The sequence below is a fragment of the Streptomyces sp. RLA012 genome, from assembly GCF_056270325.1.
The window spans coordinates 573,187-687,944 of the sequence record NZ_JBWDPA010000002.1 but is presented as its reverse complement, the minus strand read 5'-3'; the positions used below and the strand labels follow the sequence as shown (position 1 = coordinate 687,944).

General features: G+C 69.8%; 102 protein-coding genes and 6 pseudogenes (1 of these 108 running past the window's edge). 65 read left to right on the top strand and 43 right to left on the bottom strand.

All coding sequences use genetic code 11. The features are described from left to right. The first annotated feature begins 471 nt into the window (after positions 1-471). Positions 472-843, top strand: a complete 372-nt coding sequence (locus RV986_RS03430; protein WP_475915954.1) for a hypothetical protein — start codon at positions 472-474, stop codon at positions 841-843. Positions 844-1,118: 275 nt separating this feature from the next. Here RV986_RS03430 and RV986_RS03425 read toward each other — a convergent pair whose 3' ends face one another. Beyond that, positions 1,119-1,430 (bottom strand): hypothetical protein, encoded by a 312-nt coding sequence (locus RV986_RS03425; RefSeq protein WP_475915953.1) that lies wholly within the window; start codon positions 1,428-1,430, stop codon positions 1,119-1,121. Between the two features lie 26 nt (positions 1,431-1,456). Here RV986_RS03425 and RV986_RS03420 point away from each other — a divergent pair, with 26 nt between their 5' ends. The 5 genes from RV986_RS03420 (at position 1,457) to RV986_RS03400 (ending at position 5,089) form a co-directional block, all read left to right on the top strand. Further along, entirely contained in the window at positions 1,457-1,855 is a 399-nt protein-coding gene (locus RV986_RS03420; RefSeq protein ID WP_475915952.1) for a YybH family protein, read from the top strand. Between the two features lie 24 nt (positions 1,856-1,879). Continuing rightward, complete coding sequence (locus tag RV986_RS03415) at positions 1,880-2,278, top strand: nuclear transport factor 2 family protein (RefSeq protein WP_475915951.1); 399 nt, start codon at positions 1,880-1,882, stop codon at positions 2,276-2,278. 549 nt (positions 2,279-2,827) lie between these two features. After that, positions 2,828-3,022: a ferredoxin gene (locus RV986_RS03410; protein WP_475915950.1), complete on the top strand. Its 195-nt coding sequence runs from the start codon at positions 2,828-2,830 to the stop codon at positions 3,020-3,022. Positions 3,023-3,243: 221 nt separating this feature from the next. After that, positions 3,244-3,525, top strand: coding sequence for a hypothetical protein (locus tag RV986_RS03405; protein ID WP_475915949.1), 282 nt, complete (start codon positions 3,244-3,246; stop codon positions 3,523-3,525). Positions 3,526-3,847: 322 nt separating this feature from the next. Next, the gene (locus RV986_RS03400) at positions 3,848-5,089 is read left to right on the top strand and encodes a cytochrome P450 (protein ID WP_475915948.1); all 1,242 of its coding nucleotides are present in this window, start codon (positions 3,848-3,850) and stop codon (positions 5,087-5,089) included. Here the strand turns inward: RV986_RS03400 and RV986_RS03395 are convergent. The 3 genes from RV986_RS03395 to RV986_RS03385 form a co-directional block, all read right to left on the bottom strand. Next, the gene (locus RV986_RS03395; protein ID WP_475915947.1) at positions 5,065-5,343 is read right to left on the bottom strand and encodes an SDR family NAD(P)-dependent oxidoreductase; all 279 of its coding nucleotides are present in this window, start codon (positions 5,341-5,343) and stop codon (positions 5,065-5,067) included. The two genes, RV986_RS03400 and RV986_RS03395, sit on opposite strands and share 25 nt — an antisense overlap. A 972-nt stretch (positions 5,344-6,315) precedes the next feature. Next, the gene (locus RV986_RS03390; protein ID WP_475915946.1) at positions 6,316-7,215 is read right to left on the bottom strand and encodes a LysR family transcriptional regulator; all 900 of its coding nucleotides are present in this window, start codon (positions 7,213-7,215) and stop codon (positions 6,316-6,318) included. Positions 7,216-7,376: 161 nt separating this feature from the next. Beyond that, positions 7,377-8,126, bottom strand: a complete 750-nt coding sequence (locus tag RV986_RS03385; RefSeq protein WP_475915945.1) for an SDR family NAD(P)-dependent oxidoreductase — start codon at positions 8,124-8,126, stop codon at positions 7,377-7,379. Between the two features lie 751 nt (positions 8,127-8,877). Here RV986_RS03385 and RV986_RS03380 point away from each other — a divergent pair. Together RV986_RS03380 and RV986_RS03375 are read left to right on the top strand one after the other, a co-directional pair. After that, positions 8,878-9,885: an alpha/beta fold hydrolase gene (locus tag RV986_RS03380; protein WP_475915944.1), complete on the top strand. Its 1,008-nt coding sequence runs from the start codon at positions 8,878-8,880 to the stop codon at positions 9,883-9,885. 316 nt (positions 9,886-10,201) lie between these two features. After that, positions 10,202-10,840, top strand: a complete 639-nt coding sequence (locus RV986_RS03375; RefSeq protein WP_475915943.1) for a hypothetical protein — start codon at positions 10,202-10,204, stop codon at positions 10,838-10,840. Positions 10,841-10,897: 57 nt separating this feature from the next. Here RV986_RS03375 and RV986_RS03370 read toward each other — a convergent pair whose 3' ends face one another. Then, a complete protein-coding gene (locus RV986_RS03370; protein ID WP_475915942.1) occupies positions 10,898-13,006 on the bottom strand; it encodes an alpha-galactosidase in 2,109 nt (702 codons plus the stop codon). A gap of 183 nt (positions 13,007-13,189) precedes the next feature. Between RV986_RS03370 and RV986_RS03365 the strand changes: the two genes are divergently transcribed. The 8 genes from RV986_RS03365 to RV986_RS03330 all read left to right on the top strand — a co-directional run bounded on the left by RV986_RS03365 (position 13,190) and on the right by RV986_RS03330 (position 24,527). Then, a complete protein-coding gene (locus RV986_RS03365; RefSeq protein WP_475915941.1) occupies positions 13,190-14,368 on the top strand; it encodes an ROK family protein in 1,179 nt (392 codons plus the stop codon). Between the two features lie 218 nt (positions 14,369-14,586). Beyond that, a complete protein-coding gene (locus RV986_RS03360) occupies positions 14,587-15,900 on the top strand; it encodes an ABC transporter substrate-binding protein (protein WP_475915940.1) in 1,314 nt (437 codons plus the stop codon). Between the two features lie 26 nt (positions 15,901-15,926). Then, entirely contained in the window at positions 15,927-16,874 is a 948-nt protein-coding gene (locus tag RV986_RS03355) for a carbohydrate ABC transporter permease (protein ID WP_475915939.1), read from the top strand. An 8-nt stretch (positions 16,875-16,882) separates the two neighbouring features. Continuing rightward, positions 16,883-17,788, top strand: coding sequence for a carbohydrate ABC transporter permease (locus RV986_RS03350; protein WP_475924169.1), 906 nt, complete (start codon positions 16,883-16,885; stop codon positions 17,786-17,788). Between the two features lie 39 nt (positions 17,789-17,827). Continuing rightward, on the top strand, positions 17,828-19,648 hold the full coding sequence (locus RV986_RS03345) for an alpha-galactosidase D (RefSeq protein WP_475915938.1): 1,821 nt from the start codon (positions 17,828-17,830) through the stop codon (positions 19,646-19,648). A 117-nt stretch (positions 19,649-19,765) separates the two neighbouring features. Beyond that, complete coding sequence (locus RV986_RS03340) at positions 19,766-22,183, top strand: glycosyl hydrolase family 95 catalytic domain-containing protein (RefSeq protein WP_475915937.1); 2,418 nt, start codon at positions 19,766-19,768, stop codon at positions 22,181-22,183. Beyond that, positions 22,180-23,445, top strand: a complete 1,266-nt coding sequence (locus RV986_RS03335) for an SGNH/GDSL hydrolase family protein (RefSeq protein ID WP_475915936.1) — start codon at positions 22,180-22,182, stop codon at positions 23,443-23,445. The genes RV986_RS03340 and RV986_RS03335 overlap by 4 nt, the downstream gene beginning before the upstream one ends. A 206-nt stretch (positions 23,446-23,651) precedes the next feature. Further along, positions 23,652-24,527 (top strand): universal stress protein, encoded by an 876-nt coding sequence (locus tag RV986_RS03330; RefSeq protein WP_475915935.1) that lies wholly within the window; start codon positions 23,652-23,654, stop codon positions 24,525-24,527. Positions 24,528-24,653: 126 nt separating this feature from the next. Here the strand turns inward: RV986_RS03330 and RV986_RS03325 are convergent, their stop codons facing one another. After that, positions 24,654-25,007, bottom strand: a complete 354-nt coding sequence (locus RV986_RS03325; protein ID WP_475915934.1) for a hypothetical protein — start codon at positions 25,005-25,007, stop codon at positions 24,654-24,656. A gap of 107 nt (positions 25,008-25,114) precedes the next feature. On the opposite strand from RV986_RS03325, the gene RV986_RS03320 reads away from it, so the two are divergent. Further along, on the top strand, positions 25,115-25,783 hold the full coding sequence (locus RV986_RS03320) for an NUDIX domain-containing protein (RefSeq protein WP_475915933.1): 669 nt from the start codon (positions 25,115-25,117) through the stop codon (positions 25,781-25,783). A gap of 68 nt (positions 25,784-25,851) precedes the next feature. Beyond that, positions 25,852-26,838, top strand: a complete 987-nt coding sequence (locus RV986_RS03315) for an aldo/keto reductase (protein ID WP_475915932.1) — start codon at positions 25,852-25,854, stop codon at positions 26,836-26,838. Between the two features lie 108 nt (positions 26,839-26,946). Here the strand turns inward: RV986_RS03315 and RV986_RS03310 are convergent, their stop codons facing one another. Next, positions 26,947-29,496 (bottom strand): SpoIIE family protein phosphatase, encoded by a 2,550-nt coding sequence (locus RV986_RS03310; RefSeq protein ID WP_475915931.1) that lies wholly within the window; start codon positions 29,494-29,496, stop codon positions 26,947-26,949. Positions 29,497-29,739: 243 nt separating this feature from the next. Continuing rightward, positions 29,740-30,525, bottom strand: a pseudogene (locus tag RV986_RS03305) (ArgP/LysG family DNA-binding transcriptional regulator); the annotation flags it as partial. Between RV986_RS03305 and RV986_RS03300 the strand changes: the two are divergent. Then, positions 30,522-30,620: pseudogene (locus RV986_RS03300) on the top strand (amino acid transporter); the annotation flags it as partial. The pseudogenes RV986_RS03305 and RV986_RS03300 sit on opposite strands and share 4 nt — an antisense overlap. Before the next feature lie 215 nt (positions 30,621-30,835). Further along, the gene (locus RV986_RS03295; RefSeq protein WP_475915930.1) at positions 30,836-32,236 is read left to right on the top strand and encodes an MFS transporter; all 1,401 of its coding nucleotides are present in this window, start codon (positions 30,836-30,838) and stop codon (positions 32,234-32,236) included. A gap of 15 nt (positions 32,237-32,251) precedes the next feature. On the opposite strand, the gene RV986_RS03290 is transcribed toward RV986_RS03295, so the two are convergent. Further along, complete coding sequence (locus RV986_RS03290) at positions 32,252-33,145, bottom strand: Gfo/Idh/MocA family protein (protein WP_475924168.1); 894 nt, start codon at positions 33,143-33,145, stop codon at positions 32,252-32,254. 408 nt (positions 33,146-33,553) lie between these two features. On the opposite strand from RV986_RS03290, the gene RV986_RS03285 reads away from it, so the two are divergent. The 4 genes and pseudogenes from RV986_RS03285 to RV986_RS03270 all read left to right on the top strand — a co-directional run bounded on the left by RV986_RS03285 (position 33,554) and on the right by RV986_RS03270 (position 37,021). Then, entirely contained in the window at positions 33,554-34,009 is a 456-nt protein-coding gene (locus RV986_RS03285) for a MarR family winged helix-turn-helix transcriptional regulator (RefSeq protein ID WP_475915929.1), read from the top strand. After that, positions 34,006-34,899 carry an ATP-binding cassette domain-containing protein gene (locus RV986_RS03280; protein WP_475915928.1) on the top strand — a complete coding sequence of 298 codons (894 nt, stop codon included), beginning with the start codon at positions 34,006-34,008 and terminating at the stop codon, positions 34,897-34,899. Before RV986_RS03285 ends, RV986_RS03280 begins: the two co-directional genes overlap by 4 nt. Beyond that, a pseudogene (locus RV986_RS03275) lies at positions 34,859-35,509 on the top strand (ABC transporter permease); the annotation flags it as partial. The gene RV986_RS03280 and the pseudogene RV986_RS03275, both read left to right, overlap by 41 nt. A gap of 12 nt (positions 35,510-35,521) precedes the next feature. Further along, positions 35,522-37,021 carry a recombinase family protein gene (locus tag RV986_RS03270; RefSeq protein WP_475915927.1) on the top strand — a complete coding sequence of 500 codons (1,500 nt, stop codon included), beginning with the start codon at positions 35,522-35,524 and terminating at the stop codon, positions 37,019-37,021. Positions 37,022-37,224: 203 nt separating this feature from the next. On the opposite strand, the gene RV986_RS03265 is transcribed toward RV986_RS03270, so the two are convergent. The 4 genes from RV986_RS03265 to RV986_RS03250 form a co-directional block, all read right to left on the bottom strand. Then, positions 37,225-38,742: a replication initiator gene (locus tag RV986_RS03265; protein ID WP_475915926.1), complete on the bottom strand. Its 1,518-nt coding sequence runs from the start codon at positions 38,740-38,742 to the stop codon at positions 37,225-37,227. Positions 38,743-38,893: 151 nt separating this feature from the next. Next, positions 38,894-39,091, bottom strand: coding sequence for a hypothetical protein (locus tag RV986_RS03260; protein ID WP_355618564.1), 198 nt, complete (start codon positions 39,089-39,091; stop codon positions 38,894-38,896). Then, the gene (locus tag RV986_RS03255; RefSeq protein WP_475915925.1) at positions 39,088-40,389 is read right to left on the bottom strand and encodes an FtsK/SpoIIIE domain-containing protein; all 1,302 of its coding nucleotides are present in this window, start codon (positions 40,387-40,389) and stop codon (positions 39,088-39,090) included. Before RV986_RS03255 ends, RV986_RS03260 begins: the two co-directional genes overlap by 4 nt. Next, the gene (locus RV986_RS03250; protein WP_475915924.1) at positions 40,389-40,736 is read right to left on the bottom strand and encodes an SCO3933 family regulatory protein; all 348 of its coding nucleotides are present in this window, start codon (positions 40,734-40,736) and stop codon (positions 40,389-40,391) included. Before RV986_RS03250 ends, RV986_RS03255 begins: the two co-directional genes overlap by 1 nt. Positions 40,737-40,899: 163 nt before the next feature. Between RV986_RS03250 and RV986_RS03245 the strand changes: the two genes are divergently transcribed. Both RV986_RS03245 and RV986_RS03240 read left to right on the top strand, forming a co-directional pair. Continuing rightward, the gene (locus RV986_RS03245; RefSeq protein ID WP_475915923.1) at positions 40,900-41,676 is read left to right on the top strand and encodes a GntR family transcriptional regulator; all 777 of its coding nucleotides are present in this window, start codon (positions 40,900-40,902) and stop codon (positions 41,674-41,676) included. Positions 41,677-41,709: 33 nt separating this feature from the next. Continuing rightward, positions 41,710-41,928 carry a hypothetical protein gene (locus RV986_RS03240; protein ID WP_475915922.1) on the top strand — a complete coding sequence of 73 codons (219 nt, stop codon included), beginning with the start codon at positions 41,710-41,712 and terminating at the stop codon, positions 41,926-41,928. 404 nt (positions 41,929-42,332) lie between these two features. Here the strand turns inward: RV986_RS03240 and RV986_RS03235 are convergent, their stop codons facing one another. Continuing rightward, positions 42,333-42,632, bottom strand: a complete 300-nt coding sequence (locus RV986_RS03235) for a hypothetical protein (RefSeq protein WP_475915921.1) — start codon at positions 42,630-42,632, stop codon at positions 42,333-42,335. Between the two features lie 326 nt (positions 42,633-42,958). After that, on the bottom strand, positions 42,959-43,498 hold the full coding sequence (locus RV986_RS03230) for an ATP-binding protein (RefSeq protein WP_475915920.1): 540 nt from the start codon (positions 43,496-43,498) through the stop codon (positions 42,959-42,961). 207 nt (positions 43,499-43,705) lie between these two features. On the opposite strand from RV986_RS03230, the gene RV986_RS03225 reads away from it, so the two are divergent. Beyond that, the gene (locus tag RV986_RS03225) at positions 43,706-45,076 is read left to right on the top strand and encodes a sporulation protein (protein ID WP_475915919.1); all 1,371 of its coding nucleotides are present in this window, start codon (positions 43,706-43,708) and stop codon (positions 45,074-45,076) included. A gap of 12 nt (positions 45,077-45,088) precedes the next feature. On the opposite strand, the gene RV986_RS03220 is transcribed toward RV986_RS03225, so the two are convergent. Beyond that, positions 45,089-46,009, bottom strand: coding sequence for a phosphotransferase enzyme family protein (locus tag RV986_RS03220; RefSeq protein ID WP_475915918.1), 921 nt, complete (start codon positions 46,007-46,009; stop codon positions 45,089-45,091). A gap of 216 nt (positions 46,010-46,225) precedes the next feature. Here RV986_RS03220 and RV986_RS03215 point away from each other — a divergent pair. Together RV986_RS03215 and RV986_RS03210 are read left to right on the top strand one after the other, a co-directional pair. Next, positions 46,226-46,471 (top strand): annotated as a pseudogene (locus tag RV986_RS03215) (ABC transporter permease); the annotation flags it as partial. A gap of 187 nt (positions 46,472-46,658) precedes the next feature. Beyond that, entirely contained in the window at positions 46,659-48,083 is a 1,425-nt protein-coding gene (locus tag RV986_RS03210; RefSeq protein ID WP_475915917.1) for a M1 family metallopeptidase, read from the top strand. A 229-nt stretch (positions 48,084-48,312) separates the two neighbouring features. Here the strand turns inward: RV986_RS03210 and glgB are convergent, their stop codons facing one another. The 5 genes from glgB to RV986_RS03185 form a co-directional block, all read right to left on the bottom strand. Beyond that, complete coding sequence (glgB, locus tag RV986_RS03205) at positions 48,313-50,469, bottom strand: 1,4-alpha-glucan branching enzyme (RefSeq protein ID WP_475915916.1); 2,157 nt, start codon at positions 50,467-50,469, stop codon at positions 48,313-48,315. A gap of 97 nt (positions 50,470-50,566) precedes the next feature. Continuing rightward, the gene (locus tag RV986_RS03200) at positions 50,567-52,036 is read right to left on the bottom strand and encodes a maltokinase N-terminal cap-like domain-containing protein (RefSeq protein WP_475915915.1); all 1,470 of its coding nucleotides are present in this window, start codon (positions 52,034-52,036) and stop codon (positions 50,567-50,569) included. 70 nt (positions 52,037-52,106) lie between these two features. Next, on the bottom strand, positions 52,107-53,828 hold the full coding sequence (gene treS / locus RV986_RS03195; RefSeq protein ID WP_475915914.1) for a maltose alpha-D-glucosyltransferase: 1,722 nt from the start codon (positions 53,826-53,828) through the stop codon (positions 52,107-52,109). Further along, on the bottom strand, positions 53,825-56,038 hold the full coding sequence (locus RV986_RS03190) for an alpha-1,4-glucan--maltose-1-phosphate maltosyltransferase (RefSeq protein ID WP_475915913.1): 2,214 nt from the start codon (positions 56,036-56,038) through the stop codon (positions 53,825-53,827). Before RV986_RS03190 ends, treS begins: the two co-directional genes overlap by 4 nt. 217 nt (positions 56,039-56,255) lie before the next feature. Beyond that, the gene (locus RV986_RS03185) at positions 56,256-56,516 is read right to left on the bottom strand and encodes a DUF5133 domain-containing protein (RefSeq protein WP_475924167.1); all 261 of its coding nucleotides are present in this window, start codon (positions 56,514-56,516) and stop codon (positions 56,256-56,258) included. Positions 56,517-56,851: 335 nt separating this feature from the next. On the opposite strand from RV986_RS03185, the gene RV986_RS03180 reads away from it, so the two are divergent. The 3 genes from RV986_RS03180 (at position 56,852) to RV986_RS03170 (ending at position 61,038) form a co-directional block, all read left to right on the top strand. Further along, positions 56,852-57,367, top strand: a complete 516-nt coding sequence (locus RV986_RS03180; protein WP_475915912.1) for a pep a2 — start codon at positions 56,852-56,854, stop codon at positions 57,365-57,367. 4 nt (positions 57,368-57,371) lie between these two features. Further along, positions 57,372-59,510 carry a glycogen debranching protein GlgX gene (glgX, locus tag RV986_RS03175; protein ID WP_475915911.1) on the top strand — a complete coding sequence of 713 codons (2,139 nt, stop codon included), beginning with the start codon at positions 57,372-57,374 and terminating at the stop codon, positions 59,508-59,510. A gap of 130 nt (positions 59,511-59,640) precedes the next feature. Then, the gene (locus RV986_RS03170; RefSeq protein ID WP_475915910.1) at positions 59,641-61,038 is read left to right on the top strand and encodes an FAD-binding oxidoreductase; all 1,398 of its coding nucleotides are present in this window, start codon (positions 59,641-59,643) and stop codon (positions 61,036-61,038) included. Here RV986_RS03170 and RV986_RS03165 read toward each other — a convergent pair whose 3' ends face one another. From RV986_RS03165 to RV986_RS03150, 4 genes are all read right to left on the bottom strand, one after another. Further along, complete coding sequence (locus tag RV986_RS03165) at positions 61,039-61,848, bottom strand: SAM-dependent methyltransferase (protein ID WP_475915909.1); 810 nt, start codon at positions 61,846-61,848, stop codon at positions 61,039-61,041. Between the two features lie 31 nt (positions 61,849-61,879). Further along, positions 61,880-62,380, bottom strand: a complete 501-nt coding sequence (locus RV986_RS03160; protein ID WP_475915908.1) for a hypothetical protein — start codon at positions 62,378-62,380, stop codon at positions 61,880-61,882. Positions 62,381-62,632: 252 nt separating this feature from the next. Next, entirely contained in the window at positions 62,633-62,878 is a 246-nt protein-coding gene (locus tag RV986_RS03155; RefSeq protein WP_475915907.1) for a DUF397 domain-containing protein, read from the bottom strand. A 3-nt stretch (positions 62,879-62,881) separates the two neighbouring features. Then, positions 62,882-63,703, bottom strand: a complete 822-nt coding sequence (locus RV986_RS03150; RefSeq protein ID WP_475924166.1) for a helix-turn-helix domain-containing protein — start codon at positions 63,701-63,703, stop codon at positions 62,882-62,884. Between the two features lie 294 nt (positions 63,704-63,997). Between RV986_RS03150 and RV986_RS03145 the strand changes: the two genes are divergently transcribed. Further along, entirely contained in the window at positions 63,998-65,407 is a 1,410-nt protein-coding gene (locus RV986_RS03145; RefSeq protein ID WP_475915906.1) for a hypothetical protein, read from the top strand. Between the two features lie 1,117 nt (positions 65,408-66,524). Here the strand turns inward: RV986_RS03145 and RV986_RS03140 are convergent. Further along, positions 66,525-67,346 carry an SDR family NAD(P)-dependent oxidoreductase gene (locus RV986_RS03140; protein WP_475915905.1) on the bottom strand — a complete coding sequence of 274 codons (822 nt, stop codon included), beginning with the start codon at positions 67,344-67,346 and terminating at the stop codon, positions 66,525-66,527. A gap of 154 nt (positions 67,347-67,500) precedes the next feature. Here RV986_RS03140 and RV986_RS03135 point away from each other — a divergent pair, with 154 nt between their 5' ends. The 3 genes from RV986_RS03135 (at position 67,501) to RV986_RS03125 (ending at position 69,492) form a co-directional block, all read left to right on the top strand. Further along, the gene (locus RV986_RS03135) at positions 67,501-68,034 is read left to right on the top strand and encodes an ATP-binding protein (RefSeq protein ID WP_475915904.1); all 534 of its coding nucleotides are present in this window, start codon (positions 67,501-67,503) and stop codon (positions 68,032-68,034) included. Beyond that, positions 68,031-68,792 carry a DUF6624 domain-containing protein gene (locus tag RV986_RS03130; protein ID WP_475915903.1) on the top strand — a complete coding sequence of 254 codons (762 nt, stop codon included), beginning with the start codon at positions 68,031-68,033 and terminating at the stop codon, positions 68,790-68,792. The genes RV986_RS03135 and RV986_RS03130 overlap by 4 nt, the downstream gene beginning before the upstream one ends. 181 nt (positions 68,793-68,973) lie before the next feature. Further along, entirely contained in the window at positions 68,974-69,492 is a 519-nt protein-coding gene (locus tag RV986_RS03125; RefSeq protein WP_475915902.1) for a hypothetical protein, read from the top strand. Between the two features lie 19 nt (positions 69,493-69,511). Here the strand turns inward: RV986_RS03125 and RV986_RS03120 are convergent, their stop codons facing one another. From RV986_RS03120 to RV986_RS03105, 4 genes are all read right to left on the bottom strand, one after another. Beyond that, a complete protein-coding gene (locus RV986_RS03120; RefSeq protein ID WP_475915901.1) occupies positions 69,512-70,726 on the bottom strand; it encodes an MFS transporter in 1,215 nt (404 codons plus the stop codon). 315 nt (positions 70,727-71,041) lie between these two features. Then, entirely contained in the window at positions 71,042-71,911 is an 870-nt protein-coding gene (locus RV986_RS03115) for a LysR family transcriptional regulator (protein ID WP_475915900.1), read from the bottom strand. A gap of 108 nt (positions 71,912-72,019) precedes the next feature. Then, the gene (locus RV986_RS03110) at positions 72,020-72,700 is read right to left on the bottom strand and encodes a response regulator transcription factor (protein ID WP_475915899.1); all 681 of its coding nucleotides are present in this window, start codon (positions 72,698-72,700) and stop codon (positions 72,020-72,022) included. Then, positions 72,697-73,905 carry a sensor histidine kinase gene (locus RV986_RS03105; protein ID WP_475915898.1) on the bottom strand — a complete coding sequence of 403 codons (1,209 nt, stop codon included), beginning with the start codon at positions 73,903-73,905 and terminating at the stop codon, positions 72,697-72,699. The genes RV986_RS03110 and RV986_RS03105 overlap by 4 nt, the downstream gene beginning before the upstream one ends. A gap of 331 nt (positions 73,906-74,236) precedes the next feature. Between RV986_RS03105 and RV986_RS03100 the strand changes: the two are divergent. Next, positions 74,237-74,488, top strand: a pseudogene (locus RV986_RS03100) (SDR family NAD(P)-dependent oxidoreductase); the annotation flags it as partial. Here the strand turns inward: RV986_RS03100 and RV986_RS03095 are convergent. Further along, the gene (locus tag RV986_RS03095; protein WP_475915897.1) at positions 74,478-74,726 is read right to left on the bottom strand and encodes an SDR family NAD(P)-dependent oxidoreductase; all 249 of its coding nucleotides are present in this window, start codon (positions 74,724-74,726) and stop codon (positions 74,478-74,480) included. The pseudogene RV986_RS03100 and the gene RV986_RS03095 overlap by 11 nt on opposite strands. A gap of 202 nt (positions 74,727-74,928) precedes the next feature. Here RV986_RS03095 and RV986_RS03090 point away from each other — a divergent pair, with 202 nt between their 5' ends. The 5 genes from RV986_RS03090 (at position 74,929) to RV986_RS03070 (ending at position 79,430) form a co-directional block, all read left to right on the top strand. Next, positions 74,929-75,444, top strand: coding sequence for a MarR family winged helix-turn-helix transcriptional regulator (locus RV986_RS03090; RefSeq protein ID WP_475915896.1), 516 nt, complete (start codon positions 74,929-74,931; stop codon positions 75,442-75,444). Positions 75,445-75,736: 292 nt separating this feature from the next. Then, the gene (locus RV986_RS03085) at positions 75,737-76,438 is read left to right on the top strand and encodes a response regulator transcription factor (protein ID WP_475915895.1); all 702 of its coding nucleotides are present in this window, start codon (positions 75,737-75,739) and stop codon (positions 76,436-76,438) included. Positions 76,439-76,742: 304 nt separating this feature from the next. Next, complete coding sequence (locus RV986_RS03080; protein WP_475915894.1) at positions 76,743-77,987, top strand: cytochrome P450; 1,245 nt, start codon at positions 76,743-76,745, stop codon at positions 77,985-77,987. 58 nt (positions 77,988-78,045) lie between these two features. Continuing rightward, positions 78,046-78,243, top strand: a complete 198-nt coding sequence (locus RV986_RS03075) for a ferredoxin (protein WP_475915893.1) — start codon at positions 78,046-78,048, stop codon at positions 78,241-78,243. Then, positions 78,240-79,430, top strand: a complete 1,191-nt coding sequence (locus RV986_RS03070) for an NAD(P)/FAD-dependent oxidoreductase (protein ID WP_475915892.1) — start codon at positions 78,240-78,242, stop codon at positions 79,428-79,430. The genes RV986_RS03075 and RV986_RS03070 overlap by 4 nt, the downstream gene beginning before the upstream one ends. Positions 79,431-79,654: 224 nt before the next feature. On the opposite strand, the pseudogene RV986_RS03065 reads toward RV986_RS03070, so the two are convergent. From RV986_RS03065 to RV986_RS03055, 3 genes and pseudogenes are all read right to left on the bottom strand, one after another. Continuing rightward, positions 79,655-79,777 (bottom strand): annotated as a pseudogene (locus RV986_RS03065) (LLM class F420-dependent oxidoreductase); the annotation flags it as partial. Between the two features lie 337 nt (positions 79,778-80,114). Then, positions 80,115-81,194, bottom strand: a complete 1,080-nt coding sequence (locus RV986_RS03060; protein WP_475915891.1) for an NAD(P)H-dependent amine dehydrogenase family protein — start codon at positions 81,192-81,194, stop codon at positions 80,115-80,117. 72 nt (positions 81,195-81,266) lie between these two features. After that, a complete protein-coding gene (locus RV986_RS03055) occupies positions 81,267-81,947 on the bottom strand; it encodes a TetR/AcrR family transcriptional regulator (protein WP_475915890.1) in 681 nt (226 codons plus the stop codon). Between the two features lie 112 nt (positions 81,948-82,059). Here RV986_RS03055 and RV986_RS03050 point away from each other — a divergent pair, with 112 nt between their 5' ends. From RV986_RS03050 to RV986_RS03020, 7 genes are read left to right on the top strand one after another with little or no spacing between them, the layout of a single operon-like run. Next, on the top strand, positions 82,060-83,379 hold the full coding sequence (locus RV986_RS03050; RefSeq protein WP_475915889.1) for an AMP-binding protein: 1,320 nt from the start codon (positions 82,060-82,062) through the stop codon (positions 83,377-83,379). 1 nt (position 83,380) lies between these two features. Next, positions 83,381-84,658, top strand: coding sequence for an acyl-CoA dehydrogenase family protein (locus RV986_RS03045; RefSeq protein ID WP_475915888.1), 1,278 nt, complete (start codon positions 83,381-83,383; stop codon positions 84,656-84,658). Further along, positions 84,655-85,671, top strand: coding sequence for a phosphotransferase family protein (locus RV986_RS03040; RefSeq protein WP_475915887.1), 1,017 nt, complete (start codon positions 84,655-84,657; stop codon positions 85,669-85,671). The genes RV986_RS03045 and RV986_RS03040 overlap by 4 nt, the downstream gene beginning before the upstream one ends. Then, the gene (locus RV986_RS03035; protein ID WP_475915886.1) at positions 85,668-86,609 is read left to right on the top strand and encodes an NADPH:quinone oxidoreductase family protein; all 942 of its coding nucleotides are present in this window, start codon (positions 85,668-85,670) and stop codon (positions 86,607-86,609) included. The genes RV986_RS03040 and RV986_RS03035 overlap by 4 nt, the downstream gene beginning before the upstream one ends. After that, positions 86,599-87,522 carry an acyl-CoA dehydrogenase family protein gene (locus tag RV986_RS03030; protein ID WP_475915885.1) on the top strand — a complete coding sequence of 308 codons (924 nt, stop codon included), beginning with the start codon at positions 86,599-86,601 and terminating at the stop codon, positions 87,520-87,522. Before RV986_RS03035 ends, RV986_RS03030 begins: the two co-directional genes overlap by 11 nt. Beyond that, the gene (locus RV986_RS03025; RefSeq protein ID WP_475915884.1) at positions 87,519-88,667 is read left to right on the top strand and encodes an acyl-CoA dehydrogenase family protein; all 1,149 of its coding nucleotides are present in this window, start codon (positions 87,519-87,521) and stop codon (positions 88,665-88,667) included. Before RV986_RS03030 ends, RV986_RS03025 begins: the two co-directional genes overlap by 4 nt. Before the next feature lie 15 nt (positions 88,668-88,682). Further along, positions 88,683-89,474: an enoyl-CoA hydratase gene (locus RV986_RS03020; RefSeq protein WP_475915883.1), complete on the top strand. Its 792-nt coding sequence runs from the start codon at positions 88,683-88,685 to the stop codon at positions 89,472-89,474. 61 nt (positions 89,475-89,535) lie between these two features. Here the strand turns inward: RV986_RS03020 and RV986_RS03015 are convergent, their stop codons facing one another. From RV986_RS03015 to RV986_RS02990, 6 genes are read right to left on the bottom strand one after another with little or no spacing between them, the layout of a single operon-like run. Further along, positions 89,536-90,759, bottom strand: a complete 1,224-nt coding sequence (locus RV986_RS03015) for a metal-dependent hydrolase family protein (RefSeq protein ID WP_475915882.1) — start codon at positions 90,757-90,759, stop codon at positions 89,536-89,538. Positions 90,760-90,761: 2 nt separating this feature from the next. Continuing rightward, on the bottom strand, positions 90,762-91,082 hold the full coding sequence (locus tag RV986_RS03010) for a hypothetical protein (RefSeq protein WP_475915881.1): 321 nt from the start codon (positions 91,080-91,082) through the stop codon (positions 90,762-90,764). After that, positions 91,069-92,331, bottom strand: a complete 1,263-nt coding sequence (locus tag RV986_RS03005; protein WP_475915880.1) for an aromatic ring-hydroxylating oxygenase subunit alpha — start codon at positions 92,329-92,331, stop codon at positions 91,069-91,071. The genes RV986_RS03010 and RV986_RS03005 overlap by 14 nt, the downstream gene beginning before the upstream one ends. Before the next feature lie 34 nt (positions 92,332-92,365). After that, positions 92,366-92,896, bottom strand: coding sequence for a carboxymuconolactone decarboxylase family protein (locus tag RV986_RS03000; protein ID WP_475915879.1), 531 nt, complete (start codon positions 92,894-92,896; stop codon positions 92,366-92,368). Next, on the bottom strand, positions 92,893-93,597 hold the full coding sequence (locus tag RV986_RS02995) for an SDR family NAD(P)-dependent oxidoreductase (RefSeq protein WP_475915878.1): 705 nt from the start codon (positions 93,595-93,597) through the stop codon (positions 92,893-92,895). The genes RV986_RS03000 and RV986_RS02995 overlap by 4 nt, the downstream gene beginning before the upstream one ends. Then, positions 93,594-94,400, bottom strand: coding sequence for a TauD/TfdA dioxygenase family protein (locus RV986_RS02990; RefSeq protein WP_475915877.1), 807 nt, complete (start codon positions 94,398-94,400; stop codon positions 93,594-93,596). The genes RV986_RS02995 and RV986_RS02990 overlap by 4 nt, the downstream gene beginning before the upstream one ends. Before the next feature lie 236 nt (positions 94,401-94,636). Between RV986_RS02990 and RV986_RS02985 the strand changes: the two genes are divergently transcribed. The 11 genes from RV986_RS02985 (at position 94,637) to RV986_RS02935 (ending at position 106,123) form a co-directional block, all read left to right on the top strand. Then, positions 94,637-95,371 (top strand): SDR family oxidoreductase, encoded by a 735-nt coding sequence (locus RV986_RS02985; RefSeq protein WP_475915876.1) that lies wholly within the window; start codon positions 94,637-94,639, stop codon positions 95,369-95,371. After that, positions 95,368-96,804, top strand: a complete 1,437-nt coding sequence (locus RV986_RS02980; RefSeq protein ID WP_475915875.1) for an aldehyde dehydrogenase family protein — start codon at positions 95,368-95,370, stop codon at positions 96,802-96,804. Before RV986_RS02985 ends, RV986_RS02980 begins: the two co-directional genes overlap by 4 nt. After that, positions 96,804-98,006, top strand: coding sequence for a CaiB/BaiF CoA transferase family protein (locus tag RV986_RS02975; RefSeq protein ID WP_475915874.1), 1,203 nt, complete (start codon positions 96,804-96,806; stop codon positions 98,004-98,006). The genes RV986_RS02980 and RV986_RS02975 overlap by 1 nt, the downstream gene beginning before the upstream one ends. Before the next feature lie 36 nt (positions 98,007-98,042). Next, positions 98,043-99,401: an ABC transporter substrate-binding protein gene (locus RV986_RS02970; RefSeq protein WP_475915873.1), complete on the top strand. Its 1,359-nt coding sequence runs from the start codon at positions 98,043-98,045 to the stop codon at positions 99,399-99,401. Positions 99,402-99,747: 346 nt separating this feature from the next. Next, positions 99,748-99,939: a ferredoxin gene (locus tag RV986_RS02965; RefSeq protein ID WP_475915872.1), complete on the top strand. Its 192-nt coding sequence runs from the start codon at positions 99,748-99,750 to the stop codon at positions 99,937-99,939. 15 nt (positions 99,940-99,954) lie between these two features. After that, on the top strand, positions 99,955-101,322 hold the full coding sequence (locus tag RV986_RS02960) for a cytochrome P450 (protein ID WP_475915871.1): 1,368 nt from the start codon (positions 99,955-99,957) through the stop codon (positions 101,320-101,322). Positions 101,323-101,383: 61 nt separating this feature from the next. Continuing rightward, positions 101,384-103,045, top strand: coding sequence for a thiolase C-terminal domain-containing protein (locus RV986_RS02955; RefSeq protein ID WP_475915870.1), 1,662 nt, complete (start codon positions 101,384-101,386; stop codon positions 103,043-103,045). 5 nt (positions 103,046-103,050) lie between these two features. Beyond that, positions 103,051-103,938 (top strand): alpha/beta fold hydrolase, encoded by an 888-nt coding sequence (locus tag RV986_RS02950; protein ID WP_475915869.1) that lies wholly within the window; start codon positions 103,051-103,053, stop codon positions 103,936-103,938. Next, positions 103,935-104,582: a DoxX family protein gene (locus tag RV986_RS02945; protein WP_475915868.1), complete on the top strand. Its 648-nt coding sequence runs from the start codon at positions 103,935-103,937 to the stop codon at positions 104,580-104,582. Before RV986_RS02950 ends, RV986_RS02945 begins: the two co-directional genes overlap by 4 nt. Beyond that, complete coding sequence (locus tag RV986_RS02940) at positions 104,582-105,400, top strand: NAD(P)-dependent oxidoreductase (protein ID WP_475915867.1); 819 nt, start codon at positions 104,582-104,584, stop codon at positions 105,398-105,400. The genes RV986_RS02945 and RV986_RS02940 overlap by 1 nt, the downstream gene beginning before the upstream one ends. 153 nt (positions 105,401-105,553) lie before the next feature. Beyond that, positions 105,554-106,123: a TetR/AcrR family transcriptional regulator gene (locus tag RV986_RS02935; protein WP_475915866.1), complete on the top strand. Its 570-nt coding sequence runs from the start codon at positions 105,554-105,556 to the stop codon at positions 106,121-106,123. On the opposite strand, the gene RV986_RS02930 is transcribed toward RV986_RS02935, so the two are convergent. The 3 genes from RV986_RS02930 to RV986_RS02920 all read right to left on the bottom strand — a co-directional run bounded on the left by RV986_RS02930 (position 106,077) and on the right by RV986_RS02920 (position 108,673). Next, complete coding sequence (locus RV986_RS02930) at positions 106,077-106,805, bottom strand: alpha/beta hydrolase fold domain-containing protein (RefSeq protein WP_475915865.1); 729 nt, start codon at positions 106,803-106,805, stop codon at positions 106,077-106,079. The genes RV986_RS02935 and RV986_RS02930 overlap by 47 nt on opposite strands. Continuing rightward, complete coding sequence (locus RV986_RS02925; RefSeq protein WP_475915864.1) at positions 106,795-107,514, bottom strand: enoyl-CoA hydratase/isomerase family protein; 720 nt, start codon at positions 107,512-107,514, stop codon at positions 106,795-106,797. The genes RV986_RS02930 and RV986_RS02925 overlap by 11 nt, the downstream gene beginning before the upstream one ends. A 109-nt stretch (positions 107,515-107,623) precedes the next feature. Beyond that, positions 107,624-108,673, bottom strand: coding sequence for a 2Fe-2S iron-sulfur cluster-binding protein (locus tag RV986_RS02920; protein ID WP_475915863.1), 1,050 nt, complete (start codon positions 108,671-108,673; stop codon positions 107,624-107,626). A gap of 64 nt (positions 108,674-108,737) precedes the next feature. Between RV986_RS02920 and RV986_RS02915 the strand changes: the two genes are divergently transcribed. The 5 genes in view from RV986_RS02915 to RV986_RS02895 are tightly spaced (at most 35 nt apart) and all read left to right on the top strand, a layout consistent with a single transcriptional unit that may run on beyond the window. Next, complete coding sequence (locus RV986_RS02915; protein WP_475915862.1) at positions 108,738-110,288, top strand: AMP-binding protein; 1,551 nt, start codon at positions 108,738-108,740, stop codon at positions 110,286-110,288. Positions 110,289-110,323: 35 nt separating this feature from the next. Then, on the top strand, positions 110,324-111,502 hold the full coding sequence (locus RV986_RS02910; RefSeq protein WP_475915861.1) for an amidohydrolase family protein: 1,179 nt from the start codon (positions 110,324-110,326) through the stop codon (positions 111,500-111,502). Further along, complete coding sequence (locus RV986_RS02905; RefSeq protein ID WP_475915860.1) at positions 111,499-112,926, top strand: FadD3 family acyl-CoA ligase; 1,428 nt, start codon at positions 111,499-111,501, stop codon at positions 112,924-112,926. The genes RV986_RS02910 and RV986_RS02905 overlap by 4 nt, the downstream gene beginning before the upstream one ends. Next, positions 112,923-114,527: a methylmalonyl-CoA mutase family protein gene (locus RV986_RS02900; protein WP_475915859.1), complete on the top strand. Its 1,605-nt coding sequence runs from the start codon at positions 112,923-112,925 to the stop codon at positions 114,525-114,527. The genes RV986_RS02905 and RV986_RS02900 overlap by 4 nt, the downstream gene beginning before the upstream one ends. Next, positions 114,527-114,758 carry the 5' portion of a cobalamin B12-binding domain-containing protein gene (locus RV986_RS02895; protein ID WP_475915858.1) on the top strand. Its footprint extends 182 nt past the window's final position, so 232 of the gene's 414 nt are visible here — the first part of the coding sequence; the start codon lies at positions 114,527-114,529; the stop codon falls past the right edge of the window. The genes RV986_RS02900 and RV986_RS02895 overlap by 1 nt, the downstream gene beginning before the upstream one ends.

Here is a 114,758-nt window from a genome sequence, read left to right as displayed (position 1 = left end):
GCCCATGACCAGCTGAACCGCACGCCTGTCTCCCTTCGGCATGCACCTGCCTGCCGTGCCGCCCAGGCCGGGGACGGTCGAATCCCCGGGCGGGTTCGGCGTCGAACTTCATCTCGTACGACCCTCACGCCGGCACGCTGAAGCGGCTTGGAGTGCGGGGCCGGGACGGTCTCCAGCCGACCGGATACTGGGCGGACGCCCCGCGCTCCTGCCTCGGTGTCATGACCGTGGGCCTTCCGAACTTCTTCTTCCCGGGTGGGCCGCACGGTGGCCTCGACAATCCGCACCGGTCGCAGCGGCCGTGGACGACGAGTACGCCGAACTGATCTTCTCCGAGCGGGACGTGCCGCTTGAACCGAGACCCGCGTGTGCCTTCGGGCGCCATGGGCTGTGCTGTGGGAGGCGGACGGGGCTGCCTTGGGGCCCGGGGAGGCTGAGCGGGGGAGCGGTGAGCCGGGAGCGGGTGCGGTTGTGCTCGCGCAGCCAGGCGGTCAGGTCGTTGCGGTAGCACAGCTCGCCGAGCGGGACGCCGAGCTTGAACAGGCACGGATGGTGGATGGGCACGGATGGTGGATGGGCAGCAGGGTGCGGGGGCCCTGTGCCTTCGTGAGGCCCACGCCTTCCACCGGCGTTGTCCGCGGCCATGATGTCCTGGAGCTGCTTGAAGTCGACCGGCTGGTAGCCGGTGCCGAGGTGGCGGGCGATGTCGATAAGGACACCGCGTCCCTGGACGCCGTGCTCCGCCACGTGCTCCAGGCCGAGGTGGCGGGCACAGCTGAGGCTGCCGCTGCCATCCCCTTTGGCGTTCTCCCGCGGTCCGACGAGGTCGGTGTCCGGCGGTAGCCGTTGGAGTGGACGGGTTCGGCGACACTGTCCGCGTCCGCGTCGAATTCGGCGCCCCGGTGGGCGAGGGAATCCCACTCGGTCGAGTACCGCAGCCACAGAGTGACCACGTCGTCCGACCACACGTCGGTCAGAGATGGGTCGATCCGCTTGCTTGCTTGCGACGACGTTGTGGAAGACGTCCTGGTTGTGGTCGAGATCCTCAGTCGGTCGCAGAATCGGCGGTTACCACCGCTGGTTCATGGCCGAACCGCCCGGATGGTCGAGCGGACGGCTCAGGCTGAAGCTGATGCCGTGCTCGACCTCGCGTACCCCTGCGGTGCCTTCGGGGGCGTCAACAGGTTGATGCGGCCCAACTCGTCGTGATCGCCCCAGTCCCCCATGTCGATCCCGGCGGCCTCGGCTTCCGACGCTTCGTCATGATAAACGCCTCCTCTGTCGACGTCCCTGCCGAATGTCGCCGCCATGATATTGGCTTTGTACCGTTCGGTCAATGAAATGCCTCGTTGCTTTGCAGTGACCACTGGGGCGTTCTCGGTTTGAGTAATGGACTGGATGGTCGAAATACGATAGACCGTGAGGTACAAGTAACCGTCAGTACCTGGAGGAACGAATGAGTGAAACCTCGTACGCCGAGGTTGTCGCGGGGGTCCGCGCCACCATCGGCGCACACACCCAGGCGCAGGACGCCGGCCTGACCGATGAGATCGTCGCGCTGTACATGCCCGACGCCGTCCTGGAGGTGCCGGGGATCGAGGCCATCGAGGGGCGCGAGGCGATCCATCAGGCCTTCAAGGGGTGGGAGCCCACGAAACCCCAGCTCCACCTGGTCAGCAACACGGTGGTCACTTCGTCCGGTGAGGGCGACGCGACGGCGCTGAGCGACGTCGTCTTCCTGCAGCGGGGCGAGTCCGCCTGGGGAGTGCAGATCACCGGCCGCTACGTCGACACCCTGCGATGGCACGACGGGAAGTGGCTCTTCCAGCGCAGGAACACCACCTACCAGGTATGACCGACCAACTCTCCGGGAGCCGTTGTGACCACATCTGCTGAGGCCTCGCTCGCTGTCTCCGTACAGGCTGCCGTCGCAGCCTACGCACAGGCGCTGGACGCCGACCGTGTCGATGACATCGTCGAGTTGTTCTGGCCCGACGGCGTCGCAGAGATCACCGGTGTCGGCACGTTCGAGGGGCACGACGCGATACGGGCCGGGTATGCCAACTTCTCGCCGACGCAACCGCAGTTGCACTTCGTGGGGAACACCGTTGTCACGTCGTCGACCGACGACGAGGCGACGGCGGTCAGCAATCTGGCCTTCTTCCAGCGTGACGAGTCTGGCTGGGCGGTGCGGCTGGTCGGCCGTTACGACGACGTATTCCGGTGGCGCGGCGGTGAGTGGCGATTCCAGCGAAGGGTCACCACCTTCTTGCCGTGACGTCCTCCGGGCCCGTCGGTGAACCAGAACGACGCTCGGCCGGCCCCGGGGCCGGCCGAGCGTCACCGGACCTCCTGGATCGGTTCCTGGAGTTTCCGTCCGTCTTCCCCGACGGAGCCATCGATCTGCGGGACCGGTGCCTCGGGGAGGAGCTTGTCGAGATCGGTCTGACCAGTGTGTGGGGCGCCCTGTGGGTCCGTGACTGGCCTCACCACGGACGAGATCGCCGAAGTCATCCACCAGGCGGCCGGATATGTAGGCTTCCCGGCTGCGACAGCCGCGCGGAATGCCGGTCAAGAGGCCCTCCCCGTCGGACGGCGGCGACGCCCATCCGGGTGTCGGGTGGAACGCGCGGGCAGGTATCGCCGGCCGCGTCGGCATGGCCGGTTTGGGGACCGTCGCGTGGCATCACGCGAGACGAGGAGTTCGCATGTCGTGGGAGAGCAAGGTCGCCGTCGTCGGCGGCGCTCGCGGTATCGGCCAGGGCGGTCGCGACAGTGCTCGCTCCCCAGGGGGCTTCGCTCGCGGTGCGGGACCGGAGAGGTCTTTGTGAAGGTTGTCATCGACGAGGAGAAATGCGTCGCTGCCGGGCAGTGCGTGGCCGCCTCCGCGGACGTGTTCGACCAGCGCGAAGAAGACGGCATCGTCATCCTGCTGGACGAGAATCCGCCGACGGAGCTGGCCGACGACGTGCACACCGCCGTGGCCGTGTGCCCCGCACTCGCCACCCGCATCGAGGAGTGACGGCGCGGTCGCAGAGGGGCAGGGCGGCCGTGGCATCGCGACCTGGCTGTCCCACCGTTCCGGCACCGCGTATCGGGCCGGCCCGCAGTGCGAAGGTGTCGGGCGAACCGCACGGGATCAAGGTGAACGTGATAGCCCCGGCCGCGGTGACGCGGATGGGGGGTGCGGATGGGGGGTATCGAGGACGAGGCCGCCGCGGTGGCTGCCGTGCAGGAGGCGGGATGCCCTCCGAGGCGGTGTCGCTGATCGTGGCCTACGTCGTGCACGAGGACTGCCCGGTCGACGGGGAGATCTACGCGGCGGGCGCCGGCGCTTTCGCGCGCTTCTTCGGCGGCTCAACTCCGGGCCATGTGCACCAGGGCGGTTGCCGTACCCTCCGCGCAGTTGGAGGCCTGACGGCGACGACCCGGGCTTGCAGTTCGGTGGCCCACCCCTTCGCCTTGGCTTCGGTGACGGCGTTGAGGGTCCCTTCCTTGAGGTCACCTCTACAACGCTCCAAATGACTGCGTGTCGCTATGACGTGACTGCGTGTCACCTCGACCTCGGTGGTCTCGCCGACGACGACCACGGCGGTTCCCTAGCACCCGTGCCGCTCGGACGTGCCCCTGCGAATCCATTGATTGTACCGATCGGTCGACGTAAGATTCCTGGCGTGCGCATCGCGATGTCGCCAGCCAGGCGCCGCGAATGACATGTGAGGGCTGTGTCGCGGCGGCTGCCGACGACCGGGGCCGGGCGAGGGAGTCGGGGAATCCCTCCGATGTCATGACGAGCGCGCGGCTCGTAGCCGTCTGACGAAGAAGTCCAGGAAGAGGAGTGCGGACCATGGCCGAGAAGGTGACCGGTGCCGGTGTGACCGAGGAGATTCCGAAGTACCCGTCGCCCCGTGCGGCGGAGTGCCCGTTCGCACCGCCGCCGGGTCTGCTCGCGCTGCACGACGCGGGCCCGTCGGTGCGCAGGGTCGAGACGTGGGACGGCAGCACTCCATGGGTCGCCACGACCCATGCGGCTCAGCGTCAGCTCCTGGCCGACCCGCGACTGAGTGCCAACATCGGGGCGCCCGGGTACCCGCACACCACCGCGTCGATGAAGGCGCACGCGGCGGAGATGCAGCCGTCGATCAACAACACGGACGGTCCCGAGCACCAGCGCTGGCGCCGGATGCTGACGAGTTCGTTCACCCGCCACCGGATGGAGAAGCTGCGCCCGGAGATCCAGCAGATCACCGACGACCTCATCGACAAGATGCTGGCGGGCCCGAATCCGACCGAGCTGAACGAGGCGCTCTCGCTTCCGCTGCCGTCGCTGATGATCTGCGCGCTGCTCGGAGTGCCGTACGAGGACCACGAGTTCTTCCAGAAGCACGCCGGGGTCACCAATGCCCGCTATATGACTCCCGAGGCCGCGGCCGAGACCACAAGGGTGCTGCGCGAGTACATCGGCGGGCTCATCGAGGCCAAGATGGACAACCCGGCTGAGGACGTCCTCTCCGACCTGGCCGAACGCGTCAAGGAGGGTGACCTGACGATGGCGGAGGCCGTCCCGCTCGGTCACATCCTGCTCGTCGCCGGTCACGACACCAGTGCCAACATGATCACCCTGGGGACCGCCCTGCTGCTGGAGAATCCGGACCAGGTCGCCGCCCTGCGCGAGAACAGCGGTGACCCGAAGTTCGTGGCCAACGCCGTCGAGGAGCTACTGCGCTACCTGACCATCCCGCACCTGCTCGCCAGGCGGGCGGTCGTCGAGGACATCGAGATCGACGGCGAGGTGATCCGCGCGGGGGAGGGTGTCATCGCGGCCCTGCCGGCGGCCAACTGGGACCCGGAGGCGTTCCCGGAGCCCGAGAGGCTCGATCTCGCGCGCAAGGCAGCGCACCACATGGCGTTCAGCTGGGGCCCGCACCAGTGCATCGGCCAACAGTTGGCCCGTATCGAACTCCACGTCGTCTTCAGCACGTTGTTCCGCCGGATCCCGAGTCTGCGGCTGGCGGCCGACGTCTCCGAGCTGAAGTTCAAGGAGGACTCGCAGGCCTACGGCATCTACGAGCTGCCCGTCGCCTGGTGACCCGGCGCGCGCCACGAGGGCGGGCGTGAGGCGCGCTGACGTCCTTTCCGCGCGCCACCGAAGTCCGTGGCGTCGGACTTGATGAACAGCGCCTCGCCGCCATCCCGCGTGATCCCCTCGACCACTTCCCGGCCCGCATCCTCCCGGCGCCCGGTGAACGCCACCTTCGCGCCCTCCTGCGCGAACGGAAGCGCGCTGACCCGGCCGATTCCGGACGTTCCCCCGGTGATCAGAGCAACCTTGCCGTCCAACATTCCCATCGTTCTCGTCCACTCCCTATTGGAATTTGTCATATGGCCGATAGGGGCCCGGCGTTCGAAACCGGTGCCTACTTTTCCGACCGGGTGTCATGCCACGCCACCCGGTCGGATGTGCGAGAGATATAGCGTCCGCTCCTTCCGCCGGATTCCGCGACCGCTATACGCCATCGCAATGACCGGTATAACCCCCGCCGCCTGATGACTGGGCAATCTGCCAATCGGCACAAGCCGGATGCGGCAACCGGGATTGACCGCGGCCGAGCATTCAGAAAAGCGCCCTGCTGCTCCGTTCGGCCGACCGCACGGAGTTGCCCGGCCGAATAGCCAGGAGTGCGCTGATAAAGAGCACTGCGCAGCTTGGTGAATCCCTGGAGCCGCTCCTGCGGACGCTTCGTGCCCGGCCCAGGCACCGGCCCAGGCACCGGCCCAGGTACCGGCACCGGCGGAACCCGGAGGAGTTCGGGGACCGAGCCGGTCACCTGCACGGGGCGGTTCGTACGGCTACGTGGAGGCTGTCATGGGCGTGCGGCCCCGTACCCTGGCGGGCCTCAGATGTGGATCGGCGGTCTCAGCGACGCCGCCCTGCACCGGGCGCCGCGGTTCGGCGACGATGCCGTGTACGCGCTCGACGTCAACGCCCCGTTCTGCCTGGTGGCCGAGCTCGCCTCGGGTATGGCCGACCGCGGCGGCGGAGCGATCGTCAACGTGAGCACCATCGCGGCCGCGCTCGGGTTCCCGGGCAGACCACCGCTCAGGCCGGGGAGGACCTGCAGAACCTGGCCGCCCAGGCGTCTGCCGGACGGTCGGCATCCGCTGCCAGATCGCGGCGGCGGTCGCGTATCCGGCCGACGACGAGGCGAGCTTCGCGCAGGGCGCGGGCGGTCCTGCCCGTCGACGGTGGTCGCCCCGCCGTCCGACCGCCCGCTCCGCCCGGACGCGCCGTCGTCCTCCTCGCCGCCGTGGGGATCAGCCGGTGGAGGGCTGCTCGAACGCGGCGATCAGGCGTCCCAGATCCTGCCGCCGTGAATGCGCCGGCCACACCGCCCATGTCCGGCGCACGAGAGGGTGGCCGAGCAGCGGCGACCACGCCACACCCTCGGGAATGGGCTGCGACCAGTCAGGCGGAGCAAATGCGAAGGCCCGCCCGGCACTGACGGCCGCCAGCTTCACCTCCGCGATCAGCCGCTGCCCCTGCGGCGCCTGTGCTCCCAGGTCAAGACCGTGGCTGCGCAGGATCGCCGTCAGCTCGTCGTACCAGGCAGGGCTGTCCGAACGAGGGAAAGCCACCCACTCCAGCCCGGCCAGCGCGTCCAGTGCGATCCCGTCCGGCCCGGCCGGCTCGGCGGTCTGCTCCGCGGCCAGCAGCACGCCGAGCCGTTCCCTGTTGACCAGCATCGCGTCGAACTCCTGCCCGGCCGGACGTTCTCGCAGTAGCCCCACATCGAGCTCGCCGATGTGCAGCGCGGCCAGCTGCTCGGACGTGGACAAGTGCCGGGCCCGTACCCGGGTGTCGGAACAGGCCTCGGCCAGCTCGGTGAGCGCGGGATTCAGCAGGCGCGACGGGAACTCCAGCGGGACGCCGATCCGCACTACCCCTCCGCCCCCGTCGGCGTACCGCGCCATCGTCCGCACCGCCTGATCCCGCCGGGAGAGCAGCGCACGGGCCTCCCCGAGCAGGGCGGCGCCGGCGTCCGTGGGCCGCACACCGGTACTGCTGCGCACCAGCAGCCTGACCCTGAGCTCCCGCTCCAGACCGCTGACCGTCTGGGACAGCGCCGGCTGGCTGACGTGCAGCCGCCGGGCCGCGGCCGAGAAGCCGCGCTCCTCGACCACTGCCACGAAGGAATGCAACTCCCGCAGGTCCATGAACCCATCGCACCACGACGAGAGCGCCACATCCACAAGCGTCCACAGGCTCCGCTTATGGCCCCCATGATCTGAGGCGCGGACTGCTGGACAGGCGGGTGAACGAGGCCAGGCGGGCCGCCGGTCGCGGCGCCCCGCCATGGCCTCGCGACCTTGGTCGCCTAATGGTCGGCGAGGCCCAGGGCCATGAAGCCGCCGTCCACCGGGAGGGTGACGCCGGTGATGTAGGCGCCACGGGGCGAGGCAAGGAAGACGATGGCTTCGGCGATCTCACGTGCCGAGCCCAGGCGCCCCAGCGGCACCCTCGCCCCCAGCGCCTCGAAGTCCTCCTGGCCGACCATGTCCGCCACGTTGTCGGTGTTCGTGTGGCCGGGGGCGACCGCGTTGAAGCGCACTCCACGGCTGCCGAACTCGACGGCCCAGGCGCGTGTGAACGAGTCCACGGCCGCCTTCGACGCGCCGTAGACGGACGTGCCGGCCATCCCGGCCAGACCGGCGATCGTGGTGACACTCACGACACTGCCGGACCCCTTGGCCGCCATCTTCGCCACCAGCGCCTGGGTGAGGAAGTACGTGCCGCGCACGTTGGTCCGAAGCATGGTCTCGAACGTGTCCAGGCCCTGCTCCAGCGTGGGCGCGAACGGGTAGGCGCCGGCGTTGTTGACCAGGACGTCCACCTCACCGGCCTCGTCAGCGAGGCGCCGGACCGAATCCAGATCGCTGAGGTCTGCCGCGATGAACCTGGCCTTGCCACCGGCCGCCTCGATGGCCGCGACGGTCTCCGCGCCCTTGGCGGCGTTACGGCCGGAGACAATGACGAACGCGCCGCCCTGAGCCAGCAACAGAGCCGTCTCACGGCCGATGCCGGACGTGCTGCCGGTGACGAGAGCGGTCTGATTCTCGAACTGCACAAGAGGCACCTTTCCACGGGGGGCCGAGGCGACCCCGCACCCACCAGGTTCGAAGCTTTGGTACCTACTCTCAGACGCTTTCCGCATTCGGGCAACCCGAGCCCCCGCGCCGCCCAATCGCCTCAATTACTGACCTGATCAGGGAATTTCCAGCCTCGATCGCGAATACTTTTGGCAGCCATAAGCCGAACCGTGTCGTGGCAGCTTCTCGGGCTGACACCAGGCCCGCCTGGTAGGGGGGGAGAGATGTACGTCCATCAGACCGCAGAGGCGCCTATTTCGACGACGAGGAATCGCGGAATCGAAGGAGAGGAGTCATGCCGGACTCCGAAGGGCACACCGACGTGGAGGAAATGGATCTCAGCGCAGTTTTCCGCGCCGGTAGACTTTCACCGACGTTGGGTGATCAAGGGGTTTTCACCGCCTGCGGGTCCACTTCGGCTGCGGGCGGGAAACGGTGCATCGGCGCACCTTCGAAGAGGCGTGGAGCGTGTGTCACAGCGGTCTGCCGAGGCTTCCCCCCCCGTAAGGGGTCACCCATTTCGTGCAGGCTCCTGTCTCCATGCCTCGCTGCGTCCGTCACTGCGAGCGGGCGCTTCCCGCGGATGACGACCGCCTCGACCAGCGCAATATGCCCGCTGTCACTCCGATGCCGCACCGGTTTCACCCGATTGCACCAGATCGGCGGGCTCGACGGCACGTACGCGTGAACGCTGATGAGCCGAAGGCCTCAAGAGGAAGCGAGAACGACATGACGGCATCTTCGGTGCATGGCATACGACGCCACACACGGCGTCTCCACATCGCGGCGGTGGGGTGCGCCGTTGCCGCCTTGGGCATGGTCACGACGGCCCCGGCAGTCGCGAACGGTGGCACAGGCGGTGCGAAGCCCACCATCGTGCTGGTGCACGGCGCCTTCGCCGATGGCTCCAGCTGGAACGGGGTGATCGAACGGCTCGAACGCAGCGGCTACACGGTCATGGCCCCGGCCAATCCGCTGCGCGGGCTGTACAGCGACTCTGCCTACATCGCCTCCGTGCTCAAGAGCGTCAAGGGCCCCGTCGTACTGGCCGGCCACTCCTACGGCGGAGCCGTGATCAGTACGGCCGCAGCCGGCAATCCCCAGGTCAAGTCCCTGGTCTACGTCTCGGCGCTGATGCCGGACGTGGGTGAGAGCGGCATGTCGTTGGCCACCCGGTTCCCCAGCGCCCTCGGCACCGCCACCACGTCCGTTCCGTACCAGGCGGGCGGCGTCAGCGGAACCGACCTGTACCTCAAGCGCGACAAGGTGCACCCGGTCTTCGCCGCCTGTCTGCCGGGCAGCGAGGCGAACCTGCTGGCGGCCACCCAGCGGCCCGCGGCCGCCACCGCGTTCTCGGAGAAGGCCAAGGTCGCGGCCTGGAAAGACATCCCGTCCTGGGCCCTCGTCGGCCGGCAGGACATGACCATCAACCCGGAGCAGGAGCGCTTCGAGGCCAAGCGCGCCCACTCCCACACCGTGGAGATCGACACCTGCCACGTGTCCCTCATCGCCCGCCCCGACGCCGTCGCCGACCTGATCGTCCAGGCCGCCACCGCCACCGCCACCGCGACGAACAACGCCGCCGCCACCGATCCTGCCAGCCCGACGCTCGCGAACACCGGCACCGCGGGGCGCGGCACAGAGGCGATCACCCTCGGCGGCATCGCGGCCGCATCCCTGGCCGCCGGCTCTGCGGTCGTTCTCCTCGGCCGCCGACTGCGCCGCCGCACGCACTGACGGGAACGGGGCTGCGGTGGCCGGCCCACCTGGGGTCAACCAATCTACCGACGCTGTTCCGCGACGCGCGCCCATCCTTTCCGTGACGTGCGCCCATCCTTTCCGCGACGCGCGCCCATTCCTGCAGCGCCGCGCACGCCGCCTCCGTGGTTTCGCCAGGTCAGGGCACCCCAACGGGTCACTACCGATCGCGGCGGCGTAGCCGGGCGCGGAGCATGAGGGAGGCCCGTGGACGGGGTTCCGGACCAGCAGGAACAGGAACAGGATCAGGAACAGGATCAGGATCACGAACAGGACGAGGAAGAGGACGAGCTCCATGAGCAGACGCACCCAGGGGGGCCCGCCGCGGGCCGCCCGCAGCCGCGCGAGCGCGGTCCTCCTGGCCGCCCTGACCTGCGGCGCGGTGCTGGTGTCATGCAGCACGAACAGCGGCGACAACGGCGGCGGTACCTCCGTCACCCCGCGCGCCACTCCGCCGGACACGTCCTCGTTCAGCGGAACACCGCCGTCCGCCCTGGCGTCGGCCGCCTCCTCGATCATCGGTTCCGCCCGGGCCTCGGCCTCGGCGGCGGCCTCCTCGATGTCCGCCGCCGCATCGGAGTTCGAGGCGTCCGTCTCGGCCGACACCGCCCGCGCGAGCGCCGCGGCGCAGGCGGAGCTCAAGAAGGTGCAGGGCTCCGGCAACGCGATGTCCGAGGTCGCCATGACCGGCATGCCCAGGTCGCGGACGGGCGGTCTGCTCGCGGTCCTCGTCACCATCACCAACAGGACCGACCACAAGGCCTCGTACGCCGTGCAGATCGACTTCAAGAACGCCGACGGCAAGGTCGTGGAGACCCGGTACGTGGGGGCGCAGGACCTTGAGCCGGGCAAGCGCGCCCAGCCCATCGCCATCAGCAGACAGGCCGCCGACCCCCCGCTGATCCCCCGCCTGACCAAGGCCCAGCGGTACTGACGGGACGCCCGACGGAGAAGAGCAACAGCGGGCGCCCACCCATACGTTGACGGAGCGTCAGTCCTCCCGGACGAGGTGCACCGCCGTGCTGGACCAGTCGCCCGGCGGCAGGTCGAACGTGAGCCCGTACTCGCTCAGCGCGGTCGAGTGGTGCACGACGCCGGTCCGGGTGTCGCGGTAGCCGCTCCCCGGGGTCAGGCCGCGCAGCCGGACCGGCAGTCGCGGGGCGCCGTGGCGGGACACGCGCCGCGCGGCGAGCAGCAGGGTTTCCGAGGCGTCCGCGGCGGTGTACTGCACCACGCAGACGGAGTCCTCGGCGGGCGGCGACAGCCGGTCCAGCCTGCCGTGCTGCACCAGATGGCGCACCTTCTTGTACTCGGCGACCAGGGCGGCCCCCTCCTGCAGTTCCTCCTCGGACCAGTGGGTGAGATCGCCCCCGATGCCCAGCGCTCCGGCCATCGCGACATGGAAGCGGAACCGCAGCGGGACCGTGCGGCCGGTGAGCTGGTTGGGTACGTCCGTCACCCACGCGCCCATCGTGCGTGCCGGGTAGACCTGGCCGTAGCCCTGCTGGATCCCCATGCGGTCGGCGGCGTCGGTGTTGTCGGACGCCCACGCCTGGTCCGTACGGGCCAGAATGCCCAGGTCGACCCGGCCACCGCCACCGCTGCAGGACTCGATCCGCAGCCCCGGATGGTCCGCGCGGAGACGGTCGACGACGTCGTAGAGGTTGCGCACGTACTCGGGGCCCAGACGGTCGGCGCCGTCCTGCCGCTCGGGCCAGCCCGCCTCGCTGAACGCGCGGTTCATGTCCCATTTGAGGAAGTCGATACCGTGGTCGCCGACCAGCCGGGTCAGCCAGCCGTGGGCCCAGTCGGCCACATCGCGGCGGGCGAAGTTGAGGACCAGCTGATTGCGCAGCTCGGAGCGGGGGCGGCCGGGGAAGTGCAGCACCCAGTCGGGGTGCTCGCGGTAGAGGTCGCTGTCGGGGTTCACCATCTCGGGCTCCACCCAGAGACCGAAGCGCATCCCGAGCCCGTGCACCGTGCGGACCAGCGGTGCGAGCCCGTCCGGGAAACGGTCGGGCGCCGGTGTCCAGTCGCCGAGCCCCGCGCGGTCGCTGCGGCGCGCTCCGAACCAGCCGTCGTCGACGACGTAAAGCTCCACGCCGAGCGCCGCGGCCCGTTCGGCAAGCGCCTTCTGCCCCACTTCCTCGACGTCGAACCCGGTCGCCTCCCAGGAGTTGTAGAGCACCGGCGCGACCTCGTCCGGGTGCGGCAGCACGTGCGCGCGGACGTACGCGTGCCAGGCGCGGCTGGCCGCGCCGAAACCGCCGTCGGTGCACAGGCCGACGAACGGGGGAGTGGTGAACTCCTCGCCCGGCGCGAGCGGCACGGCCGTACCGTCCTGGCCGAGGCCGCCGGTGAATCCAGCCCGCCCGTCGGGGGTGCGCTGTACGGTGACGCGCCAGCTCCCGCTCCAGGCGAGGGCGGCGCTCCACACCCGGCCGTGCTCCTCCGTCGCCTCACCGGCGTCGAGCATCACCCATGGGTTCGCGTGGTGGCTGGTGATTCCACGGCGGCTGGTCAACACCGTCTCGCCGTACGGCAGTCGGTCGCGGCGCAGCTGACTCTCGGCGGACCACTGTCCGGTGACATGGCTGAGCCGGTAGTCCCGCAGCGGAGGCAGGGTCCAGGCGGCGGAGTCGGCGCGCAGCAGGGTGACCGGCTCGTCGCCGTCGTTGCGGACGACGGTCCAGCGCTCGATGACGTCCGTGTCCTCGTGCACGCGGTAGTGGAGTGCCACCCGCAGGGGGTGGCGGCGGTCGCGGAACGACAGCGTCAGCTCGCCCGCGTCGATGTGATGGCCGTCCGGCTGCCATTCGAAGGCGCGGGACCCGTCCGCGAAGCGGATCTGCAGGGACGGCGGTCCGTAGCGCGTGCCGCCGTCGACCGGCAGCTCCTCCCCGACCGGCGGCCTGCCCTCGAAACTGCTGGCGTCGGGCGCGGACGGGACGGCGAGGCTCTCGGCCTCCGGCAGGGTCAGTCGTGGGCCCCACGCGACATGGCAGGGCGCTCCGGTCTCGTCGATCCGCAGCGCGTACGAGGTGCGCGGTGTGGACAGCAGCCAAACCCCGGTGTCCGGGGCGAAGGAGATCGGCGACATGGATCCTCGCGTTCAGGTGGTGCTCACGTACGAGACAAGAGAAAGCCAACCTCGACCTTGGAACACGTGTCAATGCCTGATCGCATACTGGGATTCGTAGGTCACAGGTACCTCGTAGACCATCCTCAAGAGAATCCTGCTTCTTTCATTGACAGCAGAAAATAAGACCCTTAGGTTCCGGCCATGCGCTCGACCTCTCCCACCGAGGCGTTCCCGGCCCATACGCCGGCCGCTTCCCAGATCTTCACCACCGTGCTGTCCCACGGCCCGCTCACCCGGTCGGAGATAGCGGGGCGGACGCAGCTGTCGGCGGCGGCGGTCACCAAGGCGGTCCGGCCGCTGATCGAGGCCGGCTACCTCGTGGAGGACCTCGCCGAGGACGCGCGGCAGCCCGTCCTCGGGCGGCCCGCCAACCCGGTGCGGGTCGACGGCGGGAGAGCGCTGTTCCTGGGGATCAAGGTGACGGCCGACGAACTCATCGCCGTGCTCACCGATTTGTGCTGTCGCATCAGGGTCGCCCGGCGCGTTCCGCTGACCTCCCGCGCGCCCGGGGCGGTGCTGGCCGCCACCGCGGGGCTCGTCCAGGAACTGCTGACGGAGGCCGACGGTTTCGGGGTGCAGATCCGGGGGCTCGGCATCGCCGTCTCCGGTGATGTGGACCGGGCGGCCGGGGTGGTGCGCTACTCGCCCTTCCTGGAGTGGCGTGACGTTCCCCTGGCCGAGCTGGCCGCGACTACCACTGGGCTGCCGGTCACCCTCGACAACGACGTACGGGCGCTGACCGTGGCCGAGCAGTGGTTCGGGGCCGGGGTGGGGCTGTCCGACTTCGCGGTGGTGACCGTCGGCGCTGGCATCGGCTGCGGTCTGGTGGTGCACGGGCAGGTGGTGGCGGGGGCGCACGGTGTGGCCGGTGAGATCGGGCATGTGGCGATCGATCCGTCCGGTCCCCTCTGCCACTGCGGCAACCGCGGCTGTGTCGAGGCGATCGCCTCGGACTCCGCGATCGCCGGCCAGGTCCGGGAGGTCACCGGGGTGCCCGTCGCCGACGCCGTCGAGGCCCTGGACCTCGCGCACCGGGGCGACCCCGGAGCGCGGGAGGTGTACGCCCGGGCGGGAGCGGCGATCGGCCGGGGGATCGCGACCGTGGCCAACCTCTTCGGCCCCGAGCGCGTGATCATCTCCGGCGAGGGCCTGGCCGCCTACGACCTGTTCGCCGAGCAGATCCGTGACACGTTCGCCGAGGCCGCCTTCGGCTCGGCCGCGCGCTGCGACGTGCAGACCCGCCCGCTGCCCTTCGAGGAGTGGGCGCGCGGGGCGGCGGCCACCGCGATCCAGTCCTTCATCACACCGGACACGCGCTGAGAACACCCACTGAAGCCCCGGACGTCCGCCGAATCCCGGGACACCCGCCGAAGTTCCTGACACCCACTGAAGCCCCGGACGTCCGCCGAATCCCGGGACACCCGCCGAAGTTCCCGACATTCACTGAAGTACCCGACATCCACCGAATTCCCAGACACGCATTGAAGCGCATGCACGCACGGAAGATCAGACCTGTACTGACAGCGTGAGGAGCAACGATGACGCAGCAGAGCCGCAACCCCCTGGCTGCGCGAGACCCGGGCCGCCGCAGAGTCGTCGGCGGACTGTTCGGACTCGGCGCCGCCGCACTGGCCGCGCCGGTACTGACCGCCTGCGGCGGGGGAGCGGGGACCGATCCCAAGACGGTCACCTTCGGTTCGAACGGAGCCGACGCCACCCCCAAGTCCGCCTACGCGGCCCTGACCAAGGGCTTCGGTCAGGACAGCGGTCTGACGGTGAAGACGAACACCGTCGACCACGACACCTTCCAGAAGAGCATCTCCACCTATCTGCAGGGCACCCCGGACGACGTCTTCACCTGGTTCGCCGGCTATCGCATGCAGTACTTCGCCAAGAAGAAGCTGTGCAGCCCGCTCGACGACGTCTGGGACAAGATCGGCGCCGGCTTCAGCGAGGCCACCAAGCAACTCTCTCGCGCGGAGGACGGCACGTACTACTTCGTGCCGCTCTACAACTACCCGTGGGCCGTCTTCTACCGGAAGAGTCTCTTCGCGGAACGCGGCTACCAAGTCCCGCAGAAGTGGGGCGAGTTCGTCGCGCTGGCCAAGCAGATGAAGAAGGACGGCCTCGCCCCGATCGCGTCCGGATACGGCGGCGGTGACACCTGGAGCATCCTCGGCGCCTTCGACTACCTCAACCTGCGGACCAACGGCTACGACTTCCACATGGAGTTGATGCGCGGCAAGGTCTCCTGGACCGACAAGCGCACCGTCGCGACCCTCGACCGGTGGCGTGAACTGAGCCCCTACTACCAGCAGGGCGGCGGCGGCCGCTCCTGGCAGGACGCCGCGCAGTCCCTGCTCGACAAGAAGTCCGGCATGGCCGTCATCGGACTCTTCCTCGGCCAGCAGATCAGCGACGAGAAGATACGCGCCGACATCGACTTCTTCCCCTTCCCCGAGATCGACGCCGCCCACGGCCAGGACGCCGTGGAGGCCCCCACCGACGGCTTCATGCTCAGCCGGCGGCCCAAGAACGAGACCGGCGCCAAGAAGTTCCTGGAGTTCCTCGGCGGCGCCCACGCCGAAGAGCTGTACATGGGCGTCGACCCGAGCAACCTCGCCGTCAATCAGCAGGTGAAGACCGACTCGTACAACGCGCTGCAGAAGAAGTCCGCCGCGCTCATCGGCTCCGCCAAGCACATCAGCCAGTTCGCGGACCGTGACAGCGACCCCGGCTTCATCTCCACCGTCGTACTTCCGGGCCTGACCGAGTGGCTCGGCCACCCCGACGACGGCTCGGGTGCGCTGAAGAAGATCGAATCCCAGCGCTCGCGTTTCTTCACGGCCTGACCGGGCCCGGAAAGGTCTCCCCCACCGTGTCCTCCGCGCCCGTCACCCCTCCCGTACGGCGAAACACCCGTCGCCCCCGCGCCCGCCGACTCGGCCCCGGCGACCGGCTCTTCCTGACGGTCGTCATCGGCATCCCGCTCGCCGCCCTGCTCTTCTTCGTCTGGCTGCCCGCACTGGCCTCCCTGGGACTGTCGTTCACCACCTGGGACGGCATCGACCTGTCCGACATCCACTGGATCGGTCTGGACAACTACAAGGAGATCTTCACCAACTACCCGCCGTTCTGGCCCGCGGTGCGGCACAACGTGATCTGGCTGCTGTTCACGGCGCTGCTGCCCACCCCGTTCGGCATCTTCCTGGCCTACCAGCTCGACCGGAAGATTCGTTTCACCAGGATCTACCAGACCGCGATCTTCCTGCCGATGGTGCTCTCCCTGGCCGTCGTCGGCTTCATCTGGGAGATCATCTACAACCCCGACACCGGACTCCTCAACGGCATCCTGAACGCGGCAGGTTCGGGCCACCACGTCGACTGGCTCGGCAACCCCGACCTCAACCTGTGGGCCGTCCTCGTCGCCTCCGGCTGGCGGCACACCGGCTACATCATGATCCTCTACCTGGCCGGCCTGAAGGGCTTCGACCCGGCACTCAAGGAGGCCGCCGCCCTGGACGGGGCGAACGGCCGCCAGACCTTCCTGCGGGTGGTCTTCCCCGCGCTGAAACCGGTCAACATCATCATCCTGGTCGTCACCGTCATGGAGTCCCTGCGGGCCTTCGACATCGTGTACGTCCTCGGCGGCGGCGTCGGCAGCAAACCCGGCATGGAACTGCTGTCCCTCCTCATCACCGACAACATCATCGGCGAGTCCAGCCACATCGGTTACGGCTCCGCCCTCGCGGTCGTCCTGCTCCTGGTCTCCCTGGCCGCCATCGGGATCTTCCTCGTCCAGACCTTCCGCAAGGAGGAGCAGTGACCACGACCATGACGCGGCCGCCCTCCCGACTGCGCGAGCCCCGGACCCGCAAGACCCCCACCGGGCCCCGCCGCCAGACCGGCCGCCATCTGATGCTCGGCGGCATCGCCCTGCTCTGGCTCGTCCCGTTCCTCTGGGCCGTGTACACCTCGCTGCGCCCCTACTCGGACACCGCGAAGCACGGCTATCTCTCCTGGCCGCACAGCCTGAGCCTGGGCAACTTCGCCGACGCCTGGCAGCAGTCCGGGATGCCGCACTTCTTCTGGAACTCCGTCCTCATCACCGTCCCGTCGGTCCTCGGCACCCTGCTGTTCTCGGCGGCCGTCGCCTTCTTCGTCTCCCGCTTCGACTTCCGCTGGAACATCGTCCTGCTGATGCTCTTCACCGCGGGCAACCTGCTCCCCGCGCAAGTGCTGATCACTCCCCTGTACCGCCTCTACCTCCTGATCCCGCTCCCGCAGTGGATGAGCGACTCGCTCCTGCTCTACAACTCGGCCTGGGGCATCATCGCCATCCACATCGCCTACCAGTCCGGGTTCTGCACCTTCGTCCTCAGCAACTACATGAGGACGATCCCCAAGGAGATCTCCGAGGCGGCCCTCGTGGACGGCGCCCCCGTCTGGCGGCAGTTCTTCCAGATCATCCTGCCGCTGTGCCGCCCCGCGTTCGCGGCCCTCGCGACCCTCGAATCGATCTGGATCTACAACGACTTCTTCTGGCCGCTGGCACTGATCGAGACCGGCGACAAGCGCCCCATCACCTCCGCCCTGGCCAACCTCCAGGGCCAGTACTTCACCAACCCGAACCTCATCGCGGCCGGTGCCCTGATGACGGCGATCCCCACCCTGCTGGTCTACTTCGCGCTCCAGCGCCAGTTCATCAGCGGACTCACCATCGGGTCGGGCAAGGGCTGAGCCGCCCCTCCCACCCTGAACCCACAGGAGGCACGACCCATGCGGTCACCCTCGTACTCCGTCATGCCCGAAGCCGCCCCGCGCTCCGGCCGTCGTTCCATGAGAGCCGTCCTCGTCCTTGCCCTCACCGCGGCCATGGCCACGGCCGTCCCCGCAGCTGAGGCGGACACTCCCACTGCTGAGACCGTCGCCGCCAAGCCGTACATGGGCTGGTCGAGCTGGAGCATGCAGTCGTCCAAGTACCCGGGCCTCAACCCGGACGGCGACTACAGCTACCTCACCGAGGCGAACGTCCTGAAGCAGACGGACGCCCTCGCCGCCAAGCTGAAGAAGTACGGCTACGACCATGTCAACATCGACGCCGGGTGGTGGATGGACAAGGCCTGGAAGTCCGGCTTCGACCAGTACGGCCGGCAGACGCCCGACCCGGTCCGTTTCCCCCACGGCATGAAGTCGGTCGCCGACCACATCCACTCCAAGGGCCTCAAGGCCGGCATCTACCTGCCCGTCGGCCTGGAGAAGGGGGCGTACGGCGACGGCAAGACGCCGATCTGGAACGCCTCCGGCTGCACCACCGCCGACATCGTCTACTCGGACCTGCGCACCACCAACGGCTGGGACAGCGCCTACAAGCTGAACTTCGACAACCCCTGCGCGCAGAAGTACATCGACTCGCAGGCGCAGCAGTTCGCCGACTGGGGCTACGACTTCCTCAAGCTGGACGGCGTGGGCCCGGGCTCGTTCAAGTCCGGTGACAACTACAACAACGTCGCCGACGTCGCCGCCTGGCAGAAGGCCATCACCGCCGCGGGGCGCCCGATCCATCTGGAGCTCTCCTGGTCGCTCGACATCGGCCACGCCGCCGACTGGAAGCAGTACTCCAACGGCTGGCGCATCGACACCGACGTCGAGTGCTACTGCAACACCCTGGTCACCTGGGACAACTCGGTCAACGACCGGTGGGACGACGCCCCGGCGTGGAGCAGGAAGGCAGGCCCGGGCGGCTGGAACGACCTCGACGCCATCGACGTCGGCAACGGCGAGATGGACGGCCTCACCAAGGCCGAACGGCAGAGCTACATGACCCTGTGGGCCATCAACAAGTCGCCCCTGTTCACCGGTGACGACATCACCAAGCTGGACAGCTACGGCGTTTCCCTGCTCACCAACAAGGAAGTCATCGCCGTCGACCAGAGCGACTCGCCCGTCGCGCGTCCGCTCACCCCGGTGGGCGACCAGCAGGTCTGGGGCACCAAGAACGCCGACGGCAGCTACACCGTCGCCCTGTTCAACCTCGGTGACTCCCCGGCTTCCGTCACCGCCCAGTGGGCCTCCCTCGGATTCACCGGCAACGCCTCCGTGCGCGACCTGTGGAACAAGGCGAACCTCGGGACCTACAAGAACAAGATCACTGAGGCGCTGCCCGCGCACGGCTCGCGGTTGTTCACCGTCAAGCCCGGCGGCGGCACGCTGACGACCACGAGCTACGAGGCCGAGGCCGCGGCCAACACCCTGTCGGGCAACGCTTCCGTCGCCGGATGCGACGCCTGCTCCGGCGGCAAGAAGGTCGGCAACCTCTACACGGGCGGCAAGGTGACGATCAACGACATCACGGTGAAGAAGGACGGGATCTACACCGTCAAGGTCGCCTACGTCAGCGGCGACCCCCGCTCCGTGACCGTCCTCTCCAACAGCGGTAGCGGCACCAGCCTGAAGTTCCCCTCCACGGGCGACTGGGGCACGGCCGAGACGGTCAGCGTCCAGCTGGCCCTGAAGGCGGGCTCCAACACCATCACCTTCGACAGTGGCAGCGGATACGCACCCGACATCGACAGGGTTGTCGTTCCGCAGTCCGTCTGACCTGCTTCCCGCGGGGCCCGGTGACACGACCCGGGCCCCGCGGGAACCGGCCCCACGCCGACGGTCCGCAGCCGTCGTTCCCGCACGAGCCGCTCCCCGGATTTGGAGTGCACAACCGTGGACATTCAGCACATCGAACCGCGCGACGACAAGCCCAACCGCAGAGGCTTCCTCGCTCTCGCCGCCGCTGCCGGCGTGGCCACCGCACTCGGTGGTCTGCCTGCCTTCACCGCCTCGGCGGCTCCCCTCCGTCCCACCGGGTCGCCCATGCTGTCCGCGGCCGACGCCGCGAAGAACCAGCTGTGGTGGCAGGCTCCGGGCTCCTCCAACTCGATGATCGAGCAGGGGCTGCCGGTCGGGAACGGACGCCTCGGGGCGCTCGTGAGCAACGACCCGTCCAGCGAACTTCTGATGATCACCGACGCCACGCTGTGGACCGGCGATCGCAACGACACGCTGCAGAGCGACGGCCAGTTCCCCTACGGCCGCGACGACTTCGGCTCCTTGACCCTGCTGGCCGAGCTCACCGTCGCCATCCCCGACCACGACCTGGGCGACGTCAACAACTACCGTCGCTCCCTCGACCTGGCCCAGGGCCTGGTCAGCACCTCGTACGACATCTCCGGCGTCACCTACCGGCGGCAGATCTTCGCCAGCCGCCCCGACGACGCCATCGTCCTGTACTTCTCCCAGCAGGGTGGCGGCTCCTACACCGGCACCGTCTCCCTCGCCGGCACCCACGGCGAGTCCACCACCGCCAACAGCGCGGGACGGTACGCCTCGTTCGGCGCCTCCTTCGCCAACGGCCTCAAGTACGGCGCCGCCGTCACCGCCCACAGCAGCACCGGCAAGGTCCGCGTCGACGGTACGTCGATCTCCTTCAGCGGCTGCAAGGACCTTACTGTCGTGGTCAGCGGCGGCACCAACTACGCGCCCGACGCGGCCGCGAAGTTCCGCGACCCGTCCGTGGACCCGCAGCGCCTCGCCAGAACCAAGGTCCTCAACGCGGCCGGCCACTCGGTGAGCACCCTGCTGCACACACATGTCGCCGACTTCCGCGCCGTGTTCGGACAGCTGGACATCAACCTCGGCACCTCGTCCGCGGCACAGCGCGAACTGGACACCTGGGAGCGGGTGCAGGCGCGCCACCGGGACGACGTTCCCGACCCGGAACTTGAGGCCGCCTACCTGCAGTTCGGCCGCTATCTGATGATCTCCGGATCGCGGGGCAGCCTGCCGATGGGCCTCCAGGGCCCGTGGCTGGACGGCAACGACCCGGACTGGATGGGTGACTACCACACCGACATCAACGTCCAGATGAACTACTGGATGGCCGACCGGGCGGGCCTGTCCGACTGCTTCGACGCCTTCGCGGACTACTGCCTCGCGCAGCTGCCCTCCTGGACGGAGGTCACCGAGCGACTGTTCAACACTCCCACCAACAGGTATCGCAACTCCAGCGGGAAGGTCGCCGGCTGGGCCGTGGCCTTCTCCACCAACCCCTACGGCGGCAGCGGTTGGTGGTGGCACCCGGCGGGCAACGCCTGGCTCTGCCAGAGCCTGTTCGAGCACTACGAGTACACTCAGGACCGCGCCTATCTCAAGAAGATCTATCCCCTTCTCAAGGGCGCCGTGGAGTTCTGGGAGGCCCGCCTGATCACCACGACCGTCACCGATGCCTCCGGAGCCTCCCGCGAGGTCCTCGTCGACGACAGCGACTGGTCCCCCGAGCATGGTCCGCAGGACGCCAAGGGCATCACCTACGCCCAGGAACTGGCGTGGAACCTCTTCGGCAACTACCGCACCGCAACCCGGGTACTCGGCAAGGACACCTCCTACAGCGCGACCATCGACGGCCTGCGTGAGCGCCTGTACCTGCCCGTGGTCAGCCCCAAGACCGGCTGGCTGGAGGAGTGGATGTCGCCCGACAACCTCGGCGAGACCACGCACCGCCATCTCTCCCCGCTCTTCGGCCTCTTCCCCGGCGACCGGATCCGCCCGGACGACTCCACGCCGAAGGACATCCTCGCCGGCGCGACGGCCCTCCTCACCGCCCGTGGCATGGACAGCTACGGCTGGTCCAACGCCTGGCGCAGCCTGTGCTGGGCCCGGCTGAAGAACGCGGAGAAGGCCTACCAGCTCGTCGTCAACAACTTGAAGCCGTCGGTGAGCGGTAGCAACGGCACGGCGGCGAACCTCTTCGACATCATGGACATGGGGGGAGGCCGCGGTATCTTCCAGATCGAGGCGAACTTCGGCACCCCCTCCGCGATCATCGAGATGCTGGTCTACTCGCGGCCCGGACACGTCGAGCTGCTGCCCGCGTTGCCCGCCGCCTGGGCGGCCTCCGGCTCGGTGTCCGGCGTCGGCATCCGTGGCGGTTTTGTCGCCGATCTCAGCTGGAAGAACGGCAAGGTCACCCGGGCGACGCTGAAGAGCGTCGGCGGCAGCAGCACGACCGTCGTCGCGGGCGGCGCCTCGCGGAAGATCAGTCTCAAGCCCGGTGAGTCCGTCACGCTGCGGAACCTCGGATGAGCGCGGCTACGTACCGGCGTCGCGCGATGGGCGTCGTCTCCGCGCTGATCCTCGCGGTCTGCGGACCCTTGACCGCCTCGACAGCCGCGCAGTCGGAACCGCAGTCGCAACCGCAGGACCCGACGGGCACGGTGGCGACCCCGCCCGCCGCGAAGGGCAAGCATTCCATCGTCACCTGGGGTGCCAGCGCCGACCGGCAGGGCTCCGGCCCCGCCGACCGCAGCTACCGGTTGATCGTGCGCACCAGCGTCGGCGGCACGAACATGCGTATCCGGCTGTCCAACGCCTTCGGCGACCACCCGGTGACCTTCACGAGCGCGTACGCGGGGCTGCAGAAACAGGGTGCCGAGCTGGTCCGTGGCTCCAACAGGCAACTGTCCTTCGGCGGGGCCGCGTCCATCACCGTCCCGGCCGGGGAGATCGTGGTCAGCGATCCGCTGCCCGGGAAGCTGGCAGCCCAGAGCAATCTGGTCGTCAGCCTGTACGTGACGGGTGCCCAGGGACCGACGACCGGTCACGGCATGGCCATGCAGACCAACTACGCGACCGCGGGCGACCACGCGGCCGAGGAGGGCGCGGCCAACTGGACCGATCCGATGGGCTCCTGGTACTGGCTGGACGCCGTCGACGTGGAGACCTCCACGGCGGTCGGCTCGGTGGTGATCCTCGGTGACTCCATCACCGACGGATGGGCCTCGACCACCGACCAGAACCGCCGCTGGCCCGACTACCTGTCCCGGCGGCTCCAGACCGCGTCCGGCATCGCCGTGAAGGGAGTGGCGAACGAGGGGATCTCGGGCAACAAGGTTCTCGCGGACGGGGCCGGGCAGGCCGCGCTGAACAGACTCCAGCGTGACGTCCTCTCCCAGCCCGGGGTCCGTACGGTCTTCCTCTTCGAAGGCATCAACGACATCAAGGCCCACAGTGGCGTCACGGTGGACGACATGATCGCCGGCTATCAGCAGATCATCGACCGGGCGCACGCGGCGGGCAAGTGTGTCGTCGGCGCGACCGTGATGCCGTTCAAGGGCTGGAGCGAGTACGACGCCGCCTCCGAGGCTGTGCGCCAGGGCGTCAACGACTGGATCAGGAACAGCGGCGCGCTCGACGCCGTGACAGATTTCGACAAGATCACGCGCAATCCGTACGACCAGCAGCTGATACTGCCGTTCTTCGACGGCGGCGACCACCTGCACCCCAACGACAAGGGAATGCAGGCGATGGCCGACGCCGTCGACCTCGGGAGCCTGACGTCCTGCTGACGTGGGATCCGCCTGTCCCGGGCCGCCGAGCGGGACGACGGCCCGGCTCCTCGACGAGCACATCCGCGGTGCGCGAGCCGCACGAGCGCCGGTGATTTTCGAGCCGGCGCTCGTGGTGAGAGAGTCGGCCCAGGACACGTGGAGTCGTATCCGGCGCGGCGGCCTCCTCCGGAGGCCGCCGGAGCCGACGAGGGAGAGGCAGGCGGATGACCCACCCGATCACTGTGGGCGTGGACGGATCACCCGAGAGCGGGGCCGCGGCGGCCTGGGCGGGTCGCGAGGCCGTACGCCGTGGGCTGCCCCTCCGGGTGGTGTACGCCTGGCACTGGCAGCCGCACCACGGCTGGGGCGAGGCCGGGGAGCGGGAGGACCAGGCGCGCTGGGCCCAGGACATGGTGAGCGAGACCGCACGGACCCTTGCCGAGCGGCACGCGGATCTACGGGTGGCGGCCGAGGTCCTGGACGGCCGCGCCGTCGCCTCACTGGTCGCCGCGGCGGCGGACGCCGGGACACTGGTGCTCGGTTCGCGCGGACACGGAGCGGTCGTCGGTTTCCTGCTCGGTTCCGTGGGACAGCAGGTGATCGCCGAGTCCGCCTGCCCCGTCGTGCTGGTACGCGCCGACGACCACGTCGCGTCCGAGGCGGCCGGCCACGAGATCGTCGTGGGACAACAGGGCGGGCCCGAGGACAGCGCGGCCGCACTTCGGTTCGCGTTCGAGACGGCGGCGGCACGCGGCGCGGCGGTGCGCGCCGTACGTGCCTGGAGCCTGCCGCCGGTGTTCGCCTACAGCCCGGGCTCGTTGAAACTGCTCGACGAGTCCGGAGGCTTGGAGCCGTACGAGAAGAAGGCGCTCGCGGAAGCGCTGCGGCCCTGGCAGGAGCGGTTTCCCGGGGTGCCCGTCACCCGGCACGTCGAGATGGGCAGTGCGGGAGAGGTACTGCTGTCGGCGGCCGCGCGGGCCCAGCTGATGGTGGTCGGGCGGCGCGCCCACCGCTCGGCGGTGGGGTCACTGATCGGTTCGGTGGCCCACGCGGTGATCCATCACGCGCCCTGCCCCGTGGCGGTGGTTCCGCACTCCTGAACACGGACCCGGCGGCGGAGGCACTCCTCGGTCGTGCGGCGCTGCCCCGGGAGGGGGGACGTACCGCCCGGTGGTGGCGGCACGTTTCCCCACCTGGGGCAGCGCCGGACGTGACGGCGTCCTCGGCTATGTGTTGTCCGCCCTGGACATCCGCAGGGCGAGATCCTGGAGGAGATCGGCCGTCTTGACGTCGGTGCGCCCGGAGTCGTGGAGATCGGCGAGTTCGGAGAACAGGAACGCGAAGGCGCCCACGAGGGAGATGGTGGCCGGCAGATAGGCGTCCGCGACGGCCTGCCCGGCCTCCGCGGGACCGGCGTCGCCCGGTACCTCGACTCTGGGGAACACCTCCGTCACCAGCGCGCCCAGATGGGTCTCGGTCGACTCGACCTCGGCGTCCTCGTCCTGGGCGATCCTGCGCACCATGGCGTTGGTCTCGGTGAGCACGCCGATGGCGCGCAGGATGATCTCCGTCTGTTCCATGCCGTGAGCCTAAACGGGCGAAGCCTCGCTGTGGTCTCGATGCTCGGGCCGGGATGGTAGACAGTGGCCATGAACGACTTCTCCTCCTCCCGCCCGGCCGGCGCGCGATGACCGCAGGCATCGACACCCCGGACCGCCGGGGCCGTACCGGGCTCGACCGCGTCGGCCGCGATCTGACCGGCAACCCCCGGGTCAAGGTCCGCGAAGTGACACTCCTGTCCAGCCACTGGTACGTGGAGCGCACCACCACCTTCGACTTCCAGCACGCCGACGGCACCTGGAGCACCCAGGAACGCGAGACGCACGACCGCGGCAACGGAGCCACCCTCCTGCTGTTCGACGCCGAGCGTGAAACCGTGCTGCTGACCAGACAGTTCCGCTACCCCGTGTACACCAACGGCCATCCGGACGGCATGCTGGTCGAGACGCCGGGCGGGCTGCTCGACGAGGCGGACGAACATCCCGAGGTCGCCGTGCGGCGCGAGGTCATCGAGGAGACCGGGCACACCGTCGGTGAGGTCCAGCACGTCTTCGACGTGTATATGAGCCCGGGCTCGGTCACCGAGCGGGTGAGCTTCTACGCCGCCTCCTACGGCCCCTCCACCCGCACCCACGAGGGCGGCGGGCTCGACGAGGAGGGCGAGGACATCGAGATCGTCGAACTCCCCTTCCGCCGGGCCCTGGCCATGATCCGCTCCGGGGAGATCGCCGACGCCAAAACAATCATGCTGTTGCAGTGGGCGGCTCTGGAAGGACCGTTCAAGGCCTTGCGTTGAAGTGCCCTCCAAGTCCCACACTCCTGTTCAGGCCTCCCGACGGGCGGGCCTGAACAGGAGGGACCACCATGAAGTACCGCACCATCGGCACCGATCCGAAGACCCGCCGCGAGGTGAGCGTGCTCGCACTCGGCGCGATGCTGTTCGGCTCGGTGACCGACGAGAAGACCTCCTTCGCCGTACTGGACCGCTATGTCGAGGCAGGCGGGAACTTCGTCGACACGTCCGACAACTACGCCTTCTGGACCGACGGCAGCCAGGGCGGACAGAGCGAGCAACTGCTCGGACGGTGGCGGCGCAGCCGCGGAATCGGCGACGAGATCGTCTTCGCGACCAAGCTCGGCGCGCGACCGCTGGCACCCGGCACCGGCTACACCGACAACCCGGAAGGCCTCTCCGCGAAGGTGATACGCGAGGCCGCCGAGCGCAGCAGGGAACGGCTCGGCCTGGACCGGATCGACCTGCTGTACGCGCACATCGAGGACCGCACCGTCGATCTGCGGGAAACCGTCGAGGGGTTCGGCGAACTCGTGGCGGAGGGGAGCGTCGCACTGCTCGGGGCGAGCAACCACGCCATCTGGCGGGTCGAGCGGGCCCGCGCCCTCGCCGCGGCGGCGGGACTGCCCGGCTACGAGGTCCTCCAGTACCAGCACAGCCTGCTGCGCCCCCGCACCGACCTACCCGACGCGCTCTTCCAGGACGGCAGCCTCGGCGGCACCACCGCGGAACTCCTCGGCTATCTGCGCGCCGAGCCCGCCCTGACCCTGGTCGCCTACTCACCCCTGCTGCGCGGCGCCTACGTACGCGAGGACAAGCCGCTGCCCGCGGACTACGACCACCCCGGCACACCACCCCGGCTCGCCGCGCTGCGGGCGGTGGCGCGGGAGACGGGCGCGAGCCCGAACCAGGTCGTGCTCGCCTGGCAACTGGGCGGCGACCTGCCGGTGATCCCGCTGGTGGGGATGTCGTCCGTGGCGCAGTTGGAGGAGAACCTGGCCGCCGTGGACCTGGAGCTGACGCCGGAGCAGCGGGAACGTCTGGACGCGGCCCACTGACATCAGATGCCGCCCGCTGACATCCGGTGCAGCCCACTGACGTCCGGCGCGGCCCGCTCACGTCCGGGTGCGGACCGCTGAAGAGGTGCGCCGACGACCGCCGTCGCGTCAGCGCCGGTCGCCGTGAGTGGACCGGCGGGTGGTGAGCAGGAGCGCGATGTCGTCGGGGCGTTCGGTGGCCTGCCGGGCCTCCTCCGTCAGCAGGTCGGCCGCTCGGGAGAGGGAGGAGGCGCCCGGCCGGGCATGCGGGGTGCCAGCGCGGGACAGGGCCGCGCGGACCCTCTCGATCCCGTCGTCGATGTCGACACCGGGACGCTCGACCAGGCCGTCCGTGTAGAGCGCCAGGACGGCGTCGGGTTCCAGGAGCAGGTCCGTCACCGGGTAGCGGGCCCGCGGGGCCACGCCGAGCACGACCCCGCCGGGCAGGTTCAGAACCTCGGTGCGGCCGTCGGGGTGGCGCAGCAGGGGCTGGGGATGGCCGGCGCGGGCGGCCCGGGCGATGCCGGTCTCCGGGTCCAGCCGGATGTAGCAGCAACTGGCGAACTGGCCCGGATCAAGGTCGATGAGCAGCCGGTTGGTGTGGCTCATCACCTCGTCCGGAGTGTGGTCGCTGAGTGCGAACGCCCGTACCGCGCTGCGTAGTTGCCCCATGGTGGCGGCCGCCTGGACGCCGTGGCCCTGGACGTCGCCGATGACCAGGGCCAGTCCGTCGCCGGCCTCCACGACGTCGTACCAGTCACCGCCGACATCCATCCCCTTGGTGCCGGACAGATAGCGCCCGGCCGTCTCCACCCGGGGGTGCGCCGACAGCCGGTGCGGCAGCAGCGCCTCCTGCAGACCGCGGGCGAGGGCGGCCTCGGAGTCGTAGCGCCGCGCCCGCTCCAGGGCCTGCGCGACGAGTCCGGCGAGCGCGGTCAGCACGGAACGCTCCTCCGTGCTGAAGCCACGGGGACGGTCGAAGCCGAGGATGCAGGAACCGACCGGCCGCCCCGAGGCGATCAGCGGCAGGAAGGCCCGGGCCCCCTCCTTGGCGTCCAGCGGAATGCCGGGATAGGCGGCGGCCAGCTGGGGCATCGACTCGAAGAACAGCGGGCGGCCGGTGGTGAGCGTCTCGACCCCGGGCAGCTTGGCGTCCAGTCCCACTCCGTCGAAGGGGGCGAGGAACCCCTGCGGGAAGCCGGTCTCCCACGCCAGGTACAGGCGCCGGTCCTGCAGCAGATAGATGGCCAGGCGTCGTCCGCCGAACGCGGGCAGCAGTTCCCGCATCACGGTCTCGGACACCTGGCGGGCCGTCACGGCCTCGGTCAGCGCCATGGCGAGGACGATGGGCCGGTACAGCCCCGTCGTGGTGATGCCCGTCGCGGGCTCGGCGATGTCGGTCGGCCGGCTCCCCGACGGCCGCCCGTGGAGCGGTGGCGCGGCCTCGGGGGCCTCCGTGGTGTCGGCGACCCGCCCCATCGGGATCAGCTTGCACGTCAGACTGCTGGGGCCGGGATACACGGACACCGTCAGCCAGGAGTCGCCGTGGCCCGCCGCCGGGGTCCGGCGGCCCCCGCTCGGGCGGGCGGCCTGGAAGTGCACCGGCTCCGGCGACAGCAGCGCGCCGCGCAGATGGTCCTCGTAGGACGGCTGGTCCAGCCAGGGCACCGCCTGCCACAACGGTCGCCCCAAGAGCTCCGCCCGCGGTCGGCCGAGCAGTTCGGCGGCGCGCGGATTGACGTAGGTGATCAGCCCGAGCCGGTCCAGCGCGAACACGCCCTCCGGGAGCAGGTCCGCCGCCCCGTCCGCCGCCGGTCCCGGGCCCGGATCGACGACCGCGCCGCTGACGGCGTACGGCGGGACGAGCGCGTTGCCCGAGGTCCACAGCTCCAGCAGGCGCAGTCCGCCGTTCGCCGTGTGCACCGGCAGCGGATGGGCCGGCGGGTGCCCCGCCGCCGTCTCCTGCAGGGCGGCCAGCAGCACATGCGGATCGTCGAGGGCCAGCGCGTGGGTGAGGGCCTGCGGCGTTCCGGGGAAGATCCTGGCGTTGGTGCCGAGCAGGGCCCACAGCGCGTCGTCCCCAGTGATCCCGCCCTCGGCCGGATCCCAGGTGAACCGCCCGACATAACGGGGCGGCGGCTTCTCGGGCGGCGGCCGCACACACAACGGCTCCCCGTCCCAGACGACCTCGGCACCGTCCTTCTCCAGCATCGACAGAGCCGTGCCCAGGTTCTCCGCCACCGCCGTCATCCGGTCCCGGTCCGGCAGTACCTCGGTGGCGTCCGAAGCCGCGGGACGCAGTACCGTCAGGACCCCGAAGGACGTCGAGGCGCCCACGACGGGGACGTACAGGGAACCGAACTGAAACGGCAGACCGGCCGCGAGCTGTGGATAGCGGCGCATGGTCTCCGTGCCGTCGGCGAGCACCACCTCCACGCCCGACCGGTGGCAGTCGGCGGCGGGGAAGGGCCTGGCCAGGGGCATCCGCCACCAGGAACGGAACAGCTGGCACGGCAGTCCCGCCAGGACGGACAGCCGCAGCATGTCCGGCGTGCTCGAACGCAGGTACACGCCCCCCGCGAAGCCACGGGCCGCGCGGATCGCGTCCGCCACCGCCCCGCTGAGCAAGGCGGCCAGGCCATCCAGCGCCTGGTCCTCACGCTCGGCGCTCCCAGTCATCGGTCTGCCCTCGTCCGCCCGCCGTCAGGGGGATTCCACAGCAAGAATGCGCCTCACCGGCCCCCGCCCGCACCTCGACGCCCAGCCGCGTCGGTCGCTTTCAGTTGTACTCGGCCTGATCCAGCCGCCATCGTCCGTACGCGGCTCCACTCAGCGCGAAACATACCGCGCCCGTCCTCCGTACAGCAGCCCCGGGCGGATGTTTCCGGGTCGCCGGGGTGCCCGGTCGTCCGTGACGGCGGGTCACCGCCGCGTGGGGACGGGGGGTCCGGTCGCCAGTGTTCGTGCGGCGACGGCCGCCACGGCCTCGGCCACCGCCGCGAGCGCGGGGAAGTCGAGTTTCCACTGCTGCCAGAACAGCGGCACCTCGACGGTCCGGTCCGGTGCCAGGTCGACCAGCCGCCCGGCGCGCAGCAGCGGTACGGCCTGCGGCTCGGGCACCGGGCCCCAGCCCAGTCCGGCCACGACGGTGTCGGTGAACCCCTCCGACGTGGGCACGAAGTGCCGCAGCGCGCTCGCCCCGGGGCCGCCCCGCAGGGCGCTGACGAAGTCGTCCTGGAAGTCGTCGTTCCGGTCGAAGGCCACCACCGGAGCCTCGGCGATCAGATCGCGCAGCGACGCCTCCGTCCCGGCACCGAGCCACCGCTCGGCGAAGGCAGGGCTCGCCGCGGGCAGGTACCGCATCCGGCCGAGGGCCCGTACGCAGCCCGCCACCGGCTCCGGCGACGACGTCACCGCCGCCATCACCACACCCTCGCGCAGCAGGGCGGCCGAGTGGTCCTCGTCCTCGCGGCGCAGTTCGAAACAGAGCCCCAGCTCAGGCGGCACGCGGCTGAGTGCGGGCAGGAACCGGGTCGCCGGCGAGTCGGCGTTCACCGCGATCGACAGCCGTGTCGGCTCCCCGGAGTCGGTCATGCCGAGCTCGGTGCGGGCGTCGCGCTCCAGCCGGGCCAGCCGGCGCGCGAACCGCACGACGACCTCGCCGGACTCGGTCGGACGTACCGGTTTCGTCCGCACCAGCAGTCGCCTTCGTGCTGCGCCAGGGCATCCGCCGCGAGGCGGTCCTGGCGGTGGTGGCCATCTGCGCGGTGTCCGACGCGCTGCTCATCGCGCTCGGCCTCGGCGCCCGCCCGCTTGGCCGCCTGCCGGCCCGGCCCTCGTCGTGGCGGGTGCTGGACGGTCTGGTCGCCACCACGATGATCACCATGGGCACGCTGCTGATCACGGGCGCCTGAGCGGGCGTACGCCGGGGTGTCCGGAGGGACTGAAGGGAACCAGGGGGATCACAGGGCTCTCCGCGCGCCCCCCGGTCCGCGATAGTGAACCCTGACACCGAAAGATGTATCGAGCAGCCAGGACGGTCGTGGACACCAGCAAGAGCAGTACGGACGGGACGGACAGCGGTCCGGCGGATCACGACGGGACGGAAGGCGGCTTGGCGGATCACGACGGGGCGGCGAGGCCGACGGACCACGAGGGGGCGGCCGGAGCCGCGCGGGCGGACCGGCGCGGCTGGCGCCGCTGGGCGATGGACACCCGCCCGCTGCGCCGCCCCGCCTACCGCAGACTCTGGTCCTCGACCATCGTCACGGCGGTGGGCAGCCAGCTCACCGCCGTCGCCGTGCCCAAGCAGATCTACGACATCACCGGCTCCTCGGCCTGGGTCGGCTACGCGAGCCTCGCCGGTCTGCTGCCGCTCGTCGTCTTCGCGCTGTGGGGCGGCGCCGTCGCCGACAGCATGGACCGGCGCAAGCTGCTCCTCATCACCAACATCGGCATAGCCGTCACCTCACTGCTCTTCTGGATACAGGCCGTCACCGGACTCGACTCCGTACTCGTCCTGATGACCCTGCTCGCCCTCCAGCAGGCCTTCTTCGGCCTGAACGCCCCGGCCCGCAACGCCTCCATCGCCCGTCTCGTGCCCGAGCACGAACTGCCCGCGGCGAACGCGCTGGGCTCGACCGTCATGCAGACCGGCCTGGTGGCCGGACCGCTGCTCGCCGGTGCCCTGATCCCGGTCATCGGCCTGAGCGAGCTCTATCTGATCGACGCCCTGGCGCTGTGCGTCACCGTGTGGGCGGTGGTGCGGCTGCCCCCGCTGCCGCCCATGACGGGAGCGGCGGCGGGGCGCGCGGGGTGGCGCGAGGTCGTCGCCGGTTTCCGCTACATCGCGCTGCACAAGGTGCTGCTGCTGTCCTTCCTCGCCGACATCATCGCCATGGTGTTCGGCATGCCCCGGGCGCTGTTCCCACAGCTCGCCGCCCAGACGTACGCGCCCTACGGGGAAGGCCTCGCGCTCGGTCTGCTGTTCGCGGCGATCCCGATCGGCGCGGTGGTCGGCGGACTGATGTCGGGCACCTTCTCCCGTGCGCGCCGGCACGGGCTGATGGTGATCGTCGCGGTGCTGGCCTGGGGAGCGGCCATCACCGGCTTCGGCCTGAGCGACAGCCTCTGGGTGGCCGTGGCGTTCCTCGCCGTCGCCGGGGTCGCCGACATGGTCTCCATGGTCTTCCGCGGCGCGATCCTGCTGTCGGCCGCCACGGACGAGATGCGCGGCCGGATGCAGGGCGTGTTCACCGTGGTGGTCGCGGGCGGCCCACGGCTCGCCGACGTCCTGCACGGAACGGCCGGGTCGCTGCTGGGCGCCCGCACGGCCGTCGTGGGCGGCGGTCTGCTGGTGATCGTCGCCACGCTGGGGCTGGCCGCCGCGACGCCCGCCCTGCGGCGGTACACGGCCTGAGGGCGCCGGACCGCGTCAGTCCTCCATGGCCTGCGCCATCAGCGTCTGCAGATGCAGTCCTCGGTGGACGTCGAGCTCGCCGGACACTCCCGTACGTACGGCCGTGGCGAAGTCGCGGCGCAGCACCGGCCAGGTTTCCTCGTGGTCGAGTTCGGAGGCGTCGTACACCAGCGGGGCCTGCGGGCCGAAGAGTTCGATCCGTGTGTTGCCGCGTTCGACGTGGACGGATCCGGACAGCGAGGCCTGGCTGACGGTCCCGTCGGCGTGCTCGCAGGTCAGCTCGATCCAGCGGCGCGGGTCACCGGTGCCGCGGACCCGGACGATCGGCCCGACGGCGGCGTCCAGGAGATCCAGCAGATGAGGACCGAGATCCAGCAGGGCGCCGTGTTCGAGTCGCCAGGTGGTGGCGAACTCGCCGCCCAGGAAGGCGCCGTGCAGGAGACACGAGCGCGCCCCGGTGATCTCCAGCTCCCGCGCCGTGCTCAGGAACTCCCGGGTGGCGGGGTGGTAGCGGTTGGTCAGGACGAGCTGGGAGACGACTCCCGCCTCCTCGACGGCGTCGGCGAGCCGTCGCGCCGACGCCAGGTCTACGCCGAGCGGTTTCTCCAGGAGCAGCGCCTTGCCCGCCTTCGCGGCGAGGGGCGCGAGCTCCGCCTGCACCGCGGGCGGAACGGCGAACGCGACCGCCTCGCACCGGTCGAGCAGTTCCTCGAAGCGGGTGACCGTGGCGGCCCCGTAGGGCGCGGCCGTCTCGCGGGCCGCTTCGGCGCGGCGCGCCCACACCGCGGTCAGTCGCGTCTCGGGCCCGGCGGCGAGCACGCGCGCGTGCACGGCCTGTGCCCAGGGGCCGGCGCCGACCAGTCCGACCTCGACCGGTGAATGAGGCCACGGAAGCGAGGTACCGGTCACGGTCACGGGGATCTCCTTCTGCTGGTGCCCGGGGGCAGGTGGAGAAACTCCATCACGAGGGCTGCGGTCTCGACCAGGGGGGGTGGGCTTCGCCCGGGTGCGGGGCGGCCGGACCGGCCGGTGGAGAGCCGCCGCGGGGGTGGGCCGAAGAGCCGTGCGCCGGCCGTCCGGCGCGGGCATCGGTGGACCCCGGCTTCGGTCCGCTCCGGAGGCAGGTGGGCCGGAGACGCGGGTACGCCGGATCGACTGCCCTGGTCGTCGGCGCCTCACCGTCGTTCCCGGGCCCGGGGTCGACGGCCTTGCGGCCTCCGGGCCTTGCGGCGCCCGGGCCCCCGCTCACTCACTCTTGCACTCACTCTTGACCCTTCCTTTCCCTGATTAGCTCTGACACAGAGCTAATCTCGGACCGTGGAGTCGGAGAGTTTTCCCGAGGCGCTGGCCGACACCTTGGCCGGAGTGCAGCGACTGATCAGGCGGCGGCTGCGGAGCGGCATGACCGCCCCGCGGCTGCCCGGCGCCGAGGTCGAGCTGCTGCGGCTGGTCGTGGCACGCCCGGGCATCGGTGTGTCGGAGGCCGCCAAGGAGCTCTACCTGGCGGGCAATTCCGTCTCGACGCTGGTCAACCAACTGGCGCGGGACGGCTACCTGGTCCGCGAGACGGACCCGGCCGACCGGCGGGCCGCACGCCTGCTGCCCACACCGGCGGCGGACGCCCGGCTGCGCGACTGGCGGCAGCGGCGCGCGGCCCTCGTACGCGGCCAGGTCGCCCGTCTCGACGAGGCCGACCGCGCGGCCCTGGAGGCGGCCCTTCCAGCCCTCCGCAAGCTGGCGGTGAACCTGCATGAGGAGGCCGAGGAGACATGACGCGGAACACGACCGGCGGGGGAGACCCCGCCGAGGGGGAGGCGGCCGCGGCGGCGGATGCCGGGACGGACGCGGTCGACTGCGCCGGGCTCGTCTACGCCTTCGGCGAGACCACCGCGGTCGACGGGCTCGAACTCTCCGTCCGCGACGGCGAGGTGTTCGGACTGCTCGGACCCAACGGGGCGGGGAAGACCACGGCGATCCGCTGCATCACCACACTTCTGCCGGTCCCCGCCGGAATGGTCCGGGTCTTCGGGCACGACACCACCCGCGAACGCATGGCGGTGCGCCGCCTGCTGGGCTACGTACCGCAACAGCTGTCCGCCGACTCCGGGCTCACGGGCCGGGAGAACGTGGCCCTGTTCGCCCGGGTCTTCGACGTCCCCCGCCGGGAACGCGCGGCCCGCGTCGGCCAGGCACTCGCCGCGGTCGACCTGACCGACGCCGCCGACCGGCTGGCCAAGACGTACTCCGGCGGCATGGTCCGCCGCCTCGAACTCGCCCAGGCACTGGTGAGCGCGCCCAGGCTGCTGATCCTCGACGAGCCGACCATCGGCCTCGACCCGATCGCCCGGACGAGCGTGTGGGAGCACATCAACGCCGTACGCGCCGCCACCGGCATGACCGTCCTCGTGACCACCCACTACATGGACGAGGCCGACCAGTACTGCGACCGCGTCGCGCTGATGCACCGCGGCCGTATCCGTGCCCTCGGCACCCCCGACGAACTGCGGACGGGCCTCGGCGAGCGGCGCGGCGCCGGGAAGAACCGTGAACTGCCCACGCTGGAGGACGTCTTCCGCGACATCGCCGGCAGCGGCCTCGACGAGCAGTCAGGAGACTTCAGCGATGTCCGAAGCACCCGTCGCACCGCGTCCCGTGTCGGCTGAACCGGCCGAGCGCGTCCACCTGGGCGACCTGGACCTGCTCGTGGTCCCGCCGCGGGCCCGAACCGGCTGGCGGGTGCTGCCCGCCCGGGTCGGCGCGATGTGCGCGGTCGAGCTGCAGAAGCTCCGCCACGACCGCACCGAGCTGTACACCAGGGCGGTCCAGCCGGCGCTCTGGCTGCTGATCTTCGGCGAGACCTTCACCCGGATCAAGGCGATACCCACCGGCGGCATCCCCTATCTCGACTACCTCGCGCCCGGCATCATCGCCCAGTCCGCGATGTTCATCGCCATCTTCTACGGCATCATGATCATCTGGGAGCGGGACGCCGGGATCCTCACCAAGCTCCTCGTCACACCGACCCCACGTTCGGCGCTCATCACCGGCAAGGCCTTCGCCGCCGGGGTGAAGGCGCTGATCCAGGCGGTGGTGGTCGTCGTCATCGCGGCGCTGCTCGGGGTGGCGATGACCTGGAACCCGCTCCGCCTGCTGGGCGTCGCGGTGGCCGTCGTTCTCGGTTCGGCCTTCTTCTCCTGCCTCTCGATGACCATCGCGGGCATCGTGCTCACCCGGGACCGGCTGATGGGCATCGGCCAGGCGATTGCCTGCCCATAAGCTTTTTCCATGGACGCAGACGAGCAGCAGACAGACCGTCAGGCACTGGCGGACCGTCGCATCTCCCGGTTATCCCTCCCCCGACAGGCCCGCCGCAGCGCTGCTGACTGGAGCGGAGAGAAGGCCGCGATCTACTGCCGCATCTCGCATGCGGATGACGACGACCAAACGGGTGTTGACCGTCAGGAACGGATCTGCCGAGACACCGCCGAGCGCCTGAACCTTACGGTGCCGAACCCTCTGGTGTTCGTGGACAACAACCGGTCCGCGTGGAAGCGCAACCGCAAGCGCCCGGGGTGGGACGCACTGCTCGAAGCCGTCAGCGACGGCCAGGTTCGGCACATCCTCACCTACCACCCGGACCGGCTCATGCGGCAGCCTCACGACCTCGAACAGCTCTTGCACATTGCCGACCAGCACGACATCACGTTGCACGGCCAGGCCAACCGGCGTGATCTTGCCGACCCTGACGACCGGTTCTTTCTCCGCATCGAGGTAGCGCACGCTTGCCGCTCCAGTGACGACACATCACGGCGGTTGCGTGACGCCACGGTTGACCGAGCCCGAGATGGCCAGCCGCACGGAGGTAAGCGTCGCTACGGCTACGACAAATCGGGAACGTTGATCATCGCGGCGGAGGCGGCCATCGTCCGAGAAGTCTTCACTCGCTACCTTGAGGGCGAGACCCCGACCGCTCTGGCCCGCGACCTCAACGAACGCAACGAGCGGACGGCCCTCGGACGCGAGTGGAACGCCGATAGCGTCCGAGCGCTTCTCGACAGTCACCATGTCGCAGGCATCCGTGTCTTCCGAGGCGAAGAAGTCGGCCGGGGCCAGTGGCCCGCGATCATCAACGAAGGTCTCTGGCAGGAGGTACGCGACCGGCGCACGTACCGGGCCCCGGCCGTCCCGAGCAGTCAGAAGGGGGACAACCGTTTCTACCTGCTGCGCGGCATCGTGATGTGCAAGCGGTGCGGCGTGCGCATGGCTGGGTCCCTGGGCAAGTACCTGTGCGGACGCAGCCAGCGGACGGACAGCAAGTTCTGTGGGCGCAGCGTGTCCGCGCCGACGTTGGAAGCGTTCGTGACAGACGCGGCCATCAACCTGTTGGAGCGGATCGACGTGACCGGCAGCACCGAGCCGCCGAGTTTGACGGCAGTCGATCAGGCAGCCATCGAGGCTGACCAAGAGGAGCTTGCCGAGCTGAAAGACATGTGGGATGCCGGGGAACTGAAGACGCGCGAGTATCGCGCCATGCGCAAGACAGTTGAGGACCGGATCACTCAGATCCGCCGCAAACTGGTGGTCCGACCGGCGGTTGAGGTGCTTGAGGGTTTGGTGGGCCCCAACGCGCGAAGCAGTTGGGAGCAGCTGGAGGAGAGGAAGCAGTACGAGCGCATGAACGCCGTTCTCCGCTTCCTGTTCGGCGCAGTAATCATCGATGCCTCGTCGACACGGGGCCGCAGCTTCGACTTTGGCCGCGTGGACATCGAGTCGAACGAACTGTAGCGAGTGAAACGGAGGGGCCCGCGAGGGCTCCCTCCGCAATTCGGCTGGTCACTGACTCTAGGTCCCGCTCCCCGGAACTTCGGACGTGGGCTGCAGAAGCCGGGCGAGACGCCGCGCCCCCTCAGGGCTGATCTTGGTTGGGAACTTGGCGCACACTCGCTCCAGATGCCGAGCACGATCCGCCTCACGATCACGCCGCACCGTCAGGTGATCACCTTTGCCGGGCCGGAGGAGATCTCTTGTCGGGCGATCTCGCGGTTCGCGGCGATGTCATCGGCAACGCCAGCGGCCAGGAGCGCGGCGCCGGGGGTGTGGCCGGAGCCCATGTAACGCCAGTGCCTATCTGTCACCGCGTCGGGAATGTCGACGTGACCGGCGTGGTGGGCGCGTTCGGCGCGCAGGGCCGCGTATGTCGTCGAGTAGGCACGGGATTTGGTGAGGATGTGGCCGCGGTATCCGAGCGTGTGAGTCCAGTCCCGGAGGCGTAGGGGTGCGTATTCGGCAAGGTCGCCGAGGTGCCAGCAGGTACGCATGAGGGTGCGGACGTGTGCGCTCACAGGGGCCGTGTCGATGTCGTCCCAGGTGGTGACCCTGTGGTCGATGCCGGCGCCTGTCTCGCTGGCTCCCTTTGTGACGTACTTCGCGACGTACGCGGCGACGGCGTCATCATCCGGTCCGTCGCCGTCGGCGCGCAGAGGGCGAGCGTCGATTTGGGCGCCCCAGCGAAGGGCGAGTTCGCCGACGGCCGGGGTGTATGGGGTGCGGACCAGGACGCGCCGGGCGGAGGAGTGGACGGCGTCGGTGAGCAGTTCCGCGGTGCCCCAGGCCGGGGGTTCGTCGTCGGGTCCGTTCGGGCCGTCGAGGCGGACGACGGCGTGCACGTGGACGGCCGCCCGCTTCTGGTACTCGGCGACGCGGGCGAAGGACAGCCGGGCGTGCTGGGCGAATCGGGACTGTACGAGGCCGACCGAGGAGGCCAGGCGCCGCCGGACGTCGATGACGAACCGGTCCCAGAGCTTGGACGCGTGTACGTGCCACAGCACGTGGCCCGTGTAGTCGTAGCAGTCGGCGCACAGCGGTTGGCCGACCAGGGGATCAGTCACGCCGTGGACGGCCCCGCAGCCAAGAGAGCGCCCGTGATCGCACTCGGCCCGGTCGCGACGGGGGCGGCAGCGCTCCCCGGCACGGTGCACGGCCCCGAACGACGGAGCAGTCAGGGTAACGAAGAGCCGGGGCCGATGGCGGACGTGGGCGGGGATGTTCTTGCTGCCGAGGAGTCCTGCGCGGACGAGGTGGTAGGTGTCGCCCGCGTGGAGTCGGGAGCAGGGGGCGCAGACGGTTGCGCGTCTGTTGCGGCAGCGGACGAGGAGCCGTTCGCCGGGTTCGGTGCGGGTGTCGTAGTGCTGGATGATCTCGCCGGTTGTGCCGTCCAGAGTGGTGGTCGAGCCGGAGAGGTGGACGGGGTGGGAGCAGCCGCCGATTGCGGTGATCTGCTCCAGCCAGCGGGTGAACTGGGGATCTTGGGCGATGCGGATGGCGTCGCGGTCGATTTCGGAGAGCTGACGCAGGCGCGCCGCGCGGTCGAGGGCGGCGCGCCTGTCAGCCGGGGTGAACTCGGGTGTGATGGTGGTGACCTTCCGGGGTGGGCCGCCGCAGCGGCACGGGTGAGGGTGGGTGGCGCGCAGTCGTCCATGGGGATCACTCCTTGGGTGGTCGGGCATGGGGTTGGCGGTGGGTCAGCGGATGGTTCCAGTGCCGCGGCAGACGCGGCAGCGGCGAAGCCGTCCGGTCCAGGTCCTGCGGGCTCCGTCGCCCTTGCAGTGGGGGCACCTCACGCGAGGCATGGGCATGGCGTTGGTCCTTCCTGCCGGTCTAGAAGTGGGAGAAGCCGCTCAGGACCCAGGTCAGGAAGCCGTTGATGGTGAGGCTGACGGGGGTCTGGCCGAGGTACATGCCGAAGAGGGCGATGCAGACCGCTTCCCAGGCGCGGACGTCGCGGGAGCGCACCAGGAGGAAGGTGATGATCCCGAAGACCACCACGAGGGACACGGCGGTACCTGTGCTGATCACTTGTCGTCTCCTTCGAGCGCCGCGAGGGCACGGTCTATGGCGGGCAGTTCAGGGGTCATAGCGGTGTGCTTCCGGGCCGTGGCCATGGCCTCTTCAGTGGTTGTCAGGTGGGAGCGGGCTCGGCTCCAGCCACCGTCAGGCCCGGTGCAGACGGCGACGCCCTGCTCGTCCGGGGTGATCGACTGAGCGACGATCACGGCGTCCTTGTTGAGGTCGCCGAGGGTCATCTCTGCCGTGCCGGGGTCGTTGACCCGGTGGCAGATACGGCCGCCGAGCTGGGCCCGCAGCGCGGTGACACCGGGTCCGAGGTCGGAGCCGACGCGCTGTCCGGCAACGACCAGATGCATGCCGAGTGCGGCACCGAGCTGGGCCAGCCGGAGCAGGAGGGTGGAGCACTGTTCGGCTTCCGCCTTGCTCTCCCGCCTGCCGTCGGAGAGGTACAGCTCCGCGATCTCGTCGACGATCACGACGACCGGCACCGGCCGCAGCTTCTCCGGCAGTTCCCAGATGGAGCGGACTCCGGCCGTGCGGCAGACGCGCATGCGGTCCTGCATGTCGTCGACCAGCGCGGCCAGCACGACGACGGCCTCACGCCGACAGGTGGTCAGTGTGCTCAGCCGGTCGGCGAAGAGGCCGAGTTCCATTCCGCCCTTGCAGTCGATGCCGACCAGGGCGACGGGCTGCGGGGCGAGTTGAGTGATCAGCCGGGCCAGCAGGGTGGACTTGCCGGAGCGGGTGGCGCCCGCGATGAGCCAGTGCGGCACGAGCAGCAGGTCCATGACCCACGCGCCGCCGCTCTCCAGTACGCCGATGAGTGCGGACAGCAGCGCGGCAGGCGCGGAGGCTAAGCCGGGCCGGGCCAGCGGGTCACTCGCGGTTGCCGTCAGGAGCACGAGGCCGCGCTCCGGCGAGGTGACCCGTACCGCGTGCACCTTCCACGCGTGCACGAGCGCATCCGCCGCCTTCATGTAGGTGGCCGGGGTCTGGCCCGCGTGCAGACGCACGGTCGACGTCAGCCCGACGCGGGTAGGTCGCGGGAACGAGAGCCGGGGTGTGACCGGCCGCAGCGGATCGCCCTTGACGACCAGGTCCCCGAGGAGCCCGCGGGGCGGACGGCTGGATACGGCAAGGTCGTTGAGCATCGCGACCTTGCGCCAGGTGAACACCACCCGCAAGGCGGTGACCGGGTATCCGGCGAGGTACCAGTGCCACGCCGGACGGCGCTGCCGGAGCAGGTCACCGAGGACGAGCACCCACGCCAGCGCGGCCAGTCCGAAGGCGAGCGCAATCGGACCCATCACGCACCCCCTGCCTTGTTCGGTGCGGGAGTGCTGGGCACGGGGGTGATCGCGTCGGCGCGGAAGCTGATTCCGTGCCGGTCGCCCATGGCCCAGGCGAACGCGGTCAGTCCGGTGATCTTGAGGATCTGTCCTTCCTCGATGCCCTTCGGCTCACCGGTCACGGCGATCTCGATGACGGAGATACGGCGCCGGTCCTGCCGCACGGTGACGGCCACGGTGTAGACGGTGTTGCCGTCGCGGTCCTTCTTGACCTCCTGTGTCTCGGAGTTGCTGATCTTTGCTTCGGGCGCGATGGCGCACCGCAGTACGCCCAGTCGTGCCGTGTCCACGGGAATGGACTGCATTGCTTGGCCTCCCTGGCCAGTCGGGACGCCTAACACATTCAGACGTCACTTGTCCTTACGAGTTACGACTATGCGGCTCTGTACGGCGAGGGGTCAACTACTTATGCTGACGAGTGATGTCGCGCGTGCGACGTACCTACGACTTCGACCCGAAGGTGCCGAGATGACGGAGATCCAACGCCCCGGAGCCCTCTACCAGCAGGTCGCCGCCGCGATCCGGGAAGCCATCCTGAAGGGCGAGTTCGCGCCCGGCGCCCCGCTCCCCTCGGAGGCCCAGCTCATCGAGCGCTACAAGGTGTCCCGCCCCACCGTCCGCAACGCTGTTGCCGCCCTGCGAGCGGAAGGCCTGATCGAGGTGCGGCACGGCAAGGGCAGCTTCGTACGCTCCGACGGCCAGCCCACCGTCACCCTCGAACGCCGGATCAGCCGCACCGCGGACGGGCGTTTCGTGATGCCCAACGGCGCCGTCTGGGACGAGGCTGAAGAGCCCACCCCGTACCGCACCCACACCACCACGGCCACCGGCCAGTTGCTCGAACTCGGCGAGGAGGAAGCCCTCCTCGGCTGCGACCGGCTGCTCACCGACCCCGCCAGCGGGACGCGGGCGATGCACCGCACGTTGATCCCGTTCGAGGTGGCCGAGGGGACCCCGCTGGCCGAGGCCCCGGACACCCGCCCGGCGGCGGCATACGAGTTCCTGACGCAGGCCGGACACAAGCTGTGGTGGTCGGAGACGGTCCGCGCCCACATGCCACTCCCGGACGAGCGGACCGCCCTCCAGCTCCCGGACGCGACCCCGATCCTGCACCTGTCCCGCGTCACCCACGGCACCGACGACCGCCCCCTGATCCTCGAAGAACTCCGCGTCGGGGCGGACCGTGCCCAACTCGCCTACCGGATCACCGCCGACAAGGAGCCCGCGCGGCGCACCCGCGCATGAAAGCCGACGCGCCCAGTGCGGCATGCTCAGGACATGAGCGCATTCAGCAGTGATCTGGAACTGGATGTCTACGACGCGACAGGCAACGGGGTGCAAGTCGACGTGGCAACCAACACCCTGACCGGCACAGTCCGGCTGTCGGTGCTCTGGACCCAGGAAATTTTCCTCTCGGCTGATGACGCCGAGCGGGTCGCCCAGTCCCTTCTGAACGCCGCAGAACACGTCCGCCGCTTCGGACCACAGACGGACTGAGGATCGTAGATCGGTCGAAACAGCCTTCACTTTCTCAAGGGCGCGCCTGCGGCGCGCCGGGCAGCCCGGCCGCCCCGGCCGGGCATGCGGCGTGGCCGCCGGTCCCGTCCGGGCGCCCGCCTGCCCACACCGCACCACGCCGGAGGACGGAAGGCGTCGACCCGGCGACGTGGGCCGGGGCACAGGTGGCTGGGGGTCGCCGGCCGCCGAGACTTTAGACAGCTCCCATGGGGCGAGCCTCGAAGAACAGGGGGCCGATCGGGCTATTGCGGGCAGCTCCAAGGACTGCCCGATCCGCTGGCGAGCGTAAGGCCCCCTGTTCACTCGCCCCATGGCAGCTACTGCCCAAAGTCTCTGCGGCCGGCGACGTGCCCACGCGCGCCACTCACCAGTGGAAAGACTCCTCACGCCGCACCGCCGTCGCGACCCGCCGCAAGCACCTCCAGGAGCACGGCGAGCCGCTCCACCGCATCCGGCCAGCCCGCCACCCGCACAACCCCGAGGCCACGCTCATTCGTCGACGCAACGGCCCGCACCTCCGACAGTTCAAATCCCGCACCGAGCAGCGCCCGGTTGAGCCGGTCGGCAGCCTCCCGCGCCCCGCGCCAGCCCGCCATGTAGTCGATACCGGGCACCCACAGACCGCAGTCCGTGCCCGCGACGTCGAGACCATCGCCCAGCCAGTCGTCACCTGTGCCAGCCACCTTGCCCACCTCTGCCCTGATCTAGGTAACGGATCGTCAATTCTCTTTGGCTCAGGGCGGATGCGCAGCGCAGCGGCCCCGGTACCATCAGGCACCGGGGACCGCTGCGTCCCCTCCCGGACCACCCCAGTTGCTGCCAGGCGCGGGGGTGGTCCGGTCTCGGTATGAGGTTGTGAAGCGCGGCCCCTCGCTCGGGAGGGGAGCCCCCGGGATGGTCCGAGGAGCCGCGCCCCTTGTGGCCGGAGTGGTCAGACTCCGGCCAGTGCCCGGGCCGCCTTCCACTCCCGATCGCGTGGGAGCAGACAGGGGAGACAGCCCGGAGGTCTCTACGTCGTGCCGTCGAGGTCGAAGCGGCACCACACGGTCTTGCCGCCCGGTCCCTTCGGCGACCACCACACCGCGTCAGCCAGCCGCTGAACGATCAGCAGCCCGCGCCCACGGTCCGGCAACAGCGCCTCTCCGAAGTCGCCAGCCAGCTCCGGCGAAACGAACTCACCCACCGGTAGATCAGGCGGAGTCGAGTCCTCATCAGCGACACCGATGAACAGCCATCCAGGCCAGGCCCTCACCAGCACGTCGATCCGCCGTGCGGCACCGGGCCGCGTCAGGCAGTCGTCCGGCACCGCGTGGTGCACGACGTTGCCGACCAGCTCCGACACGACGAGCCGGGCATCATCGACCATGTGGCCAAGCCCCCAGTCCTGGAGGCAGCCCCCGACCATGGTGCGCGCGGCGCACACGGTGCTGGTGGACTCGTCGAAGAGCGTCATCGCTCGGAAGTGACCCGACGAGGGATCTTGCGCCGCTTCACGCGGCGAGACCGCCCGAGGGGTGTTCGCTTTGTGTGTGCTCTGCCGAGCATCCATTGCGTCCCCTGCCGACATTCGGCGGGCTCTGTTGCCCGTCGCTCCGTGCCGAACAGTGAACGGCGCGAGCCGCGCCACCGGGAGCGTTCACTAGGGGGTTCACATGAACACCGGCAAAGGCAAAGGGGGTTCGTAAGTGAACCCCCCTGGGTTCACGAGCTGTGACACGATGGACGCTCGTCGCCATTCTCGGGTTGGCAGGGGAGCATGGACCGAGAACCGAACGCGCAGTTGATCTCCCTCATGGCCGAGGCGGCAGTCTCGAACAAGGGGCTCGCCAAGCGGATGCGGGATCTCGCGCAACAACGCGGCATTGACCTGGGTACCACGCACGTCGCCGTCCAGCGTTGGCGGGACGGGGCAGGCATCCGGTCGCAGGCTGCCGGGGTTATGGCCGATGTCTTCAGTGCGAAGCTCGGCAGGCGGATCGCGCCCGGTGATCTCGGGTTGTTCGGCCAGGCCGAAGCGGGCTCACCGCAGCTTGTCGCTTACCCCGCCGCCTTATCCGAGGCTCTGTCCGTGCTGGACGGTCTCACTGAAGTGCAGCCCCAGAGTGCATTGAGTAGCGAACTGGTGATCCCAGACACAGATCTCAGCGCCGCTGTCCTGTCATGGATGATCGCCCGCCCCGATGGCGTACAGGCCGACAGACCCACCCCACACCGTGCCAGCATGCGCGACGTACACGCGATCCGCACCGCCACCGAAATGTTCATGCGCCTGGATTTCCAGTACGGCGGCGGCCACGGCCACAAAGCCTTACGACACTACTTCCGCGACGATGTGCTACCTCTACTCAATGCCAGCTACACGGAACGAGTAGGTAATGGCCTCTTCACTGTCGCTGCGGAGACTGCCGAGGTCATCGGGTGGATGGCCTACGACATCGGAAATCACGCGTTGGCAAGCCGCTACCTACTTTCCGCGCTACGGCTCACACAGGTCACCGGCGATCGAATGTTCGGGGCATCCATTCTCGCCAACCTAAGCCACCAGGCGAACTATCTTGGGCACACCTCCCGCGCCGTACAACTGGCCCGGTCCGCCGTCGAGGGAGCCAAGGGCAGCAGTGCTACGCCACGCGCCAAAGCCATGTACGCCGCTCACGAAGCCCGTGCACTGTCCAGCGCCCAAGACCTCACGGGCGCATCTCGCGCCATGAACGAGGCAGAACGCCACTTTGAAAAGGCCGATGTAGACGAAGACCCCGAATGGCTCGCCTACTTCAACGAAGCTGAACTGATCGGGGAGTTCTCTCACTGTTTCCGTGACCTCAAACGCCCTACCGAGTCTCTTCGGTTCGCCAAACAAGCCGTGGCCAAGACCGACCCGCAGTACGCGCGAACACTGGGTCTCTGCCGCATTGTGCTCGCACAGAGTCACCTGTTGAACGGCGATCTGGAGAACGCCATCGGGACAGCCAGTCAGGCAGTTGAGGAAGGTGAATCACTACAGTCGGCCCGCTTCCTACGGTACGTGACCGATTTCCAGGGAGAGATCAGCACCCACGCAGGAACGCCGGTCGTGGCCCGTTTCAATGAGCAGGTCGCCGAGGCAGTGGCCAGCTTGGATGAGTGAGCAACCCGTCTCTCAATATGGGAGCCAGTGGCGCGGAACATCATCATCACGTAGCGACGCAATCCGTCGGCCAACCTCCTGCGCCACGTCTTCCCCCTCGGACACGTTCTGCATGAGCCACGTGGTCATCTTGAATTCCTGGATCGCGCACAGCGTCACGAAGCCTGGCCATTCCCTCAGGTCACGTCCGTAGGCGCCCACGAAGTCGGCGTACTGCTCCTCCGTCACCCACCCGAGACGGTGGTATTCGTGCGCGGCCACCTCAAGGTCCCACTCGGGATGATCAACGCAGAAGTTCTCCAAGTCGATCAGGTGCACAATCCCGCTCCTGTCGACTATGAGGTTGTCGGTGTGCGCGTCGCCGTGCACGGGCCCCAGCGGCGAACCAAACCGCAGCTCCGCCAGACGCCCCTTCAGTTCCTGCCCCCGCTTGCGAAGAAACTCAAGGTCGTCCTCCGATATCCCCGCGGCCCGCTCAAGCCGCAAGTCCGAGAGCCCGAAGGCGCTGTACCGAGGCAGCTCCAGGCCGTCAGGCAACGTCAACGTGTGCAGATCACGCAAGACCGCACCCAACTCCCCATACGTGGCCGCCCTGCCCTCTTCGACGATCAGATGCCAGAAGGTCACCGGATGCCCGTCGACCATCAAGGGCTGTTCGAGATCCTCAACGACACGAGCCGCCGGAAACCTCTCGTCCGCCAGCCAACGCGACACGGCTACTTCTTTGCGAGCCGCTGGCAGGTACTCAACCGACCGCGCGATACGCACGATCACCGGCACTGATGAGAGCCGAAACAGAGCGTTCTCCCCGAGCCGGATCAACTTCGCGCCTCTGTCATCGAGCCCCGCCGCCCGGCACGCGGCAGCCATCACCCGCGTAGCCACCGCCGACGTGAACCCCTGTTCCGAACCCCGAGCAGCGTCAACCGCCATGCCCGTACCAGCTCCCCTAGTAGCGCGCGATCAACCGGCACGCGCCTACGGGTGACCAACCCGACGCACACCGGACACGACCCGACCGTACCGAGGATTCGCTGCGCGGGTCGAGGCCAGGGCGCACGGGAATGGCCTCATGCAGCCCTCTGACCAGCGCTTCAGTGGCCGAGCGCCCGCTCGGACGTCATACAGCCAGAAATAGCTTGCAGACCGGGATTGACCCAGGCCATCACGATGCCGCTGTTCTTCGGCTCCAACGCCCTCTATCCGGTCGCCGTCATGCCCGGCTGGCTCCAGGCCATCAGCAAGGTCAACCCGCTGAGCTACCAGGTGGACGCGCTGCGCGGCCTGCTCCTCGGTACGCACGCCCACTTGGCCCTCGACTACGGAGTCCTCGTCCTGGCCGCGACCCTCGGCATCCTGTCCGCCTCCTCGCTGCTGGGCCGCCTGGCCCGCTGAACTCGGCCGGGCCCGCCCGGCGTTCGCCGCCGAGTCACGGCTCCGGCGAGGGCTGCGGCCCGAGGTCAACGCGACATAACTTGACCGGATGGAGAGGGATTCGGGCCTGGGAGCCTCATAGGCTGTGTGCGCTTGATCACCTGAACCACTTGATCATCCGAGTCACCGTCGCACCGGAGGAGTCAACGTGACGCCACGCCCGCAGCAGGCCCTTGGACGCACCACCGTCCGTCGTCGAGAGACCGTCGCCGCCGTGGTGCCCGTCGCCGTCGCGGCGCTGCTCGTCGCGGCGGGGCCGGCGTCGGCCGGAACGGTGGGCGGGGCCGGCGCGGGGGACCCGTACTTTCCCCTCTCGGGCAACGGCGGCTACGACGTCCAGCACTACAACCTGACCCTCGGCTACGACCCCCGGACCCGCCACCTCGACGGCAAGGCCGTCATCACCGCCCGGGCCACCGAGCGGCTGACCCGCTTCGACCTCGACCTCAAGGGACTGAAGGTCACCGGCGTCACCGTCGACCACGCCAAGGCGTCCTACCGCCGTGACGGACAGGAACTGGTGATCACCCCCCGTCACTCGCTGCGCAGGAACCAGGAATTCGGGGTCACCGTCACCTACTCGGGCAAGCCCGCTCCGGTCACCGACCCCGACGGCTCCCCGGACGGGTGGATCCCCACCGACGACGGCGCGTTCGTGGCCGGCGAACCGCAGGGCGCCATGACGTGGTTCCCCGCGAACAGCCACCCTGAGGACAAGGCCTCGTACGACTTCACGATCACCGTCCCGAAGGGCCACACCGCCGTCGCCAACGGAGTCCTGCGGGGACAGACGACCGCCCACGGCCGTACGACCTTCCGATGGCGGCAGTCCGAGCCGATGGCGGCCTACCTCGCCACGGCGACGGTCGGAAAGTTCGAGGTCGAGCAGTACACGACAGCCGACGGCCTCAAGGTCTACAACGCCGTCGACCCGCGTGAGGCGACCGCCGCGGCGCCCGTACTGAAGAAACTGCCGTCCGTTCTGGCGTGGGAGAGCGGTGTCTTCGGCCCCTATCCCTTCCGCGCCGCCGGGTCCATCGTGGACCGGGCTCCGCAGGTCGGGTACGCGCTGGAGACCCAGACCCGTCCCGTGTACGACTCGGCGCCGGATCTGAGCACCCTCGTGCACGAAAGCGCCCACCAGTGGTTCGGGGACTCCGTCACCCTCACCGCCTGGAAGGACATCTGGCTCAACGAGGGTTTCGCGACGTACGCGGAGTGGCTGTACGCCGAGCAGCACGGGGGGAGGACCGCGCAGCGGACCTTCGACGCGCTGTACGCCCGTCCGGCCGGTGACAACCTGTGGGCGTTCCCGCCCGCCGATCCGGGGAGTGGGGCGCACATCTTCGACACTCCTGTGTACTCGCGCGGGGCGATGGCTCTGCAGAAGCTGCGTACGGCTGTCGGTGACAAGACGTTCTTCCGCATCCTGCGTGCGTGGGCCACCGATCAGCGGGGTGGTCATGGCACGACCGCCCAGTTCGTCTGCCTCTCCGAGCGGCTGTCCGGCAAGGATCTCGACGCGTTGTTCCACACGTGGATCGGCACCGCGGGCAAACCCACCTCCCCCTGACGCCTTTCCTCGCCCCCGCCGCCCCTACCCTCCCCCAAGCTCTCGGCTTCGCTCGAGCAGGGGGGACCCCCATCATCCTCAACCTGGGGGCTCCGCCCCCAGACCCCCGTTCGGCCTGAACGGCCTCGTCCTCAAACGCCGGACGGGCTGAGTGGTGCGGGCCGACCCGAGGCTTTTAGGGGCGCGGGGAGCCGTGCGAGCGGCCTCGTCGTCCGTCTGTGGTGGTGGTTCAGGCGGGGCGGAGCCAGAGGGTGGTGAGTGGGGGGAGGGTGAGGCGGAGGCTGGTGGGGCGGCCGTGGGCGGGGTGGGGTTCGGGTTTGAGGGGGTGGGGGTTGTGGATGTTGCTGCCGCCGTAGCGGGTGTGGTCGGTGTTGAGGGTTTCGTGCCAGGCGGGGATGTCTTCGGGGATGCCGAGGCGGTAGTCGTGGCGGACGGCGGGGGAGAAGTGGCAGACGGCGAGCAGTGGTGTGCCGTCGGCGTCGTGGCGGAGGAAGGCGAGGACGTTGTCGTCGGCGGCGTCGGAGGCGATCCAGGTGAAGCCGGTGGGGTCGGTGTCGCGTTGCCAGAGGGCGGGTTCGTGGCGGTAGGCGGTGTTGAGGTCGCGGACGAGGTCGCGTATGCCGCGGTGGTCGGGTTCGGCGGGGTAGGCGGGGTCGAGGAGCCACCAGTCGGGGCCGTGGGTTTCGGACCATTCGGCGCCCTGGGCGAATTCCTGGCCCATGAAGAGGAGTTGTTTGCCGGGGTGGGCCCACATGAAGCCGAGGTAGGCGCGCAGGGTGGCGCGTTGCTGCCACCAGTCGCCGGGCATTTTGGAGACGAGTGAGCGTTTGCCGTGGACGACTTCGTCGTGGGAGATGGGCAGGACGTAGTTCTCGCTGTAGGCGTACACCATGGAGAACGTCATCTCGTGGTGGTGGTACTTGCGGTGCACCGGATCATGGGCGATGTACTCCAGCGAGTCGTGCATCCAGCCCATGTTCCACTTCAGCCCGAACCCCAGCCCGCCGTCCGAGGTCGACCGTGTGACGCCGTCCCAGGCGGTGGATTCCTCGGCGATGGTGAGGACGCCGGGGATGCGGCGGTAGACGGTGGCGTTCATTTCCTGGAGGAAGGCGACGGCGTCGAGGTTTTCCCGGCCGCCGTGTTCGTTGGGGGTCCACTGTCCGGGTTCTCGTGAGTAGTCGAGGTAGAGCATGGAGGCGACGGCGTCGACGCGGAGTCCGTCGATGTGGAATTCCTCGCACCAGTAGACGGCGTTGGCGACGAGGAAGTTGCGTACTTCGCGTCGGCCGAAGTCGAATTCGAGGGTGCCCCAGTCGGGGTGGGCGGCGCGTTGGGGGTCGGCGTGTTCGTAGAGGGGGCGTCCGTCGAATTCGGCCAGGGCCCAGTCGTCGCGGGGGAAGTGGGCGGGGACCCAGTCCATGAGGACGCCGATTTTGGCTTGGTGGAGGGCGTCGACGAGGTGTTTGAAGTCGTCGGGGGTGCCGAGTCGTGCGGTGGGGGCGTAGAAGCCGGTGACCTGGTATCCCCAGGAGCCGCCGAAGGGGTGTTCGGCGACCGGCATCAGTTCGACGTGGGTGAAGCCGAGGTCCGAGACGTAGGCGGGGAGCTGCTCGGCCAGTTGGCGGTAGGTGAGGCCGGGCCGCCAGGACGCCAGGTGGACCTCGTACACGGACATGGGTGCCTCGTGCGCCGGACGGACCCCCCTGCCCGCCATCCACTCCCCGTCCGCCCACACATGGGACGACTCCGTCACGATCGAAGCGGTCGCCGGAGGCACCTCGGTGCGCCGGGCCATCGGGTCGGCGCGCATCGTGTGCGTACCGTCGGGCCGGGTGATGTCGAACTTGTAGGGCGTTCCGGCGCCGACACCGGGCAGGAACAGTTCCCAGACCCCGGTCGAACCGAGTGAGCGCATGGGGTACGCGGTGCCGTCCCAGTGGCAGAAGCCCCCGCAGACCCTGACCCCCTGGGCGTTCGGCGCCCAGACCGTGAAGCGGGTGCCGGCCACGCCCTGGTGGGTCATGGGGTGCGCCCCCAGGGCCCGCCACAGCTCCTCGTGGCGGCCCTCGCCGATCAGATGCAGGTCGAGTTCGCCGAGCGCGGGCAGGAAACGGTACGGGTCCTGCACCTCGCGCTCGTCGCCCGCGTACGTCACCGACAGTACGTACTCGGGGATGGTGTCGCGCGGCAGGACGCCCGAGAAGAGGCCGTCGCCGACCGACCGCAGCTCCGTGCGCAGGCCGTCCACCACGACCGCGACGGCCTGGGCGAACGGACGCAGCACCCAAAAGACGATGCCGCCCGGCACCGGGTGCGCGCCGAGCAGCGCGTGCGGATCGTGGTGGGCGCCCGCCAGCAGGCGCGCTCGGTCGGTCGCGTCCATCGAAGCTGCCGGCCTCGCGCCAACGGCGGTGGTGGGAACGGCCACGGCTTCAGCCTCCTCAAGGGGAAGGGGTGGGGCGTATCAAGGGCTGAGAGTCTCAAAAGCGATCGATACGGTTATCGACACGGTTGTCGGTGGGGTGATCGGTACGGTGTTCGGCGCGCTGCCTGACGCGGTGCTCGGTGCGGCGTTCCGCGAGGCCCTCGGCGAGGCGCCCGACCGCCGCCATCGGAACCGGCAGCCAGTCGGGCCGGTGTCTCGCCTCGTACAGCACCTCGTACACGGCCCTGTCCGTCTCGTACGCGCGCAGCAGCTCGGGTTCCGCGCGCGGGTCCCACGCCGCCGCGGTGGCGTAGCCCACGCAGTAGGCCTCCCGGCAGGCCTCTGCCCACTCCGGGCGCCAGGGGTGACGGGACCGCGCGGCGTAGTCGAAGGAGCGCAGCATGCCCGCGACATCGCGTACGGGGGACTGGAGGCGTCGGCGCTCGGCGAGCGGACGGGCGGGCTCGCCCTCGAAGTCGATGACGGACCACTGCCGCCCGGCCCGCAGCACCTGCCCCAGATGGAGGTCGCCGTGGATCCGCTGCGCCGGACGGGTCGCCGCGTCGAGCGCGGCGAGCGCGTCGAAGGCCGACCGCAGTCCGGTTGCGTACGGCCGGAGTTCGGGCACCGAGCGGGCGGTGGCGTCGAGACGCTCGTGCATCGCGGCCGCAAGTCGCCCGTGCTGCAGCGGACTTGGCGCTCGCACGGGAAACGCCGCCGCGAGCGCGAGATGTATCTCGGCGGTGGCCCGGCCCAGTTCGTACGCCTCGTCGGTGAACTCCCCTTCCGAGGTGAGGGATTGGAGTGCCAGGGTCCAGCCGTCGGTGGCGTCGCGCAGGTACGGCTGGAGCACTCCGAGCGTCGCCTCCCGCGGCTGTGAGGTGCCGAACCACGCCGCGGGGGCCGGTACGCGGGTGCAGCCCTGCCGGGCCAGCGCCCAGGGCACCTCCAAGTCCGGGTTGATGCCCGCCTGGATACGCCGGAAGACCTTCAGGATGAAGGAATCCCCGTACACGAGTGAGGAGTTCGACTGCTCGGTGTCCAGGAGCCGGGGGGTGAGGCCGCCGGGGACCGTCACCCGTGCGTCCCGCTCGAAGAGCAAGGGCCCCGCCGTTCCGGGAGTACGCAGCCGCTCCAGGAGGAGTCCTGTGGCCTTCGGGTCGTGCAGCGCGTCGTACACGTTCAGGTCGGCCAGGGGGCCCGCGCTCACCCGGCCGATGAAGGCGGGGGCGAGACGGGGCGGCAGGATCTCCCGAGCGCCGAGCAGGAGTTGGTAGCAGTCGTCCGGCGGGGTATTGCCGGGGCCGCCGCGGGGCGGGCGGCGGAGGTGTTCGGTGCGTATCAGGAGATGCAGGCAGCCCGGGTACAACTCGGTCGACGACACCACGCTCAGACCGGTGACGGGCCGCCCCTTGCCCGCGAACCAGCGTTGCCGCGGCAGCCACTCCCGCAGCAGTTCCGCGAGCGAGGTGAGCAGCGCGGCGGGGGCGTGGCTGCCCGGACGGTGCGACGCGGTCTTCGGCATGGCGACACGTCCTTTCGAGGGGCAAGCGTTCTTCGGCTCGCCAGGCGAGCGGGCTTCGGCGGGTGCGGGATCAAGATCGTCTTGCGGTGCCGGGGGCGAGCGCGCGGCGGAGCCGGAACCAGTAGAAGCCGTGGCCCGCGAGGGTGAGCAGGTAGGGCAGTTCGCCGATGGCGGGGAAGCGTACTCCGCCGATCAGTTCGACCGGGTGGCGGCCGTTGAAGGCCCGCAGGTCCAGTTCGGTGGGCTGGGCGAAGCGCGAGAAGTTGTGCACGCAGAGCACGAGATCATCCTTGTACTCGCGCAGGAAGGCGATGACGGCCGGGTTGGAGGACTGCAGTTCGGTGTAGGAGCCGAGGCCGAAGGCCTTGTTCTGTTTGCGGATCTCGATCATGCGGCGGGTCCAGTGGAGCAGGGACGAGGGCGAGGACATGGAGGCCTCGACGTTCGTGACCTGGTAGCCGTAGACGGGGTCCATGATCGTGGGCAGGAACAGGCGGCCGGGGTCGGAGGAGGAGAAGCCGGCGTTGCGGTCGGGTGTCCATTGCATCGGGGTGCGGACCGCGTCCCGGTCGCCGAGCCAGATGTTGTCGCCCATGCCGATCTCGTCGCCGTAGTAGAGGATCGGCGATCCGGGCAGCGACAGGAGCAGGGCGGTGAAGAGTTCGATCTGGTTGCGGTCGTTGTCGAGGAGCGGGGCCAGCCGCCTCCTGATCCCGATGTTGGCGCGCATGCGGGGGTCTTTGGCGTACTCCGCGTACATGTAGTCGCGTTCGTCGTCGGTGACCATTTCGAGGGTGAGCTCGTCGTGGTTGCGCAGGAAGATGCCCCATTGGCAGCCGGAGGGGATCGCGGGGGTCTTGGAGAGGATTTCCGAGACGGGGTAGCGGGATTCGCGTCGTACGGCCATGAAGATGCGGGGCATGACGGGGAAGTGGAAGGCCATGTGGCACTCGTCGCCGCCGGAGGGGAAGTCGCCGAAGTAGTCGACGACGTCCTCGGGCCACTGGTTCGCCTCCGCCAGCAGCACCGTGTCCGGGTAGTGCGTGTCGATCTCCTTGCGCACCCGCTTCAGGAACTCATGGGTGGCGGGGAGGTTCTCGCAGTCGGTTCCTTCGACCTGGTAGAGATAGGGCACCGCGTCGAGACGGAAGCCGTCGATTCCGAGGTCGAGCCAGAAGCGGAGGGCCGCGAGAATCTCCTCCTGCACGGCCGGGTTCTCGTAGTTGAGGTCCGGCTGGTGGGAGAAGAAGCGGTGCCAGAAGTACTGTTTGCGGACCGGGTCGAAGGTCCAGTTGGAGGCCTCGGTGTCGACGAAGATGATCCGGGCGTCCTCGTACTGTTTGTCGTCGTCGGCCCAGACGTAGTAGTCGCCGTAGGGTCCGTCGGGATTCGACCGGGATTCCTGGAACCACGGGTGCTGGTCGCTGGTGTGGTTCATGACGAAGTCGATGATGACGCGCATGCCGCGCTGGTGGGCGGCGTCGACGAATTCGACGAAGTCGGCGAGGTCACCGAATTCGGGCAGGACGGCGGTGTAGTCGGAGACGTCGTAGCCGCCGTCCCGCAGGGGGGATTTGAAGAACGGCGGCAGCCACAGGCAGTCGATGCCCAGCCATTGCAGGTAGTCGAGTTTCGCGGTGAGGCCCTTGAGGTCGCCGATGCCGTCGCCGTTGCTGTCCTGGAAGGAGCGGACCAGGACTTCGTAGAAGACGGCGCGTTTGAACCAGTCGGGGTCGCGGTCCCTGGCCGGGGTGTCCTCGAAAGTGTCCGGGACGGGCTCGTTGACGATCATGTGGTGGGTGACCCTCCGATCTGCGGTGCGGGGGCGACGGCGAGCACATGTGCACCGCCCGGCCCCAGTCGCACGAAGCTGGCCTTGCCCCAGTTGTAGGTCTCGCCGGTGAGCTCGTCGCGTACCGGCACGGACTCGTGCCAGTCCAGGCCGAGTTGCGGCATGTCCAACGAGACCGTCGCCTCCTGGGTGTGGTGCGGGTCGAGGTTCGCCACCACCACGACCGTGTCCTCGCCCGAACGCTTGCTGTACGCGATCAGGGCATCGTTGTCGGTCCGGTGGAAGCGGAGGTTGCGCAGCCCGTGCAGGGCCTTGTGGCTCCGTCTGATCCGGTTCAGTTCCGTGATCAGCGGAGCGATCGTCCTGCCCTCCCGTGCCGCGGACTCCCAGTCACGCGGACGCAGTTGGTACTTCTCGGAGTTCAGGTACTCCTCGCTGTCCGGTCCGGCCGGAGTGTTCTCGCACAACTCGTAGCCGGCGTAGATCCCCCAGGCGGGCGAGAGGGTGGCGGCAAGGACGGCCCGCACTTCGAAGGCGGGCCGGCCGCCCCGCTGGAGGTGGCCCGGCAGGATGTCCGGCGTGTTCACGAAGAGGTTGGGCCGCATGAAAGGAGCTGTTTCACCTGACAGTTCGGTGAGGTAGTCGGTCAGCTCCTCCTTGGTGTTGCGCCAGGTGAAGTGCGTGTACGACTGCTGGAAGCCGACCGCGCCGAGCGTACGCATGATCGCGGGCCGGGTGAACGCCTCGGCCAGGAAGATGACGTCCGGATCGGTGCGGTTGATGTCCGCGATCACCTGCTCCCAGAAGACCACCGGCTTGGTGTGCGGGTTGTCGACCCGGAAGATCCGTACGCCGTGGCTCATCCAGTACCGCAGCACCCGCAGCGTCTCCTGGACCAGTCCCGGCATGTCCTGGTCGAAGGCGATCGGGTAGATGTCCTGGTACTTCTTCGGCGGGTTCTCCGCGTACGCGATCGTCCCGTCCGTCCGGTGGTGGAACCACTCCGGATGCTTCTCCACCCACGGATGGTCCGGCGAGCACTGGAGCGCGAAGTCGAGGGCGACTTCGAGGCGCAGGTCCGCTGCCCGGCGTATGAACGCGTCGAAGTCGTCGATCGTGCCGAGGTCCGGGTGGATCGCGTCGTGCCCGCCCGCCGGGGAACCGATCGCCCACGGCACGCCGACGTCGTACGGGCCCGCCGACAGACTGTTGTCGGGGCCCTTGCGGTAGGTGGTCCCGATGGGGTGGATCGGCGGCAGATAGACCACGTCGAAGCCCATGTCCGCGATGGCGGGCAGACGTTCGGCGGCGCTGCGGAACGTGCCGTGCACCGGCGGATCGAGCTGCCCGCTCTCCGAGCGCGGGAAGAACTCGTACCAGGAGCCGTACAGCGCCCGCTCGCGCTCCACGAGCAGGGGCAACGGCAGCGAGCGGGAGACCCGTTCGCGCAGCGGGTGGTCCGCGAGAACGGCGGTCACCTCCGGAGTCAGGGCGGCCGCGAGACGGTCGGCCGACGGCCGGGAGTCGTCGCGCAGGGTGTTCGCCACGGCCTCCACCACCGCTCGGCCGGCCGGGTCCGGTATTCCGGCCGCGGCACGCTCGTGCAGTGCGGCGCCCTCTTCCAGGACCAGTCCGGTGTCGATCCCGGCCGGGACCTTGATCCCGGCGGCGTGGCGCCAGGCGGTCAGCGGGTCGCTCCAGGCCTCCACCAGGTACGTCCAGTGCCCCATGGCTTCCGGCGTGACCTCGGCGCCCCAGCGGTCGGTGCCGGGGGCGAGTTCACGCATCGGGGTCCACGGGCCGGGGCGGCCCTCCGGATCCCGCAGGACGACGTTCGCGCCGACCACGTCGTGGCCCTCGCCGAAGGCGGTGGCGGTGACCTGGAAGGTCTCTCCGCAGACCGCCTTCGCGGGGCGCCGGCCGCACTCGACGACGGGGCGGACGTCCACGATCGGGATGCGGTTGAGAGGAGTGCGGTCGAGAGGGGCGCGGTCTGGAGGGGCACCGCCGAGGGGGACGCCGTCGAGAGGGACGGAGTCGAGGGGGACGCGGTCGAGAGGGACGGAGTCGATCGGGATGTGGTCGGGACGGATGGGGTCGATCGGGATGTGGTCGACCGGGACGCGGTGCGGAGCGCTGTCGCCGCGTGCGCTGCCGTCGATCTGCATGGGGGCCATCGGGCCACGGCCGTCGGCCGGGTGTGCGTCCATACGTTTCACCTCCGCCGTCCTCGACCCCCGCCTACCGGTTCACCACCGCACTGAGCTGTCACTGCGTCGAACTGTCCTGCTTCACCGAACTGTCCTGCTTCACCGAGCTGTTCTGCTCCACCGAACCGTCCTGCCCACCGAAGCTGTTCTGCTTCACCGAACTGTCACTGTGCTGAACTGTCCCACCGCACCGCGATGTCCTCGCCGTCGGCCCGGCTCACGGGCACCTGCCGGCCCGACGGCTCGCTCCTCGGACCTGAGCGCCCCGCGCTCCCCGCGGGTCACCGCGCAGATAGTGCTCGGCGGCGTCCACGGCCTCCCGCGCGCAGCGTTTCCCCATCAGCACGCACAGGGTGTACCCGATGTTCTCGAAGTTGCCCCGCACCGCGTCGTCGGCGGGGGCCACGAGCAGCAGGCGTTCCCAGGCCCGGTATTGCTCCAGATGCCTGGCGACCTCGGCTTTGGCGGGCAGCAGCATGGGGCTGGTCACCTTCCCACTCTCTCGACCGCGCACGGTTCACCCGGCTGGTGCCGGACGGTTGCGCACGGAGGGGAACCGACCCGCTACGGACGGCACCCTCACTCATGGTGCCTGCGTGCCAACCGAGCGTCTTGTTGGAAATTCAACTACACGGGGCAGATCTTCTCCCGAATCTCCTCATGGGTCTCTTCGTGGCTCTCGTGTTGCACGAATGGAGTAGCACTCTCACTCTGGTACTGACTCAGAAGCGACCAGCGCTCACGCTTTGTGTTCGGGGCTCGGCCCATGGAGGGCGAGGAGGAGCGGAGCTTCGCCGTGAGGAGCCAATGACGATGAAAGCTGCAGTGCCCTGCTACTACCACCTCGATGTCGAGGTCACCCCGGAACGGGTCGGACAGATCCGGCGCATTCTGGGGGCCCATCTCCGGTACTGGGATCTGGAGACCCTCGTCGATTCCGTCTGCCACTGCGCGGAAGCGCTGCTGCACACGATCGACCAGCACGCGGCGGACAAGAACACCACCATCGAGATGTGGTGGAACGGTTCGCACCTCATCACCGCCGTTTCCGACAATGATCAGGATCTCCGCCCGCACAACGCTCCCCAGGGCTGCCTGGCGCAGATCGCCGCGCTCAGTGACGGCTGGGGCTGCTGTGCCACCGGCGCCGGTGGCAAGATCATCTGGTTCTCCTGGCGGGCCCGCGCCGCCGAGCGCGCCCCGCTGGTCCCGACCGGGCCCATGCCCAGCCTGCGGGAGGCGCTCCAGACGCCTCGACAGGTGGCCCTGCCGGTGCCCGCCTTCGCCGGACCGCGGGAGGATACCGAGGCCGTGATCGCCGTACGGTGATCAGGTGCGCACCTGGACCGGGCGCCCCTATCCACTGGGCGCCGCATACGACGGCGAAGGCACCAACTTCGCCCTGTTCACCGAAGTCGCCGAACGGGTCGACCTCGTCCTCCTCGATGACGCGGGCGCCTCACGCACGGTCACCATGACCGAGGTCGACGGCTTCGTGTGGCACTGCTATCTGCCCGATGTCGGGCCGGGGCAGCGCTACGGCTACCGGGTCCACGGTCCGTGGAACCCGGCGGCCGGGCACCGGTGCAATCCGGCGAAGCTGCTCCTGGATCCGTACGCGCGGGCGGTCGACGGCGAGATCGACCACGACGAATCGCTCTTCGAGCGGACACCCGGCGCTCCCGCTCCCGCCGGCAGCGCCGCGCACACCATGCTCGGCGTGGTCACCGACCCGGCCTTCGACTGGGGCGACGACCGTCCGCCCCGGCGGCCGTACGCCGAGACGGTGATCTACGAGGCGCATGTACGCGGCCTCACCCGCACCCACCCGGACGTCCCCGCCGAACTGCGCGGCACCTACGCGGGCCTGGCCCATCCGGCGGTCGTCGGGCATCTGACCGGGCTCGGCGTGACCGCGGTCGAACTGATGCCGGTGCACCAGTTCGTGCAGGACGGCTTTCTGCGGGAGCGCGGTCTGTCCAACTACTGGGGCTACAACACGATCGGCTTCTTCGCGCCGCACCACGCCTACGCGGCGCACGGCACCCGGGGTGAGCAGGTCACCGAGTTCAAGTCGATGGTGAAGGCGCTGCACGCGGCGGGCCTCGAAGTGATCCTCGACGTCGTCTACAACCACACCGCCGAGGGCAACGAGAACGGGCCCACGCTCTCCTTCCGCGGCATCGACAACGCCTCGTACTACCGTCTGGTGGAGGGCGACCCGGCCCACTACTACGACACCACCGGCACCGGGAACAGCCTGCTGATGCGGCATCCGAACGTGCTGCAGCTGATCATGGACTCACTGCGGTACTGGGTCACGGAGATGCACGTCGACGGGTTCCGTTTCGATCTCGCGGCCACGCTGGCCCGGCAGTTGGACGAGGTGGACCGGCTGTCGGCGTTCTTCGACCTGATCCAGCAGGACCCGGTGGTCGGACGCGTGAAACTCATCGCCGAGCCGTGGGACCTCGGCGACGGCGGCTATCAGGTCGGCAACTTCCCGCCCCAGTGGTCGGAGTGGAACGGCAAGTACCGGGATTCCGTACGGGACTTCTGGCGCTCCGGCGACCGTACCCTCGGCGAGTTCGCCTCCCGGCTGACCGGTTCCTCGGACCTGTACCAGCACGACCGGCGCCGACCGCGCGCCAGCATCAACTTCGTCACCGCGCACGACGGATTCACCCTGCGCGACCTGGTCTCGTACAACGACAAGCACAACGAGGCCAACGGCGAGGGCAACCGGGACGGGGAGAACACCAACCGCTCCTGGAACTGCGGCGTCGAAGGCCCCACCGACGACGAAGGCGTCCTCGAACTCCGTGCCCGCCAGCAGCGCAACTTCCTCGCCACCCTGCTGCTGTCCCAGGGCATCCCCATGCTCGCCCACGGCGACGAACTCGGCCGTACCCAGCGGGGCAACAACAACGCCTACTGCCAGGACAACGAAGTCTCCTGGATCGACTGGGCCGTGCGCGACGAGCAGCGCGAACTGGTCGAGTTCACCCGGCGCGCCATCGCGCTGCGCGCCGCCCACCCCGTACTGCGGCGCCGCCGCTTCTTCCTCGGCGACACCGCCACGCACGCGCACCAGCCGCTGCCCGACCTGATGTGGCTCAGGCCCGACGCCCGCGAGATGACGGAGGAGGACTGGCGGCGTCCCGACGCCCACGCCGTCGCCGTCTTCCTCAACGGCGACGCGATCGCCGAGCCCGGTCCGTACGGCGAGCCGGTGGCCGACGACTCCTTTCTGCTCCTCCTGAACAGCTACTGGGAGCCGATCGACTTCCGCCTTCCGGACGCCGCCTACGGCGAACGATGGACGGCGCGCATCGACACCGCCGATCCGGCCGGCCTCGCGGACGAGGCGGAGCGCAAGGCCGACACGGATGTCCGGGTCGAGGCCCGCAGCCTCGTCCTGCTGTCCCGGCCGCACCGAACCGCGGAGGGGAGCGCCGCCGGCGAGCGGTGAAGCCGTCGGCCGAGGGGCCCCGGGAAGCCGGACCAGAACAGGCGCGTCGCACCCTGCGGAGGGAGACTGGAGCAGAGGCCCCGGACACGGGTGCCCGGAACCGGTCCCCAGCACGGGGAGGCGCATGCCCATGTCCATCACACCGGCACAGGCGGCGCGACAGGAACTGGCCGGATTCAAGGGGCAGCTGATCGGACCCGGCGACTCCGAGTACGACGAGGCCCGTACCGTCTACAACGCGATGATCGACCGGCGGCCCGCCCTGGTGGCGAGGTGCACCAGCCCCGAGGACGTCTCCTACGTCATCGGTTTCGCCCGCGACCACGGGCTCCCGCTCGCCGTGCGAGGCGGAGGCCATCACGGCGCGGGCCTGGGGGTCTGCGACGATGGTGTCGTCCTCGACCTCTCACCGCTCAAGGACATCGAGGTCGACCCGAAGGCCCGCACGGTACGGGTCGGCGGCGGCTGTGTGTGGAGCGAGGTCGACCGTGCCACCCACGAGCACGGCCTGGCCACACCCGCGGGCATCATCTCCACGACGGGGGTCGGCGGCCTCACCCTGGGCGGCGGCGTCGGGCACCTCACCCGCACGTGCGGGCTGACCGTCGACAACCTCCTGGAGGCCGACCTCGTCCTGGCGAACGGCGAGCACGTGCGCGCGAGCGGCACGGAGAACACCGACCTGTACTGGGCGATCCGCGGGGGCGGCGGCAACTTCGGAGTCGTCACCTCGTTCCTGTTCCGGCTGCACGAGGTGAGCACGGTCGTCGCGGGTCCCACCTTCTGGCCCGTCGAACTCGGCGCCGAAGTCCTCACCGTCTACCGCGACTTCATCCCGAACGCCCCGCGCGAGCTGAACGCCTTCTTCCTGTTCGGCTCCGTCCCGCCCGGCCCGCCGTTCCCCGAGGAGATCCAGCTGCGCAAGGTCTGCGGGGTCGTCTGGTGCCGCGTCGGAGACGACACGGAGGCGGCGGCCGGGGAGATGGCACCCCTCCTCGACGCCGTGCCCGAGCCGCTGCTGCACGGAGCAGCGCCAATGTCCCACCCCACGCTCCAGGCCGCGTTCGACGGTGCCTATCCGCCCGGCGACCAGTGGTACTGGCGCGCGGACTTCGTCGACGAGATCCCCGACGAGGCGGTCGAGGCGCACTCCAGGTACAGCGCCGAACTGCCGACCTGGAAATCGACGATGCACATGTACCCGATCGACGGCGCCGTCCACGACCACGCACCGACGGACACCGCCTGGAGCTACCGCGACGCCCGCTGGGCGTCCGTGTACGCGGGCGTCGACTCCGACCCGGCCCATGCCGAACTCGTCAAGCGGTGGAGCGTCGACTACTTCGACGCGCTGCACCCGTACTCCGCGGGCGGGGCCTACGTGAACATGATGATGGACGAGGGCCAGGAGCGTGTACGGGCCAGCTACCGCGACAACTACGACCGGCTGGCCCGTATCAAGGCCGACCGCGACCCGGACAACCTGTTCCGCCTCAACCAGAACATCGAACCGGCGTCGCACACCTGATCACGACTTGAGGGCCACCCCGCCGTGGACGTCCGTGTACTCCGGCGTGGTGCCGGGCTCCGGGCGCCACATGGGGCAGGACACGATGCCGGGCTCCACCAGTTCGAGACCCTCGTAGTACGCGGAGATCTGGTCGAAGCTGCGCAGTACGTACGGGACGGCGCCGGTGTCGTCGTAGCCCTGCTGGGCCTGCTTGAGCGCGGCATCGGTGTCGGTGCTGTCGTAGTGCACGAAGTAGCTGCCGGAGGGCAGGGCGGCCTGCAGGGTGCGGACGATCGACTTGGCCTCCTCGTAGTCCTGGATGTGACCGAGGATGCCCATGAGCATCAGGGCGACGGGCTGGTCGAAGTCCAGGATCCTGCTCGCCGCCTCGACGATCTTCTCGGGCTCGTGCAGGTCCGCGTCGATGTAGTTGGTGACGCCCTCGGGGGTGCTGGTCAGCAGCGCCTGGGCGTGGCGCAGCACCAGGGGGTCGTTGTCGACGTAGACGATCCGCGACTCGGGGGCCACCCGCTGGGCGACCTGGTGGGTGTTGTCGTACGAGGGCAGGCCGGTGCCGATGTCCAGGAACTGGCGGATGCCGAGCTCGCCGGCCACGAAGGTCACCGTCCGGATCAGGTACTCCCGGGAGGCGCGGGCCATGGTCTCGATGTTCGGCGCGACCTTGCGGTAGGCGTCGCCCGCGACCCGGTCGACCTCGTAGTTGTCCTTTCCGCCCATCCAGTAGTTCCAGATGCGGGCCGAGTGCGGCACCGTGGTGTCGATCTTGGACAGTGCCTCTTGGTCGGGGGTGGGCCGGCCGTCTGCCATGGAATGTCTCCTGCCTGCGTCACGGGGTCTGTCAGTAACCTACCGTCAACTGCCTTTTGTATCGCCCGAGTTGAGGGTGGGTGCAGGCGGGGCCACGGATCGGGGGGCTGATGTCGTCGGCGTCGAGGGTCACCACGGGGACATGCTGGGCCAGGGTGCGCAGCGCCCGCTCGTATGCGTCGACCGCTTCGGTGTCGTCCGTCCCGCCGGTGACGTGGACGAGGGCGCCGTCGCGTTCCGCCACCGCTTCGGCGAAGTCGAGGGCCTGGATCCATGTCACCCGGGAGCGCCCGCGGCGCAGCGGTCCGTAGACCAGTTCGTGGACGAGGCTGCCGTCGACGGCCAGTCGGCCCGGTGCGGCGAGCAGTTCGCGGTACGGCTGGGTGGGGTCCACATGGTGAAGGGGCCCCCGGCAGCGCCGGATCAGGAATCCGTGCCGGGCCAGCTCGGCGATCAATGTACTTCTGCTGATCCCGTCGGGACCTTCGACGACCAGGGTCCGGCACTGGGTGAGAGCCTGGTCGAGGATCATCCCCGCACCTCGGAACGGGGATCCGCCTCGGGCCGAGGACCCACCGTGGAACAAGGACCGGTGCGCATACCGCTCCCTCCGGGACGACCGATTCCCTCAGTGTGAACGGACAACCCGCACAGCGGGAGAAGGCGTGCGGGTTGTCCGGTTGTGCGGGCGTAGTGGTGCGGCTCCGGTGGGTGCCCGAGCGACGGGTGACTCTCCCGGGGCTCGGGCGGTCTTCCCGCGCTTCAGACGGCTCTCTCGCGCGCCTCAGGCGACCAGGAAGTCGGCCTGACCGGACTTGGCGCCTTCCAGGAACGAGATCATCTCGTCCCGGCTGTAGACCAGCGCGGGCCCGTCCGGGTCCTTTGACTGGCGAAAGGCCACGCTGCCGTCGGGCAGCCGCTTGGCCTCGACACAACTCCCCCCGTTCGTACCGCTCCAGGGCTTCTCCCAGCCCTCGGAGCCCAGGTCGACGGCCGGCATGCCGCTGTAGATGGGGCCCTTGGATCCCATGGATCACAACTCCTTACGCAGTTCACCCAGGATGGCCCTGGTCCGAGCGACCGGTTCCGCCTGCACGGACATCCGGTCCAGTACTTCGAGATAGGTGACGACGTCGGCGGGCCGGTCGACGTAGACCGCGCCGGCAAGACTTTCGGTGTAGATGACGTCGGGCAGTTCGGAGAAGCCGAAGCGGAAGTGGTGGAACGGGCCGAAGGCACCGGGGTGTGCCCCCACCCCGAAGCGCATGACCTGGATCCTGACCTTCGGCATGTCCAGGACCTCGTGCAGCCGGTCGATCTGGGCCCGCATCACCTCGGCCCCGCCCACCGGGCGGCGCAGCACCGTCTCGTCCAGGATGGCCCAGACAGCGGGCGCGTCCGGCTTGGCGAGCAGATCCTGCCGCCTGGTCCGCAGGGCGACGCGGCGGGCGATGTCCTCCTTCGACTCGTTGGGGAAGCCGACCCGCATCAGCGCGGTGGCGTAGTCGTTGGTCTGCAACAGGCCGGGGACGTAGTGGGGTTCGTAGAGGCGGATGACGCTGGCTTCGCTCTCCAGGCTCACGTAGGCGCTGAACCACTCGGGCAGCACGTCGCGGTACTTGTACCACCAGCCCGGCTGGTTCGCCTCCCTGGCCAGGGCGAGGAAGTCGTCTATCTCCTTCGTCGGGACCCCGTAGGTGTGCAGCAACTCCCTTACGTAGGGGATCCGAAGACCGACCTCGGCCTTTTCGATCCGGCGGACCGTCAGCGGAGTGACCTCGATCGCCCGTGCCGCCTCCTCGAACGACACTCCGGCCTGCTCGCGCAGTTGTCGCAACCGCTTGCCGAGAACCATCCGCAGGACCGTGGGTGCACTGCCGCCAGAGCGGTTGTCACTCACGTCCTACCTCCCGGTATGGCTGTATCACAGCGTGCAGTGTGCCACGGGGGCGTTGACAGAGACAGGGCGATGCGGATCGTTCTGAAATTATCAGAACGCTGGTTGCGTGTTGAGCCTGTCGGCCACCATAGTGATCGAGTGACCTGTCGCACAGTCAGAGGCGACGAGCGCTCAACTGTGCTCTGCCGTAGCGAGATTACGTACCGGCAGGTACGGGCGCAGCCGTACGGACCGTGATGCGAGACCTGGGTGGCCACCGTGAGCGACGGACAATCAAGGAGCACGGGCAAGGGCCCCACCGGGGCCAACACAGCGCTGGCGGCCGCGCTCAAGGACGCGGGCTGCTCCTACGCCTCCCTCGCCCTCAGGGTCAACGAACTGGGCCGCCGCCAAGGTACGGACTCCAACTACGACAAGGCCTCGGTCACCCGCTGGCTCCAGGGCCAGCAACCCCGGGGTACCACACCGGAGTTGATCGCCGCCGTGCTGTCCGAGCGGCTCGGGCGCGCCGTCTCGCCCGCCGTCCTCGGCTTCCACTCCGATCAGCAGCGCCCGGTCGCGGGCCGGGCGCTCGTCTATGGCGCGGACGTCGCCGAAACCCTGCACACCCTGGCCGAACTGGGGTTCACCGACATCTCCCGGCGCAGCCTGCTCGGCACCGTCCCCTTCGTCGCCGCCGCGCTGACGAACCCTCAACGCGAGTGGCTGCTGTGGCTGTTGGAACAGGAGGGCTGCCGTCCGACGCCGGTGGCGAACGGCGGGCCGGTCGAGCAGGTGCACGCGATGATCGCCATGTTCGACCAGATGGACAACCACTACGGCGGCGGCGGGGTGCGCACCAGCATCGTGCACTACCTGTCCACCGAGGTCGTGCCCATGCTGCAGCGGCGCGGCACACCGCCGCAGCTGCAGCGCCAGTTGTACGCGGCTGCCGCGCGCCTCGCCGCGATGGCCGGCTGGAGCTCGTACGACGCGGGGGAGTACGGGCTCGCGCAGCGGTACATGACCCAGGGGTTACGGCTGTGCGCCGAGGGCCGTGACCGGGTGCTGGGCGGTCAGATCCTCGCCGGGCTCTCCCATCTGGCCACCAACCTGGGCCGTCCCGACGAGGGGGTGGCCCTGGCCCGGGCCGGAGTCGCCACCGCGAAGGGAGCGGGCAGCCCGCTCGGACTGATGCGCCTGTACGCCATGTCGGCGCGCGGGCACGCCGCCCAGGGACACTCGTGCGAGGCCTCCGAGGCGCTGCGCCTCGCGGAACAGCAACTGGACGTGAGCCGGGGCGCCGACCAGGAGTCCGTCTGGGTGCGTTATCTCGACCACCACTATCTGCAGGCCGAGGCCGCGCTGTGCTTCCGTGACCTCGGGCTCGCCGGGCAGGCCGAGCGCACGGCGAGCGAGTCGCTGAGCGCCAACGCCGACCGGCGCAGGCGCCAGGCCATCAGCCGCTCCGTCCTCGCGACCGCGCATCTCCAGCAGGACCGGCTCGACGAGGCCGTCGGCACCGCCACCGAAGCGCTCGACACCCTCAGTACCGTGCACAGCGAGCGGTCGATCCAGGCCCTGCGCGACTTCCGCCGACGGCTGGAGCCGCGCCGCGACGAACCCCTTGTGCAGGAGTTCGAACTCAGGTCCCGAGCGGTGCTCGGGGCGGTGGCGTGACGGGGAGGGAAGCGGGTGACTTAACCCCGCCGACCGGCGACGCAAGAGCCGCACGAACCCATGGAGGAACTTTCCACACGCGGTCCCGGACCCACGCGGGGCAAGACCACATGACGGGGAGGCGGACTGCCCCCGAGGCGAGAGCGGTTCCGGGAGCAGAGAACTACCGGGGAGGGAAGCACTACCCGGGAGGGGCGCCCTACCCGGGAGGGGCGCAGCCCGCGGGAGGAGCGCAGCTCCCGGGCCGGACAGAGCCTCCGGGGCGGAAACAGCCCCTGGGACCGGAAGAGCCCCTGGGGCGGGAGCGGTCTCCGGCGCGGGAAGAGCCCTTGGGACGGGAAGAGCATCCGGGGCGGGAAGATTCCCCAGGCCGGGAGGAGTCCCTGGGGCGGGGGCAGTCTCTGTGGCGGGAAGGTCCCCCGGGGCGGGAGGAGTCCTTGGGGCGGGAAGGGTACCTGGGCCGGGAGGAGTCGCTGGGGTGGGAGCAGTTTCTGCGGCGGGAGGAGCCCGCGGGGCGGGGGCAGCGCCCGGGGCGGGAAGATTCCCCAGGCCGGGAGGAGTCCCTGGGGCGGGGGCAGTCTCTGTGGCGGGAAGGTCCCCCGGGGCGGGAGGAGTCCTTGAGGCGGGAAGGGTACCTGGGCCCGGAGGAGTCCCTGGGGTGGGAGCAGTTTCTGCGGCGGGAGGAGCCCGCGGGGCGGGGGCAGCGCCCGGGGCGGGAAGAGCCCTTGGAGCGGGAAGAGCACCTGGGCCGGGAGGAGTCCCTGAGGCGGAAGCAGTCCCCGGGACGGCAAGGGCACCCGGGACGGGAGCAGTCCCCGGGACGGGAGCGGCGTCCCAGGGCGGGAGTGGCCCGTGGGACGAGGGTGGCTCCAGGGGCGGGAGCGAGGGCTGATGCGGCGGGTGGCCCGGGGCCGCTCGCCGGTGGCTCCGGCGCGGAGCGCGACGCCGGGGCCCCGCCCGCCCGTGGATCGCGTGCGCATCGCGGCGGTTCGACTTCGCCCGGCGGCGCCCCCGGTACCGATTCCGTCGGCGCCCCGCCGTGGGAGGCGCGGGCGGGACGGCCGCCGGCCCTACGCCTCCCCGCGGCCACGGCCGTAGCCGTGGCCGTGGCCGTTGCTCAGTACCCGTCGGGCGAGGGCGCGTTCTGGGCGCGGTCGACAGGGAGATGGGCGCCGGAGATACCGCTCGACCAGTCCGACAGCAGGAACGCCACCACACGCGCCACTTCCTGCGGAGCAACCGGCTCCCCGCTCGGAAGTTCCGTCGCCACGAATCCGGCGTACCCCTCGGGGTCCTCCCTGCGCATCCGGTCCCAGCGCCGGCCCGGGATGAGCATCGACCCGGGGGAGACGGCGTTCACCCGGATCCCGTCCGGCCCGAGCTCACGGGCGAGCGAGGCGGCCAGCTGGATCTGGGCGGACTTCGCGACCCCGTACGGGACGGGCGGACCGGGCTTCCAGCCGGAGATCGACGAGATCACCACGACCGATCCGCCGCCGGCCGCCCGCAGATGCGGCACCGCGGCCCGGACCAGCCGCGCGGCATGGCCGACGTTCACTTCCCAGGTCGCCGTCCAGTCCGCGGCCTCCGTCTCCTCGAAACGGCCACCGCGGGATCCGCCCGCACAGGCCACCACCCCGTCGAGACCGCCGAAACGTTTCGCCATGGCCGCGACAAACTCCTCCAGGCGCTCCGGCTCGGTGACGTCGAGCGCCCGTGTGAGCAGCGGCGAGTCCGGCGAGTCCAGCGAAGCCGTCAGCGCCTCCAGATCCGCCGCGGTACGCGCACAGGTCGCCACCCGGGCCCCTTCGGCGGCGAGCAGCCGCACGATCTGTTCGCCGAGACCTCGGGTGCCACCGGTGACCAGCACGCGCTTGCCGCGTACGCCGGACCATCCGGTGAGCTCGCCCGGGCCTGCCGACGTCCGGCCATCGCTCACGTTCCTCACTCGATCGAACATACATCCCATGTCACTACGCGCCTGCAACCGGACAACCCCGATACCCCCTGGTCGACCCATGGCCATGAGCTGTTGGCTGCACGGGCAGCCACCGAGCACATCCCCCACCCGCGCTGCACACGAAGGAGGATCGATGACGGCATCCAGGGCTGATCGCCGCGGGCCGTCGCCCTCATCGCCGCACGACGCCCCTGCGACGGACGTCCAGGTGCCCACGGCCCGGACCCGGACCGGTGACGTCGCCGAGCGCCCCGTGAACCACCCCAGCCTGGTGCGGACCACGGTCCCCGCCCACCCGTCGCGCGCGGCCGGTGTGCGGATGATGGTCGCCGAGCACCTCACCCATCTGCGGCCGGCCCCCGAGCTCCTCGACAACGCCGTCCTCGCGACGGACGAGCTGTTCGCCAACGCGGTCAAGCACGGGAGCCCCGGCCCCCGTGACACGATCACCGTCACCCTTGAGTACCTCGGGCACGAACTGCGGGTGACGGTCGCCGACCGCTCGCCCGCCCTGCCGCGGCCGCGCGGCGCGGACGGCTCCGAGGAGTCGGGGCGCGGACTGGCCATCGTCGCGGTCCTGACCGACGACTGGGGCATCGCACCACCCGACCCCGGCACCACGGGCAAGAAGGTGTGGTTCACGCTGGAGTTATGGGGCATGCCGTGAAGCGCTCTTCGGGACACCTCGCGATCGGCGCGCCGACAGAACCGGGTGGCACCCGGGCGGGCCCGGACGGCATGCGCGGTGAGCGGGACGACGGTACGCGGGCGGGCCCGGACGGCTCGCCGAAGGAGCCGGAGGGCATACCCGCGGCGCCAAGGGGCCTACCGGCGGACCCGGGGGGCTCACCGGTGGAGCCGGTCGGTCCACAGGCGGCGGCGCGCGGTGGACCGACGGAGTCGGAGGGCGCGTCGGCGCGGATCCTCCCGGCATTCGCGGTCGCGCTCGCCCGGGAACTCTCGCGCCGGGCCGACGAGGAACAGCACCTGATGCGGCAGGCACGGCTGAACCCCACCCCGCAGGTCCGGCTCGGCCTGGCCGAGTGCCGCAGAACCAACGCCGACGCCCTCGCGACGATCGTCCGCCGGCACGGCTGGCCGGCCGCGGACCTGGTCGGGGCACCCGCCTCGACGGCGGCCCTGATGATCCTGCTGCACGCCCCGGACCTCGACTTCCAGCTCCGCTGCCGAGAGCTGATCGCCCAGGCCACCGCGGACGGACGCTGCCCCGGCCCGCACCACGCCTACATCGCCGACCACTGCGCGGTCGCACTGGGTCAGCCGCAGTTCTACGGCACCCGGGTCAACCCGGCGACCTTCCGTCCGTATCCGACCCGGCGGCCCGACACTCTCGACGAGCGACGCCGCGACGTGGGTCTCGCCCCGCTCGACGAACAGATGCGGGCACTGCGTCGCGGTGCCTGAGAACGTGATGTGCAGCACGTGCGGAAATGTCCCGGCAACGGCAGGGACACGGGTTCTGGCTGGGCACGGCTTGATCGCCGATCAAGGAGGGGAAAAACCCTGGCCACGGTACCTACCACTCATTTGACACCCAGTTGAGGGCACAGATAGGAAACAGCTCTCTGAGGTGGAGAGGTGGACCGTGCACGAGCCGAACGTGGTCGGGGACTGGCAGGAGTACGACGAGCATGCCGGCCTGCGTGTCCGCGTCCACGGGGTGGAACGGGCGGAGCCGCCGCGGGGACGCGACGACGCCGCCGAAGGAATGACCTACTTCCGGTGCCGGGTGACCGTCGAGAACCGGGGAGGCGAGCACTTCGGCATCCACCTGGAGGACGGCCAGATGGACATCCGTATCGGCCCCGACGGCGAGAGCGCCTTCCTGGACTGGCGCAACTCCCAGTTCATCGAGGGCTACGACGTCTACCCGCTGCGCCGGGCCACCGCGGTTCTCTACGCCGCGGGCCCGGACGCCTCCCTGCCCCGGGTCGACATCCAGATCCAGCTGAAGGTCGACGACGAGTGGACCGACCGGTACCTGTGGGCGGGCGGCATCGACCTGTACGAGGGCTCGGTCGATGCCGCCGCCCGCTCCGACTCGGCGAGGGACAGCCTCGCCTGTCAGGTGAGCAACTTCCTGCGGAGGGAAGCGGGGTCGTGATCCGTCGCCGGGCGACCGATCAGACCGTACGGCGTTCCGTGGTCCAGTAGAGCAGGGCCAGCACCGGAAGGGCGGCGCCGAGGGCGGTGACCGCGGTCCAGCCCCCGGCGTGGTAGGCGATCGAGCCGAGCTGGGAGCCGAGCGCGCCACCGACGAAGAAGGTCGCGATGAAGACGCTGTTGAGACGGGCGCGAGCGTTCGCGTCGAGCTGGTAGATGGTGTGCTGGCCGAGGATCAGGGTGGTCTGTACGGCCGTGTCGACGAGGATCGCGGCCAGGGCGATCAGGGTGATGTGGGACTGGCCGAAGCCCGCGAGCGCGAACGCCAGCGCCGCGACGGCGAAGGCGACCCCGGTCATGGGACGCACGAGCCCCCGGTCGGCCCAGTGACCGGCGAACGGGGCGACGGCCGCACCGGCGGCGCCGACGAGCGCGAAGAGGCCGACTCCGACCGGCGAGTAGTGGAAGTGGGGGCCCGTGAGGACGTACGACACGGTGGTCCAGAACGCGCTGAACGCGCCGAACATCGCGGCCTGGTAGAGACCTCGGCGCAGCAACACCGGGTGGGTGCGCACCAGTTGGAGCGTGGAGCGCAGGACGTGGGTGTACGGGATGGTCGTGGTCGGCGCGTGCTGCGGCAGGGCGGCGCGCAGGGCCAGGGCCAGCAGCGCCATCAGGACGGCGGAGCCGAGGTAGACCACCCGCCAGCCGGCGACGTCGGAGACCAGGCTGCTGAGGGTGCGGGAGAGCAGGATGCCGGTGAGCAGACCGCTCATCACCCGTCCGACGATCCGGCCGCGGGCGTGGTCGGGCGCGAGGCTCGCCGCGAACGGGATCAGGATCTGGGCGACGACCGAGGTACCGCCGCTGATCAGGGAGGCGGCCAGCAGCATGGGGAAGCTGGTGGCGAGACCGGCCGCGACCAGGGCGAGCGTTGTGACGGTCAGCAGCACGGTGATCAGCCCGCGCTTCTCCAGCCGGTCGCCCAGCGGGACGAGGAAGAGCATGCCCAGGACGTAGCCGACCTGGGTGAGGGTGATGAGTCCGCCGGCGGCCGTGGTGCCGACGTGGAAGACATCGCGCAGCGAGGACAACAGCGGCTGGGCGTAGTAGAGGTTGGCGACCGTCATCCCGGAGGCGACGGCGAAGAGCGCGACCAGCCAGCCCGGCACACCGTGCGCGGCCTGGGCGGTGGTGTCCTGGCCCGATGACTTGAGGACGGGGGACTTCGACACGGGCACCTTCTCGGGAAGGGAACCGGTTGAGCGGTTCGGGAAGCGCTGAGTGGTGTCCGAGCGGCCTCCTTGCCGCTCGTACGGTGTGCTCAGCGCCCGGAGCGCCTCAGTGCTTCCCCTGTGCCGACGATGATGAGAGATGTCGGTCATCTCCATCAGAGATGACCAGAGAGGGCCGGAGAGGAGCGGGGGCCACCGGGGGCCACCGGAGGCCCCAGAGGTCTCCGGTGATCTCCGGAAGTGACCGGAAGTGACCGGAGGCGACCGGAGGTGACGGCCCTCGCGGTCTCTCGGGTGGCGTCCTGCGGGGCTTGGTCAGGTCATGTGGCGCAGGAGCGCGGCTACCGCCGGGGGCGCCTCGCCGTGGGGACGGACCAGCATGATCTTCCACTTCGGCGCGTGCCGGTCGAAGCGATGTGTGCGCAGGTCGGGGAAGCGGGTGGCGATCGACAGCGGCATGACGCAGACGCCCAGGTCGGCGCGGACGAGTTCGGAGGCCGCGACGATGTCGTTGACCTCGAACGTCGACTCCCGCTCCACGGCGGCGGCACGGAACGCCCGGTCGACGGCGAGGCGGATCGCCCAGCCGGGCGTGAAATCGACCAGTGGCAGCCGGCCCGCCTCGGCGAGTGTGACCGTCCCGTCGGGGCCGGAGCCTGTGAGGCCCCGTCCCGGTGCGGACACCAGCACCATCTCCTCCCGGGTGAGCAGCCGCGCCACCAGCCCGCGCTGCTGCTGACGGTCGAGGGCGACCACGGCCAGATCCACCGTTCCCTCACGCAGCGCCTGACGGATGTCGGTCACCGCCGCCTGCCGCAGCCGCACCACCACCCCCGGGTGTTCCGCGCGCAGCGCCGCCAGCGGACGGTGCAGTTCGGCCCACACCCCCTGCATCGTGCCGACCGTCACCCGCCCCCGCAGCCGCCCCTGGACCGCGTCGACCGCCGACCGCGCCTGTTCGGCGGCCCGCAACGCCGCCCGCGCGGCCGGCACGAACGCCTCGCCCGCAGAGGTCAGGGACACCCGGTGCGTGGTGCGGTCGAACAGTGCGGTCCCCAGCTCCCGCTCCAGCGCGCGTACCGTGCTCGACACCGCGGACTGCACCACATGCAGCCGCTGAGCCGCCGCCGTGAACCCGCCCGCCTCGGCCACCGCGACGACGACCTCCATCTGCCGCAGATCCATGTCCTCTCCCGATGCCGCAGCTCATCTCCCTCGGAGATGACGATCTCCCAGGGCCATCTCCTTCTGGGTTATCACAGAGCGGGGCGGGCGAGTACGTGCCGCGTGTGGTCATTGGGTGGGTGGTGTGGGGGTGATGAGGCCGGTTTGGTAGGCGATGACGACGAGTTGGGCGCGGTCGCGGGCGCCGAGTTTGGTCATGGCGCGGTGGATGTGGGTGCGGACGGTGAGGGGGCTGACGGTGAGTTGGGCGGCGATTTCGTTGTTGGAGTGGCCTTCGGCGGCGAGGGCCATGACTTCGCGTTCGCGGGCGGTGAGGGTGGTGAGGGCTTGTGGGGGTGCGAGGGGGGTGCCGGGGGTGGGGGTGGTGAGGAAGCGGGTGATGAGGGAGCGGGTGGCTTGGGGGGAGAGGAGGGTGTCGCCGGCGGCGACGGTGCGGATGGCGTCGAGGAGGGCGTCGGCGCCGACGTCTTTGCCGAGGAAGCCGCTGGCTCCGGCGCGGAGGGCCTGGGCGACGTATTCGTCGATTTCGAAGGTGGTGAGGATGAGGACGCGGGTGGTGTGGAGGTGGGGGTCGTTGCAGATGGTGGCGGTGGCGGTGAGGCCGTCGGTGTGGGGCATGCGGATGTCCATGAGGACGATGTCGGGTTGGTGGATGCGGGCGAGGTCGACGGCTTCTTTGCCGTTGGTGGCTTCGTCGACGACTTCGAGGTCGGGGCAGGAGTCGATGAGGATCCGGAAGGTGGCGCGGAGCAGGGCCTGGTCGTCGGCGAGCAGCACACTGATGGTCATGGGGTGCGGTCCTCTTCCGGAGCGGGGGAGTGCAGCGGCAGATCGGTGGAGACTTCGAAGCCGCCCTCGGCCCGGTGATCGGCCCTGAGCCCGCCGCCCACGGAGAGGGCGCGTTCACGCATGCCGATGAGGCCGAAGCCGTGGCCCGGCGCCGGCGCGGCGGGCGCCATGGCCGCGCCGTCGTCGGTGACCGTGATGGTCAGCCGGTTGTGGGCGTAGGCGAGCCGTACGTGCGCGGTGTCCGAGGCGGCGTGCTTGGTGACGTTGGTGAGCGCCTCCTGAATGATGCGGAAGGCGGTCAGGTCCACTCCCGGTGACAGCCGCCGCGGCTCTCCCTCGGTGGTGACGGCGACCTTGAGCCCGGCCGTCGCGAACGCCGAGGTGAGCTCGGAGAGCCGGTCCAGGCCGGGGGAGGGTTCCAGCGGTGCGTCGGGTTCGTTGGCCTGGCGCAGCAGGCCGACGGTGGCCTTGAGTTCGCGCAGCGCCGAGGCGGTGGTGCCGGCGAGATCGTCGAGGATCTTCTGGACCTGCTGGGGGTGGGTGCGCTGGAGATGCGCGGCCGTCCCGGCCTGGGCGTTGGCCAGCGCGAGATGGTGGGCGACCACGTCGTGCAGCTCGCGGGCGATGCGCATGCGTTCCTCGGCGACCCGGTGCCGTGCCTCCTCCTCACGGGTGCGCTCGGCGAATTCGGCGCGGGCCTGCACGGCTTCCAGATAGGCGCTCCGCAACCGGGTCGCGGTGCCCCAGGTGATGGGCACCAGCACCCAGAAGACGGGCCCGACCGTCCTGAGGGACAGCGGGTGGTGGTCCGGGTCGAAGACCAGCGCGGTGGTGACCAGCAGCGCGGCGCTGCCGAAGAGGCCGATGCGCGCGGTCCTCCGGTCGGTGTGGACGGCCAGCCAGTACAGCGCGGCCATGAGCGGTGCCAGCAGCAGGGGAGTGATCAGGTAACCCAGCGCGCTGGCGGCGTTGGCGGTGGCCGCGGTCACCGCGACCACGGTGAGGGGGTACCTGCGGTGCCACAGCGTGGCGAGGGCGCCGGTGCCCGCCAGGAGCACACCGGGCCACGAGGCGATCCACTGGGCGGTGGGCTCGTCGCCGGTCCAGGCGCTTCCGAGGGCGGCGGCCGCGAACAGCAGCAGGACGACCGCCGCGTCGACGACGCGGGGATGCTCCTTGGCGAACCGCTGCCAGTTGGTGATCATCGGAAGGGTGTCCTGTCGGGTGCTGTGGCCATGGTGAACCTTCTCAGCTTCCGCGAGCAGGGGGTGTCCTGTCGTCATGTGTCGGCCGACTCTCCGGGCTACTCGGGACGCAGTACGAAAGGACCGGTATGTCGTCCCTGGGCACGACGATCCACTCGCCGTGCGACCGCGGCGGTCACACCTGGGGGCCGCGGTGCACCTGGTCGTCGGACACGAGAATGAGGTCGAGGAAGCGGTTGAGCGGTTCGACGATGTCGAGGCGCTGATTGAGCAGCCACTGGGCCTGCAGACCGTTGAGCACGGCCTGGAAGAGCGCCGCCGCGCTGTCGGGGTCGAGGCCCTCGCGCAGCGCGGCGCCCGCCGTACTCCCGCGCAGGGAGGCCTCGGACGCGGTTACGGCGGGGTGGACGTGCTGGTGAACAACGCCGGCGTCATGGACCGTATGTCGGCTCTCGCCGACACCGACGACACCGAGTGGGAGCACGTCCTACGGGTCAACCTCACGGCGCCCTTCCTGCTCACACGGGCCACCCTGCCGCACCTGCTGGCCGCGGGCGGCGGCTCCATCGTCTTCAGCTGGTCACGGCCGTGTCCACGACCGCGTCCACCACACGCGGGTCGCTCAGGTCGCCGATCACCGCCCGGGCCGGCCCACCGGCGTACTCGATCGTCTCCACGACGTGCTCCGCCCGGTCCTTGTTCAGATCCGCGACCACCACCTTCGCGCCCAACTCGGCGAACTCGATGGCTGCGGCCCTGCCGATGCCCGACCCCCCTCCCGTGACGACCACGCTGCGTCCCTCAAGGCCAGTGCTGCTCATCCCGTGTGCCTCTTTCTTTTGTTTCCGGTTTCTTTTTCTTTGTTTCGGTGCGGACTTCGACTGGTGCGGACTTCGACCGGACGACGTAGCGGAATGCCCGACGGCCGACTACTTGACTTAGGCAAGCATGTGAGAGTTACTTGAGTCAAGCAAGCGAATCGTACACTTACTTGAGTCAGGCAAGCAGTGCTACCGTGGGCGTATGCCTACTCCCTTGCCGGCAGCACCGGCCTCGTCCGACGTGATCGAGATCGAGCGAGCTCTCAACCGCATCTCCTACCTGACCAGCCGGGTCCGTCAGCACGATCGCCTGATGGCCGTCGCCGGACTGCGGCTGGACCGTGCCGCGGTGGCGCTGCTGCGGCAGATGGCCGATGCCGAGCCCATGCGTCCCGGCGAGCTGGCGGCCGGGCTGGGCGTGGAGGCGTCGCACATCACCCGCCAGGTGCAGCAACTGCAGAAGACGGGATATGTGAGCCGCGCCCCGGACCCGGACGACCGCAGAGCTCAGCGGATCGAGCTCACCGCGGCGGGCCGGGAAGCGATCGACCGGATCCGTGAGACGAGCTCTCGGGGCATGCAGATGGCCTTGGCGGACTGGACGCCGGAGGAGTTGCAACGGCTCGCCACGCTGTTCCACGGCATGGTCGACGACTTTCTCGCCCACGCCGACGAGGAGGCCGGGCCCGAGGCCGCCGAGACATCACACCCCACCTGACCGGGTGCGGGCACCACCCTCCTGGCATCGCCCCTACCGCGGTCCCGGAGAAGCGGCGGCCTCCGTGGCGGCTGCCCATCGAAGAAACCCCGTGAACTCCATCCCCCCACATGAGCGCGGCGCCGAAGAGGCGGGCGCTCGGCCCCTCGCCCGCCGATCCCGTTCGACGTGCCCCTGGTCCGCGGGGCGTCCGGGCACGCCGAACGGCCGACGACGGGCGAGGGGTGGCGCACGAGTACCTGCCCGGCGCCCTTCCCCCGTGAGGCTCCAGCTCTGTACGGATGGTCTTTCCATGGACGGATACATGAGTGACAAGCGGTCGCCGGCTCGTGGCGACGGGCAACACGTCCTGCTCGTCGTCGACGACGCCGAGATCATCGAACTGCTGACGACGACCATGGAGTTGGCGGGTTATCAGGTGAAGACGGCGAGCACCGGTGCCGAGGCCATGGTGCGGCTCGTCGAGCACCGCTTCGACCTGGTCGTCCTCGACGCGATGCTGTCCGATCTGCGGGATCTCGACCGCGGCCGCCGCTTCACGCCCGCCGATCGTCCCCCGGTGCTGTTCCTCACCGCGTACCAGTCCCTGGGCAAACTCGTTCCCGAACTCGGCCTGGGCCGGGAGGACTACGTCACCAAACCCTTCCGGATCGCGGAGGTCCTGGCGCGGGCCGAGGTGCTGCTGCGCGGCCGCGGCCCCGCACGGCAGGGGCCGTCCTACGACGACCTGGTGCTGGACGACGAGACCTGTCAGGCGTGGCGCGGTGACCGGGAGGTCGACCTCACCCCCGCCGAGTACCGGCTGCTGCGGCATCTGCTGGTCAACGCGGAGCGGGTGCTGTCCAAGGAGCAGATCTGCCGGCATGTGTGGGGCGAGAGCCGGGCCGACAACGCGATCGAGAAACTCGTCTCCCGCCTGCGGCACAAGGTGGACCAGGACGACCCCGTACTGATTCACACGCGCAGGGGCTTCGGCTACTGGCTCGGCCACTGACCTCCACATCGTGGCACCGGACAGGGGTCCTGGAACCCTGCGGGGCCGCCGTGGCCCGGCACGTGTCCGGAACCGGGCTCGGGAGCAGGGACGGGAGACGAGTGGTACCGCATCGGGCGGGCCGTCGGGTTCCACGGACCGCCCGGTCGGCCGCAGTCGCTCCGGATGGTGACCCACGTCACGTCAGGTTGCTGTCAGGGAACTGGCCGGAGCGTGTCAGTCCGTTCCGGTTGCATGTGCTTACGCAGGCCTACGAGCCGTTCCCCGTTCTCCGCTCCGGCGGAGTCCCCCACCGAGGAGTGACATGGCTGAGACACTGGCAGGCACCGTGCCCGAAGCGGCCCGGCCGGCACCCGAGTTCCCGATGCCCAGGGCGACGGACGGCTGTCCGTTCGCGCCGTCCCCGGCACTGGCCGTGCTGCGCGACGTGAAGCCGGTCACGAAGGTTCGCATGTGGGACGAGAGCACACCCTGGCTGGTCACCCGCCACGCCGACCAGCGGGCCCTGCTCGCCGATCCCCGGGTCAGCAACGACGAGCACTTCGGCGGCTTCCCCCATGTGAGCGCGCACCGGGAGGAGATCTCGAAAAGCATCCCGAGGATGATCATCAACACGGACGTCCCCGAGCACACACGGCTGCGCCGGATGGTCACCGGCTCGTTCCTCGGCCGGCGGATCGAGGCGATGCGGGCCCCCGTCCAGAAGATCGTCGACCGGCTGATCGACGACCTGCTGGCCGGCCCCAACCCGGCGGACCTCCACACGGCGTTCGCGCTGCCCGTGCCCGCGCTGGTGCTCTCCGAACTGCTCGGGGTGCCTTGCCGCGACCACGAGTTCTTCCGGTGCAACAGCGACCGGGCACTCGACCGGGATGCCCCGCCGGAGGAGTCCCGGGCGGCGAGCCGGGCGCTGTCCGCGTACCTGGACCACCTGATCGGCGAGAAACTCACCCACCCCGCCGAGGACACGCTCTCCGAACTGGCCGGCCGGGTCGACGCCGGCGACATGACACGGAGCGAGGCCGTCCGACTGGCTGCCGCCCTGCTCGTCGCCGGTCATGAGACCACCGCCGCCATGATCGGCCTAGGCACCCTCGCGCTGCTCGAACACCCCCAGCAACTCGCCGTGTTGCGCGACACCTCCGACCCGGAGGTGGTCGCGGACGCGGTGGAGGAACTGCTGCGCTATCTGACCGTCGTGCACTCGGGTCTGCGGCGGGTGGCCAAGCAGGACATCGAGATCGGCGGCCGGACCATCCGTGCCGGAGACGGCATCCTCCTCGAACTGTCCGCCGCCAACCGGGACCCGGAGATCTTCCCCGACGCCGACCGACTGGACCTGAGCCGTCCCGCGCGCCGGCACCACGCCTTCGGCCACGGCCCCCACCAGTGCCTGGGGCAGTCCCTCGCCCGCCTGGAACTCCAGGTCGTGCACGGCACGCTCCACCGCCGTGTTCCCACCCTGCGCCTGGCCGCGCCGATCGACCGGCTCGAATTCGACCACAGCGGCACCGCCTACGGCGTCCGCTGTCTGCCCGTCACCTGGTGACCGGCCCGCGATCCGCGAAAACCCCTACCGGACCTGTAGTGCCCGAAAGGAAAAGATCATGCGTGTAGAACTGGACGAACCGAAGTGCGTCGCGTCGGGGCAGTGCGTCATGGCCTCTCCCGAAGTGTTCGACCAGCGGGAGGAGGACGGTGTCGCGATCCTGCTGGAGGAGGACCCCGGCGCCGAACTCCTCGACGGCGTCCGCGAGGCCGTCGCGATCTGCCCGGCCGCGGCCATCCGGCTGGTCGAGAAGTGAGGCGGATTCTGGTCGTCGGTGCTTCGGCTGCCGGGTTGGCGGCGGTCGAGACGTTGCGCAGGGAGGGGTTCGGCGGTGCGTTGACGTTGGTGGGTGAGGAGGTGCACGCGCCGTACGACCGGCCGCCGTTGTCGAAGCGGGTTCTGTCCGGTGAGTGGGGTGCGGAGCGGTTGCCGCTGCGTTCGGATGAGGATCTGGGTGGGCTGGGTCTTGATCTGCGGCTGGGGGTGGCCGCGACGGGTCTTGACGCGGCCGCGCGTACGGTGCTGCTGGCGGACGGGTCGCAGATTTCGTACGACGGTCTGATCGTGGCGACCGGTGTGCGTCCGCGTCGGTTGCCCGGTGCGGGTGCGGCGCATGTGCTGCGGACGGTGGAGGACGCGCTGGCGCTGCGGGAGCGGTTGGAGCGGGGGCGGCGGCTGGTGGTCGTCGGTGCGGGGTTCCTGGGTGCGGAGGCGGCGGCGGTGGCGCGGGGCATGGGTGCGGAGGTCACCCTCCTGGAACCCGCGCGGGTACCGCTGGCCCACGCGGTCGGTGACGAGGTCGGACGGGTGCTGTCGGCGGCCCATCTGGAGCATGGCGTCGATCTCCGTACCGGGGTGATCGTCACCGAGGTGATGGACGACGGCGTGCTGCTCGCGGGCGGTGAACTGGTGCCGGCCGACGAGGTGTTGGTGGCGATCGGATCGCTGCCGAACACCGAGTGGCTGGAGAACAGCGGCCTCAAGGTGGGGGACGGGCTGGTGTGCGACGAGTTCAGTGCCGCGGCTCCCGATGTGTACGGGGCGGGGGATGTGGCGCGCTGGCACAACCCCTTGTTCGGGACGTCGATGCGGATCGAGCACCGGACCAATGCCGCCGAGCAGGGGATGGCCGCCGCCCGCAATCTGCTGCATCCGGGGGAGCGCAGGCCGTTCGCGCCGGTGCCGTACTTCTGGTCGGACCAGTACGACATGAAGGTCCAGGCCTTCGGCCATCTGCGCGGACACGACGAAGTCGCGGTGGTGGAAGGCGAGTTGGCCGCGCGCAGGTTCGTGGTCGCCTACCGCACCGGTGACCGTCTGGTCGGGGCCCTCGGGATCGGGATGCCGCCCAAGGTGATCCGTGCCTGGCGGCAGTCCGTCGCCGCCGGCACCACATGGCAGGAGGCCGTGGGCACAGCGCCGCCGACCGCCGAAGTGCCGTAGACGGGGCCGCCCAGCACCTCCCTGGCCCGGGCGGCCTGTTCGGCGGTCACGAGGTAGGGCAGTGCCCCGGCCGTGCGGTCCCGGGCGAGCCCGAGCATTCCGGGTCCCAGGGCCGCCGTCAGGCGGCGCCCGGCCGCCACCGTCGCACCGGCGGCCGGGTCGTCCAGCGCATCGAGGTACGCGGTCATCGCGGCGTACGGACGCCGGTACCCCGGGGTGGACTGCGGGTGGCTGACGCCCAGGCCGAGCAGGAACCGGCCGGGGTGCGTCGCTTCCAGTTCGGCGTACCGCCCGGCGGTCTCGGGGGCCTCGGACCGCCAGATGCTCTGGATGGCGGTACCGACCACGACCTTGGAGGTGGCGGCGAGGATCGGGGATCGGGGCGGCCTCGGCGACGGCGGCGTTGGCCGCCCAGATCGCGCCGAAGCCGAGTTCCTCCACCGCCGCGGCCGTCTCGTCGCGGACGGTCGGGGGTTGGTGGATCGGGGTGCTGAAGATGCCGTAACGGCCGATGTCCGGTGTGCTGTCGCTCATCGGGAGAGTCCCCCAGGCCGGCGGGGGCGTCGAAGCCGGTTGGTGTCTCGGACGATCGACTCGCCGACGGCATCGGACGGTTCCCTCGGCCGGAGGCCGGGCGCTCGCGTCGCCGGTGGCCCGTACCGCCCGGGTGCCACGACGACGTGCTCACCCGAGCATGGCCACGATGTGCGGAAGGTCGACCGTCGACCGGATCCCGGGAGACGCCTCGCACAGCACCGGTACGGCGTTGACGGCACGGTTCGCCGTGTACGACGGCGACATGGCGGCCATCCGGTCGAGGGGCACCGGGAACCGCAGGTCGATGTCGAGCGGCGCGTCGCCGTCGACCGAGATGTGCCAGCCGGTGGCGCGGAGGTCCCAGGTGCGGTCGAGGTCGGTGCCGCAGTACCAGGTGGCACGGAAGCGCAGCACCGGCCGGCCGCCCCGGAGGCCCGACACCGTGATCCGCTGGGCGGCCACCGTGCCCGGCGCCAGGGTACCGGCGGCGATACGGATCGGCCGGGGCGCGGTGGCGACCTCCCCGACCGCCTCCACCGAGTCGAGAGGGATCGACAGTGTGTCGGCGACCAGGTGCAGCGACGGGCCGAAGCTGTCGCGCACCACGGACAGCCGGCGCTCGTCGTACTCGGCGGGAGGCTTCCCGAACCCCATGACGTCGAAGAGGAGCCCGGGCGAGTCGCGCTGCGAGAGGTCGGCGAACTCCTCGATCGTCAGGCCGTCGAGTCGCCGTTGGATCGAGCTGAGGGCCAGGGGAATCGCCTCGGTGATGAACCCGGGACTGCTGCCGGTGCTGTGGATCGAGGTCTTGCCGTGCTCGCACGCCGACTCGACCCGCTCCCGCACCGCCGGGTCGAGACTGGCGGCGCGATGGAACTCGCCCCGGGTCGTCACGATGTTCGCGCCCGAGGCCAGCAGCCTGCACACCTCGTCCATGTCGCAGGCGCGCGGCATGTACAGGACGCAGTCGGCGCCGAGCGCCACGATCTCGTCGATGTCGTGGGTCGCGATCACACTGGTCGGGCCCAGGCCGCACAGTTCACCGGCGTCGCGCCCCACCTTGTCCGGCGTATGGACGTACAGCCCCGCCAGCGTCAGGTCCGGGTGCTCGACGACCGCCCGCAGCGCGCGGGAGCCGATGTTGCCGCTGGCCCATTGGACGACCCGGTAGTGAGGCCTGGCGTCCGCCCGTACGGTCATGGGAACCCCCTGATCCTCCGGCACCATGGTGAGAACCATACTCTCCAGACTGGAGAATGGAACTCCCCGCGTGCGAGGATCAGTGGGCCCCGACCGGTGCTAGGCGGAGGCGGACCTGCCCGCCGTGGCCGGTACGCCCGAGATGCCGCCGAGGCAGAACTGCCAGACCTCCTCGGAGGTCACCGCGTGGGCATGGCTGTCGGCGGGGACGCCGTGGGCCTGCGAGGCGAACATGACCGTCTGCATGACGAGGGCGGCCTGGCGGCGGGGTTTCCCGCCGGCGATGAGACCGGCCTCGGCGGCCTGCTCGATGATCTCGGTGAAGACGGTGAGCAGCGGGATGTGGGCGGTTGCCACCTGCTCGGGGTGCTTGACCAGCAGTTGCAGTGCGAAATCGTTGAACAGGGGGCGCCGTACACCGGGGCTGGGGTGCGACTGCTCGTAGAGCGTCTCGACGGCGGTCCGCAGGCGCTCCAGCGGATCGCTCTCGGTGGCGGCCGCCTCGCGGACCTTGGTGGCCCCCATCGACAGGGCGTCCTCGAACAGGGCGAGGAGCAGCTCGTGCTTGCCGTCGAAGTGCTGGTAGAAGCTGCGCAGGGACTGCTTCGAGCGGTCGACGACCTCCTGCACGGTGAAGTCGGTCGTGCCCTTCTCGACGATCAACTCCTGTGCCGAGTCCAGGAAGCGCTGCACGCGTTGCTCGGCGCGCAGCTTCGCGGCACGGGTCGATCGCTCTACGGCGCGCTGGCGCCACGCTGGTTCTTCGGGGACTGCGGTCACTTGCAGAACGATACTCCACTTCAACGGGAATAAGTTGCGGCGCCCTACCGAATCGCGCAGCGCAGGTTACGAGACTCTTACTTGCATTCACTGAGAATGATATTCTCACCGCATGCATCTGGGATGGCAGGCGAAGCAGCGCCCCGACGCGATCGCGGTCATCGAGAGCGGCGGCAGGACCGTCACGTACGCCGAGCTCGACGCACGGTCCCGGCACCTGGCGGCGGCGCTCGACCGGAAGCCGGGGGACGCCATCGCGATCCGTATGCCGAGCGGCGCGGCCTTCCTCGAAGTCGCCTGGGCCGCCCAGCGCTCCGGTCTCCTCTACACGCCCGTCAACACCCACCTCCTCCCCTCCGAGATCGACGAGATGGCGGAGGGCAAGCTGCTCGTCACCGAAGAGGTGTACGAGCGCCTGCTGGCCACACCCGTCACGGGCGAGGCCGAGGAGTGCGAGGGACGGGAACTGCCGTACTCGGGCGGGACCACCGGGCGGCCCAGGGCCGTACGCAAGCAGCTCACCGCGGGCCCGATGGGCGACCCGGCCGCGGACTGCGTACGGGTCGCCCAGGGGCTGGCCCAGTACGGCTTCGGCCCCGGCGCCGTCTATCTCTCGACGGCCCCCCTCCACCACGCCTCGCCGCTCGTCCACTGCATGTCGTTGCTCCGGCTCGGCGCGACCCTGGTGGTCATGGACCGCTTCGACGCGGCCGAGTGTCTGGAGCTGATCGAGCGTCACCGGGTCACGCACGCGCAGTTCGTCCCCACCATGTTCGTCCGCCTGCTGAAGCTGCCGGCGCAGCGGCGTGCCCGCGACCTGAGCAGTCTGCGGGTCGTCCTGCACGGCGCCGCGCCCTGCCCGGTCGAGGTCAAGCGGCGGATGCTCGACTGGTTCGGCCCGATCATCCACGAGTTCTACTCCGGTACCGAGGCCTACGGGTTCACGGTCATCGGTCCGCAGGAGTGGCTGGACCACCCGGGATCGGTGGGCCGGGCGGGCGAGGACGTCCGCATCGTCGACGGTGTCGTGTACTTCGGCGAGAACACCCTGGGCGATGTCGGGTACCTCGACGACGACGGCTATCTCCATCTGACCGACCGGGCCGCGCACATGATCGTGTCCGGCGGGGTCAACATCTACCCGCAGGAGGCCGAGGACGTCCTGGTCATGCACCCGCGGGTGGCCGACGTCGCGGTGATCGGGGTCCCGGACCCCGAGATGGGCGAACGGGTTCTCGCGGTGGTCCAGCCGGCCGCCGCCGATGTGACGGGCGAAGAGCTGCTCGCGTACTGCCGGGAGCGTCTGGCCCCGTACAAGTGCCCGCGCGCCGTCGACTTCGTCCTCAGCCTGCCCAGGGACCCCAGCGGCAAGCTGCGCAAGGGCCTGCTCCGGGAGACGTACTGGCGGAACCACGAAACGAGGATCGTCTGACATGGCATGGGACTTTTCCACCGAGCCGGAGTTCGAGAAGAAACTGGAGTGGATCAGGTGGTTCCGCGCCGAGCGCGTGGACCCGCTGGACCTGGTCTTCCCGGACCGGGCCTTCCATCCCCTCGACGAGGAGACCGGCCCGATCGTCCGGGCCCTCAAGCAGCAGGTGCGCGACCAGGGGCTGTGGGCGCCGCATCTCGGCCCGGAGCTGGGCGGGCGAGGGTTCGGCCAGCTGAAGCTGGCGCTCATCAACGAGATCCTGGGCGAGTCCAGTTGGGCCCCCGTCATCTTCGGCACGGCCGCCCCGGACACCGGCAACGCCGAGATCATCGCCCGCTACGGCACCGAGGAGCAGAAGGAGCGCTACCTCAAGCCGCTGCTCGAAGGCGAGTGCTTCTCCTGTTTCTCCATGACCGAGCCGCAGGCCGGCGCCGACCCGAAGATGTTCACCACGCGAGCCGTGCGGGACGGCGACGACTGGATCATCACGGGCCGCAAGTTCTTCTCCTCCAATGCGCGGACCTCCGAGTTCGTCATCGTGATGGCGGGGACCGACCCCGATGTCAGCGCGTACCGGGGCATGTCGATGTTCCTGGTGCCCAGCGACACCCCGGGCATCCGGATGGAGCGCCACCTCGGCCTGATGAGCGAGGCCCCGGACGAGGGCATGCACGCGCTCATCGAGTACGACGGCGTCCGTGTCCCGGGTGACGCGCTGCTCGGCGGCGAGGGCCAGGCCTTCGCCATCGCGCAGACCCGGCTCGGCGGCGGGCGGGTCCACCACGCCATGCGGGTCGTCGGTCAGTGCCAGAAGGCGCTGGACATGATGGCCGAGCGCGCCCTGTCGCGGGAGACCCAGGGCAGCAGGCTCGCCGACAAGCAGCTGGTGCAGGCGGACCTCGCCGACTCCTACGCGCAGCTGCAGCAGTTCCGGCTGTTCGTGCTGCACACGGCCTGGCAGATCGACCAGTACCAGGACTACAAGCGGGTCCGTAAGGACATCTCCGCCATCAAGTTCCTGACGCCGAAGGTGCTGCACGACATCGTGTACCGCTCCATGCACCTGCACGGCGCGCTGGGCGTCTCCAACGAGATGCCCTTCGCCGACATGTGGACCGGCGCGGCCGTCATGGCGGTCGTCGACGGCCCCTCGGAGGTCCACAAGGTCACGGTGGCCAAGGACCTCCTGCGTGGCTACGAGGCCACGTCCGGGCTCTGGCCCACTCAGCACCTGCCCGCTCGCCGGGAGTGGGCCCGTAAGCAGCTGGAGAAGATGTGAACATCGAGTCGCTCGCGCGCTGGCTGGACGGTCGGGACATCGCTCCGGGGGAACCGGTCGAGGTGTCCCTCATCTCCGGGGGAACCTCCAACGACATCTTCGACATCCGGCGCGGCGAGCGGCGGATGGTGCTGCGCAAGCCGCCGGAGAAGGTCCCGCCCGGCCGCAACGAGACCATGCTGCGGGAGTTCCGGGTGCTGAACGCGCTGGGCGGGACCGAGGTGCCGCACCCGGAGGCCATCGCCGTCTGCGACGACCCCGACGTGATCGGCTCGTGCTTCTACCTCATGGGCCATGTGGACGGCTGGTCGCCGATGAACACCGACGGCTGGCCCGAGCCCTTCAAGAGCGATCTGTCCCTGCGCCCGGGGCTCGCCCACGCCCTGGTGGAGGGGATCGCCAAGCTCGGCAACGTGGACTGGCGGGCCCAGGGACTCGAAGGCTTCGGCCGCCCGGACGGCTTCCACGACCGTCAGGTCGACCGCTGGCAGGCGCACTTGGCGAAGTTCAAGTTCCGTGAGATCCCGGGCCTGGACGCGGCGGCCGGCTGGCTGCGCGAGCACCGGCCCCGGCAGTGGGAGCCGGGCATCATCCACGGCGACTACCAGTTCGCCAACGTCATGTTCAAGCACGGGGCGCCCGCCGAACTCGCCGCCCTGGTCGACTTCGAGATGGCCACCGTCGGAGACCCGCTGCTCGACCTCGCCTGGGTCGTCATGGGCTGGCCGAACGCCGACGAGGACCGGGACGCGGCGGGCAGGTACGCCGACTACACGGGCATGCCCGACCGGGCCGACATCATCGAGCACTACGCCAAGGTCAGCGGCCGGGACGTCGGCGAGATCGACTACTACGTGATCCTGGCCCGGTTCAAGATGGCGATCGTGCTGGAGGGCGGCTACGCCCGCCATGTGAAGGGCGAAGGCGGCAACCCGAAGATGGCCTACTACGGGGACGCGGTCCTGCAGATGGCGGCCCAGGCGGCCGAACTGGCCGCGACGACACGGCTATGAGGGCGGCCCGGTGCAACGCCGTCGGCGGCCCGGTGGTCGTCGAGGAGATTCCCGATCCGGTCGGTGAGGTACTCGTCGACGTGCACTACGCGGCGGTGAACTTCGCCGACGTACTGGTGGTCCGGGGCACCTACCAGGTCAAGGCGGAGCTGCCGTTCACCCCGGGCAGCGAGTTCGCCGGGGTGGTCGCGGAGTCGGGGCACGGGTTCGAGAAGGGCGAACGGGTCTTCGGCTCGGTCTTCGTCGGTGCCTTCGCGGAGCGGGTCGCCGTCCCGGCGGCCAGCCTCTACCCGATTCCCGACGCGATCCCGACCCGGCGCGCGGCGGCCTTCGGGGTCTCGCACGCCACCGCGTACAACGCGCTGACACTCATCGGCCGTCTCCAGGAAGGGGAGCGGGTGGCCGTGCTGGGCGCGGCCGGCGGGGTCGGCCTCGCGGCCGTCGAACTGGCCGCGCTGCTGGGCGCGCAGGTGGTCGCCGTCGCCTCCACCGAGGAGAAGCGGACGGCCTGCCTCAAACAGGGCGCCCACGAAGTGCTTCCGTACGACGACCTCAAGCGCGGGCTCCGGGACTCCGGCGGGGCCGACATCGTGATCGACCCGGTGGGCGGGCCGCACTCCGAACAGGCGCTGCGGGCCATGCGCTGGGGCGGCCGGTTCGTGAACGTCGGCTTCGCCGGCGGCGAGGTGCCGCGTATCCCGCTCAATCTGGCGATGCTCAAGGGCGTCACGATCCACGGCTTCGACTTCGGCGGCTGGGCGCGGCACGGGCGGGACAGGCTGGCCGTCACCCGCGCGGAGCTCAACAGGATGTTCGCCGACGGTCTGATCCACCCCAAGGTCCACGCCGTCCACCCGCTCGACGACGTCACGACGGCCCTCGACCTGGACGGCACCGCCATCGGCAAGATCCTTCTGGAGGTGGGCCGTGGAGTTTGAGTTCGACGAGGACCAGCGGCTGCTGCAACGACTGGTCCGCGAGACGGTCGCCAAGTCGCGTGCGCAGCCCGAGGACCAGCTCTGGGCGACCTATCTGGAACTGGGGTGGCTGGAGGCCCCTCCGGTGGAACTGGCCATCGTCCTGGAGGAGTTGGGGTACGCCGCCGATCCGACCCCGTTCCTCGCCACGGCCACCTGGTTCGCGCCGCTGGCCGGGCGGCTGCCGCGGGGCTCGGGAACCGGGGTGTTCGACGGAACCGGCCGCTTCGTCCTCGACGCGGACCGCGCGGACGAGATCGCCCTGCTCACCGCGGACGGCGTGCGGGTCGTGGACGGCTCGGAACTCGGCGCCGACCGCGTCGAGATCTTCGACCCGACCCTGCACGCGGCCCATGTGACCGCGCCCGGTCTGGTCCCCGGGATCCCCGACCTGGCCCTGATGGGCCTGGCGATCTCCACGGTCGGCAGCTGCCGACGGATCCTGGACCTGGCCGTCGCCCATGTGAAGGAACGCGTCCAGTTCGATGTGCCCATCGGCTCCTTCCAGGCCGTCAAGCACAAGGCGGCGGACATGTACGTCGCCATCGAACGGGCCAGGGCCCTCGCCTACTTCTCCGCGCTGACCATCGCCGAGGACGACCCCCGGCGGAGCAGGGCGGCCTCGATGGCCAAGGCCGCCGCCGGTGAGTGCCAGCGGGTCGTCTTCCGCAACGGCTTCCAGCTCTTCGGAGCGATGGGCTTCACCTGGGAGAACGAACTGCAGATCCACCTCAAGCGGGCCAAGGCCGGCGATCTGCTGCTGGGGACCGCGGCCGTACACCGAAGGGCGTTGCTGGACAGGACGCGGCAGGACCGGGAGAGGTCCGGGCCGCAGCGGGAGAAGAGCCGGCCGGAAGGGACGGTGGCGGGATGAAGCTGGACTCCGGCTCCGAGGTCGAGGAGTTCCGCGCCGAGTTCGCGGCCTTCCTCGACGCCCATCTGCCCACCCCCGAGCAGGCCGTCCCCGCCTCGCGGTCGAGCGCCGACGTCCCCGCGTGGGCACGGCGCTGGCAGCGGACACTGTTCGACGCGGGCTGGCTGCTGCCCGGCAAACCGCCCGAGTACGGCGGGCGCGACGCCACCCTGCCGCAGCAGCTCGCCCACCTCGAAGAGCTGTCGCGGCGGCGGATCTACCACAGCTTCAACCCGCAGGGCATCGGCATCATCGCCGCCTCCATCCTCACCTTCGGGACCGAGGAGCAGAAGAAGCGGTGGGCGATTCCCATTCTGCGCACCGAGATCACGGCGGCGCTCGGCATGAGCGAGCCGGGCGCCGGGTCCGACCTCGCCGGACTGCGGACCCGGGCGGTGCTCGACGGCGACCACTTCGTGGTCAACGGGCAGAAGGTGTGGACCTCGGGCGCGCACGACGCGGACGTCCTGCTGACGTTCGTCCGCACCGACCCGAACGCGCCCAAGCACAAGGGCATCAGCGTGCTGCTCATCCCCACCGACACCGAGGGCGTGGTGAGACGGCCCTTCGCCTCCATGGCCGCCCAGGACGACCTCGACTTCAACGAGGTGTTCTTCACTGACGTCCGGGTCCCGTGCGAGAACCTCGTCGGCCCCCTGAACAAGGGCTGGTCGGTGGCGCACGGCTCGCTCGGGCACGAGCGGACCATGCTGTGGCTGAGCTTCGCCGAGCGCCTCGACGACCTGATCCGGGACGCGCCCAGCGACGAGGAGTGGTACGCGACGCTGCTCATGGACGCCCAGGCGCTCAGGCTGCTCGGCTACCGCCAGCTCAGCGGCGACCGTGACCCGGCGGAACTGTCGGTCCTCAAGCTGCTCGGCTCCGAGGCGATCCAGGTCGCGAGCCTGCACGCACTGGAGGACCGCGGACAGGAGGGACTGGTCCATCCCGAGCTGACCGGTCCCCCCAACCACATGAGCATCGACAACTTCATCGCCGGCTGGTTCGAACGGTACGCGCGCAGCTTCGCCGGGACGATCGCCGGCGGCACCTCCGAGATCCAGCGCAACATCATCGCCGAGCGCATCCTCGGCCTGCCGAGATAACCCAGGAGGACGTGGATGGACCAGATTCTGTACGAGGTCGAGGACCGGGTGGCGGTCATCTCGCTCAACCGGCCCGAGGTCGCCAACGCCCAGACCATGGGTCTTCTCGACGACCTGGACGCGGCCTGGACCCGCGCCGCGGCCGACGAGGACGTACGCGTGATCGTGCTGCGCGGCAACGGGCGGCACTTCTCGGCCGGGCACGACCTGAAGGACCGCTGGCCGAGCCCCGACAAGATCACCCTGGAGTGGATCTACACCGCCGAGGCGCGCAGGTACCTGGAGTACACGCTGCGCTGGCGCAATGTGCCCAAGCCGTCGATCGCCGCCGTCCAGGGCAAGTGCATCGCGGGCGGGCTCATGCTGTGCTGGCCCTGCGATCTGATCGTGGCCGCCGAGAACGCCGAGTTCTCCGATCCCGTGGTCCACATGGGCATCGGGGGAGTGGAGTACCACGGCCACACCTGGGAGCTCGGCCCGCGCAAGGCGAAGGAGATCCTCTTCACCGGACGGGCCGTCACCGCCGCGGAGGCGGAGCAGGTCGGCATGGTCAACCGTGTCGTGCCGCTCGACGAACTGGACACGGCCACCATGGAGTTGGCCGGGCAGATCGCCCGGATGCACCCCTTCGCACTCCGCCAGGCCAAACGGGCGGTCAACCAGACCCTCGACGTGCAGGGCTTCTACGCGGCCGTCCAGTCGGTGTTCGACATCCATGAGACGGGACACGGGAACGCGCTGAGCGTGGGCGGCTATCCGATCCTCACGCGGCTGGAAGAGATGAAGGACCACATCAAGGCGCAGTGAAGCGCGGACGACGTGAGGGGCGGGGCGCAGATCGCGCCCCGCCCCTCACGTCATGCACTCCTCAGCCGCGTTCGTGACGGAAGACCTTTCCTCCCTTCATCACGAAGCGGACGTCGGCCATCACCGAGATGTCCTCCAGCGGATTGCCGGGCACGGCGATCAGATCCGCGAGCAGCCCTTCGGCGATCCGCCCACGGTCCTCGGCGTCGATCAGCTCGGCCGCGGTGACCGTCGCCGCCCGGAGCACCTCCAGCGGGGTCATCCCGCGCTCGACCAGGGCGCTGAGCTCCTGGGCGCCGCGGCCGTGCGGGATCGCCGGCGCGTCGGTCCCGACCGCGATCCGCACACCCGCCTTGAGGGCCCTGGCGACCACGGTCCGGGCCTGCGGGAAGATCTCGCCGGCCTTGGCCTTCAGCTCGGGCGGGGCCTTCGACAGGTCCATCCCGTCGATCAGGGCGGTGGTCGCGACGAGGAAGGTGCCGCGCTCGGCCATCAGAGCGATGGTCTCGTCGTCCAGCAGGAAACCGTGCTCGATGCAGTCGATACCGGCCTCCACGGCCGACCGGACGGCGGCGGCGCCATGGGTGTGCGCCGCCACCTTGAGTCCGCGCCGGTGCGCCTCGTCCACGATGGCCCGCAACTCCTCGTCGGAGTAGTGCTGCGCGCCCGCCGTGCCGGTGTGGGACATCACCCCGCCCGACGCACAGACCTTGATCAGCTGGGCGCCGTACTTGATCTGGTGGCGGACGGCCTTGCGCACCTCGTCGACGCCGTTGGCGATGCCCTCCTCCAGGGAGAGGGGCATGATGCCGGGGGCGTACGCGGAGAACATCGTGGGGTCCAGATGTCCGCCGGTCGGGGTGATCGCGTGCCCCGCCGGGACGATCCGCGGGCCGTCGATCCAGCCGGCGCCGATGGCCTTGGCCAGCGCGACGTCCAGCAGATAGCCCCCGGTCTTCACGAACAGCCCGAGGTTTCTGACGGTGGTGAACCCCGAGCGCAGGGTCCGGCGGGCGTTGGCCACGCCGCGGAGCATGCGCAGCGGCGGATCGTCCTGGACGGGGGACAGGCCGGGGATCTCTCCCCGGCCTCCCATGAGGAGGTTGACCTCCATGTCCATCAGGCCGGGCAGCAGGGTGACGTCGCCCAGATCCAGGACGTCCCCCTCGCCGCCGGCTCCGTCGCCGCCGCTCGTGATGCGGTCGCCGTCGACCGTGACCAGGCCCGGTTCCTCGATCTCGCCCGTCTCGACGTGCAGGACGCGGGCGGCCCTGAGCGTGATCATGCTCAGACCTGCGGTTCCGCGATGACGTCGAGATACGCGGCGCCCGAGTCGGGGACACGCGGCTGTTTCCAGACCTCGATGGGGAAGGACACCATGACGAGGGAGAACATGAGGAGCATGAGGTTGCGTTCGGGCTCGGGCAGGTCGTCGAGCGGGAACGTGTCGAGGTGGGTCGTCGCGCGGTCCAGCAGGGGGAACGCGGCGTCGTAGAACGCCTGCATCTCCGCCATGGAGCTGGCGAGGCGCTTGGCGTACCGCTCCCGTTCGCTGCCGAGGATCCAGGCGCTGTGGGGCTCGAGTTCGGCGAAGTCACTCGGCAGCATCGGCGTGCTCCTTCACGTAATCCCTCACGACCTTGTGGAGGTGGCGCAGGAGGATCTCCTGGTCGTTGAGGGGGAAGTCGGTGACATAGCGGCCTTTGAGCATGGTCTGGGTGGCTTCGAGGGTGTTGCCGTCCTGGAGGGCGTATTCCTTGAAGGTGACGGCGGTGAGTTCCTGGGCGAGGCGGTCGCGGGCCGTCTTCGCGGGGACGAAGTAGAGGTTCGCCTCGAACAGGTGCTTGTCCACGGCAGTCGGCCAGTAGTGGTAGGTCAGATACCAGCCGGGTGCCCACAGGAGCAGCATGAAGTTGGGGAACAGCACGAAGGAGTCGGTGCCCCAGGAGCGGTGGCGGGCCGGGTTGACACCGGCGGGCAGCGGGTCGAGGCCCGCGATGTCGGGTCGGTCCCAGGGGCCGAACAGACCGCTGCGCAGCTCCCGTTCGATCGGCTTGACCATCGAGGGGTCCTTCGGCGGCGCCATGCCGCCCCAGGACGAGATCATCGAGTGGGGGCTGTGCAGCTCGTAGTGGAGCGCCTCGAAGCCGTAGCCCAGGAGCTTCTCCGCCTCCTCCTTGGTGGCCTGCTTCTGGTGCAGGACAGGAGCGTGGTAGAACTCCGCGAAGGCGTCGATGAACAGCTTCCAGTTGCTGCCGACCTCGGCCTTGTAGGTGAAGACGTCGGTCATCTCGTGGAAGGGGTAGCCCTCCAGGCCCTTGGCCATGTCGCCGAGGTACTCGCGGAGGGGCTGCTGGGGGTCGAGGTTGACGAAGACGAAGCCTTCCCAGGTGTCGCAGGCGACTTCTTTGAGGCCGTAGTCGGTTTTGTCGAGGTCGAAGAACTCGCCTTCCTGCTGGACGAAGGTGAGCTTGCCGGTGAGGTCGTAGCGCCAGGCGTGGTATTTGCAGGTGAACTGGCGGCAGGTGCCCTTGACCTCCTCGCCCGGGAAGTCGTTCCAGACGAGTTTGTTGCCGCGGTGGCGGCAGACGTTGTGGAAGGCGCGGATCTGCTGGTCGCGGCCGCGGACGATGATCAGTGAGGTGTCGGCGGCGGCGAGTTCCTTGGTGAAGTAGTGGCCGGGCTTGGGGACCTGTTCGACGCGGCCGACGTTGAGCCAGGTCCGCTTGAAGATGGCCTCGCGCTCGGCCTCGTAGTAGGCGGGATCGATCGAGTCCTCGTAGTTCACGGGACTCGTGCCCAGTTCGGGGTACTGCTCGGTCCAGCTCCCGGCCTCAGGCTTGCTGAAGTGTGGCATGGCTGCCCCCCTTTCCAGAGTGAGAATAACATTCTCACTCAGTGGTAGTGAAGTTCTCCGCAGGTAGGCCGGGATCGAGCTCCACCTCGAAGGTGTTGAGGACCATGGCCAGCAGGCCGTAGGTGCCGATGGTGAAGACCAGATCCATGAGCTGCCGGTCGTCCAGCTCGGAGGCGAGCGCCTGGTAGGTGTCGTCCGACAGGCCCGAATCCGCCTCCAGTTCGTCGACTGCCCGGGTGATCGGAGTCGGCTTGCCGACGCGGATCGCGTCGATCTCCTCGTCGGTGACGCCGGCCTCCCGCGCCATCAGCACATGCTGGGACCACTCGTACTGGCAGCGCCTGCGCCAGGCCACCCGCAGGATCGCCAGTTCGCGGGTGCGCGGCGACAGTGTCGAACGGCGGCCCAGCAGATATCGGCTGTAGCCCAGGAAGGCCGAGGCCAGCTCCGGGTGCCGCGCGAAGAGGCCCAGGGCGTTGGACGGCAACAGCTTGCGCCCCGGCGCGAAGGACGCCATCGCCTCGGTGTCCCACTCCTCGTAGGGGAGCGGCGGGATGCGGTTCATGTGTTGCGGCCCCCGTTCACGCCCAGGATCTGGCCCGTGATGTAGCCGGCCTCCTCCGACACCAGGAACGCGCAGGCGGCGGCGATGTCCTCCGGGCGGCCCACCCGTCGTACCGGAGTGCGCTGGATGTGCTCCTCGACCGTCCCGCCGAGCAGTTCGCGCGACTCCGCCTTGCGCAGCATCGGGGTGTCGATGAAGCCCGGCGGCACCGCGTTGACCGTCACGCCGAACGGGCCCAGTTCCAGGGCCAGCGCCTTTGTCAGTCCGTTGACCGCCGACTTGGAGGCGACGTAGTGCGTCATGAACGGCTGGCCCGACTGGGCGCTGGAGGAGGAGATGTTGACGATCCGTCCCCAGCCCGCCTCCATCATGTCGGGGAGCGCGGCCTGCACACAGTGGAAGACGCCGTTCAGATTGACGTTGATCACGCGGTGCCAGGCCTCGAAGGAGAGATCGGCGAAGCGCTTGAAGCCGTCCATCCCGGCCGCGTTGACCAGGATCGTGACCGGTCCCAGCCGTTCTCTGACGGCGGCCAGGGCGGCATCCACCTGGGCCCGGTCGGTCACGTCGGTGGCCGGGACGAGGCTGGTGTCCGACGGGTTGAGGTCGAGCGCGGCGACCTGGTAGCCGTCCTTGGCGAGCCGCTCCGTGATGGCCCGCCCGATACCGGAGGCGCCGCCCGTGACGACAGCCGTCCTCATGACAGCTTCTCGTCGCCGACGACGGTGGTGCGATGCAGCGTCCGCTCCGAGTCGGCGCGGTACGGCAGGGCCCGGTGCAGCATCCCGGTGTTGTCCCACACCACCAGATCGCCGACCTGCCAGTCGTGGGCGTAGCGGAACCGCTCCTGGGTGGTCCACTCCAGCAACCGGTCGAGCAGCTGCCGGCTCTCGGCGGGCTCCATGCCGACGACGTGGTCCGCCGTGGCCCCGATCACCAGGGAGCGGCGGCCGTCACGGCGCTTCCACACCAGCGGCGTCTCATGGGTGGGCACTTTGCGCCGGCCCGCGACCACCTCCGGACCGGGGTCGGGCGTCACCAGTCGCTGCGCGGCCTCGAAGCTGTGCACCACGCGCAGGTCGTCGTACTGCTTGCGGTCCGCCTCCGGCAGGTTCTCGTACGCCGCGTAGGTGCTCGCGAACTCGGTTCCGCCGCCGGTCGTCGCCACGTGCCGCGCGGTCAGCGTGGTCGTCCTGGTCGGTACGGGGTCGAGGGTGCCGTCGATGTGCCAGTGGAACGTCCCCTTGAGGTACTCGGCCGTCGGGTTCTTGGCCGGGTCGAGGGAGACGGTGAAGATCTCCTTCCCGCCCACCGCGAAGACCTTGCCCAGCTTGCGGCTGAAGGCCAGCTGGCCTTCGTCGTCGAGGTGCAGCCCGCGGATGAGCAGGACGCCGCGCCACTGGAGCGCCTCCGCGCACCGGCTGATCAGCTGATCGTCGAGCAGATGGTCGACGCCGGTGACCTCTACGCCCAGGCTCGGGCTGAGGGCCTTCGTTGCGATCATGAAAATCTCCCTTCCAGATGCGAGAATAGTATTCTCGCCGGTTGGCCTACCGGAAGGCCCGGGACGACGGGGCTCTCGCTCCTCGCCGAACGGCGTGATCGGGCTCCCAACCTGAATAACGGTCAGGTTCGGCCGGTCGGGAGCTTCTGTGATCTGGCATGACGTTCTCGTTTCCGGAATATTGATTTGCGCAGGCTGAGAATGTAGTTTCCACCACATCCGAGCAAGGAGGCAGGATGCGGTTCCAGGACAAGGTTGCGATCGTCACCGGCGCGGGCCAGGGCATCGGTGAGGGTTATGCCCGGGCGCTGGCCGCCGAGGGCGCACGCGTGGTGGTCGCCGAGCTCAACGAGGAACAGGGCGAGCGGGTCGCCAAGGAGATCGGCGACGCGGCTCTGTTCGTCAAGGTGGACGTCGCCGACCCCGCGTCCGCGGAGGCGATGGCGGCCGCCGTGATGGCGGAGTTCGGGCGCATCGACCACCTGGTCAACAACGCGGCCATCTTCCACAGCATGAGGCGCGACGGCCTCACCACGGTCCCCCTCGACTACCTCAACCGCTTCCTCCAGGTGAACCTGATGGGCGCGCTGCACTGCACCCGCGCGGTCGTCCCGCACATGACCGAGGGCGGCGCCATCGTCAACCAGTCGTCCACGGCCGCCTGGCTCGGGGGCGGTTACTACGGACTGGCCAAGGCCGGGATCAACAGCCTGACCGCCTCGCTCGCCGCCGAACTCGGCGGCAAGAACATCCGGGTCAACGGGATCGCGCCGGGCCCCACCGACACCGAGGCCACCCGGAGCATCGTGCCCAAGGAGTTCCAGGAGCAGATGACCAACAGCCTGGCCATCAAGCGGATGGGCACGCCCGAAGACCTGGCGCCCGCCGTCCTGTTCCTGCTCTCCGACGAGGCACGCTGGCTGACCGGTCAGGTCGTCAGCGTCGACGGCGGACAGGTGGTCCGGCTGTGAAGCGCCTGCTCATCGACGGCCGGCTCGTCGAGACCGAGAAGACCTTCCCCTCGCTCAACCCCGCGACCGGCGAGGTGCTCGACCAGGCCCCCGACGCCACGGCCGCCGAGGCCGAAACCGCCGTCGCGGCCGCCCGCCGCGCCTTCGACACCACGAGCTGGGCGACCGACACCGCCCAGCGCCTGCGCTGTCTCCGCCAGCTGCACCAGGCGCTGACCGACCATCAGGAAGAGCTGCGCGACCTGACGATCGCCGAGGTCGGCGCGCCCCGCATGCTCACCCACGGCCCCCAGCTGGACGAGCCGATCAAGCTGGTCTCGTACTACACCGACCTGCTGGAGAAGTACCCCCTGACCGAGGAACTCGGCGAGACCGAGATCCGCGGGCAGCGGCACCGCCGCTGGGTGGAGAAGGAGGCGGCCGGAGTCGTCGCCGCGATCATCCCGTACAACTACCCGAACCAGCTCGCGCTCGCCAAGCTGGTCCCCGCGCTCGCCGCCGGCTGCACGGTCGTCCTCAAGGGCGCCCCGGACACCCCGCTGACCACCCTGTACCTGGGCGAACTGATCGCCGAGCACACGGACATCCCGCCCGGCGTGGCCAACGTCATCGTCTCCTCCGGGATCGAGGCCGGTGAGGTGCTCACCAAGCACCCCGACGTCGACATGATCACCTTCACCGGCTCCACCGCCACCGGCCGCCGGATCATGGAGGCCGCGAGCGCCACCGTGAAGAAGGTCTTCCTGGAACTCGGCGGCAAGTCCGCCATGATCGTGCTCGACGACGCCGACTTCCGCGCCGCCTCCATGTTCGCGGCCTTCACCATCTGCTCCCACTCCGGACAGGGCTGCGCGCTCACCTCCCGGCTGCTGGTGCCCAGGGAGCACCACGACGAGATCGTCGCCATGGTCGCCGCCGGTCTCGAACGCGTCTCGTACGGCGATCCGAACGACCCCAAGACCTTCATGGGACCGCTCATCAGTGAGCGTCAGCGCGACAAGGTCGACGGCATGGTCCAGCGGGCCGTCGCGGCCGGCGCCACCCTGGTCACCGGCGGCAAGCGCGTCGACCCGGGTTTCTTCTACACGCCCACTCTGCTCGCCGACGTCGACCCGGCCAGCGAGATCGCACAGGACGAGGTCTTCGGACCGGTGCTCGCGGTCATCCCCTACGACGGCGAGGACGACGCCGTGCGCATCGCCAACGACTCGATCTTCGGCCTCTCCGGCGCGGTGCAGAGCGCCGACAACGAGCGGGCCATCGCCGTGGCGCGCCGGATCCGCACCGGCACCTTCAGCATCAACGGCGGCAACTACTTCTCCCAGGAAGTCCCCTTCGGCGGCTACAAGCAGTCGGGCGTCGGCCGGGAGAGCGGCGTCGCCGGACTGGAGGAGTTCCTGGAGACCAAGTCCTTCGCGGTGGTGGTCCCGTAATGCGTCCGCTCGAAGGCATCCGCGTCCTCGAAGTCGCCATGTACGGCTTCGTTCCCTCGGCCGGAGCCGTGCTCGCCGACTGGGGCGCCGACGTCATCAAGGTCGAGCACGCCGTCACGGGCGATCCGCAGCGCGGTCTGCGACAGACCGGCACGCTGCGCGTCGAGGGCGAGCCGAACCCCAACATCGAGCACGCCAACCGGGGCAAGCGCAGCCTCGGCCTCGACATGACCCGGCCCGAGGGCAAGGAAGTGCTGCACGACCTGGCCCGCCGCTCCGATGTGTTCCTGACCAGCTTCCTGCCCGGACACCGGCGGCGGTTCGGTATCGACGTGGACGACATCCGCGCGGTCAACCCCCGCATCATCTACGCCCGGGGCAGCGCGCTCGGGCCACGCGGACCGGAATCCGAGAAGGGCGGCTACGACATGACCGCCTTCTGGGCCCGGGGCGGCACCGCCGCCAGCATCACCCCGCCCGGTGTCGAGGGCATGATCAGCCCCACACCCGCCTACGGGGACACCATCTCCGGCACGAACCTCGCCGGAGGCATCGCGGCGGCACTGCTGCGGCGCGAGCGCACCGGCGAACCGTCGGTCGTGGACGTCTCCCTGCTCGGCAGCGGCGTATGGGCCAACGGCCAGGCCACCGCGGTCTCGCTGCACCTCGACCAGCCCTGGGTGGCACCGGTGCCGGGTACCCACGGCTCGCCGATCAACCCGCTGTCCGGCATCTACGCCACGGCCGACGACCGCTATCTGGCCTTCGTCATGCTCCAGCCCGGCAAGTTCTGGGCCGACGTGTGCCACCACATCGACCACCCCGAGCTGGCCGACGACCCCCGCTTCGCCACGGCGGAGCTGCTCGCCGCGAACACCGAAGAGGCCGTCAAGATCCTGCGGACGGCGCTGGCCGGCCGCACCCTCGCCGAGTGGACCGAACGCTTCGCCACCCTGGCCGGGCCGTGGGCCCCGGTGCAGGACACCCTGCAGGTCGGCGCCGACGCGCAGATCCGGGCGAACGAGTATCTGCTCCGGGTCGGCGAGATCGATCTGGCCGCCAGCCCCGTGCAGTTCGACACCACCGCTCCCGCTCTCGGGCCGGCGCCCGAGTTCGCTGCCCAGACCGAGGAAATCCTCATGGAACTGGGACTGGACTGGCCCCGCATCATCGAGCTGAAAGAAGCGGGCGCGGTCACCTGACCACCCTTTTTCGGGGAACGATTTCGAGGAGAACCGATGAGACGCTTGCTCATCGCTGTGGCCGTCCTGGCCCTGGCCGGGTGTTCCGCCCGCTCCACCACGTCGCCGAGTGGCGACAAGCCTTCCACGTCGGCGTCCGGCTCCGCCGCGGCGGCCGACTTCGGCACGCTCAAGAATGTCTGCCACTCCGGCACCGTCAAGGCCTCCACCGCCCAGGGAGTCACCAACTCCGAGATCAAGGTCGGCGTCTTCAGCGACGTCGGCTTCACCAAGAACCCGGAGTTCGTCGACGCGGCCAAGGTGTTCACCTCGTGGTGCAACGACGCGGGCGGCATCAACGGGCGCAAACTCGTTCCCGTCACCCACGACTCCAAGCTCGTCGAGGTCCGCCAGCGGATGATCGAGGCCTGCCGGTCGGACTTCGCGCTCGTCGGCGGCGGCGCCGCGCTCGACGGCATGGGCGTCAAGGACAGGCTGAACTGCCTGCTCCCCGACTTCCCCGCCCAGACCAGCCAGGCCATCGGAGCGGACCTCCAGGTGACCGTCCAGGGCGCCGCCACCGGTTATTCGCCCTACGGGGGCTACTTCTCCTGGCTGCTCAAGGAGGCGTACCCGGCCTCGGCGAGCAGCGTCGGCATCATCGCCGGTGACTCCCCGGTCGTCAAACCCATCACCGCGCAGGACAAGGAGACGCTGGTCTCGGCGGGCGGCAAGATCACCTACTCGGACCTGTACCCGGCCCAGGGCGTGTCCGACTGGACGCCGTACGCCCAGTCCATCAAGAACAAGAAGGTCAAGGGACTGGTCTTCCTCGGTGACTTCGCCAGCCTGGCCAAGCTGGAGCAGGTCCTCACCAACATCGGCTACGCACCCGACTGGATCGACGCCAACAGCAACGCCTACGGCCCCGCCTTCATCCAACTGGCCGGTCCCGCGCTGGCGAAGCAGGCCAACTTCGCCGACCTCGGCGGCTTCGCCCCGCTGGAGGACTCCTCCAACCCGGCGACCAAGGCGGTCGAGGACCTCTTCAAGAAGTACGCCCCCGACGCCCATGTCACGCTGCCGGCGCTGAAGGCCTTCTCCAGCTGGCTGCTGTTCGCCACGGCCGCAGGCGACTGCGCCGAGCTCACCCGCAAGTGCGTGTACGACAACGCGCTCAAGCAGACCGCCTGGACCGGCGGTGGCCTGCAGGCCCCGATGGACCTGTCGTCCTCCACCGTGCCTCCCAAGTGCTTCGACCCCGTCAAGGCGACCGCGAAGGGCTGGGTGGCGGCCGACTTCAAGCCCGACACCGGCGCCTATCGCTGCAATGGGACCCCCTACAAGTTCAAGGGCACCTACACCAAGCCCATGACCTTGGGCGATGTCGGCAAGTCGTTGGCGGACCTGAAGTAGCCACCCTGCGGCAGGAAGGAAGCGACTTGAACCCTCCCCCCGCTGAAGCAGGGGGATTCCTGGCTCAGGCTGCCCGCGGATCCAGCAGACCTACGGGTCTTACACCCTCAACACCAGCCGGGTCGGAACCTGCCCGGTTTGGTACTACAAGCAAAGGAGTTGCTGTGCCGGCTTGGCTCTCGCTCAACACGGTGTGCGCGCTTGGTTCTCGCAACGCACATCGAGCACCTTACCCGATCGCGTGGACGGTCTTTCGCCCTGGAGGCGAAGTCCCGTTCCCTGCCCTGCTCCGCAGGAGTCCGATTCCTCCCCGGTCTGAAGGCCGGGGCATCCTCGGAGGAACCAGGTGAAGGTACGGGTAGACCCGGAGCGCTGCCAGGGTCACACGCTCTGCGCCATGCGGGCTCCGGACATCTTCGAGCTCAGCGAGATCGACGGCCACTCGTCGGTGATCAAGGAAGAGGTCGCGGACGACCAGCAGGACGAGGCCGTCGAGGCCGTCAGGTCCTGCCCCGAGCGAGCGATCTTCATCTCCTGAGGGGAGAACACTCCGATGACTACGGACGACTCCGTCAACGACGACCCCAAGAGGAACCCGGTGCACTTCGACCGGCACACTCCCGAGTACCGCCACGAATTCCAGGCGGTCACCCATGAGTTGCAGTCCAAGTGCCCCATCGCCTGGTCGGAGACCTACGGCGGCCACTGGGTCGCCAGTGGCAACCGCGAGGTCTTCGAGCTGGCCCGGTCCGCCGAGTTCCTCTCCAACGACCACGACGTCAAGGGCGAGCGGCGCGGATACGAGGGGATCACCATCCCGCCGCCGCCCCGGGCGAAGGCCACCCGGGGCGGGTTCCTGGAGATGGATCCGCCCGAGCAGCGCTACTACCGCCAGACCCTCAACCCGTATCTGTCGCCCGCCGCCATCAGCCGCTGGATTCCGCTGATCGACGAAGTGGCGCGCGCCTGCATCGACGAGAGGATCGAGTCGGGGCGGATCGACTTCGTCGACCACCTCGCCAACGTCGTGCCGGCCGTGCTCACGCTCGCCATGATGGGCATCCCGGTCAAGAAGTGGACCATCTACAACGAGGCGGCGCACGCCTCGGTCTACACCCCGCCGAACTCGCCCGACCAGGCCCGCGTCGTCGAACTGCAGAAAGCGATGGGCATGGACCTGGCCATGACCATCGCGGAGGTCCGGCAGACCCCGCGACCGGGCCTGGTCGACGCCCTGGTCCGCGCGGAGATCAACGGCCAGTCCCCGCCCGACGACGAACTCCTGGGCGTGCTGGCCCTGTTGATCGGCGGCGGCTTCGACACCACCACGGCGCTCACCGCGCACGCGCTGGAGTGGCTCTCGGAGCACCCGGCCGAGCGCGACCGTCTCAGCCGGGACCGCAAGGCGCTGCTGGACTCCGCGACCGAGGAGTTCCTGCGCTTCTACGCACCCGCGCCGGGGGACGGACGTACCTTCTCCGCGGACTGCGAGATCGCCGGCACCCGGTTCAAGGAGGGGGAACGGCTCTGGCTGTCCTGGGCGATGGCGAACCGGGACCCGCAGGTGTTCCCCGAACCCCACTCCATCGACATGGAGCGCAAGGGCAACCGGCACAGCAGCTTCGGCCTCGGCATCCACCGGTGCATCGGCTCCAACGTGGCGCGCACGGTGTTCAAACGGATGGTCACCCAGGTGCTCGACCGGATGCCGGACTTCCACTGCGACCCGGAGGGCGCCGAGCACTACGAGACGATCGGCATCATCCAGGGCATGCGGCACCTCCCGGCGACCTTCACGCCGGGTCCCCGGATCGGCGCCGGGCTGGACGAGACGCTGGAGACCCTCCAGCGGGTCGTCGACGAACAGCGGCTCGCCGAGCCGGTCACGGTACGCAAGGGGCAGGCGAAGATCGACCGTTGACCTTCGCCGGCCCGACGGACGTACAGGTGCCGCCCGAGCGGCGGCACGGTGAGGAGAGGATGTGGCCGGACCCACGGGACGTCCGCTGCCGGTGGTCACAGAGGAGAACGAGTTCTTCTGGACCTCCGGCGCGGACGGCCGGTTGCGCGTGACGGAGTGTTCATCCTGCGCGGCCCTGCTGCATCCACCGCAGCCGGTCTGCCGGTACTGCCGGGGGCACGAGACCGGGGTGCGGGCCGTCTCCGGATACGCGACGCTGATCGGATTCACCGTCAACCACCGGTTCAGCGCGCCCGGAATGCCCGCGCCCTATGTCGTGGCGCAGGTCGCCCTGGAGGAGGACACCAGGGTCCGGCTCACCACCAACCTCGTCGAGTGCGAGCCCGACGAGCTGCATCTGGGCATGCGGGTGGAGGTCGTCTTCGAACAGGCCGAGGACGTGTGGCTGCCGCTCTTCCGCCCCGTGGCCGAACAGGGGCCCCCGGCCCCGCTCCCCCCGGACCCGGTGGAACCCGGGGACATGCGGCGCCACATACGCCCGATGACCACCCCCGAGAAGTTCGAGGACAAGGTCGCGATCAGCGGCATCGGGATGTCGGAGATCGGGCGCAGACTGATGGTCCCGCCGCTGTCGCTGACGGTGCGGGCCTGCGAACGCGCCCTCGCGGACGCCGGCCTCACCCTCGACGACATCGACGGCCTCGCCACCTACCCGGGCGCCGGCGCGTTCGGCGGCTTCGCCGAGGGCGGCATCACCGCGCTGGAGGACGCCCTCGGCATCAGGCCCACCTGGTACAACGGCGGCGCCGAGACCTTCGGCCCCGGCGGCTCGCTCATCGCGGCGATGCTGGCGGTCGCGGGCGGACTGGCCCGGCATGTGCTGTGCTTCCGTACGGTCTGGGAGGCCTCGTACGGCGAACTGATACGGCGCGGCCGGATCACCCTTGAGGGCGGGCGCCGGGTCACCGGCTGGCAGAAGCCCTTCGGAGCGGTCTCCGCGGCCCACACCCTGGCCCAGAACGCCCAGCGGCACTTCCACCGCTACGGCAGCTCGCGTGAGACGCTCGGCTGGATCGCCCTCAACCAGCGGGCGAACGCCGCGCTCAACCCGACCGCGATCTACCGCGACCCGATGACCATGGACGACTATCTGTCGGCCAGGACGGTCACCACGCCGTTCGGACTGTACGACTGCGACGTGCCCTGCGACGGATCGGTCGCCGTGATCGTGTCCGCCGTGGACGCGGCACGGGACCTGGCCGGACCGCCGGTGCTCGTGGAGGCCGTCGGAACCCAGATCATGGAACGGCTGGAGTGGGACCAGAGCACCTCCACCCATGAACCGCAGGTGCTCGGCCAGTCCGCCCATCTGTGGACGCGCACCTCGCTGCGCCCCTCGGACGTCGACGTGGCCCAGCTCTACGACGGCTTCACCTTCAACTGCCTCTCCTGGATCGAGGGGCTGGGCTTCTGCGGCATCGGTGAGGCCAAGGACTTCCTCGACGGGGGCAAGAACATCGCCAGGGACGGACTGCTGCCGCTGAACACCCACGGAGGCCAGCTCTCGCACGGCCGCACCCATGGCCTGGGGCTCGTCCACGAGGCCGTGACACAGCTGCGCGGCGAGGGCGGGGCACGCCAGGTGGAGGGTGCCCGGGTCGCCGTGACGAGCACCGGCGGCCTCACACCGAGCGGTGTGATCCTGCTGCGGGCGGACACGTGAGCGGCGTGTCCCGAGTCGTCGACGTCGACGGCATCCCCGCCTCCGCCCTGCTCCAGGAGGCGCGGCAGCCACGGGCCGTCGTCGTGGCCCTGCACGGCGGGGCCGCGCACTCGGGCTACTTCGACTACCCGGGCAGGCCGCACCTGTCACTACTGCGCACCGGCACGGCGCTCGGGTTCACCGTCCTCGCCCTCGACCGTCCGGGATACGGCAGCTCCGCCCCGTACGCCGAGGAGTTGGCGGACGAGGAGCGGCGGGTGGATTTCGCCTACGCGGCGGTGGACCGGCTGCTCGCCTCACGTCCGCGTGGGGCGGGCGTCTTCGTGATGGCGCACTCGATCGGCTGCGAGCTGGCGCTGCGCATGGCGGGCGACGAGCGGGGGAGCGAGCTGCTGGGTGTGGAGATCGCCGGCATCGGGCGCCACCATCACGACGACGCGGTGGACATCCTGGGGGTGCGGCACAACGAGTCGTGGCCGAGGCCGGCCGCCGGCAGCGTCCGGGACCTGCTGTGGAAGCCCTCGCGCCTCTACGAGGACGACGTCGTGGGGGGCGCCCGGTTCGCGTCCGCCTCGCCCGCCTACGAGGGCAAGGTGGCCAGGGGCTGGCCGCTCGTCTTCCCCGAACTCGCCCCGCGGGTACGGGTTCCGGTGCACTACAGCCTCGGCGAGCACGAGCGGGTGTGGCGCTCCGGGCCCGCGGCGCTGGCCGACATCGCGTCCCTGTTCACCGCCTCCCCGCGGGTCGTGGTCGGCGAACAGGCGGACGGCGGCCACAACTTGAGCATCGGGCTGACGGCCATGGCGTACCACCTCAAGATCCTGTCGTTCGTCGAGGAATGCGTGCTGGCTCGCGGGAGCGCGGCACAAGAGCGGCCCGGGAGGGCGAGTTGAGCGACGCGGACATGGCAGCGCTGCTGCTGGTACGGGTGGTCCTGGGCATCGTGATGATCGCGCACGGCCTCAACCACTGGCGGGGCGGCGGCCGGATCGAGGGCACCGCCCGCTGGTTCACCGGCCTCGGACTGCGGCAGGGAAGGCTGCAGGCGTGGATGAGCGTGGTGACCGAAGTGGGCGCGGGCGCGCTGCTGATCGCCGGGCTCCTCACCCCGCTGGCCTGCGCGGCGGTCATCTCCGTGATGCTGGTCGCGGGAATCCTCGCGCACCGGCCGAACGGCTTCTTCGTCTTCAAGGAGGGGTACGAGTACGTCCTCGTCCTTTCGGTGGTCTCGCTGGCCCTGGCCGTGCTGGGCCCCGGCCGGTTCTCCGTGGACCACGCGGGCGACGTCGAGGTGACCGGCTGGGCCGGCGGCGGTGTCGCCCTCGGCGTGGCCGTGGCGGCGACGGCCGGTCTGCTCGGCGTGTTCTGGCGCCCGGAACCGACGACGACCGAACCGACGGCCGAACCGACGGCCGAACCGACGACCGAACCGACGGCGGAACCGACGGCCATGGAACCGGCGACGGAACCGACGACGACCGACACGGCGGGAGCCACCGGGGCGACCGGACAACCGGCCGAGCAGGAGGCCCGCTGATGCGTGTGGGATTCATAGGTCTGGGCAGCCAGGGTGCCCCCATGGCACGCCGGATCGTCGACGCGGGCTTCGAGACGACCCTGTGGGCACGACGTCCCGTCTCGCTCGCCCCCTTCGACGACACGCCCGCCAAGCGCGCCGCGTCCCCCGCCGAACTGGCCACGGCCAGTGACCTGGTGTGCGTCTGTGTCGTCGACGACGCGGACGTCGAGGAGGTCGTGGTCGGGGACGACGGCGTGCTGGCGGGTCTCAGACAGGGCGGGGTGATCGCCGTGCACAGCACGATCCACCCCGACACCTGCCGTCGCCTCGCCGACCGGGCCCGGGCGCGCGGGGTCGCGCTGATCGACGCGCCGGTGAGCGGCGGCGGCCCGGCGGCCGCCCAGGGCCGTCTGCTGGTGATGGTCGGCGGTGAGTCCGGCACCGTCGGATTCTGCCGCCGGGTGTTCGAGACCTTCGGCGATCCCGTCGTCCACATGGGCCCGCTCGGGTCCGGGCAGGTCACCAAACTCCTCAACAATGTGCTGTTCACGGCCAATCTCGCGACCGCCGCGGGTGCGCTCGCGCTGGGCCGGGAACTCGACGTCGATCCCGCCGGGCTCGCCGAGGTGATGGCCCACGGCAGCGGGTCCAGCTTCGCGCTGGGCCGGATCGCGGCCGCCGGCGGGACGCTCGAACGCATCGCGTCCCAGGCCGGACCGCTGCTGCGCAAGGACGTCCGGCTGGTGGCCGACCTGGCCGGCCCGGCCACGGCCTCGACGGGCATCGTGCTGGAGGCCGCGGACGCCACCCTCGCCCTGATCGCGCACGAACGCTGAGCACCGAGCGAACGCTGAGCATCGAGCGACAAAGCGCCGAGCGCGGGAGGGTACGCGCGCCGGGCGCCGAACGGTAGGTGTCCGAGGACTCCCCTGGCGGCGACGGTAAACGTAGTGTTACGTCCGCACGGTCCGCCGCGGGAGGGGTACCGGATGAAAGAGACCCGACGCGAGGAAATCCTTGAATCGGCACTGCGGGTGTTCGCGGAGCGGGGCTATCGGGGGACCTCGATCGACGCGGTCGCCGAGCGGGCGGGGCTGACCAGGCAGGGCGTGCTGCACTACTTTCCGAGCAAGAAGAAGCTCTTCATGGCCCTCCTGAGGTTCCGGGAGGACCTCAACCGTGAGCATCTGGTCGGCCACGACGACTTCGGCGACGACTGGCCGGCCCTCTTCGCCGAAGTCGTCGCCTACGACCACACCCACCCCTGCCTGGCCCAGGTCCACAGCGTGATGCTGGCCGAGGGGGTCACGGGAGCCGCTCCGGCGCAGCAGTACCTGCACGACCACTACGAGACCATGCAGGCACTGATGATCGCCCGGCTCACCGAGCGGTACGGCGACCGGCTGCCCAGCGGTCTGGCCCCGCGGGCCGCGGCCCGGGCCATGCTGGCCATGCTCGACGGCATGCAGCAGCAGTGGCTGCTGGACGGTGAGCAGGACGACTACCCGGAGATCATGCGTGATGTGCTGTCCGTCCTGCTGGGGTCCACGCCCGTATGAAGTCGCCCATCGCGGTGACGGTCTCCGGGTGGAGGCTGGTCGCGTCGGGCCGGATCCGCAGGTCCACGGTGACGCCGGAGTGGGCGGCGCGGGTGGCGAACCCCAGGGAGTCGTCCAGCAGGGGATCGGTGCCCGCCGCCAGCAGCTGGACCGGGGGCAGCCCGTGGAGGTTGGCGTGCAGCGGGCTCAGCAGCGGATCGTTCGGCGCGGTGCCCGCGGCGTAGCGCGCGACGCGGCGCCGGAGTTCGGACTCGTCGAAGGTGGGATCCGCCGCCGCGTTGAGGAACAGGCTCGGCGCGTCCAGGGTCAGGTCGAGCAGCGCCGAGTTCAGCACCCCGCACAGGGGCGGCGGGGCCCCGAGGTCCCGCAGCCGCACCAGCAGGGAGGCCGCGAGCCCGGCGCCCAGCCGTTCGCCCGCCACCGCGACCGGACCCCTGGCCTCGCAGTGGTCGTACGCGGCGTGCACCTCGTCCAGGGCGTCCGGGAAGGTGCCCCCGTAGCGGGCGCAGACCACGACGGCGTCCGTCCACAGGGCGAGCCGGCCGGCCAGGTCGAGCGCGGCCTCCGGGGCGCACGTGAGGTGCCGGTCGCCGTGCAGATAGAGGATGACCAGTTCGGTGCCGCCGGGCGGACGCACGACCGGACCGACGGGGCTGTTCTCCACCTGGATCTCACTTGCCACGGGACATCACCTTCTCCGCTGCTTGCCAGTGTTCGTCGGCCACCCACAGGCGGGCGAAGGCGCGCGCCGCCCCGGTCGCCGACACGGCGCCACTCATGACGTGCTTGATCTCCCGCGCCGGGACGGAGGCGAGGGAGCGGGCCAGGGCGCGCCAGCCCTGGTCGAAGTCGGCCCGCGGCAGCACCCGGTCGATCACCCCGAGTCGCTGGGCCTCCTCGGCGCCGAGCACGGCTCCGGAGCCGGCGAGCATCAACGCCCGCCCCCGGCCGATCAGTTCGGCGAGCCGCTCGGCGCCGCCCCACGCGGGCATGATCGCGAGATTCACCTGGGTGAAGCCGATCTTGATGTCGTCCGCGGCCACGCGGATGTCGGCGGCCATGGCGAACTCGGCGCCACCGCCCAGGGCATGGCCGTTCAGGGCGGCGACCACCGGGCCGGGGAAGCGCGCGAGCCGGTCGCAGATCCCCCGCATCCGCAGGGCCATGGCCGTCGCCGCGTCCTCGGTGCGGATCGCGGCCAGCTCCTTCAGGTCGCCGCCCGAGACGAACGCCCGGTCGCCCGCGCCCCTGACGACCAGGGCCAGGGCGTCCGAGGCCGCGTCGAGGGCTTTGTCCAACTGATCCATGGTGGCCGGCGCGATGGCGTTGCGGGCGTGGGGGCGGTCGATGGTGATGACCGCCAGGCCCTGGTCCATTTCAAGATCGACCATGCAGGCTTCTCCATGGGTGAGAGTGACGTTCTCGCTATGCGAATATCATATTCTTGACAAGAGTGGCAGTCCAGACCGGAGCCGCCCCCTTCTCGTCGCGCGGTGCACGTCAGTCCTCGTAGACGACGGTGATGTCCGGGCTCACCGGCTCGCCCTGGCAGGTGAGGACCCAGCCCTCGGTCACCTCGTCGTCGTCGAGCGCGTTGTTCACCCGCATCTTGGCCTCCCCCTCGGTGACCTGGGCGATGCAGGTGCCGCAGTTTCCCGACTCGCACGAGAAGGGCGGCATGAGGCCGGCCCGGCGCGCGCTCTCCAGCAGGGTCTCGCCGGAGTGCCGCGGCACCGTGCGGCGCTTGCCGGCGAGGACGATGCTGACCGTGCCCTCCTTCTGTGCCGCGTCGCCATCCTTGTGTGCTGTGGCGCCGTCCTTCCGTGCCGCGTCCGTACCGCCGCTTCCCGTGCTGCTCGGTGTGTCGTCGGCGGCCGGGTTGAAGCGCTCGGCGAAGATCTGCTCGGCGTCGACCCCGTGCACGAGCAGGGCGCGTTCGGCCAGATCCATGAAGGGCGCCGGACCGCAGAGGTAGAAGTCCGCGTCCAGGTCGACGCCGGCGAACTCGCGCACCTGCAGGTCGGTGACGAAACCCCCCTGGTCGTCCAGGTGGTGGCGGATCTCGAACCGGTCCGGGTGCCGCTCGGCCAGCTCGGCCAGCGCGGACGCGAAGATGACCGAGCCGGCGTCCCGGTCGGCCGACAGGACGCGCACCCGCCGGCCCGTCGTCGCCAGCGCGGACTTGACCAGCGACAGGATCGGAGTGACGCCGCTGCCTCCGCAGTACGCCACCAGGGGCTCGTCGGTCTCCCGCAGACAGAACACCCCGGCGGGAACCGTGGTCTCCATGACGTCGCCGGGTGCGAGATGTTCGTGCATCCAGTTCGACACCAGGCCACCGGGCACGCGCTTCACCGTGGTCATCAACTCGTCGTCGGTCTCCGGGGAACTCGACATCGAGTAACTGCGCAGGGTGCCGCAGGCCCTGACCGTCAGGAACTGCCCGGCCCGATAGGGGAACGGCGCATCGAGTACGTATGTGCGCGTGTCGGCTGTCTCCTGGATGATCCGCTTGATCCGGACCGAGTGGAAGCCGTGGTCTCGTACCATGTATGGAATTTAGCTTCTCCCTCTGCGAGAGTGCAATTCTCGTGTTGAGGAGGGAGCTCTCGCCATGCGAACCGTCATGCGAACGATGCCCGCCGAGCTGGTCGAACGGTATGAAGCGGAGGGCTGGTGGACCCGGGAGACGATCGGGGACCTGCTGGCCCACGGCCTCGACGCCGCTCCCGATGCCGAGTTCCGGGTGCACTCGGCCGTCCGGCCCTGGGAGGGGACCTTCGCCGACGTCGAGCGGACGGCCCGCAGGCTCGCCGCGGGGCTGCGCGCCCGGGGGGTCGGTCCGGGGGATGTCATCGCCTTCCAGCTGCCCAACTGGATGGAGGCCGCCGCGGTGTTCTGGGCGTCGGCCTTCCTCGGGGCGGTCGTGGTGCCGATCGTCCACTTCTACGGCCGCAAGGAGGTCGGCTACATCCTCGACGCCGTAGCGCCCCGCGTCTTCATCGCGGCCGACCGCTTCGGCCGGATGGAACACCAGCCGGACCTGAGCGCCGCGGTGCCCGTGGTCGGCGTCGTGGGGCGGGACTTCGACGACCTGCTCGCCGACGACCCGATGCCCGGTGTCCTCGCGACGGACCCGGCGGCGCCCGCGCTGATCGCGTTCACCTCCGGCACCACCCGCGATCCCAAGGGTGTCGTCCACTCCCATCGGACACTGGGCTTCGAGACCCGCCAGCTCGCCGGGCTCTACCCGCCCGACCGCGGCCGGCAGCTCACCGCGGCTCCCGTCGGGCACTTCATCGGGATGGTGAACGCCTTCCTGATCCCCGTCCTCGACGGCTCACCGGTGAACCTCGCCGACGTCTGGGACCCCGCGCGGGTACTGAAGCTCATGGAGAGCGACGGGCTCACCGTGGGCGGCGGGGCGGCGTACTTCATGACGAGCCTGCTCGACCACCCCGACTTCACCCCCCGGCACCTGGCCGCCATGAAGTACGCGGGTCTCGGCGGGGCGGCGGTCCCGGTCGCGGTCACCACCCGCCTCACAGAGCTCGGCATGACGGTCTTCCGCTCGTACGGCAGTACCGAACACCCCTCGATCACCGGCTCCCGGTACACCGCCCCCGAGGCCAAACGGCTCCACACCGACGGCGACGCGCTGCCCGGCACGGAGATCCGGTTGGCGCAGGACGGCGAAATCCTCAGCCGCGGCCCCGATCTGTGCCTCGGGTACACCGATCCTGCCCTGACCGAGCGCGCCTTCGACGCCGAGGGCTGGTACCGCACCGGTGACATCGGCGTGATCGACGAGGACGGCTACCTCACCGTCACCGACCGCAAGGCCGACATCATCATCCGCGGCGGCGAGAACATCGGCGCCCTGGAGGTCGAGGAGGTGCTGCTCGCCCTGCCGGCCGTCGCCGAGGCCGCCGTGGTGGCCGCCCCCGACGCCCGCCTCGGCGAACACGCGGCGGCGGTCCTGCGGCTGCGGCCCGGTCACCCCGCGCCCACGCTCGCCGAGATGCGCGCCCACCTCGAAGGGGCAGGTCTGGCCCGGCAGAAGTGGCCGGAGGAACTGCACGTCGTGCAGGAGTTCCCACGGACGGCGAGCGGCAAGGTGCAGAAGTTCGTTCTCCGTCGAGACATTGCCGCACGAGCAAGTTGAGAATAGGATTCTCGTAATCAGCGAAGGAGGATCTCATGCCGTCGCGCGTGTTGCCGTACCCCTTGTTCGACGCCGACAACCACCTCTACGAGACGGAGGACGCCCTCACCCGGTACCTGCCGAAGCAGTACGAGAGCGCGATTCAGTACGTGCAGGTGAAGGGCCGTACGAAGATCGCGATCCGTGGCCGGATCAGCGACTACATCCCCAACCCCACGTTCTCGGTGGTCGCCCGGCCGGGGGCGTGGGAGCAGTACTTCCGGGAGGGCAATCCGGAGGGCAAGACGCACCGGGAGCTGTTCGGCGAGCCGATGAAGTCGATCCCCGCGTTCCGTGAGCCCGGGCCGCGCCTGGAGCTCATGGACGAGATGGGGATCCAGCAGGCGCTGAACTTCCCGACTCTGGCCAGCCTGATCGAGGAGCGGATGCGGGACGACCCGGAGCTGATCCACGCGGTCGTCCACTCGCTCAACCAGTGGCTGTACGACACCTGGAAGTTCAACTACAAGGACCGGATCTTCACCACGCCGGTGATCAGCCTGCCGATCCTGGACAAGGCGATCGCCGAGCTGGAGTGGTGCCTGGAGCGCGGAGCGCGGTCGATCCTGGTGCGGCCCGCCCCGGTCCCCGGGTTCGGTGGCTCGCGGTCCTTCGCGCTGCCGGAGTTCGACCCCTTCTGGAAGCGGGTCGAGGAGGCGGGGGTGCTGGTGTCGATGCACTCCTCCGACAGCGGCTACTCCCGGTATTCGAGCGACTGGGAGGGCAAGAGCCAGGAGATGACGCCGTTCCAGGCGCAGACCTTCCGGATGCTGGGCGAATGGCGCCCGGTCACCGACTCCGTGGCCTCCTGGGTCTGCCACGGCGCGCTGTTCCGGTTCCCCGAGCTCAAGGTCTCGGTCATCGAGAACGGATCCTCCTGGCTGGTGCCGCTCCTCGACCAACTGACCGACGTCTACAAGAAGCAGCCGCAGGGCTTCCTGGGCGACCCGGTCGAAGAGGTCAAGAACCGGATCCACATCAGCCCGTTCTGGGAGGAGGACATGTCCGAGCTGGCCGGGATCATCGGCGTCGAGCGGGTGCTGTTCGGCTCCGACTACCCCCACCCCGAGGGCCTGGCCGACCCGGTCACCTACATCGACGCGATCCAGGGCATGAAGGAGGCCGACCAGGCCATGATCATGGGCGGCAACCTGTCCCGGTTGATCGGCGTATGAAATGGGAGACCATCCCGCGGATGGTGCTCGGCGCAGCCGACCGCTTCGGTGACGCCGAAGCGGTCGTGGACGGTCAACTCCGCCTCACCTTCTCGGAGTTGGCCGACCGCGTGCGCACCGCCGCGGGAGCGTTCGCGGCGGCCGGTGTCGGCAGGGGCGACCGGGCGGCGATCTGGGCGCCCAACTCCGCCGAGTGGATCATCGCGGCCTTCGGGCTGCTGACCGCCGGCGGGGTGCTGGTCCCGGTCAACACCCGGTTCAAGGCGGACGAGGCGGGCGACATCATCCGCCGCAGCGGAGCCAAGGTCGTCCTGGTCGAGGAGGGATTCCTCGGCCTGGACTTCGAGGCACCGCCCGGGGTGCCCGTGATCGACATCAAGTCGGGCTTCCTCGCGAGCGGTTCACCGTACGAGGCCGAGGTGAGCGGCGACGACGTGTGCGACATCGTGTTCACCTCGGGGACCACCGGGCGGCCCAAGGGTGTGCTGATGACGCACGCCCAGACGCTCCGGCTGTACGCGGAGTGGTGCGACCTGGCGGACCTCAGGGAGGGCGACCGCTATCTGATCGTCAACCCGTTCTTCCACATCTTCGGCTACAAGGCGGGCTGCATCACGTCCCTGATCCGGGGCGCGACCATCCTCCCGGTGCCGGTCTTCGACGTGGACCGGGTCCTCGAACTGGTCGAGCGCGAGAAGGTGACGGTCCTGCCGGGCCCGCCCACCCTCTACCACTCGCTGCTGGCCGCACAGGGCGACCGCGACCTGTCCTCGCTGCGGGTGGCCGTCACCGGGGCCGCCGACATCCCGGTGGACCTCGTCCGCAGGATCGTGACCGACCTGCCCTTCCGGACGGTCATGACGGGCTACGGCCTGACCGAGGCGGGCACGGCCACGGCCTCGCGGCCGGGCGACTCCTTCGAGGACATCGCGACGACCGTCGGCACCCCCTGCGACGGCGTCGAGGTCCGGATCGCGGACGACGGAGAGGTCCTGGTGCGCGGGTACAGCGTCATGCGCGGCTACCTCGACGACCCGGCCGCGACCGCCGAGGCCGTCGACCCGGACGGCTGGCTGCGCACCGGGGACCTCGGGACGCTCGACGACCGGGGCCATTTGCGGATCGTCGGCCGCAAGAAGGACATGTTCATCGTGGGCGGCTTCAACGCCTACCCGGCCGAGATCGAGGGTTTCCTGATGGAGCATCCGGCCGTCGCGCAGGCCGCCGTCATCGGCGTCCCCGACGAGCGGCTCGGCCAGGTGGGCAAGGCCTTCGTCGTGCGCCGGGACTCCCTCTCGGCGGACGAGCTGATCGCCTGGAGCCGGAAGCGGATGGCCGGGTTCAAAGTGCCCAGGTATGTGGAGTTCCTAGAAGAGCTGCCGCTGAACGCCACCGGCAAGGTGATGAAGGACCAACTGCGATGACGCTTCCAGAGAAGCCGCCGGAGAAGGACGACTTCTCCCACACCGCCTCCGGCATACCTCTCAAGGCGGTCTACGGACCGGAGGACCGGGCCGTCGAGCCGCCCGCGCCGGGGCATTTCCCCTTCACCCGGGGCAACTACTTTGCCGGCTACCGGGGGCGGCTGTGGACGCTGCGCCAGTACTCGGGCTTCGGCACCGCCGAGGAGTCCAACCGGCGCTACCGCTATCTCCTCGAACAGGGCGGTACCGGACTGTCCGTGGCGCTCGACCTGCCCACCCAGTGCGGCTACGACTCCGACGACCCCGAGGTGAGCGAGGAGGTCGGCCGGGTCGGTGTCGCCCTCGACACCCTCGCCGACGCCGAGGTGCTGTTCGAGGACATCCCCCTGGACCGGATCAGCACCAGTTTCACCATCAACGGCACGGCGGCGATCCTGCTGGCCTTCTACGTGGCCGCCGCCGAGCGCAGCGGGGTGCCCCGGGCGAAGCTCACCGGGACCATCCAGAACGACATCCTCAAGGAGTACGCCTCACGGGGCACCTGGATCTGGCCACCGGACCCGTCGCTGCGGCTGATCGCCGACACCATCGAGTTCTGCGCGGCCGAGGTGCCGCGGTTCAACGCGATCTCGGTGGCGGGCGCGCACTTCCGCGACGCCGGCGCCAACGCCGTGCAGGAGATGGCGTTCACGCTCGCCGACGGTGTCACCTACTGCGACACGGTGCTGGCACGCGGCCGCATGACCATCGACCAGTTCGCCCCGCAGATCTCCTTCTTCTTCTACACCCACGGCGACTTCTTCGAGGAGATCGCCAAGTACCGTGCCGGACGCCGCCGTTGGGCGACCATCGTCCGCGAGCGGTACGGGGCGAGCAGCGACAAGGCCTCGATGTTCCGCTTCGGCTGTGTGGCGGGCGGGGCCTCCCTGTACGCGCCGCAGGCGCAGAACAACACGGTCCGGGTGGCGTACGAGGCGATGGCCTCGGTGCTGGGGGGCGTGCAGTCGATGTTCACGGCGGCCTGGGACGAGCCGTTCGCGCTGCCCAGCGAGGAGTCGGCGACGCTCGCCCTGCGCACCCAGCAGATCCTCGCCCACGAGACGGGCGTCGCCAGGGTCGCCGACCCGCTCGGCGGCTCGTACTTCGTGGAAGCCCTCACGGACGCCACCGAGGAACGCATCGTCGAGATCATGGCGGACCTGGAACACCACGGGGGGATGGTCCGGGCGATCGAGGACGGCTACCTCCAGGGCCTCATCGCCGACGAGGCCTACCGCCTCCACCAGGAGGTCGAGGCGGGCACCCGGCCGGTGGTCGGCGTCAACCGCTTCGCCACGCCCGAGCCGCCGCCCCAACTGGAGACGTACGAACTGGACGGGGAGGGCCGCGACCGGCAGCTGAAGCGGCTCGCCGACGTCAAGGCCACCCGCGACGCCGCGGCCGTACGGGACCGCCTCGCCGCCCTCGCCCGGGCCGCCGAGGGCACCGACAACCTCATGCCCCTGCTCATCGACTGCGCCAAGGCCTACTGCACGGTCGGCGAGATGGTCGCCGCCCTCAAGGCGGTCTGGGGCGAATTCCGGCAACCGGTGGTGTTCTGATGTCGACCCGTGTGCTCATCGCCAAACCCGGCCTGGACGGCCATGACCGCGGGGCCAAGATCGTCGCGCGGACGCTGCGCGACGCCGGGTTCGAGGTGGTCTTCACCGGCATCCGCCAGCGCGTCGACACCATCGTGGCGACCGCGCTGCAGGAGGACGTGGCCGTGGTCGGCCTCAGCATTCTCTCCGGCGCGCATCTGGCGCTGACGACACGGGTCGTGGCGGGGCTGC

Coding starts and splice junctions, on each gene's coding strand:
- RV986_RS03420 (WP_475915952.1), top strand. CDS start 1,457: ATGAGTGAAACCTCGTACGCCGAGGTTGTCGCGGGGGTCCGCGCCACC.
- RV986_RS03405 (WP_475915949.1), top strand. CDS start 3,244: ATGCCCTCCGAGGCGGTGTCGCTGATCGTGGCCTACGTCGTGCACGAG.
- RV986_RS03400 (WP_475915948.1), top strand. CDS start 3,848: ATGGCCGAGAAGGTGACCGGTGCCGGTGTGACCGAGGAGATTCCGAAG.
- RV986_RS03395 (WP_475915947.1), bottom strand. CDS start 5,343: ATGTTGGACGGCAAGGTTGCTCTGATCACCGGGGGAACGTCCGGAATC.
- RV986_RS03390 (WP_475915946.1), bottom strand. CDS start 7,215: ATGGACCTGCGGGAGTTGCATTCCTTCGTGGCAGTGGTCGAGGAGCGC.
- RV986_RS03380 (WP_475915944.1), top strand. CDS start 8,878: ATGACGGCATCTTCGGTGCATGGCATACGACGCCACACACGGCGTCTC.
- RV986_RS03375 (WP_475915943.1), top strand. CDS start 10,202: ATGAGCAGACGCACCCAGGGGGGCCCGCCGCGGGCCGCCCGCAGCCGC.
- RV986_RS03370 (WP_475915942.1), bottom strand. CDS start 13,006: ATGTCGCCGATCTCCTTCGCCCCGGACACCGGGGTTTGGCTGCTGTCC.
- RV986_RS03365 (WP_475915941.1), top strand. CDS start 13,190: ATGCGCTCGACCTCTCCCACCGAGGCGTTCCCGGCCCATACGCCGGCC.
- RV986_RS03360 (WP_475915940.1), top strand. CDS start 14,587: ATGACGCAGCAGAGCCGCAACCCCCTGGCTGCGCGAGACCCGGGCCGC.
- RV986_RS03350 (WP_475924169.1), top strand. CDS start 16,883: ATGACGCGGCCGCCCTCCCGACTGCGCGAGCCCCGGACCCGCAAGACC.
- RV986_RS03345 (WP_475915938.1), top strand. CDS start 17,828: ATGCGGTCACCCTCGTACTCCGTCATGCCCGAAGCCGCCCCGCGCTCC.
- RV986_RS03335 (WP_475915936.1), top strand. CDS start 22,180: ATGAGCGCGGCTACGTACCGGCGTCGCGCGATGGGCGTCGTCTCCGCG.
- RV986_RS03330 (WP_475915935.1), top strand. CDS start 23,652: ATGACCCACCCGATCACTGTGGGCGTGGACGGATCACCCGAGAGCGGG.
- RV986_RS03325 (WP_475915934.1), bottom strand. CDS start 25,007: ATGGAACAGACGGAGATCATCCTGCGCGCCATCGGCGTGCTCACCGAG.
- RV986_RS03320 (WP_475915933.1), top strand. CDS start 25,115: ATGACCGCAGGCATCGACACCCCGGACCGCCGGGGCCGTACCGGGCTC.
- RV986_RS03315 (WP_475915932.1), top strand. CDS start 25,852: ATGAAGTACCGCACCATCGGCACCGATCCGAAGACCCGCCGCGAGGTG.
- RV986_RS03310 (WP_475915931.1), bottom strand. CDS start 29,496: ATGACTGGGAGCGCCGAGCGTGAGGACCAGGCGCTGGATGGCCTGGCC.
- RV986_RS03295 (WP_475915930.1), top strand. CDS start 30,836: ATGTATCGAGCAGCCAGGACGGTCGTGGACACCAGCAAGAGCAGTACG.
- RV986_RS03280 (WP_475915928.1), top strand. CDS start 34,006: ATGACGCGGAACACGACCGGCGGGGGAGACCCCGCCGAGGGGGAGGCG.
- RV986_RS03270 (WP_475915927.1), top strand. CDS start 35,522: ATGGACGCAGACGAGCAGCAGACAGACCGTCAGGCACTGGCGGACCGT.
- RV986_RS03265 (WP_475915926.1), bottom strand. CDS start 38,742: ATGCCCGACCACCCAAGGAGTGATCCCCATGGACGACTGCGCGCCACC.
- RV986_RS03255 (WP_475915925.1), bottom strand. CDS start 40,389: ATGGGTCCGATTGCGCTCGCCTTCGGACTGGCCGCGCTGGCGTGGGTG.
- RV986_RS03250 (WP_475915924.1), bottom strand. CDS start 40,736: ATGCAGTCCATTCCCGTGGACACGGCACGACTGGGCGTACTGCGGTGC.
- RV986_RS03245 (WP_475915923.1), top strand. CDS start 40,900: ATGACGGAGATCCAACGCCCCGGAGCCCTCTACCAGCAGGTCGCCGCC.
- RV986_RS03240 (WP_475915922.1), top strand. CDS start 41,710: ATGAGCGCATTCAGCAGTGATCTGGAACTGGATGTCTACGACGCGACA.
- RV986_RS03230 (WP_475915920.1), bottom strand. CDS start 43,498: ATGGATGCTCGGCAGAGCACACACAAAGCGAACACCCCTCGGGCGGTC.
- RV986_RS03225 (WP_475915919.1), top strand. CDS start 43,706: ATGGACCGAGAACCGAACGCGCAGTTGATCTCCCTCATGGCCGAGGCG.
- RV986_RS03220 (WP_475915918.1), bottom strand. CDS start 46,009: ATGGCGGTTGACGCTGCTCGGGGTTCGGAACAGGGGTTCACGTCGGCG.
- glgB (WP_475915916.1), bottom strand. CDS start 50,469: ATGGACGCGACCGACCGAGCGCGCCTGCTGGCGGGCGCCCACCACGAT.
- RV986_RS03200 (WP_475915915.1), bottom strand. CDS start 52,036: ATGCCGAAGACCGCGTCGCACCGTCCGGGCAGCCACGCCCCCGCCGCG.
- treS (WP_475915914.1), bottom strand. CDS start 53,828: ATGATCGTCAACGAGCCCGTCCCGGACACTTTCGAGGACACCCCGGCC.
- RV986_RS03190 (WP_475915913.1), bottom strand. CDS start 56,038: ATGGACGCACACCCGGCCGACGGCCGTGGCCCGATGGCCCCCATGCAG.
- RV986_RS03185 (WP_475924167.1), bottom strand. CDS start 56,516: ATGCTGCTGCCCGCCAAAGCCGAGGTCGCCAGGCATCTGGAGCAATAC.
- RV986_RS03180 (WP_475915912.1), top strand. CDS start 56,852: ATGAAAGCTGCAGTGCCCTGCTACTACCACCTCGATGTCGAGGTCACC.
- RV986_RS03170 (WP_475915910.1), top strand. CDS start 59,641: ATGTCCATCACACCGGCACAGGCGGCGCGACAGGAACTGGCCGGATTC.
- RV986_RS03165 (WP_475915909.1), bottom strand. CDS start 61,848: ATGGCAGACGGCCGGCCCACCCCCGACCAAGAGGCACTGTCCAAGATC.
- RV986_RS03160 (WP_475915908.1), bottom strand. CDS start 62,380: ATGATCCTCGACCAGGCTCTCACCCAGTGCCGGACCCTGGTCGTCGAA.
- RV986_RS03155 (WP_475915907.1), bottom strand. CDS start 62,878: ATGGGATCCAAGGGCCCCATCTACAGCGGCATGCCGGCCGTCGACCTG.
- RV986_RS03150 (WP_475924166.1), bottom strand. CDS start 63,703: ATGGTTCTCGGCAAGCGGTTGCGACAACTGCGCGAGCAGGCCGGAGTG.
- RV986_RS03135 (WP_475915904.1), top strand. CDS start 67,501: ATGACGGCATCCAGGGCTGATCGCCGCGGGCCGTCGCCCTCATCGCCG.
- RV986_RS03115 (WP_475915900.1), bottom strand. CDS start 71,911: ATGGATCTGCGGCAGATGGAGGTCGTCGTCGCGGTGGCCGAGGCGGGC.
- RV986_RS03110 (WP_475915899.1), bottom strand. CDS start 72,700: ATGACCATCAGTGTGCTGCTCGCCGACGACCAGGCCCTGCTCCGCGCC.
- RV986_RS03105 (WP_475915898.1), bottom strand. CDS start 73,905: ATGATCACCAACTGGCAGCGGTTCGCCAAGGAGCATCCCCGCGTCGTC.
- RV986_RS03095 (WP_475915897.1), bottom strand. CDS start 74,726: ATGAGCAGCACTGGCCTTGAGGGACGCAGCGTGGTCGTCACGGGAGGG.
- RV986_RS03090 (WP_475915896.1), top strand. CDS start 74,929: ATGCCTACTCCCTTGCCGGCAGCACCGGCCTCGTCCGACGTGATCGAG.
- RV986_RS03085 (WP_475915895.1), top strand. CDS start 75,737: ATGGACGGATACATGAGTGACAAGCGGTCGCCGGCTCGTGGCGACGGG.
- RV986_RS03080 (WP_475915894.1), top strand. CDS start 76,743: ATGGCTGAGACACTGGCAGGCACCGTGCCCGAAGCGGCCCGGCCGGCA.
- RV986_RS03075 (WP_475915893.1), top strand. CDS start 78,046: ATGCGTGTAGAACTGGACGAACCGAAGTGCGTCGCGTCGGGGCAGTGC.
- RV986_RS03060 (WP_475915891.1), bottom strand. CDS start 81,194: ATGGTGCCGGAGGATCAGGGGGTTCCCATGACCGTACGGGCGGACGCC.
- RV986_RS03050 (WP_475915889.1), top strand. CDS start 82,060: ATGCATCTGGGATGGCAGGCGAAGCAGCGCCCCGACGCGATCGCGGTC.
- RV986_RS03045 (WP_475915888.1), top strand. CDS start 83,381: ATGGCATGGGACTTTTCCACCGAGCCGGAGTTCGAGAAGAAACTGGAG.
- RV986_RS03035 (WP_475915886.1), top strand. CDS start 85,668: ATGAGGGCGGCCCGGTGCAACGCCGTCGGCGGCCCGGTGGTCGTCGAG.
- RV986_RS03025 (WP_475915884.1), top strand. CDS start 87,519: ATGAAGCTGGACTCCGGCTCCGAGGTCGAGGAGTTCCGCGCCGAGTTC.
- RV986_RS03020 (WP_475915883.1), top strand. CDS start 88,683: ATGGACCAGATTCTGTACGAGGTCGAGGACCGGGTGGCGGTCATCTCG.
- RV986_RS03015 (WP_475915882.1), bottom strand. CDS start 90,759: ATGATCACGCTCAGGGCCGCCCGCGTCCTGCACGTCGAGACGGGCGAG.
- RV986_RS03010 (WP_475915881.1), bottom strand. CDS start 91,082: ATGCTGCCGAGTGACTTCGCCGAACTCGAGCCCCACAGCGCCTGGATC.
- RV986_RS03005 (WP_475915880.1), bottom strand. CDS start 92,331: ATGCCACACTTCAGCAAGCCTGAGGCCGGGAGCTGGACCGAGCAGTAC.
- RV986_RS03000 (WP_475915879.1), bottom strand. CDS start 92,896: ATGAACCGCATCCCGCCGCTCCCCTACGAGGAGTGGGACACCGAGGCG.
- RV986_RS02995 (WP_475915878.1), bottom strand. CDS start 93,597: ATGAGGACGGCTGTCGTCACGGGCGGCGCCTCCGGTATCGGGCGGGCC.
- RV986_RS02990 (WP_475915877.1), bottom strand. CDS start 94,400: ATGATCGCAACGAAGGCCCTCAGCCCGAGCCTGGGCGTAGAGGTCACC.
- RV986_RS02985 (WP_475915876.1), top strand. CDS start 94,637: ATGCGGTTCCAGGACAAGGTTGCGATCGTCACCGGCGCGGGCCAGGGC.
- RV986_RS02975 (WP_475915874.1), top strand. CDS start 96,804: ATGCGTCCGCTCGAAGGCATCCGCGTCCTCGAAGTCGCCATGTACGGC.
- RV986_RS02970 (WP_475915873.1), top strand. CDS start 98,043: ATGAGACGCTTGCTCATCGCTGTGGCCGTCCTGGCCCTGGCCGGGTGT.
- RV986_RS02960 (WP_475915871.1), top strand. CDS start 99,955: ATGACTACGGACGACTCCGTCAACGACGACCCCAAGAGGAACCCGGTG.
- RV986_RS02940 (WP_475915867.1), top strand. CDS start 104,582: ATGCGTGTGGGATTCATAGGTCTGGGCAGCCAGGGTGCCCCCATGGCA.
- RV986_RS02935 (WP_475915866.1), top strand. CDS start 105,554: ATGAAAGAGACCCGACGCGAGGAAATCCTTGAATCGGCACTGCGGGTG.
- RV986_RS02925 (WP_475915864.1), bottom strand. CDS start 107,514: ATGGTCGATCTTGAAATGGACCAGGGCCTGGCGGTCATCACCATCGAC.
- RV986_RS02920 (WP_475915863.1), bottom strand. CDS start 108,673: ATGGTACGAGACCACGGCTTCCACTCGGTCCGGATCAAGCGGATCATC.
- RV986_RS02915 (WP_475915862.1), top strand. CDS start 108,738: ATGCGAACCGTCATGCGAACGATGCCCGCCGAGCTGGTCGAACGGTAT.
- RV986_RS02910 (WP_475915861.1), top strand. CDS start 110,324: ATGCCGTCGCGCGTGTTGCCGTACCCCTTGTTCGACGCCGACAACCAC.
- RV986_RS02905 (WP_475915860.1), top strand. CDS start 111,499: ATGAAATGGGAGACCATCCCGCGGATGGTGCTCGGCGCAGCCGACCGC.
- RV986_RS02900 (WP_475915859.1), top strand. CDS start 112,923: ATGACGCTTCCAGAGAAGCCGCCGGAGAAGGACGACTTCTCCCACACC.